This is a genomic window from [Clostridium] aminophilum, from assembly GCF_900101295.1.
GTDB classification, from domain to species: Bacteria; Bacillota; Clostridia; order Lachnospirales; family Lachnospiraceae; genus Clostridium_R; species Clostridium_R aminophilum_A.
Genome location: NZ_FOIL01000001.1, coordinates 43,183 through 158,525, shown reverse-complemented (window position 1 = coordinate 158,525; position 115,343 = coordinate 43,183). Strand labels below are relative to the sequence as shown.

At 50.1% G+C, this 115,343-nt stretch carries 90 protein-coding genes, 5 tRNA genes, 6 pseudogenes and 1 riboswitch (1 of these 102 running past the window's edge); of the genes and pseudogenes, 9 read left to right on the top strand and 92 right to left on the bottom strand.

What is annotated here, in order from left to right; genetic code table 11:
* From BMW41_RS00655 to BMW41_RS15390, 10 genes and pseudogenes are all read right to left on the bottom strand, one after another.
* Positions 1-32 (bottom strand): annotated as a pseudogene (locus tag BMW41_RS00655) (IS110 family transposase); its annotated part reaches 202 nt to the left of the window's first position; the annotation flags it as partial.
* 293 nt (positions 33-325) lie between these two features.
* Positions 326-1,582, bottom strand: a complete 1,257-nt coding sequence (locus BMW41_RS00650; RefSeq protein WP_074647841.1) for a haloacid dehalogenase-like hydrolase — start codon at positions 1,580-1,582, stop codon at positions 326-328.
* A 22-nt stretch (positions 1,583-1,604) separates the two neighbouring features.
* Positions 1,605-3,911, bottom strand: coding sequence for a M15 family metallopeptidase (locus tag BMW41_RS00645; RefSeq protein ID WP_074647838.1), 2,307 nt, complete (start codon positions 3,909-3,911; stop codon positions 1,605-1,607).
* A gap of 288 nt (positions 3,912-4,199) precedes the next feature.
* Positions 4,200-7,697: an EAL domain-containing protein gene (locus tag BMW41_RS00635; RefSeq protein WP_074647832.1), complete on the bottom strand. Its 3,498-nt coding sequence runs from the start codon at positions 7,695-7,697 to the stop codon at positions 4,200-4,202.
* Between the two features lie 163 nt (positions 7,698-7,860).
* Complete coding sequence (locus BMW41_RS00630) at positions 7,861-8,307, bottom strand: DUF488 domain-containing protein (protein WP_242870187.1); 447 nt, start codon at positions 8,305-8,307, stop codon at positions 7,861-7,863.
* Between the two features lie 282 nt (positions 8,308-8,589).
* Positions 8,590-9,669 carry a hypothetical protein gene (locus BMW41_RS00620; RefSeq protein ID WP_143050773.1) on the bottom strand — a complete coding sequence of 360 codons (1,080 nt, stop codon included), beginning with the start codon at positions 9,667-9,669 and terminating at the stop codon, positions 8,590-8,592.
* 195 nt (positions 9,670-9,864) lie between these two features.
* Positions 9,865-10,422 (bottom strand): RtcB family protein, encoded by a 558-nt coding sequence (locus tag BMW41_RS00615; RefSeq protein ID WP_083378701.1) that lies wholly within the window; start codon positions 10,420-10,422, stop codon positions 9,865-9,867.
* A complete protein-coding gene (locus tag BMW41_RS00610; protein ID WP_074647821.1) occupies positions 10,406-10,678 on the bottom strand; it encodes a hypothetical protein in 273 nt (90 codons plus the stop codon). Before BMW41_RS00610 ends, BMW41_RS00615 begins: the two co-directional genes overlap by 17 nt.
* A 60-nt stretch (positions 10,679-10,738) precedes the next feature.
* A complete protein-coding gene (locus BMW41_RS15395; protein WP_352397922.1) occupies positions 10,739-11,113 on the bottom strand; it encodes a DUF4186 domain-containing protein in 375 nt (124 codons plus the stop codon).
* A 15-nt stretch (positions 11,114-11,128) separates the two neighbouring features.
* Positions 11,129-11,842 (bottom strand): annotated as a pseudogene (locus BMW41_RS15390) (DUF5131 family protein); the annotation flags it as partial.
* Positions 11,843-12,088: 246 nt separating this feature from the next.
* Between BMW41_RS15390 and BMW41_RS00600 the strand changes: the two are divergent.
* Complete coding sequence (locus tag BMW41_RS00600) at positions 12,089-12,505, top strand: YjdF family protein (protein WP_074647815.1); 417 nt, start codon at positions 12,089-12,091, stop codon at positions 12,503-12,505.
* Between the two features lie 23 nt (positions 12,506-12,528).
* Here the strand turns inward: BMW41_RS00600 and BMW41_RS00595 are convergent, their stop codons facing one another.
* The 5 genes from BMW41_RS00595 to BMW41_RS00575 form a co-directional block, all read right to left on the bottom strand.
* Positions 12,529-12,939 carry a peptide deformylase gene (locus BMW41_RS00595; protein ID WP_074647811.1) on the bottom strand — a complete coding sequence of 137 codons (411 nt, stop codon included), beginning with the start codon at positions 12,937-12,939 and terminating at the stop codon, positions 12,529-12,531.
* A 49-nt stretch (positions 12,940-12,988) separates the two neighbouring features.
* Entirely contained in the window at positions 12,989-15,709 is a 2,721-nt protein-coding gene (locus BMW41_RS00590; protein WP_074647808.1) for an AAA domain-containing protein, read from the bottom strand.
* 128 nt (positions 15,710-15,837) lie between these two features.
* Entirely contained in the window at positions 15,838-16,362 is a 525-nt protein-coding gene (locus BMW41_RS00585) for a nitroreductase (protein ID WP_074647805.1), read from the bottom strand.
* 211 nt (positions 16,363-16,573) lie between these two features.
* Positions 16,574-17,074, bottom strand: a complete 501-nt coding sequence (locus BMW41_RS00580; RefSeq protein ID WP_074647802.1) for a DUF2798 domain-containing protein — start codon at positions 17,072-17,074, stop codon at positions 16,574-16,576.
* A gap of 241 nt (positions 17,075-17,315) precedes the next feature.
* Entirely contained in the window at positions 17,316-18,899 is a 1,584-nt protein-coding gene (locus tag BMW41_RS00575; RefSeq protein WP_074647799.1) for an alanine/glycine:cation symporter family protein, read from the bottom strand.
* Positions 18,900-19,134: 235 nt separating this feature from the next.
* A riboswitch (molybdenum cofactor riboswitch) is annotated at positions 19,135-19,273 on the top strand.
* Between BMW41_RS00575 and BMW41_RS14245 the strand changes: the two genes are divergently transcribed.
* The 3 genes from BMW41_RS14245 (at position 19,263) to mobA (ending at position 21,098) form a co-directional block, all read left to right on the top strand.
* Entirely contained in the window at positions 19,263-19,841 is a 579-nt protein-coding gene (locus BMW41_RS14245) for a hypothetical protein (protein WP_143050772.1), read from the top strand. It overlaps the preceding riboswitch by 11 nt.
* On the top strand, positions 19,838-20,305 hold the full coding sequence (locus BMW41_RS00570) for a hypothetical protein (RefSeq protein ID WP_074647796.1): 468 nt from the start codon (positions 19,838-19,840) through the stop codon (positions 20,303-20,305). The genes BMW41_RS14245 and BMW41_RS00570 overlap by 4 nt, the downstream gene beginning before the upstream one ends.
* Positions 20,306-20,351: 46 nt before the next feature.
* Positions 20,352-21,098, top strand: coding sequence for a molybdenum cofactor guanylyltransferase (gene mobA, locus BMW41_RS00565; RefSeq protein ID WP_074647793.1), 747 nt, complete (start codon positions 20,352-20,354; stop codon positions 21,096-21,098).
* Here mobA and fdhF read toward each other — a convergent pair.
* From fdhF to BMW41_RS00535, 6 genes are all read right to left on the bottom strand, one after another.
* Positions 21,079-23,778, bottom strand: coding sequence for a formate dehydrogenase subunit alpha (gene fdhF / locus BMW41_RS00560; RefSeq protein WP_074647790.1), 2,700 nt, complete (start codon positions 23,776-23,778; stop codon positions 21,079-21,081). The two genes, mobA and fdhF, sit on opposite strands and share 20 nt — an antisense overlap.
* Positions 23,775-25,607 carry an NAD(P)-binding protein gene (locus BMW41_RS00555; RefSeq protein ID WP_074647787.1) on the bottom strand — a complete coding sequence of 611 codons (1,833 nt, stop codon included), beginning with the start codon at positions 25,605-25,607 and terminating at the stop codon, positions 23,775-23,777. The genes fdhF and BMW41_RS00555 overlap by 4 nt, the downstream gene beginning before the upstream one ends.
* Positions 25,608-25,889: 282 nt before the next feature.
* Complete coding sequence (locus BMW41_RS14860) at positions 25,890-27,773, bottom strand: L-lactate permease (RefSeq protein WP_074647784.1); 1,884 nt, start codon at positions 27,771-27,773, stop codon at positions 25,890-25,892.
* A gap of 331 nt (positions 27,774-28,104) precedes the next feature.
* Complete coding sequence (locus tag BMW41_RS00545; protein WP_074647781.1) at positions 28,105-28,554, bottom strand: GNAT family N-acetyltransferase; 450 nt, start codon at positions 28,552-28,554, stop codon at positions 28,105-28,107.
* The gene (locus BMW41_RS00540) at positions 28,551-29,069 is read right to left on the bottom strand and encodes an O-acetyl-ADP-ribose deacetylase (RefSeq protein ID WP_242870185.1); all 519 of its coding nucleotides are present in this window, start codon (positions 29,067-29,069) and stop codon (positions 28,551-28,553) included. The genes BMW41_RS00545 and BMW41_RS00540 overlap by 4 nt, the downstream gene beginning before the upstream one ends.
* 37 nt (positions 29,070-29,106) lie before the next feature.
* A complete protein-coding gene (locus tag BMW41_RS00535; protein WP_074647775.1) occupies positions 29,107-29,898 on the bottom strand; it encodes a hypothetical protein in 792 nt (263 codons plus the stop codon).
* A gap of 413 nt (positions 29,899-30,311) precedes the next feature.
* On the opposite strand from BMW41_RS00535, the gene BMW41_RS00525 reads away from it, so the two are divergent.
* Positions 30,312-32,072, top strand: a complete 1,761-nt coding sequence (locus BMW41_RS00525) for a sensor domain-containing diguanylate cyclase (RefSeq protein WP_074647768.1) — start codon at positions 30,312-30,314, stop codon at positions 32,070-32,072.
* Positions 32,073-32,123: 51 nt separating this feature from the next.
* On the opposite strand, the gene BMW41_RS00520 is transcribed toward BMW41_RS00525, so the two are convergent.
* Together BMW41_RS00520 and BMW41_RS00515 are read right to left on the bottom strand one after the other, a co-directional pair.
* Positions 32,124-32,771, bottom strand: a complete 648-nt coding sequence (locus tag BMW41_RS00520; RefSeq protein ID WP_074647766.1) for a YczE/YyaS/YitT family protein — start codon at positions 32,769-32,771, stop codon at positions 32,124-32,126.
* A 200-nt stretch (positions 32,772-32,971) separates the two neighbouring features.
* On the bottom strand, positions 32,972-34,087 hold the full coding sequence (locus tag BMW41_RS00515; RefSeq protein ID WP_074647763.1) for a 5-methyltetrahydropteroyltriglutamate--homocysteine S-methyltransferase: 1,116 nt from the start codon (positions 34,085-34,087) through the stop codon (positions 32,972-32,974).
* A gap of 252 nt (positions 34,088-34,339) precedes the next feature.
* Here BMW41_RS00515 and BMW41_RS00510 point away from each other — a divergent pair, with 252 nt between their 5' ends.
* Positions 34,340-35,236, top strand: coding sequence for a LysR family transcriptional regulator (locus BMW41_RS00510; protein WP_074647760.1), 897 nt, complete (start codon positions 34,340-34,342; stop codon positions 35,234-35,236).
* On the opposite strand, the gene BMW41_RS00505 is transcribed toward BMW41_RS00510, so the two are convergent.
* From BMW41_RS00505 to BMW41_RS00420, 18 genes are all read right to left on the bottom strand, one after another.
* Entirely contained in the window at positions 35,237-38,620 is a 3,384-nt protein-coding gene (locus BMW41_RS00505) for an EAL domain-containing protein (RefSeq protein ID WP_074647757.1), read from the bottom strand. It abuts the gene before it with no gap.
* A gap of 63 nt (positions 38,621-38,683) precedes the next feature.
* On the bottom strand, positions 38,684-40,342 hold the full coding sequence (locus BMW41_RS00500) for an ABC transporter substrate-binding protein (protein WP_074647754.1): 1,659 nt from the start codon (positions 40,340-40,342) through the stop codon (positions 38,684-38,686).
* A gap of 344 nt (positions 40,343-40,686) precedes the next feature.
* Complete coding sequence (locus BMW41_RS00495) at positions 40,687-43,362, bottom strand: heavy metal translocating P-type ATPase (protein WP_074647751.1); 2,676 nt, start codon at positions 43,360-43,362, stop codon at positions 40,687-40,689.
* Between the two features lie 115 nt (positions 43,363-43,477).
* On the bottom strand, positions 43,478-43,804 hold the full coding sequence (locus tag BMW41_RS00490) for a metal-sensing transcriptional repressor (protein ID WP_074647874.1): 327 nt from the start codon (positions 43,802-43,804) through the stop codon (positions 43,478-43,480).
* Positions 43,805-44,181: 377 nt separating this feature from the next.
* Entirely contained in the window at positions 44,182-44,733 is a 552-nt protein-coding gene (locus tag BMW41_RS00485; RefSeq protein ID WP_074647748.1) for an NAD(P)H-dependent oxidoreductase, read from the bottom strand.
* A 29-nt stretch (positions 44,734-44,762) separates the two neighbouring features.
* A complete protein-coding gene (locus BMW41_RS00480; RefSeq protein WP_074647745.1) occupies positions 44,763-46,247 on the bottom strand; it encodes a leucine-rich repeat domain-containing protein in 1,485 nt (494 codons plus the stop codon).
* Positions 46,248-46,529: 282 nt separating this feature from the next.
* The gene (aroD, locus tag BMW41_RS00475) at positions 46,530-47,288 is read right to left on the bottom strand and encodes a type I 3-dehydroquinate dehydratase (protein ID WP_074647742.1); all 759 of its coding nucleotides are present in this window, start codon (positions 47,286-47,288) and stop codon (positions 46,530-46,532) included.
* Between the two features lie 78 nt (positions 47,289-47,366).
* Positions 47,367-48,899, bottom strand: coding sequence for a tripartite tricarboxylate transporter permease (locus BMW41_RS00470; protein WP_242870183.1), 1,533 nt, complete (start codon positions 48,897-48,899; stop codon positions 47,367-47,369).
* A 19-nt stretch (positions 48,900-48,918) separates the two neighbouring features.
* Positions 48,919-49,467: a tripartite tricarboxylate transporter TctB family protein gene (locus BMW41_RS00465; RefSeq protein ID WP_074647739.1), complete on the bottom strand. Its 549-nt coding sequence runs from the start codon at positions 49,465-49,467 to the stop codon at positions 48,919-48,921.
* 116 nt (positions 49,468-49,583) lie between these two features.
* Entirely contained in the window at positions 49,584-50,645 is a 1,062-nt protein-coding gene (locus BMW41_RS00460) for a Bug family tripartite tricarboxylate transporter substrate binding protein (protein WP_074647736.1), read from the bottom strand.
* 301 nt (positions 50,646-50,946) lie between these two features.
* Positions 50,947-52,722: a sensor histidine kinase gene (locus BMW41_RS00455; protein ID WP_074647733.1), complete on the bottom strand. Its 1,776-nt coding sequence runs from the start codon at positions 52,720-52,722 to the stop codon at positions 50,947-50,949.
* Positions 52,719-54,278 carry a response regulator gene (locus BMW41_RS00450; protein ID WP_177171115.1) on the bottom strand — a complete coding sequence of 520 codons (1,560 nt, stop codon included), beginning with the start codon at positions 54,276-54,278 and terminating at the stop codon, positions 52,719-52,721. The genes BMW41_RS00455 and BMW41_RS00450 overlap by 4 nt, the downstream gene beginning before the upstream one ends.
* Positions 54,279-54,600: 322 nt before the next feature.
* Positions 54,601-56,370 (bottom strand): ABC transporter ATP-binding protein, encoded by a 1,770-nt coding sequence (locus tag BMW41_RS00445; RefSeq protein WP_074647726.1) that lies wholly within the window; start codon positions 56,368-56,370, stop codon positions 54,601-54,603.
* Positions 56,371-58,170, bottom strand: coding sequence for an ABC transporter ATP-binding protein (locus BMW41_RS00440; RefSeq protein WP_074647723.1), 1,800 nt, complete (start codon positions 58,168-58,170; stop codon positions 56,371-56,373).
* A 190-nt stretch (positions 58,171-58,360) separates the two neighbouring features.
* Complete coding sequence (locus BMW41_RS00435) at positions 58,361-58,996, bottom strand: methylated-DNA--[protein]-cysteine S-methyltransferase (RefSeq protein WP_074647720.1); 636 nt, start codon at positions 58,994-58,996, stop codon at positions 58,361-58,363.
* Positions 58,997-59,049: 53 nt separating this feature from the next.
* Entirely contained in the window at positions 59,050-59,562 is a 513-nt protein-coding gene (locus BMW41_RS00430) for a nitroreductase family protein (RefSeq protein WP_074647717.1), read from the bottom strand.
* A gap of 166 nt (positions 59,563-59,728) precedes the next feature.
* Positions 59,729-60,166 carry a flavodoxin gene (locus tag BMW41_RS00425; RefSeq protein WP_074647714.1) on the bottom strand — a complete coding sequence of 146 codons (438 nt, stop codon included), beginning with the start codon at positions 60,164-60,166 and terminating at the stop codon, positions 59,729-59,731.
* 147 nt (positions 60,167-60,313) lie between these two features.
* Positions 60,314-61,063, bottom strand: a complete 750-nt coding sequence (locus tag BMW41_RS00420; RefSeq protein ID WP_334292489.1) for a 5'-methylthioadenosine/adenosylhomocysteine nucleosidase — start codon at positions 61,061-61,063, stop codon at positions 60,314-60,316.
* Between the two features lie 304 nt (positions 61,064-61,367).
* Here BMW41_RS00420 and BMW41_RS00415 point away from each other — a divergent pair, with 304 nt between their 5' ends.
* Complete coding sequence (locus tag BMW41_RS00415; RefSeq protein ID WP_074647711.1) at positions 61,368-63,143, top strand: S41 family peptidase; 1,776 nt, start codon at positions 61,368-61,370, stop codon at positions 63,141-63,143.
* Positions 63,144-63,355: 212 nt separating this feature from the next.
* On the opposite strand, the gene BMW41_RS00410 is transcribed toward BMW41_RS00415, so the two are convergent.
* The 45 genes and pseudogenes from BMW41_RS00410 to ftsH form a co-directional block, all read right to left on the bottom strand.
* Positions 63,356-65,695 (bottom strand): clostripain-related cysteine peptidase, encoded by a 2,340-nt coding sequence (locus BMW41_RS00410; protein ID WP_074647707.1) that lies wholly within the window; start codon positions 65,693-65,695, stop codon positions 63,356-63,358.
* Positions 65,696-65,750: 55 nt separating this feature from the next.
* Complete coding sequence (locus tag BMW41_RS14450; protein WP_177171114.1) at positions 65,751-65,903, bottom strand: hypothetical protein; 153 nt, start codon at positions 65,901-65,903, stop codon at positions 65,751-65,753.
* Between the two features lie 113 nt (positions 65,904-66,016).
* Positions 66,017-66,187: a hypothetical protein gene (locus tag BMW41_RS14445; protein ID WP_154661354.1), complete on the bottom strand. Its 171-nt coding sequence runs from the start codon at positions 66,185-66,187 to the stop codon at positions 66,017-66,019.
* 18 nt (positions 66,188-66,205) lie between these two features.
* The gene (locus tag BMW41_RS00405; RefSeq protein WP_074647704.1) at positions 66,206-68,383 is read right to left on the bottom strand and encodes an ATP-binding cassette domain-containing protein; all 2,178 of its coding nucleotides are present in this window, start codon (positions 68,381-68,383) and stop codon (positions 66,206-66,208) included.
* A 7-nt stretch (positions 68,384-68,390) separates the two neighbouring features.
* Complete coding sequence (locus tag BMW41_RS00400; protein WP_074647701.1) at positions 68,391-70,547, bottom strand: cysteine peptidase family C39 domain-containing protein; 2,157 nt, start codon at positions 70,545-70,547, stop codon at positions 68,391-68,393.
* A 29-nt stretch (positions 70,548-70,576) separates the two neighbouring features.
* Positions 70,577-71,158 carry a hypothetical protein gene (locus BMW41_RS00395; RefSeq protein ID WP_031471102.1) on the bottom strand — a complete coding sequence of 194 codons (582 nt, stop codon included), beginning with the start codon at positions 71,156-71,158 and terminating at the stop codon, positions 70,577-70,579.
* A gap of 314 nt (positions 71,159-71,472) precedes the next feature.
* Positions 71,473-72,234 (bottom strand): carboxymuconolactone decarboxylase family protein, encoded by a 762-nt coding sequence (locus BMW41_RS00390; RefSeq protein ID WP_074647698.1) that lies wholly within the window; start codon positions 72,232-72,234, stop codon positions 71,473-71,475.
* Positions 72,235-72,245: 11 nt separating this feature from the next.
* Positions 72,246-73,292 carry an aldo/keto reductase gene (locus tag BMW41_RS00385; RefSeq protein ID WP_074647694.1) on the bottom strand — a complete coding sequence of 349 codons (1,047 nt, stop codon included), beginning with the start codon at positions 73,290-73,292 and terminating at the stop codon, positions 72,246-72,248.
* Between the two features lie 36 nt (positions 73,293-73,328).
* Positions 73,329-74,003: a flavodoxin gene (locus tag BMW41_RS00380; protein WP_074647691.1), complete on the bottom strand. Its 675-nt coding sequence runs from the start codon at positions 74,001-74,003 to the stop codon at positions 73,329-73,331.
* A gap of 61 nt (positions 74,004-74,064) precedes the next feature.
* Positions 74,065-74,679, bottom strand: coding sequence for a TetR/AcrR family transcriptional regulator (locus BMW41_RS00375; RefSeq protein ID WP_074647688.1), 615 nt, complete (start codon positions 74,677-74,679; stop codon positions 74,065-74,067).
* An 80-nt stretch (positions 74,680-74,759) separates the two neighbouring features.
* The gene (locus BMW41_RS00370; protein ID WP_031471107.1) at positions 74,760-75,698 is read right to left on the bottom strand and encodes an aldo/keto reductase; all 939 of its coding nucleotides are present in this window, start codon (positions 75,696-75,698) and stop codon (positions 74,760-74,762) included.
* A 118-nt stretch (positions 75,699-75,816) separates the two neighbouring features.
* Entirely contained in the window at positions 75,817-76,062 is a 246-nt protein-coding gene (locus tag BMW41_RS14855; RefSeq protein ID WP_031471108.1) for a hypothetical protein, read from the bottom strand.
* A 19-nt stretch (positions 76,063-76,081) separates the two neighbouring features.
* Positions 76,082-77,527 carry a hypothetical protein gene (locus BMW41_RS00360; protein WP_074647684.1) on the bottom strand — a complete coding sequence of 482 codons (1,446 nt, stop codon included), beginning with the start codon at positions 77,525-77,527 and terminating at the stop codon, positions 76,082-76,084.
* Positions 77,528-77,659: 132 nt separating this feature from the next.
* Positions 77,660-77,842 carry a hypothetical protein gene (locus BMW41_RS00355; RefSeq protein ID WP_074647681.1) on the bottom strand — a complete coding sequence of 61 codons (183 nt, stop codon included), beginning with the start codon at positions 77,840-77,842 and terminating at the stop codon, positions 77,660-77,662.
* 50 nt (positions 77,843-77,892) lie between these two features.
* Entirely contained in the window at positions 77,893-78,234 is a 342-nt protein-coding gene (locus tag BMW41_RS00350; RefSeq protein WP_074647678.1) for an arsenate reductase family protein, read from the bottom strand.
* A 641-nt stretch (positions 78,235-78,875) separates the two neighbouring features.
* Positions 78,876-79,199 carry a helix-turn-helix domain-containing protein gene (locus tag BMW41_RS00340; RefSeq protein ID WP_074647675.1) on the bottom strand — a complete coding sequence of 108 codons (324 nt, stop codon included), beginning with the start codon at positions 79,197-79,199 and terminating at the stop codon, positions 78,876-78,878.
* Between the two features lie 319 nt (positions 79,200-79,518).
* Positions 79,519-79,899: pseudogene (locus tag BMW41_RS00335) on the bottom strand (tyrosine-type recombinase/integrase); the annotation flags it as partial.
* A gap of 31 nt (positions 79,900-79,930) precedes the next feature.
* Positions 79,931-80,015, bottom strand: a tRNA-Ser gene (locus BMW41_RS14440).
* A 5-nt stretch (positions 80,016-80,020) separates the two neighbouring features.
* Positions 80,021-80,102: transfer RNA gene (locus BMW41_RS00330), tRNA-Tyr, on the bottom strand.
* Between the two features lie 3 nt (positions 80,103-80,105).
* Positions 80,106-80,178 (bottom strand) — tRNA-Glu (locus BMW41_RS00325).
* A 4-nt stretch (positions 80,179-80,182) separates the two neighbouring features.
* Positions 80,183-80,255: transfer RNA gene (locus BMW41_RS00320), tRNA-Glu, on the bottom strand.
* A 4-nt stretch (positions 80,256-80,259) separates the two neighbouring features.
* Positions 80,260-80,331 (bottom strand) — tRNA-Arg (locus BMW41_RS00315).
* Positions 80,332-80,370: 39 nt separating this feature from the next.
* A complete protein-coding gene (locus BMW41_RS00310) occupies positions 80,371-80,625 on the bottom strand; it encodes a helix-turn-helix domain-containing protein (RefSeq protein WP_074647672.1) in 255 nt (84 codons plus the stop codon).
* Between the two features lie 43 nt (positions 80,626-80,668).
* Positions 80,669-81,883 carry an RtcB family protein gene (locus BMW41_RS00305; protein ID WP_074647669.1) on the bottom strand — a complete coding sequence of 405 codons (1,215 nt, stop codon included), beginning with the start codon at positions 81,881-81,883 and terminating at the stop codon, positions 80,669-80,671.
* A 541-nt stretch (positions 81,884-82,424) separates the two neighbouring features.
* On the bottom strand, positions 82,425-82,559 hold the full coding sequence (locus BMW41_RS15105) for a hypothetical protein (protein WP_278280316.1): 135 nt from the start codon (positions 82,557-82,559) through the stop codon (positions 82,425-82,427).
* Positions 82,560-82,648: 89 nt separating this feature from the next.
* Positions 82,649-83,536 carry a hypothetical protein gene (locus BMW41_RS00300; RefSeq protein WP_242870179.1) on the bottom strand — a complete coding sequence of 296 codons (888 nt, stop codon included), beginning with the start codon at positions 83,534-83,536 and terminating at the stop codon, positions 82,649-82,651.
* A 35-nt stretch (positions 83,537-83,571) separates the two neighbouring features.
* Complete coding sequence (locus BMW41_RS00295) at positions 83,572-84,075, bottom strand: GNAT family N-acetyltransferase (protein WP_074647666.1); 504 nt, start codon at positions 84,073-84,075, stop codon at positions 83,572-83,574.
* Positions 84,076-84,181: 106 nt separating this feature from the next.
* Positions 84,182-84,508 (bottom strand): hypothetical protein, encoded by a 327-nt coding sequence (locus tag BMW41_RS00290; RefSeq protein WP_143050770.1) that lies wholly within the window; start codon positions 84,506-84,508, stop codon positions 84,182-84,184.
* A complete protein-coding gene (locus BMW41_RS00285) occupies positions 84,499-85,398 on the bottom strand; it encodes a nucleotidyl transferase AbiEii/AbiGii toxin family protein (RefSeq protein WP_083378696.1) in 900 nt (299 codons plus the stop codon). The genes BMW41_RS00290 and BMW41_RS00285 overlap by 10 nt, the downstream gene beginning before the upstream one ends.
* On the bottom strand, positions 85,389-85,982 hold the full coding sequence (locus BMW41_RS00280; RefSeq protein ID WP_143050769.1) for a type IV toxin-antitoxin system AbiEi family antitoxin domain-containing protein: 594 nt from the start codon (positions 85,980-85,982) through the stop codon (positions 85,389-85,391). The genes BMW41_RS00285 and BMW41_RS00280 overlap by 10 nt, the downstream gene beginning before the upstream one ends.
* Positions 85,983-86,332: 350 nt before the next feature.
* Positions 86,333-87,352: a PDDEXK nuclease domain-containing protein gene (locus BMW41_RS00275; protein WP_031471110.1), complete on the bottom strand. Its 1,020-nt coding sequence runs from the start codon at positions 87,350-87,352 to the stop codon at positions 86,333-86,335.
* 660 nt (positions 87,353-88,012) lie between these two features.
* Entirely contained in the window at positions 88,013-89,971 is a 1,959-nt protein-coding gene (lysS, locus tag BMW41_RS00265) for a lysine--tRNA ligase (RefSeq protein WP_074647859.1), read from the bottom strand.
* Between the two features lie 339 nt (positions 89,972-90,310).
* Positions 90,311-90,793, bottom strand: coding sequence for a transcription elongation factor GreA (gene greA / locus BMW41_RS00260; protein WP_074647857.1), 483 nt, complete (start codon positions 90,791-90,793; stop codon positions 90,311-90,313).
* Positions 90,794-91,061: 268 nt separating this feature from the next.
* Positions 91,062-92,015, bottom strand: a complete 954-nt coding sequence (gene dusB / locus BMW41_RS00255) for a tRNA dihydrouridine synthase DusB (protein ID WP_074647660.1) — start codon at positions 92,013-92,015, stop codon at positions 91,062-91,064.
* A 20-nt stretch (positions 92,016-92,035) separates the two neighbouring features.
* The gene (locus tag BMW41_RS00250; RefSeq protein WP_083378703.1) at positions 92,036-92,446 is read right to left on the bottom strand and encodes a DUF6145 family protein; all 411 of its coding nucleotides are present in this window, start codon (positions 92,444-92,446) and stop codon (positions 92,036-92,038) included.
* Between the two features lie 416 nt (positions 92,447-92,862).
* Positions 92,863-93,837, bottom strand: coding sequence for a 6-phosphofructokinase (gene pfkA / locus BMW41_RS00240; protein WP_031471115.1), 975 nt, complete (start codon positions 93,835-93,837; stop codon positions 92,863-92,865).
* A gap of 375 nt (positions 93,838-94,212) precedes the next feature.
* Positions 94,213-97,704, bottom strand: a complete 3,492-nt coding sequence (locus BMW41_RS00235; protein WP_074647649.1) for a DNA polymerase III subunit alpha — start codon at positions 97,702-97,704, stop codon at positions 94,213-94,215.
* Between the two features lie 213 nt (positions 97,705-97,917).
* Positions 97,918-98,169 (bottom strand): HPr family phosphocarrier protein, encoded by a 252-nt coding sequence (locus tag BMW41_RS00230; RefSeq protein WP_074647646.1) that lies wholly within the window; start codon positions 98,167-98,169, stop codon positions 97,918-97,920.
* A 14-nt stretch (positions 98,170-98,183) separates the two neighbouring features.
* Complete coding sequence (gene whiA / locus BMW41_RS00225; RefSeq protein ID WP_074647642.1) at positions 98,184-99,149, bottom strand: DNA-binding protein WhiA; 966 nt, start codon at positions 99,147-99,149, stop codon at positions 98,184-98,186.
* A gap of 3 nt (positions 99,150-99,152) precedes the next feature.
* Entirely contained in the window at positions 99,153-100,025 is an 873-nt protein-coding gene (gene rapZ / locus BMW41_RS00220) for an RNase adapter RapZ (protein ID WP_074647638.1), read from the bottom strand.
* 157 nt (positions 100,026-100,182) lie between these two features.
* Positions 100,183-101,103, bottom strand: a complete 921-nt coding sequence (gene murB, locus BMW41_RS00215) for a UDP-N-acetylmuramate dehydrogenase (protein ID WP_074647635.1) — start codon at positions 101,101-101,103, stop codon at positions 100,183-100,185.
* Positions 101,104-101,130: 27 nt separating this feature from the next.
* Positions 101,131-102,060, bottom strand: a complete 930-nt coding sequence (gene hprK, locus BMW41_RS00210) for an HPr(Ser) kinase/phosphatase (protein WP_074647631.1) — start codon at positions 102,058-102,060, stop codon at positions 101,131-101,133.
* Between the two features lie 42 nt (positions 102,061-102,102).
* Complete coding sequence (uvrC, locus tag BMW41_RS00205) at positions 102,103-104,031, bottom strand: excinuclease ABC subunit UvrC (RefSeq protein ID WP_074647627.1); 1,929 nt, start codon at positions 104,029-104,031, stop codon at positions 102,103-102,105.
* 848 nt (positions 104,032-104,879) lie between these two features.
* Positions 104,880-105,113 (bottom strand): annotated as a pseudogene (locus tag BMW41_RS15270) (DUF1653 domain-containing protein); the annotation flags it as partial.
* Positions 105,114-105,211: 98 nt separating this feature from the next.
* Entirely contained in the window at positions 105,212-107,533 is a 2,322-nt protein-coding gene (gene ftsH / locus BMW41_RS00195) for an ATP-dependent zinc metalloprotease FtsH (RefSeq protein WP_083378694.1), read from the bottom strand.
* Positions 107,534-107,734: 201 nt separating this feature from the next.
* Here ftsH and BMW41_RS15265 point away from each other — a divergent pair.
* Together BMW41_RS15265 and BMW41_RS15145 are read left to right on the top strand one after the other, a co-directional pair.
* Positions 107,735-108,202 (top strand): annotated as a pseudogene (locus BMW41_RS15265) (DNA-deoxyinosine glycosylase); the annotation flags it as partial.
* An 18-nt stretch (positions 108,203-108,220) separates the two neighbouring features.
* Positions 108,221-109,135: a radical SAM protein gene (locus BMW41_RS15145; RefSeq protein ID WP_074647855.1), complete on the top strand. Its 915-nt coding sequence runs from the start codon at positions 108,221-108,223 to the stop codon at positions 109,133-109,135.
* 12 nt (positions 109,136-109,147) lie between these two features.
* Here the strand turns inward: BMW41_RS15145 and BMW41_RS00180 are convergent, their stop codons facing one another.
* From BMW41_RS00180 to BMW41_RS00155, 6 genes and pseudogenes are all read right to left on the bottom strand, one after another.
* Positions 109,148-109,903 carry an amino acid ABC transporter ATP-binding protein gene (locus tag BMW41_RS00180; RefSeq protein WP_074647624.1) on the bottom strand — a complete coding sequence of 252 codons (756 nt, stop codon included), beginning with the start codon at positions 109,901-109,903 and terminating at the stop codon, positions 109,148-109,150.
* A 57-nt stretch (positions 109,904-109,960) separates the two neighbouring features.
* Positions 109,961-110,587 carry an amino acid ABC transporter permease gene (locus BMW41_RS00175; RefSeq protein WP_242870177.1) on the bottom strand — a complete coding sequence of 209 codons (627 nt, stop codon included), beginning with the start codon at positions 110,585-110,587 and terminating at the stop codon, positions 109,961-109,963.
* 178 nt (positions 110,588-110,765) lie between these two features.
* Positions 110,766-111,392: pseudogene (locus BMW41_RS14830) on the bottom strand (amino acid ABC transporter permease); the annotation flags it as partial.
* Positions 111,393-111,513: 121 nt separating this feature from the next.
* Positions 111,514-112,548, bottom strand: coding sequence for a uroporphyrinogen decarboxylase family protein (locus tag BMW41_RS00165; protein ID WP_074647620.1), 1,035 nt, complete (start codon positions 112,546-112,548; stop codon positions 111,514-111,516).
* 67 nt (positions 112,549-112,615) lie between these two features.
* Positions 112,616-113,587 carry a transporter substrate-binding domain-containing protein gene (locus BMW41_RS00160; protein ID WP_074647617.1) on the bottom strand — a complete coding sequence of 324 codons (972 nt, stop codon included), beginning with the start codon at positions 113,585-113,587 and terminating at the stop codon, positions 112,616-112,618.
* 463 nt (positions 113,588-114,050) lie between these two features.
* Positions 114,051-115,136: a hypothetical protein gene (locus BMW41_RS00155; RefSeq protein WP_074647614.1), complete on the bottom strand. Its 1,086-nt coding sequence runs from the start codon at positions 115,134-115,136 to the stop codon at positions 114,051-114,053.
* Between the last annotated feature and the right edge of the window lie 207 nt (positions 115,137-115,343).

Genomic DNA, 115,343 nt, shown 5'->3' with positions numbered 1-115,343 from the left:
TGCCTGATTTTCTTGTTTTGTGTAAAATTCATCTGTAGATACCTCTTTTGTTCTGTTTATTGCCAACTATGCAGGGTCAGCAATTACAGTTTAACTGAGGTATCTTTCTGTTTCTACAAATTCACACTTTAAATGTTACAGGAAGCTATGAAAAAAAAGATGCTGCGCATCCGGCAGTTTCCCGCCGGATGCCGCAGCATCTTTGCTACCTGAACGTTATTCTGTTTTTCTTATCCGGCAACGCCCCTTTACAGCAGCGCCTCTGCCGTTCTCTCATGAACGGACCGCCCCCTGAGGAACGGCCCCGTCACCTGTTTCGGGCGGATCACTTGTACCGCTTGATCTCGTCCTCAATCACCTCGAATCCCTTGTCCGGAGTCTTGGTCACACCTTCCCCGTAAATGGTCTTCCAGTCATCTTTCATGGAAACCGGAATCCAGTGGAACTCTTCACAGAGTGCTCTCATCTTGTCCGATTTTTCCACATTTCCGTACTCCCGCTCCGTATCATCGCAGCAGAGCATAAAGGCAAGGCTCTTATACGGATTCTTTGTGATCGTGTACTCCGCCATGCTGGAGTCACCGGTACTGTTGCCGAAGGAGAGCACCGGCTGCTTACCGATCTCCTGCGCGATCACCGCCACCTTGTTCATCTTCAGGTTCTTCACGATAAACTCGCCGCCGAGGATCAGATCGTCACTGTCGGTGTAGACATAGTGGAGACCGTCCTTCTCTTCCTGACCGCGGGCAACCAGCGTCTCATCCGAGCCGATGACGCGCTCCGCCGGAATGTGAATCAGATCATTGTCCTCCACAAGTCCACGGACAATCAGACGGTCCGTTCCGCTGACAATGTAGGAAGTGAAGCCGTTCGCTTCCAGATAGTCCAGAACTTCCATCATCGGACGGTAGAAGGACTCGCCTCTGGTCATTCCGCTGTATCCCGGTGCCGGCTGATTCCGGTAATTTCTCACATAATCCAGAAATTCACGGATCGTCATGCCGGAGAACGACGAAGCGATCGCTTTCCCGTGATCGATGTCCATGGTGGACGGGTATTTTCCGTCCTGAATCCACTGAAGGATCTGTACCGCAACATCCTTCTCCGTATCCGTCGCCTTGTCCTTATACTCCGGATCTTCCAGAACACGCTGCAGAAGCAGGCTGTGGTCAAAATAGATCGGGTTCGTCTCGCTGCAGAGTGTGCCGTCGAGGTCAAAGACCGCAATCCGGTTTTCCACCGGAATAAAGTCCGGGCTGCCCTCTTTCGTGACTGCTTCCACATAGGCAGTCAGCTGCTTTGCCGATTCCGCGTTCTCAGTCCAGAGTGTCAGCTTCCCTGCCGATTCCGCGTTCTCTGCCGCAGCGGTCTTTTCACCGCCCGCTTCCGCTGTCTCTGCCGTGTCTGCGGCATTGGCCTTCTCCGCTCCGGCAGCCGCCGTCTCCACCTGTGCCGTCTGCGCCGCTCCCTCCGGTGCTTTCCAGTTCATTGTCCCCATCAGGAAAAAGCTCTCGATCAGGAGAATACAGATCGCCGCGATCGCGACGGCCTTCCATGTTTTTGTGTTCTTATGTTCTTCCATAGGTTCCTCTCTTCTTTCTCACTCAGGCAGCCTTCTTGACTTCAGCCGCCTCCGAAGATGCTGCGGCACGGTCCTCCGTCCTGCTCGTTTCCCTCTTCGAATCCTCGTTGATGTACTTGTAAATGTACTCGTTTGCGAGATCTTCGATTCGTCCGTTCTTGGTCTCCTTATCCAGGAACTCATTGACATAATATGCCAGTTTCTCATATCCCTTCGGAAGCAGAACGCCGATCTCCCCCCTGGTGAACGGTTTGTGGATCAGCGGTGCGGCAAGCCGGCTGTCCTGTCCGACATAGTATCCCGCCTCCATAATCTCCGTGATCATGACATCCGCTTTTCCTTCCGCGATCAGTCCCGGAATCTCTTCATTGGCCTCATGGATGATCAGTTTTGCCTTCGGAAGGTTTTCCTTCGCGAATTTCTCATTCAGTCCGCCCGGGTTCTCCATCACAGTCACCCCCGGCTGATTGATCGCCTCAAGGCTGGTGTATTTTTTCGCGTCTTCCGCCCGGCACAAAACGGTCTTTCCGTTTCCGATATATCCCTTCGACATCAGCGCTTTCTCTTTCCGGGCATCATTCACGGTGATGCCGCAGATGGCCAGATCGAATTTGCCGGCCAGTGTATCTTCCATCAGCGTCGGCCAGGTGGTCGGCACATACTCAATCTTCACGCCGAGGTCTTTTGCAAAATCCTCGATCAGTTCCACATCCATGCCCCAATACGTTCCGGTCTTCGCATCTTTGTAGGACATTGGCTTGTAATCACCGGTGGTTCCGACTTTCAGAACACCCTTTTCTTTGATCTCCTCCGGACCGGTTCCGCTGAGATGCGCTTCCTCCGCCTTCTTCAGCCAGGCAGCGCTGACGGTCGGAACCGATTCGCTCGATACCGGGAACGTGAAATACGTATCCGGGTATGGCTCATTTTCCAGAGTGAAATGCCACCACTCTTCCGCAAGCGGCTTAAATCCGTGATTCAGCATCGCCTCGCGGAGAATCATGCGGTTTTCATACTGCTTCGCGGTGATCTCTTTGTAATCCGGGTGGCTGAGTTCGCCGAAGAAATCAAAGGTTCCGCCCATGTCGACTTCCTTCTCGGTCTTCATGTCAAAGAGCGTCAGATCGACGGTGCTTCCTCTGCTGTGGCCGGAGTGCCTGTCGATATATCCCTGCGGGAACAGCACACTCTTATCGAGATCCGGATAGAAGAAGCTCTTCATCCGGGTATCTTTTTCCTCCATCGACCAGTTCACAAAATTCGTGACCGCTTTCTGCGGACGGTACGCATCATAAATCTTCAGGCGGTAGCCCTTCTTTACCAGCTCATCGCTGACTTCGCGCAGGGCAAATGCCGCTTCCTTGGTCAGGAAAGCCAGCGGCTCCTCGTATCCGTCGACCCGGTCACCGATGAAATTATAGGTGGAATAATAGCGGATCTCCAGAATCGCATCCGGAATCACGTCGCTCAAAAGCACGAAATCCGAGGAATCGCCCGACAGTTTCACATCGCTCTTGGCCACTTCCGGATCCGATTTTTCCATCAGATGATCTCTGGTGTCAATGATGACGGTGCAGTCCGGTTTCACCCTCTGCATGATGGTCTTCATCGTGTATTCCGGAACCGCAACGCAGCCTCCGGTATACGGGTTCTCCGGTCCGAAGCTGTGCAGGAAGATCGCCGATCCTCTGCCCGGTGTTCCGTCCTCATTGAAACTGATATTCAGGCAATACTGATACTGGTACTGATAGTCAACAATATGCTCGCTGTTCTCCTTGTCCAGATCCGGATAGTCCTTGATGTCCACCATCTCGTTGTACTTCATGCCGTCCCGCATATCTCCGGACCAGTACGTGTCATCGTCGGCCTTCTGATAAGGAATCGCACAGCCCGGATCATCGGCGATACCGAAGGCGCGGTTGAATTTATACCGTCCCATCGGCGTCTGTCCGCAGCCCTCCATGTGCTCTTTGTCCGGGCAGAGGCCATTGCGTCCGACAAAGCCCGGCGTCGAGAGAATCTGTTTCCATTCGCCGTTTTCATTCTTTTCGTGCATGGAAATGGCCGCGGTCGTCTTGTTCACACCCATCCCCGCCACGATAAAGAGCTGTGTGGCATCCTTTTCTTTGGCCTCATCCAGATTTTTCACCCAGTCCGGGGAATCCGTCTCCCCCTGAGATGTCACAAACATGTCGCCGCCGGCGTCTTTTTTCTCCTCCACTGCGGATGTTGTGGCAGACGCGCTGTTCCCCGTCTGACCGCACGCGCTCATGGCCGCAAGCGCTGCCGCCATCAGAACCGCCGCAATACTTTTCCATTTTTTTCTCATCCTGCGTTACCTCCCCATCTTTTATCTTCAGTCCATTACTGTCTATTTCGATCTTAACCAGTAATTATCTGAATTTATATTTTAATTATATTATATTTCAGCCATCAATAGTATACTTTATTCGCCAAAAAAAGAAGCGGAAATCCCCCGCCGGGAATCTCCGCTTCTTCTCTCATTCCGGCATTCTTTCCGTCCGCCGTTCTGTCATTCTGTTGGCCTGTCGTTCCGCCATTCCGTCTTTCTGTTGGCCCATCTTTTGTCGTTCCGTTCTGTTTACATATTCCGAGGTCACATCTCACTCTTCAGCGCTCGCTTGTTCTCATACATTCTCCGGTCTGCTTTCCGGAATACATCCGCGACATTCTCCCCCGGCTGATGTCTTGCCATTCCGGCTGCCACCACCACCTGGTTCTCCAAATGATGCTCATGATTCAGCTTCGCGATCATGCCCATCAATATGTCGATATTGTCGTAATCCTCTCCCTGCGCGACCACCGCAAACTCGTCGCCGCCCATCCGGAAGACCGGACTTCTCTTGAATGTCCGGCAGATCATCTCGCAGCCGTCCATGATATAGCGGTCACCTGCCTGGTGTCCCAGCGTGTCATTGATCCGCTTCAGTTCATTGATATCAAAGACCACCACCGCAAATTTCAGATCATTCTCCTCTTCGATCTGACGGTTCAGCTGCGCCTCCAGATTCTGGTACGCAATCTTGCGCTTTACTCCGGTCAGTTCATCCTTGTTCGCCTCGGCCTTCATCGCCGAGAGCTTCATCGCATATTCTTCCTTCCGGCGAACCTCGTCGTCCACATTGATGACGCCGATAATGATCTTATCCTCCCCGTTTTCATGGAGAAGGATCGCCTTGAGCAGCATATGCAGCGGCCTTCCCTGAATCATCAGACGGTAACTGATCGTAAACATACCGTTTGCCCGGATGTCACGCAGGATGTTTTCTTTGGTAAACCGCTCAAAGAACACCTCCTGATCGTCCGGGAAAATCACGTTCTGCCCGTTAATCCTGGTCTGCCCGTAAAAATCCTCTCCCTGTGTAACAATTCCTACGGTATCATATTCCTCACTGGAATCAAACTGCAGATAGGAATCCGTCTTCGGATCAACGGAATAGATTGCCATAATCTCACCGGACAGCGCCGCAATTCTGGCGAAGGACATTTTTTCCTCCCGAATCCGCTCCAGCGCCTGCTGCTGCCGCATCTGCGCGTCAACATTATTGATACCGAGAATCACATTGTTCCCGTAACCTCTTGTCTTGACAATCTTCATGTTGACATAGACCGGTTTTCCATCCATCATGTTCCGGTACGTCAGCGTGAAAGAACCGTTCTCCCGGAGTCCATGCTCAATCTTCTCCCTGGTGAACTCCTGAAGGAAAGTCTCCAGATCCTCTTTATAGATCATGTTCTTTGCCACTTCATAGCTCTCCTTGAAGAAGTCTTTCCCCCGACGCTCGATTGAAACATCACGGTTTGCTCCGTTCGGTGAGTACTCCGTGAATTCCCCGGTATCCAGATTGATGAAATACAGGAAAATATAATCTTCCGACAATGCTCTCGCAATATAGTTATACGTCAGAGCGTTCTTTTCTTCCGTGCCTTCCGTCGCCGAGAGAACAACGACAATCACCGCCGTTACGCCGGTAACCGGGTTGATGGCCGCTCTCCGGATCAAAAGCTGAATAGTCTTTCCGTCAGGCGTGCGGTCATCGATAATCGCACGTACTCCGTCTTTTGCGCAGCGGATGACAGCATTCAGAGAATACGTTCCGGCCCGGTTGAGATAATCATGAACTTCAAAATCGGTTTTCCCGTAAGATGTCGGGAAGTTTTTACGGATAAATCCTTTAAATGTCTCGTTGCACCGCACCACAGACAAATGATCATCCTTGCACTCCACGATGATCATCGGCCAAGTGTCAAAATAATTCTTCAGAGACTCATCTTCCGAATCCTCCATCGAAAGATTGTACAGGTTAATCCTTCCAAGCTGGGCATAGTACCCGGCCTCCGCCGGGTTTTCAAAGCCGATCTGCTGATTCGTACGATAGCGTTCCAAAAGCTGTTCCAGAGAAACCGGCCTGCAGAAATAGTATCCCTGCAGCATCGTACAACCGATATCCTTCAGGAAGTCAGCCTGTGCCTTGGTCTCAACACCCTCCGCGATGGTATCCATTCCAAGTGCCATCGCCATCCGGGCAATCTCCGTAACAATAATCCTCGACCGCTCCTCTTCTTCCAGCTGCCGCACAAACAGCATATCGATCTTGATCAGATCAAACGGTATCTCCTGAAGAAGCGCCGGTGAAGAATATCCGCTTCCGTAATCGTCCATCCAGACCGTAAAACCAAGATTCTTAAACCTCTTGATCTCCCGTGTCATGTACTCAACGTCATCGACAAGCGCGCTTTCCGTGATCTCGATCACGATCTTATTTCTCTCAATTCCGGCTTCATCCACTCGTCTTCGGATCTCTTCCACAATATCACAGGAATAGAAATCCGACCGGGACAGGTTAATGGACTGCGGTACGATGAAAAGCCCGTTGTCTGCCTGAACTTTTAATTTTTGAAGAACATTTTCCAGTACATACAGGTCAAGCTTGTAGCTGCTGTTGGTCTCCTCCAGAGTCGGAATAAAAATCTCCGGACTCAGACAGCCTTTTTCCGGATCGTTCCATCGGGAAAGTGTCTCCTCACAGCAGACCTTTCCGTTTGCAGTGCGGATGATCGGCTGATAATAGACTTCGATCTGGTGTTCCCGGATGACCCGGTCGAGATTCTCGATAATATACTGCTTCTTTTCAATCTCCGTCAGCATGCCTCTGTCGAACGGATAGATCATTGATTTGTAATTGTGCCGTCTGGAATCACAGGCAATCTTCGCACGGTCGCAGGCTCCGCTGATGCTGATCGACTCATCTTCGTAGGTAAAGATACCGATCCGGAGCGGCATATATCTGCCTTTCTCCTTTTCCTCGTTCTCCGCAATCAGGATCTCTGCCTTCTCCTTCGCATTTTCCGCGTCCGTAAATACACAAAAATGATCCGCACTGAAACGGCTGCAGTTTTCATGGCTGAACAGCTCAATGATCCGATCGGAAAAAATCTTCAGAAAACGGTCTCCGCCTTCCATTCCGAATTTCTGGTTGAAGGCCTTCATCCCGACAAAATCCATGTAGAGAATTGCGGGAACCTTTCCTTTCTCCCGGATCTCACGGCATCCCGCTTCCGCCAGATCAAAGAAATACGTCATCGTCGGAAGACCGGTGAGATAATCATGTTCCATCCGATTGGTACAGCTTCTCTCCTTCAGCTGATCCGCCAGAATATCCTGAACCCTGTCCTCTTTGTTCCGGATTCTCACCGCATTGTCCACATACTCTCCCTGATCGGTATACCAGACAAAGGCAAGCCGGACTCCATTTTCCTTGAAAATATGTCTTCCATAGGCATGGATGATCCGGTACTGTCCATCACGCATGCTTCGGTAGATGACATCGTAATTTTCCCCCTCTGTGGCGAAACGGTAAGCCGCATTGCCGAGCGCTGCCATGTCATCCGGATGCGTATCGCGATACATATTGTTATCCATCAGATCATAGACATCCCTTCGGTCCATGTCGGAATAACCGAACAGATCGATGAATCCCTGCGACAGAACGACCGTGATTACTCTTTTATTGATAAACTGGTATATCGCATAGGGAACATCGCTTTTCTCCAGAAAAGCAAATTCTTCCTCACTGTATCTGAACTTACCCAAAAGAACCTCCCCCGCTGCTGAAAAGCGCACTCATAGAATTGATTCTGTGGAACTTTTGCGCAATCGCAAGCCCTATCGCGCAAAATATCTGCTATATTGTATTTTACCATGCAAACAATACAGCAGATACGCATATTTCAGATATTTTTTTGATTTTTCTGCGTTATTTTGTCCGCACCATCCGCTCCAGCCATTCTTTCAGGATTACCGCCTGATTCTCCTCCCGGTTTTTGGCAGAATACAGAAGAAACACATCCTGATCTGCAAGAATCTCTTTGATTTTTTCAGCCAGTTCCGGCATGTTCCGGTTGAAATTCAGTTCTTCCCGGTAGCGTTCCGCAAACGCTGCGAACCGCTGCGGATCATGACTGAACCATTTCCGAAGCGCCTTGGACGGCGCCGCAGTCTGAGCCCAGTCAAAGGGCGTGATCCGTTCTTTCTTTAATCCCCTCGGCCACAGGCGGTCCACCAGAATCCGGTATCCTTCCATCTCCGGCGTCACCTCGTAAACCCGCATGATTCTGATCTCATGGTTCATGACTGACGGACGACTCATAACCGTCTTCGCCCCCGAACCTTCCCCAGCGGACATGACAGCCTGCGAATTCATAACCGCCCCCTAAAATACGCTACCGGATCTGCCTGATCCCAGCCTTCTTTTTCGCAAATCTCACAGGCAGTCAGCGGGTATTTTTCGGATGCGTGATGCCGTTTTACGCACTCCTCACAGTTTCGGTACAGGTCACATCCTGTGTTTTTACACGGACAGGCCTCCGGACAATACTTCTGAATCATGGGTTCGATACCTCCCTTTTTTCCAAACATGAATACTTTCATCCTAATGATTTGTTTTGGAAAAATCCGTATCCGGGGATACCGAATTGCTGTTTTCTCAAAAACAGACTAATCTCCCGCTTATCACATCATTTTTGACATGAATACTTACTATAATCAAATCTAATGTTCGTAAATACTCCCCTGATTTGATGAATGCTCCATGGCGAACATAATAGTTCTTCTTCATAGAAGAAGCTTCCGGAAGATCAAAATTCTGAACAATGCTCGGCAAAATAGGATAATTATCGCTAAGCCACGATCGCTTAACATTATATGCACTGTATAGTTTTTCAGACCTATCATTGTTTCTCAAATCATTTGTTAGATCCAAATCATAATAATCACCATTTATTTTTACACAATTCCATGCATGGCCATATGGTTTTCCCGTCTCACTCCCGCATATCACAATTGTTGGCATATTCATTTTTTCAAATATCCATTTGGCTGCCAAACTGATGCCATCGCATTTTGCTTCCTTATTGATCAATGCTCCATAGGCAGTTCCACTTTGTTTCATTTCTGTATTATAATTAACCGTATCAGTCAACTGCTCATAAACGTATTCCTCTTTTCCGTCTTCGTTATATTTTTTTGTCAAACTTACCATCCGATCAATCTTTTCATTACACTGATTTAAAGCATTTTCATATTCATCCTTAGTCATGGAATATTCCACGTTCAAAGCTACTACCCTATTCTCTCCTTTTGAAAGTGCCTTACACTGATCAAATGATACATGAAATAATTCTGGGCAATCATATTTCATAACTTCAAGCAAAAGATTAGCGTCTTCCCAACTTGCTTCATTCGGTAATTGTATTGTTGTATCGCAATTAGAAAAACCTATATATACAGCCTGTGCATCCTCTTTGAGTTTTTCATTTAAATTACTCAAATAAAATCTTTCATCACAAAATGGAATAGATATATCTTCATTTTGTGGTGAGTCAACACTCGCTTCTATCAAACCATTTGAATTAAACACATTGGAAGATGATTCAGTATCAATTGCCGCTTTTTCATCAGAATACCCTAATTCGACATCTAATACCCCCTTTATGAAAAAAGCAGCGATCAACAAACCGCTCATTATAATTCCTGCTCGCATAATTGAAACATAATCTTTTTTCATATTCTCAACTTCCTTAGTATGAACTTCATCTGCAAATTCTTTTGATTATCCAAACTCTTTATTATACTCTTCGAACAATTCACCCCATATCGCAAACAATATTGAGTATAACTCTTTTCTATCTCAGATTATATGATCCTTGTTCATATTATAATTCAAAAACAATAACAAATATAATACTTGTATTTATAAGCATTAATGTTTCCAGAAAGGATTCTCGTCTTCGGAAGCCTTGAAATTATATTTTGGCTTCAGAATATCGATAATCTCTACCGACTCTTTGACAGCATCCAGTATTTCCCCCATGGATTTGTATGCCATCGGCGCTTCGTCTAAAGTTCCTTCATTTACCGACGTTGTATATATTCCTTCCATAGCCTTGCGATAGTCCTCCATTGAAAGAGAACGGATCGCCTGCTTTCTGGACATCACTCGTCCTGCACCATGCGGAGCGGAATAATTCCACTCTGGGTTGCCTTTTCCAACTGCCAGAATACTTCCATCCCTCATATTGATCGGAATCAGCACCTTTTCTCCTTTATGAGCGGCGATTGACCCTTTCCGCAGAATCTTTTCCGATATTTTTGAGTTGTTATTGCAAAGAATTACTTTCCCAGTACTGGTTATCCACAATTTCGTCGCATTTGCTGTGGCTTTTCCTTCTGCGATATGTACATGCACAGGCTCCAGCGGATTATTCTCATTCGACCAGAAATACACAATATAGGGCCCAATCCTAAGAATTTGCGGCATTTAATACGCCTCCGTCCTGTGAGAATTCTATGATCACATGCGCATTATCTCTGATTAGCTTCTTGAAGAACGCCATTTCCGCCTGATTATAACCATGAATATTTTCCCATCTGTACTGTGGCAGCCAGCAGACCGCACTGTGAAATCCGTCTTTTAAGTCCGGTGTTTCTATATAGACCTTTACACTTCCATCCGCCTTCATTTCGGAATGCGTGATTTCAGTATCATCATTCAACGTCATAAAAGGATACATCATCTTCTTCACCTTCCTTCTGAATTAAAGATTGTCTTTATATAATTAAAGCACATTCACCTGTCAAATCTGTCTTCTGATCCACTCCATGAGGACATTGACCACATATTCCTGTTCCGCAGAGTTAAGAGTTTTTCCGGCCGGAATATGGTGCCATTTCTCAAGACATGTCCGGCAGCAGCATCCGGTCGCATGCTGGGCCAGAAACACCGGATGACCTTTCATCGGCGTCTGTTTGCCGTCATGATCCGGTGCTTCCGGCGCAAGCCGCTTTGCCACAAAGTCCTCCGCATGTCGCCGGATCGTATCCCAGCCTTTATCTCTGATATATTCCCGGTCTTTTGCCGTCAGCCGGAACCGGCTTCGAAATGCGGACCGTCCAAGGTGCTCCCAAAGATCCGATTTCTCCGGAAGACGATACGAGATCTTTTCCGCCAAACCCGCACCCGGATAATAGCTGTAACCGGATTTCCTCGCCTGTTCCATCTGATCCCGGCGTTCGATATGGTAGGTTTTCCCATCTTTCAGGAATAACGCTCCGGTCTGTTTAAATGTAAACGGAACTCCGCAGCGGATGCACTCCCTTCGCACTTCCTGAATCCAGTGAAAATCACAGGGTCTTGCATTCGGCCCCGATTCTCCGCCGCAGGTGACATGTTCAATCTGTCCGGTCGCGAGATATTGTTCCATCCTGATCTCGCCAAGCATCGGCTCGGAGATCACTTCCCGATGTTTCAAGGGAAGCCGGAGTAGAATGGGAAGCCGGTAATCGGTTCTATCCTGGTTTTCACAGGTACTGCAAATCGTCACATGCTCCCAGCCGTCACCCCAGTCGGGGGGAATGCATTGCGCAAAACGGTCTATCCGCTTGGTGATGATATAGAAACTCAGATCCTTCCGCTCCCTGATCATATCCCAGCACTCCATCCGCCAGTCATCTGCTTCATCCAAAAAGAAATCCGAGGTCATGCAGGTATAGACAATTCCGTCACCGGCGGTCAGTTTGTAACCGCCCTGACGGTTCTTTTTGACCGGCAGATTATAGTCTCCGGTTTTCGTCACGATGCCGGCATCTTTTCCGATGCTTTCGTCCCGTCTGTATACATAACAGTTGGCACATCCCGGGCTGATCTTCTTACACCCGTGCCATGGATTCCAAATTGTCATATTCTTCTCCCGTCAAATTGTTCTTGCATCTACGGGCCGATTTCGCCTATAGTAATATTGTCATCGGCTGATTGGACGCTATTGCCGAATCAGTCATCAACAAAACAAAGATAAAAACGCAACGCATGCGACTGTCATGCCAGAGCCGGTAGGTAGCCCGGCCGTCACAGAATTCTCTGTGGTAAGTAACCTGCCCCTCCGGGTTGTCCGTTCTTTGTTCATGCACTATCCAAAGGAGGGATTGTCATGGACAAATGCAGCGAACGGCTGACCGTATTCTTTGAGGAACCTTTTTGGGTTGGAATCTTTGAACTTGAGCAGGAGGGACATCTGTCTGCCTGCAAAGTCACTTTCGGAGCAGAACCCAAGGACTGGGAAATCCGCGATTTTATTCTCCGGGAATACGATCATCTGAGCTTCAGTCCCGCTGTGGCAGCTGCCGCAAAAGAAAAGACCGTAAATCCGAAACGCCGACAGCGCGAAGCACATCGCCATCTCGAAACCTACGGAATCGGAACCAAAGCCCAGCAGGCTTTGAAAATGCAGCAGGAGCAGAATAAACTGGACCGCAGAGCAAAATGCAAAACGCAGAAGCTCGCAGAACAAGAGCGGTTGTTTGATCTGAAACAGCAAAAGAAACGGGCAAAGCACCGGGGCCGATGAGGCCTCCGGTGCTTTGTGTTGCCTCAGATCAGCTCTCCGCTGAAATGCTGGATCTCATGCTGAATGATCTGCGCCGTGTATCCGCTGAATTTCCCATGCTTCTTCTGGAAATTCTGATCCAGAAAATCCACTTCGATTTCCTGATACCTCGTGCATGATCGAACCCCATCCAGAGAAAGGCACCCTTCTTCCGCCTGATACTCTCCGGTCCTGCTTGTAATGACCGGATTGACCATCACCATCAGGAATGGGCCGTTCTCAAAGGCAATGATCCTTTTCTTTTCCCCGATCATATTGGCCGCCATACCCACACAGCGATCCAGATGTGCTTTCAAGGTGTCCAGCAGATCAACGATAATCTGCTGATCCGACTTCGTCGCCGGCTCCGATTTCTGCTGCAGAAAAATCGGATCTCTCACAATTGGTCTTACCATGATTCTCCTTTCCTTGAGATGCTCTCTCAATAAAAAGCAATTTTCGTAATTATTGCTTTGTTTTATCCAGTTCCGATATAATTCGTTCTTTTTCCTGGCTTCCATTCGTACTGAGCCGAAGAAGCTTCAGCCCGTACATTTCCAAAATGTGGTTCTTCTTTAAATCCCTCTCAGACTGCGCCGTCCCCTCCTTGTGATAGCCATATCCATCCGTTTCAATCGCGAGAACCGGCTGTCTGCTCATTTTATGAAAAATCACAAAATCGAGATGTGTCCCTGGATTCATCACATATCGCTTTTCCTCATCACTTAACCTGCTCTGATCTTTCAGTATCATGGACAGAGGAATAAAGCAGGTCACCGCATACATTGGATACTCCTTCAGTATTTTGTCGATCAGTGCATATGTCAGATTTTCCGATTCATACCCTGACACTTTGGAATGACCTTTCAGAAACTCAAACCTTTTTCGTGTGTACTGAGAATACAGATAGTAAAAAATCGAAAAGAGCCGGCTGTTTACGACCTCCATTCTATTATACTGAATGTAGGAAACCAAATCCGAAATATTTCCCTGCCTCTCCTGCTCATTTCCCGAGACAATAACGATCAGCCGCTTCTTTGCTCTTGAAACTGCAACATTGAGAAGAAACGGATCATCCGTAAAGTCTTTGATCTGATCATCTACCGTAGAAAGAATGATAACGTCTTTCTCACGTCCCTGAAACTGATGAACCGTCGCCGCATCAATTCCCGGAATCTGCTTTCTGATCTCATTGACCTGTTCATTATACGGAGCGATAATGCCGATCTTATCCATCGGGACATCGATCTCGGGAAGGATTTCTTTTTTGATAATATCAATCTGACACTGACTGTAATTCCCGCGGCGATGATTTCCTTCCGGCGTCTTGATGACTTTGATGGAGCGATTCAGGTTATCGTCTTCGGTCATTACAACAAGTTCATTGTTGTAAAACTTCTGATTACAAAAGGAAATGATTCGTGGATGGCACCGATAATGCTCTTTCAAAAGAACCTGCGGTGCCTTCGGAATCGCTTCGATCACAGATTGGAGAAAACTCTTTTCGGCAAAATCATATGCCTTGTGAATCGCATATTTCTCCCGAATCAGTTCTGCTCTCCTCTTGGTATCCTCATCCACAACATTCGGCAATTGTTTTAGATCCCCGACAATCACCGCATTTTTTGCGCAGGAAAGTGCCAGCACACCGGTAGCAATATCTACCTGCGATGCCTCGTCCATAATGAGATAATCATACATTACCTTATCGGCATTCAGGCTTGTTCTCGCCGAAAATGTCGTACTCAGCACAATCGGATAAGCCCTCAGAACTTCCTCCGCATTATAATACAGATCTTCTTCCGTAAAAACTCTGCGGTCTACTCTCCAGTTGATTCGCGAAGCCAGAATCTGTCTGATAAACATCAGCGATTTTCTTTCCAACTGTTCACTGTAGTCTTTTTTCTCTTCCCTCAGCTGTTTCTCTTTCGAAGATAACTCCTCGTCAAGTTCCCTCAAACTCTGCCGGTAGTATTTATCCTGCAGAACCGAGATCATAAAAGTCAAACCGCGCCGGTAAAATTCCCAGTCATATATTCCAGCCCCAACAACACATCGTATTATGAGCCATACGGACAAAGATTTATTCTGATCCGCTCTCATCTGAAGCAGCTGCCACAAGCGCATGATTCTGTCCGCTGACTCATCTTTTCGAAAATGTTTTAATTCGTATTTTCGATCGGAAGCTTTCGCGTACTCCGCAAAATGTCTATACTCAATCTCAATTTCATATTTGCGTTCTTTTAAACGGGCAATCTCCTCCTGAAGCCGATAAACGTTCTGAATCTTTTCTTCGATCGCACCAATCTCAGCAATATCGATCGCATCTTCCTGATTTTTCTCCCATTCTGTCAGATCAGGATATTTCCCCGTTTGATTTTGAATAAATTTTCTCTTGTTCTCAAAGCTTCCAAGTGATGCGGCCAGAAAATCCATGCCATATTTTTCATCTGCAAGTTTTTCCAAAATGTTTGATGTCGCAGAATTGTTGTTTGACACGACCAGCACGGTCTTTTTTTCAAGAAGTAAGTTGGCAATGATGTTCAGTATCGTCTGCGTCTTCCCGGTTCCCGGCGGTCCCTGTATCACACTGATCTGGTTCTCCAGCGCATTTTTCACCGCCTGATACTGGCTTTGATTGCAGCCAAACGGAAAGATTACACTCTCATTTTTCTGTTTTCTCAACCCGCTTTTCGGATTCAGAAATCTGCTCAATGCAGTGGATTCATCCACGAACTGAATGGAGTCCATGTGTTTTTTCAGTATCTTCTCATTTTTATCATTTCTCAGATCACTTAATGCAGATACTTCCCGTATATATTCAAATGTGTCATGGGAAACCGGATTCGTCAGACAGTTTTCTTCAACGAACAGATCCGTTTTTCGAAAATCCAGCTCACAGGATTCGAAGACAATATGCCAAAACACCTCGTTCTCTGACTGAAATTCATAGATAAACTCCATTCTGTTCAGTGTTTTTCCATTCGCGGTTTTCACAATATAATTCTTCGGATCAAGCAGCGTCGGCTCCGTCATAAATATGACATTTCCTGCCCCATATGTATAAGTCCGGCCATTGGTATACGTGATGTCACACTTTCGGTTTTCACGATGAAAAAAACATTTCTCCACAGAATTTGTAACGATCTCGCCTTTAATGACGATCATGTATTTTCGATTATCCATGTCTTCTCTCTATGTTGTCAAAGAAATATACAAAACACCGGGGCGTACGCAGATCCCCGGTGCTCAGACTATGCTCTGTTTCTCATCTCTTACAGCCGGATCTGACTGTCTTCCTTTCCGATATGATCTCAGATATAGTAAACGTAATTCTCTTTTCTCGATGATGCCTCTTTTGCCGGGCTTGCCGCATAGCCGAGTGCGCAGTGGCCGATTCCCTCATACTCGCCCTCGATGCCGAGTCTCTTCAGAATGTTCTTTCCGAAATCCGACTCAAACTCCTCTTTTGCACGGTTGATCCAGATGCTTGCCACGCCAAGACTCTCCGCGGCGTTCATGAGATTGCCCATGACGAGTGTTCCGTCATAAACGTGGTTCGGCGACGACTTGTCCGCGACAACGATCAGGATGACCGGCGCACCGTAGAACGGGTCAAAACCTTCCTTCCATCCGCCGATCTTCCGGTTTTCTTCCGCAATCTCATCGCGGAGTTTTTTATCGGTAACAGCGATAATGACTGCGCTCTGCATGTTTTTCCCTGACGGCGCATAGGTACCTGCCTTGATGATTGCCTTCAGCTCATCGTCCCTGATCATATCCGGTTTAAAATCTCTGCAGCTTCTTCTGGTTTCAAGTACTTTCAGCGTTTCGTTCATACCATTACCTCTCTGTCAAACACCTGAATTTGCCGTTTTCCTTTTAAACTATAGCACAGAATCCTCCACAAAACATATCCCCGATCTCCGGCCGCGCCGCGGAACAAATTTTTCCCACAAAAAATGCCGCCATACCGGCACGGCACAGCAGCATTTTTATTTATTTTTTATGATGTCTAAGGAGAAACTCCCTGATCAGCATTTTCCAAAATTAAACCGACTCACCGGCACCCTGCGCACGCTTTCCGGAAAATGCGCGCACAAAAAATCCGAACACATTTCTCACCAGCGGACCGGCAAAAAAGATCTGCCAGCAGAGCGCCACTGGGAAATTCATCGCGGTGGTCTGGAGCCAGACTGAGACAAGCTGGCTGCCCGCATTCTTAAACAGAATGGTCGCAGCCAAACTCATGAGCGGACACATCAGGCATACGGACATCGCGGAGATGGCCAGAATGATCAGGATCATCGGATCCTTTCCCGGCGTGACAAAGCGGAATGCCAGGATCTGCGCCAGTTTTCCGACGAAAAGCAGTTCCAGCACAACGGCAACCGGCCACATGATCAGCATCTCATGAAAAGCGGCGAGGAATACGAAATTCTGCATTCCGCCGACATTAAGGGCGATATTGTAAAGAATCATGGCATATACCATGACAAACGCCATGAAGAGGGTAAAGACAACATCCTGAAACTTATTCTGCGGTAACACGTTAAAATTCTCCTTTCAAAAAACGGGAAGATTTCAGCGTGTTGTTCGTTATCACCCGAATGGATGTGCGTTTCCAATAATACCGGTCCTTCATCTTCTGATTTCAAATTTACAGCAATGCAGGAGATTATAACAGTTTTTCACGAATCGTGTAATACTGTTTTTATTTTTGTACACAGCATTCCCGACATTTCTTTTTCAGATTTTTTTCTGCATCTCAGCTCTGAATCTTTTCCGCCCTTCAGTCCTGAATCTCTTTCGGATTGTCCTCTGCATCCTTCATACCGTCTCCGCGTATCTCCGCCTTCTCATCCCAGACGGTCACCGGAATGCCGACCACTTCCGAAGTAAACGGAGTCTCAAGCCCGCTTTCGTAGTGTTCCTGCGCCTTTTTCACATACCGGAAACCGAGATAAAGCAGCGGAATATTACAGTACGCAATGAGAATGTTGGCAAAATCCGACAGATCCCACAGTGCTCCCAGATCCATTCCCACAATCGACGTGAGCATTCCGAAACATACCACAACGAGATCCAGACCGCGGATCACATTGATAAATGCCGCCTTACGGCTGATCCGGTTTGCGCAGATCTCGGAAAAGGAGATAAATCCAAGAAGACACGTAAACGCAAACAGACCAAAGCAGAGAGAGATCAGAAGCGTCACTGCCGTATTCAGCCCTGTTCCCGGCGTAAGCTCTGCCGCGGATGCGAGATATTTCGGAAGTTTTCCCATCTCAAACCATGCCGCGCCGGCATCCGTCAGCCATACCCGGCCCATGATGACCACAAAGCCGGTCAGCGTGCAGATCACAATGGTATCCAGAAATACACCGACGGCCTGAACGCAGCCCTGATCGCACGGATGCGCCGCGTCGGAGGCCGCCGCCGGCATGGTGATGGTTCCCTGACCGGCTTCATTGGACATCAGTCCGCGCTTTACGCCCTGCATCAGGGCAATTCCGAAAGCTCCGCCGAATACTGCCTCCGGCCGGAACGCCTCGGTGAATACCGCGAAAAAAAACCACGGAATTCTTGTAACATTCAGCAGAATCAGGATCAGAACCGTCAGGACATACACGATCGCCATGATCGGAACCAGCACATCCGTCACTCTGGAGATTTTCTTTGTACCGCCGAAGGAGATGGCAATCGCCGCAATCACGGTGACTGCAAAACCGATCCAGTATACGGCGTGTGTGGTCGGAAGCTCTGTCCCGACAAAGATGGAAGCGATCTGACCCATCGCGGACACGGAGTTGAATCCCTGCGCCGGAAGGCATAACAGTGCATAGACGATATACATCAGCGATAAAACGACGCCGACCGGAGCGGAATTCTTCAGAAGACGCCGGCCGTAAAAGGCCATTCCTCCGATGTATTCGTCATCTTTTCTCTCTTTGAAGATCTGTGACAGCGTCGACTCGACAAATGCGGTAGCCATTCCGAAAAAAGCGGAAATCCACATCCAAAGAAGCGCGCCCGGACCGCCGACCGACACCGCTCCCGTGACACCAAGAATATTGCCCGGGCCGACACGCATCGCCGTCGACAGGAAAAAGGCGGCAAGAGGCGAGATTCCCGTTTTTGCCTTGCTGTTCTTTAATACCTGCAGCCCTCTGCGAAATTTCCGGATCTGAATAAACCGAAGCCGGAACGAAAAGTATATTCCCGAGCCGATCAAAAGGATGATCGCCAGAGAAAAATTCCCCAGTACCGGAATCCCCGCATACCAGGAAAAATTGGTGGGAAAATCCCAGAACAGATCGGATACGATCTGAATTCTTCCGCAGACGGCGGAGATCACATTTAGCAAAGTTTCCATACTCTGTCCCCCTATAATAAATCCATCATTCGTGAGATGTCCGGGCTAATGCACGTCGGACCGCACCGGTGTTCGGCCGCATCACGGAACAAACAATGTGCGAAATCCGCCGTGAAATGTCCGGCGATTATTCTGCCGACATTTTCATCGTACAACATTAAGTCAAGTCCTGTTATATTTTTTCAAAAATCCTCTTCGAAGCTGTCTCCCTCGAAAACCGTGTGCTATAATGTCACTATATAAAAAACTCCGAGCTTTTAAGCCTAAAAAGAGTCCTTTCTTCATGGTTTTTAAGACGCGAATTTCGATCCGCCGGGGTATGGATGGAAACAGACATGCCTTCCTTATTGAAAAGGAGTCACAATGAAAAAAATTGATCTCAGAACGCTCATTTTTATGACGCTGTGCTGCGACCTTGGTTTGTGTGCCAAAAAACTGATCGCGCCCGCAGCCAATGTCATAACCGAATTTCTTCACATTCCCGGAGGCATCGCCACCGGATTTTCCCTCATGTTTCTGGTTATCGCGGCATCTCTGGTTCCTGTCCGGAGCTGCGCCCTCATCATGTCCGTCCTGCAGAGCATTCTGGCTCTGTGCTTCGGAATGACCGGAAGCATGGGAATTCTTGCGCCCATCGGCTACATTATCCCCGGAATCGTCATTGATTCCGTGATGTACTTCTCCGAAAAATTCACCGGATCACGGCGCCACGGCATTCTGACTGCTTCGATCCTGTCTTCGGCTGCCGCCTGTCTTGCGGCAAATTTCCTGATATTCCGCCTGCACGGCCTCGTTCTTGCCGTCTATGTTCTGGTCGCCGCAGCGAGCGGCTCTGTATTCGGACTTCTGGCGCAGACGCTGTCGGAAAAGCTTCGCCCTGTTATCCTTATGCATCGCGCCTCGGAACCCGCTGACCCATTTTCCCAAAAGGAGATCTCATGAAAAAGAAAAGTATTGCTGTCGTAATCCTCTTGCTGATTCTGACCGGAATCGCATCTTTTATTTATCTTCGCTCCCGCAATGATGCCCCGAGGGGAACGCTCACCGTAACCTGCGGCGCCAAGACCGAACTCGTCGATCCGTTCCGCGCATCGCCGGTATCGGTCAAGGGAACCACGGTGAACAACAAGGGCGAGAAAAAAGACATCGATGAAACCGGTGTAACTCTTTCCGGCGTCATCGCACTGACTGCCTTTGAGAAGGAGACGTATACATCGGCCCGCGTGGTATCGTCCGATGAATACGCTGCGGATGTGACCGCAGACGAGATATCCGACCCGCAGAAGGCCTTTCTCCTTCGACAAAAATCCAAAGACGGAAATGAGGAAATCCGCTTGATCGTCTTCGGAGACGAAAACTCCAAACGGCAGATCAAAGACGTGACAAGAATAGAGCTGCAGAAATAGATCGCGGGCGCAGCGCTCCGGGTATGAACTCCGACGGAGTCAGACCATGGAACGGGACTTCACAAAACGGTCCGCCCCAAACCGACAGACCGGAAAAGCAGGCGGCAATCACAGAACAGACGAGGAGCAGATGGATATCAAACCGAAATTCACGGGCATCATACTGGCCGGCGGAAAAAGCAGCCGCATGGGAACCGATAAAGCGCTGCTGCGCCTGAACGGAAAAAGTTTTCTGGAGATCCAGATTGAAAAACTCTGCCGGATCGGCACCGGCGAGATTCTGATTTCCTGCCGGCCCGAATCCCAGAAAAAACATGACTTTTCGACCGGTATTTTTACAACCGAACCAGCAGACCGGTCCGGCCTGGAACCTGTCTCAGACCGGATTCCGGATGACATTCCGCCTGTGCGACGCATTCCGGACCTCATCCCGGACTGCGGTCCCCTGGGCGGGATGTACTCCTGCTTTTCAAAATGCCGTTTTCCGCACGCACTGGTGCTCAGCGTCGATACCCCGCTTCTCACCGCCGATACGCTGATCCGTCTTCTGGACACGCATATTTCCTCGCCGTACGACGCAACCGTCTTATCTTTTCAGGGAAAGATACAGCCGCTGATCGCGGTATACCGGACCAACACCTCCGGAATTCTGGGAGAACTGATCCGCCAAAATAAACTGGCAGTCAGAGCCTTTCTGGATCGGCTCGACTGCCAGTTTGCGGAATATCACGGTGATGAAAAAGAACTGCTCAACTGCAACACAAAAGAAGATCTCACGCTTTTTCAAGCTTAACCGCACACACCTTGTATTCCGGGATGCGTGCGAACTCATCCAGCGCTGCGTTGGTAATCATATTGACCGGAGAATCCGGGAAATGGAACGGCATCCAGGTTTCTCCCGCCGATACCTTTCTTCCGACTCTCGCTCTGGCGGTGATGGTCCCTCTTCTGCTGCTCACCCGAACCATGTCTCCGCTCCTGACGCCCATTCTCTCGGCATCGCGGAAATTCAGCTCGATAAATCCCTCTCCCGCAAGATCCATCAGTCCCGGAGAACGGGAGGTCTGTGAAAATGCGTTGTAGTGGTACAGAATCCGTCCGGTCATCAGAATGAACGGATATTCCTCATCCGGAAGTTCCTGTGCCTCTTTAAACCGCGCCGGATACAGGAGCACCTTTCCGCGAACCGGTCCCGCGGCATGCATGATCGGCGTACCCGGATGATCTTTCTCCGGACACGGCCACTGAAGAAGTTCTCCCGCATCCAGTCTCTCGTAGCTGATGCCGTGATAACTCGGCGTCAATTCCGCGATCTCGTCCATAATCTGCGCCGGCGTCAGATACGGCTGCGGATATCCCATCGCATTCATCAGATCGATGAGAATATCCGTGTCAGAGCGCATTTCTCCATCCAGCGTCACCGCCGTGCGGATTCTCTGAACTCTTCGCTCTGTGTTGGTAAAGGTTCCCTCCTTTTCCGCAAAACTCTTTGCCGGAAGAATCACGTCCGCATATTCCGCCGTCTTCGTCATGAACAGATCCTGTACCACCAGGAATTCCAGACTTTCCATCGCCTTGATGATATGGTGTGTATCCGGGTCGGAGACCATCGGATCCTCTCCGCAGATGTAGAGTCCCTTGATTTTTCCCTCGATGGCTGCCGGAAAGACCTCCGTCGCCCGAAGGCCCGGCTTCGGATTCAGCGGAACGCCCCAGGCTTTCTCAAATTTCTTCCGGACCGCTTCGTTGTCCACCTTCTGATATCCCGGATAATCCGTCGACATTGCACCCATATCACAGGCACCCTGCACGTTGTTCTGACCTCGCAGCGGGTTCACGCCGCAGCCGCTCCGGCCGATCTTGCCGCAGATCGCCGCCATATTGGAAAGGCTCATCACACCTTCGGTTCCGGTGGAGTGCTCCGTCACGCCGAGACAATAGATGATCGGCGCCTTCTTCGCGCAGGCATACATTCTGGCCGCTTCACGAAGCATATCCGGGTCAATGTGGCAGATCTCTCCGACTCTCTCCGGCGTATACTCCGCCACCAGTTTCTTCAGTTCCTCAAAACCTTCTACATATTTTTCGATGTATTCGTGATCGATCAGGTCCTCCTCGATCATCACATGCATCATGCCGTTCGCAAACGCCACATTGGTTCCCGGACGGAGCTTCAGATGAATGTCCGCCTGTCCGGAAAGCCCGATATTCCGCGGATCAACCACGATGAGTTTTGTGCCGTTCTTCACCGCCTTCCGGATCTGCATTCCGATGACCGGATGCGCTTCCTCCGGATTCGAACCCACGAGAAGAATCGCATCGACATCATGCGTGATGTCATAGATCGGATTCGTCATCGCGCCGGAGCCGAGGGTCTTCGCCAGTCCCGCGACCGAGGCCGAGTGACAGACTCTTGCACAGTTGTCCGTCGTGTTGGTTCCGAAGCAGGTGCGGACCATCTTCTGCACCATGTAGACGTCTTCGTTGGAGGATCGGGAGCAGGCAAATCCCGCCAGAGAATCGCACCCGTATTTCTCCCGGATCTCCAGAAACCGCTTCGCCGTGTAGGAGATTGCTTCCTCCCATGTGGCCTCACGGAACATGCCGGTGCTCCGGTCTTTGATCAGCGGTTTTTTCAGCCGGTCCGCCGCATGAACAAAATCAAAGCTTCCGTTTCTTCCCTTGACGCAGAGTCTCCGGTGATTCGCCGGTCCGTCCGCCGATTCCACATTGACGATCCGTCCTTCTTTCACCACCAGATCCAACTGACAGCCGGTTGCGCAGTGCGGACAGGTTGTCCGGACTTTCTTTACTTCCCACTCCCGGTAGTTCTTCTCCCGCTTTAAGACAATCGCTCCGGTCGGACAGACGGAAGCACAGTTTCCACAACTCTCGCATCCGGTTTCCTTATAGTTCTCTCCGAACGGTGCCTCCACGATATGGAAATTGCCGAGGCGGCCGCTCTTGATCGCGCCGTTGCAGGCAATGCGGTGGCAGACATTGATGCAGCGCTGACAGTGAATGCATTTGCTCGGATCATAGCTGATATACGGATTGTCGTCCAGAAGCGGAAGCTTCTTTTCGATCTTCACGCGGTTCCCTTTGTGCTCCGCGCGCTCCACGCCATATTCATTGCAAAGTTTCTGAAGCTCACACGTTCCGTTGGCCGGACAGCTCATACAGTCCTGATTATGGTTCGACAGGATGAGTTTCAGCATATTCTTCCGGTAATCGGTCAGTCTCTCCGACTCCGTCGTAATCTCCATTCCATCCGCCGCTTTTGTTCGGCAGGCCGGAAGAAGCATATCAAAGCCCTTCGCTTCCACCATGCACATTCTGCAGGAACCGATGTCAGACACGCCCTTCAGATAACACAGCGTCGGAATCGAGATACCGCGTGCTCTTGCCGCTTCCAGGATGGTTGTTCCCTCTTCCGCCTGACAGCGGGAGCCGTTTATCGAAAAAGAAATCATTCTCCTCTTCCTCCTTCCATCGCACCGCAGCCGTAGTGATCGCAGCGAAGGCATCTTCCGGACTCCCTCAGCGCCTCTTCCGGTGTCATCTTCAATTCGACATGTTCAAAATTGGTTCTTCTCTCAAACGGATCTTTTTCCTCGATCTCCGCTCTTCCGGTGGGAATGCAGGGATTCGGCACCGCGGCCGGAATCTCCGCTTCCAGTCTTACTTTGTGATGATAGCCGAGATACTCATCGATGTTAAATGCCGCAACCTGCCCCGCAGCGATGGCGTTGATCGCGGTGGAGGGTCCGGTGACGCAGTCGCCGCCGGAAAAGACGCCTTCCATGCCATTGACCATGCATGTCTCATCCGCATCGATCCGTCCGCGGTTCGTGGGAATTCCTTCGTTTTCGAAGGATGCGACATCGCTCCGCTGTCCGACGCCGAGGATCAGAAGGTCACACTTGAAACGGTACGGGTAATTGCTGGAATGCTCCGTCGTCACAAAGCCCAGATTGTCGATGGGGCCGACGATCTCCGGCTGCAGCCACACCGCGCGCACTTCATTTGTCTCCGGATCCGTCTCGATATTCAGAAAATTCAGCAGTGTCCGGAAACGGACACCTTCCTGCATTGCCGACTCTATCTCGCTTTCCAGCGCGGTGTAATCGTCTCTTTTTCGAGTGAAGACATGAATGGAATCCGCATTCAGTCTCGCTGCGGTTCTGGCCGCATCCATTGCGACATTTCCGCCGCCGATCAGCACCACCTTCTTGCCGGTAAGATCCGACATCCGGCCGGTTGCCGCTTCCTGAAGAAAATCCGCCGCCGGGATGACATTTTCGGCGTCCGCCCCCTCCATCGGCATCCGGTTTCCGATCTGGGCGCCGATACCGAGATAGACCGCATCATGATCTTTGCGGATCTCCGCAAAGGTGATATCCCTGCCGATTTTGGTCCCCGTACAGACATGGATATCCCCGGCGTTCAGAATCGCATGGATGTCCTCATCCAGCCGCGCTTTCGGAAGCCGGTACTCCGGGATTCCGTACCGGAGCATACCACCGAGTTTTTCATGCTCTTCATAGAGATCGACTTTATGTCCCATCAGGGAAAGGAAATATGCCGCGGTAAGTCCGGACGGACCGCCGCCGATAATCGCAACCGACTTCCCGGTGCTGACATTTTTCGCCGGAGTCGGAACGTCATCTGCCTTCATGCAGTCCACCGCGTATTTCTTGAGTCCACGGATATTGATCGGCGCATCGATCAGAGACCGGCGGCATTTGCGCTCACACGGATGCTCACAGACCATCGCACAGGCGGTGGGGAACGGGTTCCGGTCACGGATGACCTTGATTGCCCCCGCATAATTTCCCGCCTTGATCATGGCGATGTATCCCGGAACGTCGACATGGGCCGGACACAGCGTCACGCACGGAATCGTCTGACTCGCATTTCCGACGCAGCGCCGATCCCGGATATGGCTTTCATACTCGTCCGCAAACTCCTCCAGCGACTCCAGAATCAGCTTTGCCCCCGCAACGCCGACCGCACAGTCCGCTGTCTCCGCGATCATACGGCATTTGCTCTCGATCTCCTTCAGAACATCGCTGCCGGCATCCCCGTTGATGATGCTCTTCAGCAAAAAGTCCACCTCGCCCAGACCGTCACGGCACGGAACGCATTTTCCGCAGGACTGATTCATGGAAATCTGTAAAAGTGACCGGTACAAAACGAGAGGGCACATCCCCGGCGGATACGATGTCATTCTTGCCCGGAATTTTCGAAGCACGACATCGGTCCGGTCATTGAGCCCGCCCTTTTTCATCAATGATCTCATAGCTACCCCCTGAATATATTTTTATTCCAGCAACCATCTTAATACATAATCTATTTTATCAAAAATGGTCACTATTGTGATAAAATCTTTTGGTTTTTCGGTAAATAGTCATAAAAAAAACTGTGCCTGCTCTATTCCTGTGGTGTCCGCAAAAACAGAAAAAACACAGGCAATCTCACTGTTCGTGCGCGGTTGCCTGTGTTTTTCCCCCATATACGACCTGCAAAATGCAGATGATATGTTCTCCCTCACGTCTGAAAAAAACGGCTGAAAGGATTTTTCCTATACTCTGATCATCGCCGCACAGCCGGCTAGCAAAAGCCAGAGCAAAAGGCACGGAATGATATTTAAGCGGATAATCCGACCTTCGCTTCCGGACATACCGGTTGTTGCGCAGGCCGAGACCACATTGTTCACGCAGATCATGTTGCCGATCGCGCCGCCCGCGTTCTGAAGTGCCAGAACAATCACCTGCGGCAGACCAACCAGCGCAGCCGTTTCAAACTGAAGTCCGCCGAACAGAGTATTGGAGACCGTATTCGAACCGGAGATAAAAGAACCGACCACACCTACCAGCGGAGCAACCCAGAGATAAAAATCTTTGAAGAGATACCCCAGACCATCCGCCATCATCGTCAGCATCGACCCCATACCGGCTGTTTTTCCGCTGATGAGGTAGCAAACCTCCATGGAGGGATTGGCGGAGTTCCGCAGAACATACACCATCGCCACGCCGAACATCAGCGGAATGGCGGCACCGCGCACCTGATCCAGACTTTTTACCCATGCCTTCCTCACATGAACCATCCTCATCCGGAGGATAAAGATCGAGCAAACGGCCACAATGATAAAAATGCCGCCCGGATTCCACAGAAAAGCAAATCCCCAGAACACTTCCCCATCCGGTGTCAGAATCGCCAGCCGGATATTTTTCATGGCTCCGACCAGACTGTCCGGTCTCAGAGTGGAAATCACCCGTGTCAGCGCCAGCACGATCCCGATGAGAATATACGGAACCCATGCGCGAAGAATCGGAACGCCGAACAGAAAATCTTTTCTATGCAGCCGTTTGATCAGACTCTGCCGCTTCCAGTAATCATCCAGCTCCTTCTCCAGCTGCTTCAGCTGAATGCCTTCTTCTTTCAGGACCTCCTTCATTTCTGCTTCTTTCAACCGGTTCAGGCTGTCGATTTCCTGATCCAGCAGCGCATACTTTTTTTCAAAATGTCTTTCCATCAGCTTCTGAATTTTTACCAAAAACCCGGAGCGGAACAGCGTGCTCTGAGTGTTTGTCCTTCCCTTCGCACTCTGAGAAAACTCCCACTTGTCCTTCGGAATCAGAACCCCCTTGCGGGAAGTGGCCAGAACAACCGACATCGAGATGGCGGAAGCTCCAAGGGAAACCAGTTCCGGGCCGAGAAATCTCGCAATCAGAAGATAGCATCCGTTAAAAAGGACCGTCACATAGACCAGAAACGGAAGGATCTCCACAACGTATTTCAATCTTCTCTTTTCCGGTGTCTCCGCAAAAAGGAAAACTTCGATGACGATTACCGCGAGCAGCACAGCCAGTGTTGTCAGCGCCATCAGCACGGCGGAGTAAAAGGTGACCTCCGATGCGAAGACTTCGCTGTTCCCGCCGGCATTCACAACCGCATCCGAGACAACGGTGATTGCCGTATTGGTCGGTGTCCCGACGGCGCCGAATGGTACCGGAACCGAATTGCAGATCAGCGCGATCGCCGTCGCCGCAAGCGGATGAAATCCGACAGAAGCCATCAGCGGTCCCGCCAGTGCCGCCGGCGTTCCGAATCCCGCCGCACCCTCAATAAATGCGCCGAACAGAAATCCGATCATCACCGCCTGCACCCGCGCATCGGTCGTAATGCCGCAGAACATTCCTTTAATGGAATCCATCGCGCCGGCTTCCGACAGTGTATTCATGATCAGAACCGCACCGAAAATGACCAGAAGAACGGAAAAACTCTCCAGAAATCCGATGGCGGTCTGCCGGACAAGACCGGAAACATCCATTTTCCAGAATAGAAAAGCGATGATACAGCAGATCAGCCAGCCGCCCGGAATTGCCTTTTTTGCCGGAACATTCAGTGCCACCATAAAGCCGATCACGAACAGGATCGGTATAAATGCTAAAACCGCATACATAAGCAATCCCCCCCACAAACCGAAAAGATAACACGTACTATTTTTATTTTACTCCATTTTAGTTATAAAGTCTTGTTTTACAGGCCAACGACGATTCGAAAACGCACTTGAGCCAAGTCACGGATGCGGACGATTCCCTTCACCTGATTCTGTTTTGAACGGCTGAATATGATGCGCTACTCGGCATCTCTGTCAGAAATGTTCGTGCAACGCCCCGAACAAAGTCCGCAAGCGGACTTCGGCTCCCCCATCCCCTATGAAACAAAAAAGTGCACAATCTTCGCGATTGTGCACTCAAGCCAGGCATATTCAGCCAAATATTTCCCTCAATTTATGTTTCACCCGATTCCCGGATCATCTTCACATGCAGAATCCCATCCTCCATAAAAACATCGGAGACAACCTGAAAACCTTCTCTGGCGTAATAACCGATCGCATACTGCTGCGCTTCCAGATAGATTTTCGCCGCATGAAACCGCTCTTCCGCCACTTCGATTCCGCAGCGGAGAAGCTGTCCTCCCACGCCTTTCCCGTGTTCCAGCGTGACGACTCTCCCGATCTGCGCCACCCCGGCTTCCCTGTCTTTCCAGAAAACCCGCAGGCAGGCCGCCACTCTTCCCTGCTCATTCATGCAGAAAACATGATACGCATCCTGATCCCTGTCATCCAGATCCGGATACAGACATTCCTGCTCAATGACAAAGATTTCGAATCGTGTTTTCAGGATCTCATACAATTCGGAAACGGTGAGATCCTCGAAACGTTTGACATAAAATTTCATTCCTTGATTCCCCTTCGATATGCCTCCATCTCCGTCTCCCGGAAACAGCAGAAGTACACACGGATGCCGGCATCCGGATGGGCATTCATCCATCCGCTGACCGCCTCAAGAGATACGTTTGCAGCCTCATCCAGCGGATATCCGTACACCCCCGTCGAAATCCCCGGAAATGCAATGCTGCCGCATCCATGCTGCAGTGCCAGATCAAGGCTTCTTGTATAACAGGAAGCCAGAAGTTCCGGATCTTCTTTCGTTCCGCTGTAGACCGGACCGACGGTATGAATGATGTATTTCGCGTTGCTGATGTTATAGGCTTTCGTGATCTTCGCATCTCCCGTCGCACAGCCGTGAAGCGTCCTGCACTCCGCCAGAAGTTCCGGCCCCGCTGCACGGTGAATTGCCCCGTCAACTCCGCCTCCGCCGAGAAGGCTGTTGTTTGCGGCATTGACAATCGCATCTGCCTTCATCTCTACAACACTTCCGCGGACCACGGTGATGCACTCCGTAATCTTCATTTCCGTCATTATCCATCCCATCCTTTCTTTTTTAACCTCACCTCAGAATCAGTCTTGGAATCCGAAGATGATGAATAATCACAATCCCGATATCCATAAAGAGATGGGCAATCAGTGTCGATACCAGAACTCCGTTGGATTTCCAGAGGAACCGGGTAAAAAAGCCATACCAGACGGTAAACGCCGAATATGCAATCATCAGGAAGAGAATCGGCAGATTCTTCCATAGTCCGGCCATATCGCCCCTGAACCCGTCCCAGGTGACATCGAAATAAAACAGTCTTCCGATTACCATCATAACAAAATAGATGATAATCGTCCCGTAATTCGGACTCTGATATATAAAACAAATGTATAGCAGGATCAGGATGACATAGATTGAACTGAGCAGCCGGATGCTGGACCTCTGTTTTGCATCAATATACCGCAGCCGTACCAGCACCCGGTCAAATATCCGGTTCAAAACCATGGCCGCCATCAGGAACGCCACCAGGATCCAGTCTTTATACGTATCCCATATTCGATGTACCGTGCGGAGATTGATCCGGTCATTGATGATATAATAAAGGCTCAGAAGAAGCAGCACCGCCGTGCTGGCAAATGCCATCTCGTAAAAGGATTCGATGAACGAAAAGGAACGAATGTCGATGGGGTGCCGCGGCAGATCCGCATATTTGCTCTCACCGCTTCGGGTATCCCGTCCTTTCTTGAACCGGGCAATGGCGATGATCATGCCCATGACGGCAAGCAATGCGAGGAAGCTGATCAGAAAATACGGACCTGCTTTTTCCAGATCAAAATAATGTTCTGCATATTCCTGAAATTCCATAAAACCGATACACCTGACTTTCCGGTTTGAGATCCTGTTTCCGGATCTCTTCTCCTGTATTTTTCATGCGTTTTTTTCATTCATAGAACGCTATCACAGGCCGGATGGAAATGCAAGAGATTATACTTTTCAATCTTCTTAAGTTGACAGATACCTTCATGCACATAGGAAACGCCGTTATCCACAAAATCACGTTTCCGTCTATTCATAACAAACTCCGATTGCTCTTTTCCGGATTTTCCTGCGAATTGCTTCGCCTAAAACCTATTATCTTTCCCGGCAGCCGCGCCGATGAAAAACCGTAAGCATTCCCCGACGGTGCGTCACTCAGCATGATCGGACGGAAATTCCGGGGATAATCCCCGATAAGACGGTAACATCTGGAACAGCAGAACTCCGGAAAGGATATCTCTATGCTTCAGAAAAAATATACATTTCAGACATTGGATGAATTGAACAGAATCTGTACTCAGATATCCGGGAGCGATTCGTATCGGACCGCTTCCGGCATTCTCCTTCAGTTTAACAATCCGAGACTCGATACCGATGATGACAAAATCATGGATATCATCCGCGAAAAATGCGGCAAGGCCTGCCTGATCGGCATTACCAGCGCCAATATCGCCGATCAGGAATTTGATATCAGCGATCATCCCGCGGAACTGAATGTGACATACTTCCGCACGACAAGACTCACAAAATATGATTTTGACATGACGCAAATGACCGGATTTGTGGCCGGGCGCGTTCTGAATGAACATCTGCAGCAGCTCCCCGATACAAAATGCATGATGGTCTGCTATTCCTGCGGCAGCGCCGTCATCCATGCGTTTTATGAAGAGTTCAGCCACCATAAACTTCCGATGTTCGGCGCCAAAGCCGGCCGGAGCATCCGGGCACTGAATACGGCACGGGTGTACGGGAGTACCGCCCGCGCCAACGGCATCACCGCCATTCTTTTTTCCGGTGCGGATCTCCGTTTTTACATGGACAACTGCCTCGGCTTCAAAGAAATCGGCGTTGAGATGACCGTAACCCAGACCCGCGGCGATCACATCATCACCGAAATCGACCACAAACCGGCAGTGGACGTCTACTCAAAATACCTGAACGTACGGCCGAACCGCTACTTTGTACAGAACGTATGCGAATTCCCGCTGGTATTTCACCGGAGAAACTGTGTCATCTCCAGAGTTCCTTCAGCGTGCGGCGAAGACGGCTCCATCCACTTTACATCTGACGTGGTGAAAGGCGAGCACTTCCGGCTTTCCTACGGCAATCCCGACCATCTTCTGCGCATTGTGGACCAGTCCGCCGAAAACCTCCGAGCGTTCCGGCCGGAAGCAGTCTTTCTCTTTGAGTGCGGTAACCGTGTGCGTTTTCTGAAAGAAGCCGCTCATCAGGACACCGCTGGCTACCGTTCCCTCTTTCCGGAGCTCTCGGTGGCCGTCGGATACGCAGAGCTCTTTTTCTCCTCCACCGGAGACGGCGGTGCTCTGAACAGCGCTCTGGTCGCGGTCGGTCTTACCGAGGATGCCTCCGCAAAGAATACGGTTCGAACCTGCCTCAATGTAATCCGGGACACTCCCGCGCCGGAACATGAAAGCGCTTATGTTCCCTTCGTCGACCGGATTCTGCATTTTCTGGAGACAACATCCGGCGAACTTGATTCGCTCAACAGGGAGCTGGGCCGGATTGCCCACACCGATCAGCTCACCCGAATCTACAATCGCTGGGAACTGGAACGCAAGCTCAATGAAATCCTGCAGCTCCGGAAATCCGATCACGCGCCGGCCGCTCTGATTTTTATGGACATCGATCATTTTAAGCGGATCAATGATACCTTCGGCCATGACGTCGGCGATATGGTTCTTCGCGCAACCGTAGATCTGATCAAGGAAAACCTACAGCCGAAGCATGTGTTCGGCCGCTGGGGCGGAGAAGAATTTATCTATGCTCTGCCGGATACGTCCCTTCCGGAGGCTATGGCCTTTGCCGAGAAACTGCGGGCGAAAATCGAAGAAAACTGCTATGTCACCGTCAGGCACATTACCATGAGCTTTGGCGTGACAGCCGTAAGCGATACCGATTCTCCGGAGACTTTTGTCAAGAGGGCCGACGAGGCACTGTATCAGGCAAAAGAAGGAGGACGAAACCGGGTGATCGGAATCTGAGGCCGGATCATGGATCCGACCTGCAGTTTCCGTCCCCGGCTGCGTCCTTCTTCATACTCTGTGTCTCACTGCTTCAAAAATACTGAGATGCTGTATTGTTCTCGGTTCAAATCCGATGATGTTGAACACAATCTGCATGACGATGCCTGCACCGAAGGTACTGACGATGGTGCCGATTCCAACCGGACCGCCCAGCATCCATCCGAAAAGAAGAACCGCCGACAGCAGTCCAAACTGAACCGCTCCAATCGGGAACCGGCGGAGCCGTTTTCCCAGTCCAACCAGAAGGGTATCTCTCGGTCCGCAGCACTGAGCCGAAGACATATAAAAATACTGGCCGATGGACATCAGCGAAAGCCCTGCAAGAATCGTCAGGCTTCCGGTCAGGACGCTGGAAGTCTTTGGCAGCGTATCAAGATCATTGAACACCTGTACAAAATTTCCGGTCAACAGCGCATCCAGTATAGTTCCGAAACCGATCTTTTCGTGCATCCACACATCGATCATCAGAATGAGAATGCCCATCACGGTCATGGAAAGACCATAATTCAGCGGTGTCTGTTTCGCGATTCCCATACCGAAGCAGTCCCACGGCGCAAGACCGAGATCCGCGCGGATGGTCAAATGCACCCCCAGTGCAAAGATCAGCAGCCCCACGATGATCTGAATCCACCCGGCAACCATTTTTTTCCGACTCATAACTCCCTCTCTTTTCCTTTTTATCCACTATAACACACATTTCTTTCCGAAAGAACCGCGGAGACCAAAGTCCGCGGAGCGTTTTTATTTCATAGGGAATTTCGGAGAAATTTCCTGTGAAATAAAAACAAGAAGCCGCCGGCATTTTGCTGTCGGCAGCTTCCTCTTCTTTGTTCCGGCTCAGTGTCTTTCCGCCGTCTTTATCCCCACACTTCTTCGGCGATCTCTTTGACCAGCTTCAGCTTCGCCCACTGTTCTTCTTCGGTCAGCTTATTGCCGATCTCACAGGAGGCAAATCCGCACTGCGGGCTCAGGCAAAGCCGATCCAGCGGAATGTAGCGCGCCGCCTCGTGAATCCGGTCAATCACTTTCTGCCTGTCTTCCAGTACCGGAGACTTTGTGGTGATCAGGCCGAGAACCACTTTCTTGTCTTCTGATACCCTGGCCAACGGGGCAAATCCGCCGGAGCGCTCATCATCATACTCCAAAAAGAGAGCGTCCACATTCTCCTTTGCAAACACATAATCCGCAACCGTGTCATACGGACCGCTGGTAAAGTAGGTGGAATGATAGTTTCCGCGGCAGATATGAGAATTGATCACCATATCCTCCGGTTTTCCTTCGAGCGCAAGGTTATTGACTTTCAGAAGCTGTGCCTTGACTTCCTCCAGATCCATTCCCAGAGCCTTATATCTCTGCTTTGCCGCATCTCCGACGATCGCGCCCCATGTGCAGTCATCGATCTGAAGATTCCGGCAGCCCGCCTCGTAAAACTGACGGATCACATCGCGGTATGCTGCCGCAATATCCTCGATCAGTTCGTCATTCGTCGGATAGAACTTTCGGGTTGAAACGATATTTGCCGGAACGATCATTTGCTGGAAGGTCTGTGCCGGTGCCGGAATGGTGTATTTCGCAACGGTGTTCTCATCCTCAAACTGTTTCAGGAATTTATAATGCTCCACAAACGGATGTGCCTTCGCCCGGATCTTTCCGACAAGATACGTGTCATCCAGCACGGCAAGTTCCTGATTAAACTGCACGCCGTTTCCCGTCGCCCGGTGCTCCACGCCCTCCAGTCCCCACATAAAGTCGAGATGCCAGAAGCTTCTCCGGAATTCGCCGTCGGTAATGACGTGAAAGCCAAGTTCTTTCTGCTTTCTGACCACTTTCGCGATCTCCGCATTGACAACTCTGTCATATTCCTCCCGCCCGATCGTTCCCGCCTGATAAGCGGCCTTCGCCTCCTTCAGCGCCTGCGGTCTTAAAAAGCTTCCAACAAAATCATAGCGAAACGGTGTCTGTAATGTACTCATCGTGTCAAATCTCCTCTCCGTAAAGCATATTCTATGGTGAGGAGTATAAGTCTATTGTTTTGATAGGTAAAATATATAATCTTGTGGTTTCTCCATAGATTCTATCTATTGCGCATGATATAATTCAAATGTGTTCTATGTCAAAACAAGTCAGTCACACCGTTTTGGCTCGATACTCACACCATCATTTCTGATCGGAAAGGAGAACATTCCGTCAGCCGCGGACCGCTGACGCAGGATGTGATACACCCCATGACACTCAAACAGCTCCAATACGCCGTCACCGTAGCCGAGACCGGAAATATCACCGAAGCCGCCAAAAAACTCTTCATTGCGCAGCCCAGTCTCACCACCGCAATCCATGCACTGGAGAAAGAATACGGAATCACCATATTTTCAAGATCAAATAAAGGAATTGAACTCACGCCGGACGGCGATGAGTTTTTGGGATATGCCCGACAGATTTTGGATCAGGCCAATCTGATGAATGAGCGTTATACGGGAAAGACCATGGGAAAACAGCGTTTCTGCGTTTCCTCCCAGCACTATTCTTTTGTTGTGGAAGCCTTTGTACGGCTTCTGCGGGAACAGGGCGGAGACAAATACGAGTTTCATATGCGTGAAACCCAGACCTATGACATCATCGATGATGTGGCTCACCTTCGAAGTGAGATCGGCATCCTCTACCTGAACGCCTTCAACGAAACGATCATCCGCAAATCGCTCCGCGACAACGATCTGACCTTTACCCCGCTGTTTACCGCAAAGCCGCATGTCTTTATCGGCAAAAAGAATCCGCTGGCGGAAAAAAAGAAGCTTACGCTGGAAGATCTGAAGCCCTATCCCCGTCTCTCCTACGAGCAGGGAAGTCACAACTCCTTCTATTTTTCCGAAGAAATCCTGAGTACCGTCGACTGTGACAAGGACATTGTGGTCTGCGACCGGGCCTCCCTGTTCAATATGCTGATCGGACTGAACGGGTATACCATCTGCAGCGGCGTCATCAGTGAAGAACTGAACGGGCCGAACATCATCGCCAAGCCGCTTTCCATCGAAGACCATATGGAGATCGGCTATATTCTGCCGACCTCCATACATCCGTCTCCGCTCACGCTGAGCTATATTCAGATCCTGCGGAGTCTGGTATGATCAGGCTTTTTCCTCCGCATTTTCTCTCCTCACCCGGACAATGTCGGTGACATCCTGACACATTCCGAGTATGCAGAGCTGGCTGTTGAAATTGTAGTACTTCAGTTTGGTTGTCTGGAAGCATCGGCGATTGCCCGCGGCATCCAGAACATCTTCGATAAACACGTACGGTTCATTCATGGACAGAGCCTTTTTGTCATCTTCCATGAAATGCGACGCCGTCTTTTCGTCAAAGATCAGTGAATCTGTCAGACCGATGACGCCGGCCGGACTGTCCTTATGCGCGTACTCTGCAAATGCCTGATTGCAGGCGATATATACACCTGTCTTCGCCAGTTTTGTAAACGTAAGACACGGCATGTTGTCAAGCAGTGAGATGATGGTATCCTTCAATTCCGATGTCGTCGAAAGCCCGTGCGCCATGTACCGAGGTGTATCCGCGCTGCCTCCGGCCTTCTGTCCGGCATCCGCACCGTCTGCCGTTTCTGTGCTGACCGCCAGAACGGCAACCGCTACCGCTGTCGTATTGGTGACCGGATTGACGGCAATCCGGCGGATCATGGTATGAACAACCGTCTCTGATCCCACGTATTCATCAATCACCGCGCGCTTTCCATCGCGGGCGCACTGCATCACACCTCTCAGAAACAGCGTTCCGCTCTCTGCATCCGAATCCATGATGTCGATTTCTTCGGTACTGTAGTCCACGTTCATGGTTCGCTTCAGAAAATCCCGATAGGACTGGTTACAGCGGCTGTACCAAAGTCTGGTTCCGCTCACTTCCATGATACACATGGGCAGGGTATTAAAATAATGCGCCAGCGAAGAATCTGCTTCATTGGAAAGCGCCGAGAAATCATACAGGTTGATTCGGCTGATGGAAGCATAATAACCGGCCTCCTCCGGATTCTCGTATTCAAGCGCACCTTCTTTTCCCTTCGAAGCGGCAATTTCTTCAAACGGAACCGGTCTTCCGTAATAGAATCCCTGAATTCTCGTGCACCCGATCTCACGCAGGAAATCCACCTGCTCCGCCTTTTCCACGCCCTCGCACACCGTCTCGATCTTCAGACTCATCGCCATGTTGACCAGCTCGGTGAGGATGATCTTCCCCTCATCACCTTCATCAAAACGCTCCATAAAGCGCATGTTGAACTTGATGAGATCGAACGGAATCTGATTGAGGCCGTCCAGTGAAGAATATCCGCTTCCGAAATCATCCATCCACACCGGAAAGCCAAGTTTCCGGAACCGGGCGATCTGCTCTTTCATAAATTCAAAATTGCTTCCGATGATGCTCTCCGTGATCTCAACGGTGATCATGGAATGATCGACGCCCGCCTCGTCCACTCTGCGGCAGATTTCCTCGACGATATCGCAGCTCTCGAAATCCATGCGGGAAAGGTTGATCGACTGCGGCACCAGATAGATTCCCAGACGCTCCTGTTCTTTCATCTTTTTCAGAACCTGTTCCACCACATAGAGATCCAGCTTATAGATCAGCTTGGCCTCCTCCAGCGCCGGAATAAAGACTCCCGGTGACAGGAACCCGAATTGCGGGTCGATCCAGCGGGCCAGGGCCTCCTCATCGCACACCTTTCCGTCGGCTGCCCGGACAATCGGCTGATAGTAAACCTTCACCCAGCCTTCTTTCAGAGCCCGGTCCAGATTCTGAATAATATGAACGTTCATTTCGCCCTGTTTCCGCATCGTCTCGTCATAGTACGCGATGGAGGAAGACATTTCTCCCCTGTTCAGATCACAGGCAAACTTGGCGCGGTCGCACGCAATGCTGACATCGACATTCTCCAGACGGTTCGGATAAATGCCGACACGGATGGACATCCGCTTTCCGTCGATTGCGGTCTCACAATCCCTCAGCACCGCTTTCAGAATCTCATCTACCCTGTCCTCATCCGCAACTGCCGTAAAATGGTCACCTCCGAAACGGCAGATTCGCTGTGCGCCGAAATGCCGCGCCAGAATTTTGGCGAGATTCATGATCATTTTGTCCCCCGTCTTAAATCCATACTGACGGTTGTAATGCCGGATTCCGATGATGTCGATGTACACCATCACCACCTCCAGCCCCTCCGCCTGCATTTTTTCCTTCTCCTGCAGTGCGAGGGTGAAGAAATGCCGCATATTGGGCAGATCCGTCATCCGGTCATAGAGTATCTGATGATTCAGGTTCTCAATGTACTGCCGGATCTGATCTCTCATCCGCTTGAATGCGCCGGTCAGGGCACCGATCTCATCCCGCCCCTCATAATTCAGGTCAACCGTGTAATCGGCATCCGCAAGCCTCTGGGAAGCATCCGTCAGCTGTTTCAGCGGATGCATGATCGCTCCCATCAGGAACGACACCAGAACGGCAAACACACCAATGATCAAAATCGCAATCATCGCAATGTCACGGACAAGCCGGATCCACGGCGCATTGATTTCGTTGGTCGGCACAATGCAGAAAAGGGTCATGCCGTTGGCGAGTGTGGAGTACGACATCTGCCGGCTTTCATTGTTCACCGTGCATCGGATCAGCGCATTGCCACTGTTTTTGCCCTGCAGGAGCTGCTCATCCACTCCAAACTGCATCTCATCCTTTCCGGTGCCGATCGGGAAATCCGGGTGATAGACCACCCTGCCGTTGGCCGCCAGAAGACATACATATCCCGTCTTGTAAATCCGGACGTCCTTCAGCTGATCCACCAGCGTATCGCAGGAAATATCCATGCCGATCAGTCCGATAAACGTCCCCGCCTTATAAATCGGCACAAAATAGGAGTACACCCACTGGTCTTCGAAGACATACGGTCCAACCCAGCCCGGCCGGCCCATGCTGACAGCCGCCTCGTACCATGTGGCGTCCAAATACTCCTCCGGTTCAAGATTTACAACATCCAGCGGCGTCTGTTCAATCAGTCCGGTTTTGCCGATCTTCTTGTAGTAGAAGCCCCGTTCACTGCTGCTGAATTCCGGATTGATGCAGTAGAAATACGAAATGATTCCCTGGGTATTGTCCGCCACGCCGGAGAAAAGATCCTGAAGCCGGCCACAGTATGCGTGAAGATATTCATCAAGCGCTGTCTTCTGTTCCGGCGTCTGCTCCGAAGTCCCGGTCCGGACTGCACCGGATTCGGTCAGAAAAACGCTGTCCAGATCTTCAATTGCGACATTTGCCATAATCTCGGCAGACTGTTCAATACTGCCGAAATACTTCTCCAGTGTTTTTTCCCGGTCTTCATTGATCAGGTTCATCATTCTCACGGAATTCTGATCCGTCTCATTGTGACCGATGAGATAACTGGCCCCCAAAACGGCCATCGTACTCGTAAGAATAATCAGAACCGTGCTCACCGTAATGGTAAATCGTATCGAACGCATCCCTGCTCACCTCATTCCTGTCTGCCGCCGCGCTCATTCTGCGATCGTTTTATACCAAAAGAATTATTCTTTTTTATCGGTTATGGTCATCTCCCGATACTTGTTCTTGACAGAACCGTTCCAGGATGCCTGAATGCCGCCCAGTCTTTCCGACGTGACATAATAGCGCTCTCGGGAATACAAAGGAATCCAGGCTGCATCCTCCTGTACAATGGTCCGCTCCAGATCCTGATACTCGCGGATGCGATCCTTCGGATCCGCGATTCCCCTCGCGATCTGAATGCGGTTCATCACGCGGTGATCCGGATAGCACAGGCTCCGGTACGTCGTATTATGCTCATTGCCGAAGAAGGTGAAGATGAAATTATCCGGATCATTGAAATCTGCCATCCATTGCGCAGTATAGCATGTCAGTTTTCCCTTCTTGCGCCGGTCCATAAAATCTTTCTCGTCGATGACTTCAATATTCGCGTGGATTCCGATCTTTTCCCACATGGCCGCTGCCAGCCGGAGAACGGACAACTCCCATTGGGTGGAAGCGGAATTCACGCTCACCGTCAGTTTACAGCCGTTCGGATATCCGGCCTCTTCGAGGAGTCTGCGGGCCTTCTCCGGATCATAGGGAATCTCCGGAAGTTCCGGATTGAACCCATACAGCCCGTGCGGAAAAATACCGTTCTCCACCAAGCCCCGGTCACCATACACTGCCGTCAGCAGCTGCCGCCGGTTCAGTGCCATCTGCATCGCCATGCGAACCGCTTTCCGGTTCAGCGGCGCAATCGTCTCATTCATTGCGATATATGTGATGCCGATCCGCGGAACATGGAAAAGCCGTTCCTGATACCGGTCCCCGTGCAGAAAATACTCTGCCGCATTTCCGACTTCATCCAGATCGAGCACGTCGATTTCCCCGTTTTCAAACATTCTCCGGATTTCTCTTGCATCATTGGCAAACCGAAGGTCAAGGCCGTCACATTTCGGCGCCCCCTGCCAGCATGCGGGATTCGCTTTCAGAAGCATTCCTTCCTGCGGAATCCACTTCCAGAGGATGAAGGATCCGGTTCCGACCGTCCACTCCGGATCGGTTCCAAACCGGTCACCTGCCTCCGTGGTTGTCTCCTGATCCAGAATGGACGCGCCCGGCATGGAAAGACAGGCTAAAAACGCCTCAAAGGGCTGCGCCAGCGTGATCCGGAAATCATGGTCGTTCAGGATCTCAAATCCGGTCAGATGATCGGTTTCTCCGTTTTTCAGGGATTCCGCGCCCTCGATGATGTCCACGATATCGCTGTTACAGGAATCCGGGTGCGTCAGGAGACGCTCAAAGGTATACAGCACATCCGATGAAGTCAGTGCGGCCCCATTGCTGAAGGTTACATGGTCTCTCAGATGAAACGTATAACTTCTTCCATCTTCCGACGTCTCCCACGACTCGGCCAGAGACGGCAGTATCTCCATCTTCCCGTCCGCATCATTTTCCATCTCGACAAGACGGTTGAACACATTCTGCGCCACCGTGTAGTGAATGGATGTGCACTGAAAATCGACCGTATCCGGTTCATCCTCCACGGCAACAAGGAAATGGTGCAGATCCGGTTCCGTCGCTTTCTCCTTTGATGCTGTATCTTCTCCGGAACGCCCGGGGCCACATGAAACTGCAGACAGTGCAACCTGTATAGCCAGAAAACAGGCAACCGTCCGTTTCAGAAACGTACGTTTCATGACGGTCTCCTTTCTTTTACATAACACAAAATCCTCAGGCGGACTTCAGCTCCCCATCCCCCTCAAATTCTGAAAGTGGGAGCCTGACGGGCAAAAACAGTGAAGCGCGTTTCATCCCGTCGGCTTATCGTCAGTAAATAATCAACAGAGAGCAAAACATTTACATGGTATGCTTCTTTAAGAGAATTTTACCATGTATTTTTACAAAAATCTCTATTATTTCAAGAATATTTGATACATTTTATATAATGCAGAAAGAGGGCTGTCACATCACTTTCGCGAGTGTGACATGCCCCCTGACAAATGATTCTTTCATGCGATAACTCGTATGTTTTTCTCAGCCCTTATGCGATTCCGCCATACTCATATCCGGCGTCTTCCACAGCCGCCCTGATCAGTGCCTCGTCGATCTCTTTGGAATTGGTGATGGTTACCAAATTCTCTTCGTGAGAAGCCGCAGCGCTCTCGATTCCGTCAATGGCCTCCAGCGCCTTTTTCACATGAGCCTCACAGTGTGCGCACATCATTCCGGTTACTCTGATCTTCATTTCGTTCTCTTCCTTTCCTGTTTTTTCTGTCTCTACGGTTTCTTCCGTTTCCGGATCCACCGCTTTCTTTTCTGCAGTTTCCGCTTCCGCAGATTCCTTTTCTGCGTTTTCCGCTTTCACGGATTCCTTTTCTGCAGTTTCCGCTTTCACGGCCTCCGTCTGCTGTACCAGCAGCTTTCCGGTCACCGTGTTTTGGATCTTTTTGTCATTTTTATTGTCATATACCCGCAGCAGGTTCAGTCTCAGTGCGTTGGACACAACGCAGAAACTGGAAAGCCCCATGGCGGCAGCGCCGAACATCGGATTCAGCGTCCAGCCAAACGCGGCTACATAACAGCCCGCTGCCAGTGGTATGCCAATAACATTGTAGAAAAACGCCCAGAACAGATTCTCGTGAATGTTCCGGATCGTCGCCCGTGAAATGCGGATCGCTGCCGCAACGTCCAGAAGGCTCCCCTTCATCAGAACAATATCCGCCGCATCGATCGCAATATCCGTTCCGGCGCCGATGGCAATGCCGATGTCCGCCCTTGTCAGAGCCGGCGCATCGTTGATTCCGTCGCCGACCATGGCCGTCTTTCCGTGTTCCATCAGTTTCCGGACCACTTCCTCTTTTCCGTCCGGCAGAACACCCGCCACGACCTCATCGACACCGGCCTGATCCGCGATGGCTTTCGCGGTCACCGGATTGTCCCCGGTCAGCATCACAACGTGAAGTCCCATTCCCTTCAGCTGGGAAATGGCTTCCGCCGAGTCTTCCTTGATGGTATCCGCCACAGCGATCATACCGGTCAGTTTATTTTCCCTTGCAAACAGGATCGGCGTTTTTCCCTGTGCAGCAAGCGCTTCGATCTGCGCATTCTGCTCCGCATTCAAACCGCCGGTCAGTCCGGAAATAAACCGGGCGCTTCCGCCGGCATACCGGACGCCGTCAATTCTGGCCTGAAGACCGTTGCCCGGAAGCGCCTCAAATGCATCATTTTCCAAAAGAGCCGTTCCGTTCTCTTCCGCGCATGTCACAATCGCCCGGGAGATCGGATGCTCGCTCTTTACCTCCAAAGAATAGGCGAAGCGAAGAAGATCCTCCCGACTCACGCCTGACATCGGGATCACATCGGTCACCCGCATCACGCCGGTCGTGATGGTTCCGGTCTTGTCGAGGGCGATGATCTGCGCCTTTCCAGCCATCTCCTGCACTGCGGCCGTCTTAAACAGAATGCCGTTTTTTGCACCGACACCATTTCCCACCATGATCGCAACAGGAGTTGCAAGCCCCAGCGCGCACGGGCAGCTGATGACGAGGACCGATACCGCCCGGGCCATGGCATAACCGAGGGATTCCCCGGCGATCAGCCAGATAAAGAAGGTGAGCATTGCGATTCCGATCACCACCGGCACGAACACACCCGACACCCGGTCGGCGATCTTTGCGATGGGCGCCTTTGTCGCCGCGGCGTCGCTGACCATCCGGATGATTCCGGCAAGCGTTGTGTCTTCTCCGACCCGGGACGCCTCGCAGACGAGGTATCCGGAGGTATTGATGGTCGCCGCGGACACCTTATCGCCCGCCTGTTTTTCCACCGGGACACTCTCCCCGGTCAGTGCGGATTCATTGACCGCACTCGCTCCCTGAATGACGATACCGTCCACCGGTATGCTGTCGCCGGGTCTGACCGCAAACCGGTCGCCCACTTTGACTTCCTCGACGGGCACTGTCCGCTCGGTCTCTCCATCCAGAAGCACCGCGGTCTTCGGCGCCATCTTCATCAGTGATTTCAGCGCGTCGGTGGTCTTTCCCTTGGATTTGGCTTCCAGCGTTTTTCCCACGGTGATCAGCGTCAGGATCATCGCCGCCGACTCAAAGTAAAACTGATCCATGTAATACATGATTCCCGCTTCATCCTGCGCCATCACGGCGGAAGTCATTGCAAACAGGGCATAGACACTGTAGGCAAATGACGCCGACGCGCCGAGGGCAACCAGCGTATCCATGTTCGGCGATTTGTGGATCAGTCCTTTCCATCCACTGATGAAAAACTTCTGGTTGATCATCATGACAATGCCGGAGATCAGCAGCTCATACAGTCCCATTGCAGCATGATTGCCGTCCAGAAAGGCCGGAAGCGGCCAGTTCCACATCATGTGCCCCATGGACACATACATCAGCGGAATCAGGAAAACCAGCGAGGCCAGCAGCCTCCTTTTCAGTTTCGGTGTCTCGGTGTCCTTCAGGGCATCTTCCCCGCTTTCCTGCGCGGTCTTTGCCGCGCCGGCCGATTTCAGACTTGCGCCGTATCCCGCCTCTTCCACTGCTTTGATGATTTTCTCCGGTGATGCATTTCCCACGACCCCCATGGAATTGGTCAGAAGACTGACCGCACAGCTTTCCACGCCGTCGACGGCATTGACCGCCTTCTCCACCCGGGTCTGGCAGGCCGCACAGCTCATGCCGGTCACATTGTATTGTTTCATATTGTTACTCGCTTTCTGTTCTGTACTGTCTGTAGAACAACGTCCGCAAGCGGACTTCGGCTCGCTGCCGGCATTTCCTGAATTTATCAGCATTTCCAGCTTTTTCCGCGTTTTCTCACTTCATCAGCTTCTGCAGCGTGACAACCAGCTCGTCGATGATCTCATCGTTTCCTTCCCGGATGTTGTCCGCCACGCAGGTTTTCATGTGATTGGCCAGCAAAACTTTGTTGAAGCTGTTCAGCGCGCTGGTAATGGCAGAAACCTGCACAAGTATATCCGTGCAGTACGCGTTATTCTCCAACATGCCTTCCACGCCGCGAACCTGACCTTCGATCCGCTTCAGACGGTTCATCAGATCCTTCCGCTCTTTCTCGTCCCGGTTTTTATGTTTCCCGGAGCAGTACGCACAGGCATCCTTTTCTGTTGTTTCTGTTTTTTCCATTGTTATTTTGGTCTCCTCAGATTTGACGGATTCATCCATTCCGCCGTTTTCCGCTGCACAGTGTTTGCAATTCGTCATTCCGGGTCTCCTGTTAAAATGTGATAAAAACACGGCTTTGTCGTATCCTCGCGGAGCGTTTTCATGTTATAGAAAAAATCGGAGAGCTTTCCTGTAACATGTTATAAGCATTTCGGGAAAATCCCCGGCAAAGTACAATACCCCGCAGGGGTATATATCGCTCTCGAGTCACAATATATACCCCTACAGGGTATTTGTCAATTCCTGTTTTCTGTTTTTTTATTTCTTTTTGTTTTCTTTTTCGTGTTTCGATTTGGTTCTTCGATTGGAGTTTTCGATCTGCTGTATCTGTTCAGATCTCATCCGATCGCTCCTTTTGCTTCCTCCATCAGCGCCTTGACATCCGCACCTTCCACATCCAGTCCGGTGACCTTGATCACCTTAAACTCCGGAATCCCGTAGAAGCTCTGGGCCAGTGCCTTCACATATCCCGCACCGTATACTTCCGGAACAAACCCTCCGCCGGCCGTTGTAACATATGTCAGCTTCTTTGCCCTGCAAAGTCCGACAGGCACGCCTTCCGGTGAATAGGAAAATGTGATCCCTACCACATTGATCTGCTCGAAATACTGCTTCAGCGTGGCCGGAAATGACAGATCCCAGAACGGTGCCGCGATCACAATCTCATCCGCTTTCGCAAACTGTCTCGCCCGCGTAAACATGGGATCTTCCCATTTTCCTTCCGCAATCAGCCGGTCCCTCCTGTTTAGAAAATCCTCATCCGCAGACGGAAAGGTCTCGTTATGTAAAACCACTTCCTCCACCGGCTCATTCCGTTCTGCCAGGAGGCACTCTGCCAGCTCTTTTGTTCTGGATCCTTTCCGCACACACGCGTTGATAAATAAAATCATCGTCTACCTCATTTCCTTCATTATTTCCTTCATTTTGAAAAATGAACCGTCGCCTGCGTCAGGAATTCATTTCCTTCTTCGATCTCCACCGCCTTCCATTCCGCCTCGGTTCCCTCATAGTAAATATCCTTTAATCCGGCAGCGGTTATGAAGGCCTGCTTCCCGATCTTTTTCAGACTGTTCGGGAAGTACAGTGTCTCAAGACCTTCACAGTACGCCATAGACTGTGGACCGATCACTTTGATTCCCTCGGCATAATGTGCTTCTTTCAGTTCGCCCGCATAGATTCCCGGAACCGGCTCGATCTCCTGCGGCCCAATATAGGAGGACGGGAAATAGATCACCCGGAACGGCGACAGATGGATCGCTCCCGGTTTCAGATGCTCCGTTCCCGCCGGAATAGAATAGATCTCATCGTTTTTTGCCTGCGGGTACGAAATCATTTCCTTTCCGTCCTTCGTGAAGAGCACACCGTCCACCGCCTTGAACAGCGGATTGTTCTCTGCCAGTTCAAAGGACTCCAGCTTATGATTGCCGCCGAAGGCCTCGCTCATCTCTTTCACACTGGACGGGATACGGATTCGGGTAATTTCTGTCAGATTTTTAAAGCTCACCGGTGCCAGCGTCTCGACGCCTTCCGGTATCTCATATCCGGTCTTTCCGTTCAGGTTCGGGACACGGTAGATTGTTTTTCCGTCTCTGGAATACAAAATGCCGTCCTTCGACATATAACGTTCATTGCCTTCGGCCACATCATATGCCGAAATGGGATAATTCAGAAATGCGGAAGGAGCCATATCTTTCAGTGTCGATGGAAATACCACACTCACCCTGGAATCAATATCCGCAAAGGCATACTGATCGATATACTCGCACCCTTCCGGAATGACGATCCGGCCGGTATTTCCGCCGATTGAACTAACCGCAAAGCAGTCTTTTTCAAGAATTCTCACATGCGGCATGGTAACATTGTTCAGCTTTTCACAGTAGTAAAATGACGCCTCTCCCACGTAATCCAACGACTTCGGAAGTTCCGTGCTCTCCAAAGCGGTAAAATTCAGAAAGGCACATTTTCCGATTCCGGTAATGCCTTCGTCCACGATCACATGCTGTGCCTTGTCCTTATACTCAATCCACGGCGGATAATCCCCTTCATAGTCATGTTCCGCAAAAAGCGAACCTCCGTAGTCCTTCATCGGACCTGTCCCCCGGATCCGGATTGTTGCGGTACTGTCGTTATACTCCCAGGTCAGCCGGTCCTCTGTAACCACCGCTCTTTCTGTGTAATCTTTAACCTGTACAGTCTCAGACGTAGTCTCCTGCACCGCTGTCTCTTCGCCGGCGGCTCCGCTCTCACCGATCGCTCCCGCAGCGGTCTCCGCTCCGGACACGGCCCCCTCGGCAGACACCGGCGCCGCAGAAGAATCGGCTGCGCCGGATCCTCCACAGCCGGCGGTAGCGGCTAACGCCGCGATTGAACCGATGATCATAAGATATCCCAATCTTTTTTTCATAAGCAGGTCCTCCCCGTATGCTGGCAAAGCCTATTCCAAATTCATAAGTTGATGGTTTTCTACTTTTAAATTCATTATACATAATTTCCATTATGAAAGAACAAGCAAATCCACTAGGCTCGAGAAAACCAGCCTCAGCACGCTATTTCACTAAGCAACATAGCAGCTAAGTGAAATATGCGTCGCCAAGTGCTCCACCAACGAAAATCCCGCTGACAGAGCCAATACTCCGTCAACGGGATAGATGATTATAACATGCTTTTTATCGTATTTCCTTACCGCTTACAATGCGCTGTGAAGAATCTTCATCGACTCCTTTAACTGTTCCACCGGAATCTGCCCCGGCGCAGAGGCCGCCCCCACAGTTCCGAAGGTCATGGCTGATCCGAATACCTCGCCGCACAGGCGGGATATCACGCCCGCTGCCGACATGGACATGGTGATGATGGGCCGGTCTGCGTAATTCTTCATCTCTTCCGTCGCGGAAAGAAGGGTCAGAACGTCATCCTTATTCTGCGGCATCACCGCGATCTTCGGTATATCCGCTTTCATGTCCTGCATCTTCCGCAGACGGTAGATCAGATCTGACTTTGACGGGGTCCTGAAAAAATCATGATTGGATCCGATTACCACTTTACCGGCAGTATGAATTGCGTCAATATTCCTGCGAACCACATCATCACCGCTGAAAATCTCCACATCCAGCGCATCGGCATTTCCGCTGTCCGCCACCGCGGAGTTCAGCCTGGTATAAGCGTCGGCGTCAATTTCCTTCTCCCCGCCCTCCTTCCTGGTTCGGAAGGTAAACAGCAGCGCTTTCTCCCCCAGAGCCTCCCGGAGTTCTTTCAGGGTTTCCAGAACCTTTTCGGTATCAAAGACATCATCATAAAAATCCACGCGCCATTCCACCATGTCCAGATCCATACCGGAGAGCTCCCTTCCCCGGCTCACGATCTCTTCTCTGGTCTTCCCAACAATCGGAACAATAACCTTCGGCATGCCTTTGCCGACTTCTATGTTCCTGATTTTTACTGTATTCATGGTGATTCTTCTCCTTTTTCTATCACATTTCCGCCGGAAGTTCTGTCTCAAAAGTTTCCTTCTGCCGGATCCTCCGCCTTAGCCCAGAGCTTCCTTCTTTGTCTTTGTCTCTTTCTTTTCGTCCCGTTTTGCTTTCCAGTTCTTGTAGGTTTCCGTCTGCGTTGCGAAAAGGAATACCAGCAGTGCGGACAGGACAATGGAGATCGGGCTGGTAAAAATGCTGCCCAGCATTCCCTGTACCGAACCTTCCAGCATCACCCCGCGGCGGTAATTCTCCTCGCAGAGCTTGGTGAGGATACAGCCCAGAACGATCGGCGCGATGGGGTAGTTGTACCGCTTCAGAAAATATCCGATCAGACCGAAGCCGAACATCCAGAGAATGTCGTAAACACTGTTCCGGATCGCAAAGGAACCGATCACGGAAAGAATCAGAATGGTCGGCATGAGAATCCCTTTCGGAATCTCCACGATCTTCGTGAAAGCCTTGATTCCGGTAAGACCGAACAGCAGCAGGAAAAATGATGCAAGCAGCAGGCTTGCAACGATCAGCCAGAAGAGATCCGGCGTCTGGGAGATCAGGTTCGGTCCCGGACGAAGTCCCTGAATTGTCAGGGCACTGATCAGAACCGCCGTCACCGCGTCCCCCGGAATTCCCAGTGTCAGCATGGGGATAAACGCGCCGCCGATGGCCGCATTGTTGGCGGATTCCGGGGCAATGATGCCTTCCACCGCTCCTTTTCCAAACGGAGCGGTCGGCTTCTTCACCGAGCGTTTCGCCTGATCATAGCTGAGAAGTGCTGCGATATCGCCGCCGGCGCCCGGAAGTGCGCCAACCAGTACACCGATGATGGATGACTTGATGGTCAGCGGCAGGAACCTTGCCGCCTCTTTCCAGGAGGGAAGAATCTTGTCCACCTTCTGCTTCACCGGAGCCTGAGATATGTCCGTGATCTGACTCAGCGCCTCGGAAGCACCGAAGAGACCGATCATGGCAACGACGTAGTCCACGCCGGAGTTCAGATACACAATATCAAAGGTAAAACGCTTCACCGCAGTCTGACCGTCCACGCCGACACAGCCCAGAAAAATGCCGATACAGCCGGCGATGAGCCCGAATTTTACGGATCGTCCGCTCAGGGAACCGACCATCATCAGACCCATAAGAGAAAGGATCAGATAGTCAATGGAATGGAAATTCCGTGCAAGTCCCGCAACCAGAGGCGCGCAGGTTGCCAGCGCAAGCACGCCCAGAAGCGTTCCGATGAAGGACTGGGAGGTCGCAAGTCCCATCGCCTCACCGGCCCGGCCTTTCTTCGCAAGGGCGTATCCGTCCAACGCCGTGGCCACCGCCGCCGGCGCGCCCGGAATATTTAACAGAATGGCCGATCGGGAACCGCCGAACACGGAACCGACAAACACACCGATCATGACCGCCAAAGCACTGTGGGTCTCCCAGCCAAACGTGAACGAAACCAGCAGAGAAACCGCCATGGTACCGGAAAGCCCGGGAATGGCGCCGACATAGACACCCGCGCAGGTTCCCGCTGCCACCAGAGCAATCAGCCACGGTTCCTGAAACACCACAGCCATATAAGATAATGCTTCCATCATAATGCTTTCCCCTCCTCCTTTACGGAAATACGACGCTGAACAGCATCCGGAACACCAGGATAATGAAAGCCATCACGATGGCCGTCCAAAGGATGTTCTTCACATAATCTTTTCTTGTCAGATAGCACATGGCGCCGTACAGGAACAGCGGTGTCGCAATATAAAAACTGATTCCCTGAACCAGCAGCCCGCAGTACACGAGAATCATGCCGATCACCACCAGGACATTCGCGGGAAGCGCGTAGCCGATGGCCGCTCTGATCTTCTCCGCAGGATTCTTCTTTGCTGACAGCGGCGTGGACTGCTTCACATTTTCGATCACGGTGAGCAGCGCCATCAGACTCCAGAGACCGCTGACAAACACCGGTACCGCCGCAGCAGAGGCGATTTTCGGTTCCTTCATTCTTCCCCACAGCTCCAGCGCCATCGCGAACGCAGTGAGCCCGGTGATCAGCAGCACAATCGCAAAAACTTTCTCTCCTGCCTCCAGCGGATGCTCTTTGACAAGGATCATCTCATCCGTACTGACCTCTTCCGCCGGTTCCAATGTTATATTTTCTTCCTTCATTCCGGCACTCCTTTCCTGATTTGGGGTTTGGGGTATAAAAACGGCAGGGGCATATCGCCCCTGCCGGGGGCCTATATTTCAGAACCCTGATTTGACTATGAAATTTTAACGGATCTTTACTGAATCGCGCCGCTCTTCTTCAGTGCAGACACGGTATTCTCTCTCCAGGAAGCAATATAGTTCTTCGCTTCGTCTCCGGTATAACCCAGGAAATTGATGTTGAAGTTCTTCAGAACATCCTGATAACTCTGCTCCGGTCCCGCCGCGGAGAATGCCTTTGCCAGCGTCTCCCTGATCGCCGGATCCGTGCCTTCCTTCACAAATACGCCGTAGAACGGTCCCCACGGAAGGTATTTTTCAAAATCCGGATACTCCTTGGTGATCAGCGGAACATCCTTCATGATCTCCACCGGTTTCTCGGAAAGGAGGCACAGATAGTTCAGATCACCGGCTTTCCAGTCTTCAATACCGGACTGAACCTTGCAGACGGTAAAGTCGCACTCGCCGCTGATAACCGCGGTTTTTGCCGATGCATCGCTGTCATACGGAACCTGATTGAAGGTCGCGCCGGTCACATCCATGATGAAGGAGCCAACCTCCCACGGAAGACCGCCGGTACCGGTGGTGGACAGTTTAATGGTATCCGGAGCTGCCTTTGCCGCTTCGACAATCTCGGTAAAGCTCTTGTACGGAGAATCCTTTCCGACCACAATACCTACAACCTCGTCACCGATCAGGTAGACACAGTCAAAGTTTTCATACGTCAGTTTACTGATATCGAGAACGTCATACAGTGCCGGGTTTTCGGCGCCCATCAGGAGATTGTAGCCATCCGCAGCCGCGTCGTAGACATACTGGGTTGCGACAGAACCGGTCGCACCGGTCATGTTCTGAATGACAATGGATTTGCCGAGCTTCTGTTCCGCCAGAGCGGAGAGCGGGCGCATCAGGGAATCGGTACCGCCGCCGGCGCCCCACTGAACAATGCCGTTCACGTTCTGCGTCGGATAATTTGCGGAATTCCCGGAACCCGCGGACGCAGACGCTGCGGCCGCAGCCGCCGTAGTTGCCGCTGCAGCCGTGGTTTCCTGTGATGCGGTCTTCGCGGATGAACTGCCGCAGGCCGCCATGGAAAGAGTCATCGCAATTGCAAGTGCTGCTGATAAAGCTTTTTTCATCTTACTTCCTCCTGTTTCGTTCGTTTGTAAATTTCTTTGTTGCCTACCTTGACCCTTCCTCACAAAATTCTTTTGAATTTTCTGCGGCGGTACTGAGAAAACCGCCGCAGTTTTTAGAGGATTACGACATTTCCCCTGTCGTGACTTCATAATAACTTGCAATTGTTCAAAAAAAAACCGAATATCTTGTTTCCCGGAGGTGGACTATTTTGATTATAGGAAAATCGCCAGGGTTCATGCCTTCATGCCCCTGGCGACTGCCGTAAAATTATTCATCATCCGAACGCCGCTTCGATTCTCATCACAGGTGTACGGTGATCACCACGCGCATCCCGCCCCCGTCCGGTGTTTCCAGATTCATCTCCGCCCCGCCCGGAAAGAAGATTTTTAAGCGGAGCAGGATATTCACGAGACCGATACGCCGTCCCCTCGCTTCCGTGTTCTCCGTCTTTAATTCCGCCAGTTCCCGGTTCATTTTCTTCACCGTTTCGGGATCACAGCCAAGACCGTTGTCTTCCATCACGATCCGCAGTTCATTTTCTTCTGCTTCTCCCGTCATTTTCAGGAAGGATCCGGCCTGACGGCAGATCTGTCCGTGCTTAAACGCGTTTTCCGCCAGCGGCTGAAGGATCATTTTCGGCACCACGATATGCTCCGCCTCCGGACTGAGAAGAATCACCGTTTCCATGGTATTTCCGAAGCGGACGTTCTGAAGCGCCAGATAGTTCTCCACATACCGGAATTCCTCCTTCAGTTCCGCAGTGGTCTTTTCCAGGTCCATGCTGTAGTGCATCCGGCTTCCGAGCATGGTAATGTATTGGAATATTTCATCCTCGCCGTTCTGAAGCGCCAGGGACGCGATGCCCTGGAGCGAATTGTACAGAAAATGCGGATTGATCTGTGCCTGCAGCATACGGGATTCCGCATCCCGCTGTGCCCGGGAGAGAAGCTCCTGATGATGGAACATTTCTTCGATCGTCTCCAGCATCTGATCTGTTTCATCGATAAGCCGGCCGACCTCGTCCCGGTTTGGATACCGCACGCGATCGCGAACACGAAAAGAGAGATTCTTTGTTCCCGCCATCTCCTGCATACACAGATCCAGTTCCCGGATTGGCCGCGTCATATTCCTTGAAATCAGAATCATCGCCAGAATACAGAGCAGAAAACTCAGTGCGATAAGGACAATGTTTCCGAACATCAACTGCTGTGCCTCCGCAAACAGCCGGTCATAGGGGATCAGTTTGACAAGACAGAGTTCCAGGTTTCCGACGCGAACCTTCCCGCAAAAGGCTATGCCCTTCAGATTTTCTTCTTTTACAACACCGTAACCGGTTCTCCGGCAGGTGTCCAGCATCCGTTTCGCCTGTTGATCCGAAAAGTCCGCGTTCTGTCGGAACACCGGTCCCATTCCGGACGGATCGGTCAGAAAACCGATCTCATCTTCCTCCGGAAAGGCGATCCGGCGCATTTCCTCCACCTCGACATCGAAGGAAACCGCTCCGTACGCATTCCTTTCTTCCTGATCGTACAGCCGGCGCTGAAATGTATAAACCTCCGCGCCCTTTCCATCCAGAGAAAAGCCGTAATTACCGGAAAGATGCGGTCCGTAGCAGTGAAGATCGTCCCCGTAGATGTTCTCCGGAATGCCGATGGAATGGCGGCTGCGTCCGGAAGCGCTGCCGAGTTCCCTCTGGATAAAACTCAGGCCGGAGCGATACAGCTGCAGATAGATCTGGTGTTTTTCGATTCCTGCCCGGGAGTACATCATAGAGCGCAGAAACATGGTAATCCGATATCGCTCCACCGTATCCAGGGTACTCTGCCGCATCAGCCGTCCGATCTCCGCGTTGGCCCCGAATCCGTTTGCCTCACTGCTGATCTCTTCCAGCTGAAGCTCCAGCCGCTCCGCCTTGTTCCGTATCTCCATCAGTCCGTTTTCCACTGCCTGTTTTTCCAGTCGTTTTCTGGTGATGATTTGTGTGGAGACCGTCACCGTAATCAGACATAAAAACAGCGCGGACAGGAGGCTGATGATCAGTTTCCACGCGAAACCGAGTTCCCGCCATCGTTTCACGAACGGCCTCCCTTCATGTACTCACGGTAATCGGAGGGGGACATGCCTTTCACCTTTTTAAATACCCGGCTGAAGTATTTCGGATCCGGAATGCCTACCGCGGCGGCGACATCTGCCGTGCGCAATCCGCTTTTTAAAAGATCCACCGCAGCGTCCGTCCGGATCCTCGTCAGATAATCAATCAGATTCTCGCCAATCTCTTTTTTAAAGGAACGGGAGAGATAGCTCTGACTGATTCCCAGCTGACGGGACAGTTCTTCAAGAGAAACATCCTCCGCATAGTTTTCTTTCAGGAAGTTCTGCGCTCTGCGGCAAAGCTCCAGCGTGGAAATCCCTTCGTTCTCCGGAAGGAACTTTTTCCGGAGAGACTGAAGATCTGTGCAGAGCACTCCGGTAAAATGTTCCGCGGAAAATCTTCCGTCCGGAAGACAGAACGACGTCCGGAATTCCTGCGGCAGCCGGACCGTTTCCCCCAGTTCTTTCTGGCGGGAAAGGATCCATTTGCTCCGCTGACTGTTGTACATGGCGCGGAAATTTTCCAGCTGGCGGATCGTCACAATCCCCGTCCGCTCAAGATGACCGGAAAGCTCCTCCACCGTGCTTCTGAGGTGTTCTTCATTCCGTTCACGCAACGCCGGGAACAGCACTTTCTCAATCCAAAGGATCGACGTGGCCGGCGGAACCGGAATCAGTCTGAAATCCACGCTTTCCTCTGTGTGATACAGATTTGAGGACACCGCCAGGTCAAGAGCTTCCCGATAAGCCTCTTCTATCCCGTCCGGTGCCGGGACCGTTCCGGAGATTCCTGCATGGAGAACCAGTCCGAAGCTTTTTTTAATCTCCGAAAGCAGCTGAAGACAGGCCGTCCGGATTGCCTCCTCTTCCCCGTCGGAGAGAAACAGGGCGATATCCGCGCTGTCTCCCCATACCGCTGCCGTTCCGGCATGATTTCTCCATAAAAAATCCTGCGCCGCGGCCTGAATCGGATAAAGGGCGATGTTTTCTCCCGAAAGATGCCGTAAGCTCATCACCCCGATCCGGCAGTTCCGGTTCGTCCGTTCCTTCTCCCATGGAAGAGCACTACGAAACGCAGCAAAAATCTCCGGCTTTCTCCCCGAGCTCATGTAAGCCGTAAACAGATTCTGTGCCTGAAGCCGTTCCGCGTCTTCCCTGCGTCCCACTGTCTCGCGGTACCTGTTCACCGCTTTCTCCACTGCCCGATTGACGCTTTCCCGCTCGATCGGCTTTAACAGATACTCCACCGAATCCAGCTGCATGGCTTTCTGCACATAGGAAAACCGGTCGTAGGCTGAGATAAAAATCACCTGGGCGACACTTCCCTCATCCCGAAGCTTTTCCACCAGTTCCAGACCGCTCAGTCCCGGAAGATTGATATCGGAAAGAATAATTTCCGGCTTTTCCGATTCCAAAACCTCGATGGCCTGCTCTGCGGAGACACATTCAAAGACCGTGTCGATCTGATATTTTTTCCAGTCGACCAGCAGTTTCACCACGGTGATCACCGGCGGTTCATCATCAATAATCAGCGCTTTCATACATTCCCACTCCTCGAAAGAAACCGAATTCCGTCTGCTTTTATCATACCATCCACAAAAGTTCATAAAAAGCAGATTCTTTTTCTGCCATTCCAAACAATTCCAACGAGCCGAAACACGCTTTTCGATTTTCGCCCGTTATCGTTATCGCAGAAATCGCCATGACCCCGGGCGATCACAGGCTTTGCCGGCTTCCGTGCAAAAGGGAAGGCGGCCGCGTTCTTCCACTGACGCGGCCGCCTTTAAGGGGACGGTGTTTCAAAAAACGGAACACTGACCATTTTGTCCTGCGCGGTGCAGTATTTTTCCGGATGGTCTTTTTTTACTGCGTCAGAACAGGATCTGCACATGTGGTCCCCCAGCCCGCACTGGCGCTCTGGAGCTCGGCCATGCGCTTGAAGAAACCGTCCGGTTTCTTCAGCAGTTCTTCCGGATTTCCTTCCTCCGCAACCTGACCGTCCGCAAGAACCACAACTTTATCCGCCGCTTCCACGGTGCGCATACGGTGCGCAATCACGAGAACCGTCTTTCCTGCTAGCAGACGGGAAAGCGCCTCCTGAACCTTTGTCTCGTTTTCCACATCGAGAGACGCCGTCGCCTCATCCAGCAGCACGATGGGGGCATTCTTCAGGAGCGCCCTCGCAATCGAGAGACGCTGCCGCTCTCCGCCGGAGAGTCTGGCTCCGTTTTCTCCGATAACGGTCTGATATCCGTCCGGGAGTTTTTCCACAAATTCATCGCAGTTTGCGGCTTTTGCCGCCTCCATCACCTCTTCGTCCGTCGCCCCATGCCGGCCGAGACGGATATTCTCCATGACAGTGTCATCAAAAAGTACCACATCCTGAAACACCATGGAATAATCCCGAAGCAATACTTCCGGATCCACGGAATGAATATCCACCCCGCCGACCCGGATAGTCCCTTCCGGAATGTCCCACAATCTCGCCGCCAGTCTCGCACAGGTACTCTTGCCGGATCCGGACGGGCCGACCAGTGCCGTCACCTCTCCTTCTCTTGCGGTAAAGCTGACCGTCTTCAGTACCTTTTCGTCCTCATACGAAAATCCCACATGGTCAAACACAATGTCATGTCCTTTTGGTTCAAACGTCTCGGAGCCGTCTGCCGTTCCGGCATCATATATTTCCATCAGCCGGGCGGCCGCGACCTGAGACATCAGCATTTCCGCGATCAAGGCAAGAGCCTGGTCAAACGGTGCATAGACTCTCGTGATCAGCAGCAGAAACATGAACAGCACCATGAAATCGATCTGACCGGCTGCGATCAGTTTCACTCCCGTCAGAATCGTGGTCGCCACGCCAAGACGCATGATAACACTGGCGGCATTGACAAAAATCCCGCAGGACAGCTCACCGGAAATCATCATCTTCTCATGGTGATCGATTTTACGGCTGAGCTCGTCCAGAAATTTCTGTTCCTGATTGGTCGCCCGGATTTCCCGGATATTCTCAATGGTCTCCTGAATCCCGTCCGATACCTGAATGCCGGCTTCTTTGGTGATCTCGGAGTTGCGCTGATTGATCGTCCGGCTGCCGAACAGAAGAAGGAACGCCACCGGTACTCCCCACAGGCACGCAATCGACAGACGCCAGTCAATCGCGAACAGCATCACGCCGACAATCGCGGTTGAAATGTAAGAGCCGTAAAGATACCCCAGACAATGGGACCATACATGCTCCAGACGGTTCACATCGCCCATGATGGTCTCCGTCAGATCCGCCAGATCTCTTTTTCCGAAATATCCCAGCGGAAGTTTCCGCATCCGCTCTGCCAGAGAAAGTCGAACGCTTTTCACTTCACCGTACACCAGTCCGTAGGTTGCCCTGTACTGCTGCATATGGGTAAAGAATGACAGCAGTATGAATGCAAGTACCAGAAGAAGGAACACCGCCGCCCCCGGAAGCGGCGCTGCCTTTGTCAGCGTCTCCATGTACATGGACATCATCCGGTACAGAATTCCCATTCCGCCCATCACGGTAAGATTTACCACCACCGTCCAGAAGGTTGCCTGCCTGGTATTCCTGATTCCCTGATCTGTCAGGGCATATTTTCTCTGAAACTCTTTTCCGAACATTTACATCGCCTCCCCCGCAGATATACGCCATTTCACAGCCCGGTTATAGTCCGCCCACATGCGTGAATACATCCCGTTCGCCTGCTGCAGTGTCTCATGGGTTCCCTCTTCCATCGCCCGTCCGTGATCCAGAACGATGATTTTGTCTGCCCCCACCACGGTGGACAGCCGGTGCGCGATCATGATAACCGTTCGCCCGCGGGTCAGCTCCGCAAATGCCTTCTGGATCAGGAATTCATTTTCCGGATCCGCGAAAGCGGTTGCCTCGTCCAGCACGACGATCGGCGCATCCTTGAGAATCGCCCTTGCCAATGCAATCCTCTGCTGTTCTCCGCCGGACAGATAGGTTCCTTCCGTCCCGATGACCGTATCCATACCCTTCGGAAGCTTTTCAAGAATGTCATCGCACCGGGCCGCCGACAGCGCTCTCTGAACCTCTTCGCGGGACGCCTCCGGCCTTGCCGCACGAACATTTTCAAAAATGCTCGTCTTAAACAGCCGGTTGTTCTGGAAGACAAATGCGATCCGGTCCATCAGAACATGCGGATCCATTTCCCTGACGTCCACACCGCCCACCAGAACCGAGCCGCCGGTCACATCCCAGAATCTCGGAATCAGACTTGCGGCCGTGGTTTTACCTCCGCCGGACGGACCCACAAGCGCGATCGTCTGCCCGGGTTCCGCCCGGAAAGAAACATGATCAATGGCCGGGATATCCGCTCCGTCATATACGAAGCTGACATCTTTAAACTCAATGCTGTTGTCCTTCGGCTCCTGCGGATGATCGGTGACTTTCAGTACCGGCGCACTCATAACCTGTGAGATTCTTCCGAGTGCTGTACTTGCCAGCATCATCCCGTTGGCCGCAAACATAATTCTTGCCAGTGCGGTGGACACAATGGCGGAGAACACCGCATAGAACGCAAAATCCGTTACAAATCCCGCAAAATTGCCGGATTCCAGCGCTTTCGGCGCGATCAGAACCGCAACGGGAACCATGAAAATGAAGGCTCCCTCGGTGGCGGTCAGATTGATCGACTGAGGTACCTGGCAAACTCCCATGGTGTAAGACTCCGCCTTTTGACTATAATCCTCGATTGCCTCCCGAAACGCCCGGAACGAATACACCGTCTGCTGAAACACCTTTACCACCGGAATGCCCCGGACATATTCCGTGCCCGCCTTACTCATATAATCCTGCGCCGTCTGATATTCCTGCATCATCTTTGCGTTTTTTCCGCCCATCATGGTGAACATGGCAAGAATCGAGCATACCGCCGCCAGAAGGCAGGCCACACCCATGCGCCAGTCAAACACAACCATGATCACGATCATTCCGATAAACATGGTTACACTGCCCACAATATCCGCCAGATTATGCGCCAGCAGAGTTTCTGTTTCGGAAGCCGCGCCATCCAGCCGATTGCGCAAAAGTCCCGAAGCGTTGGAATCAAAGAATCCCAACGGCGTTTTCATCAGATGCGCCATTCCCTGCTTGCAGATGTTCGACGCGGTGCGAAATGCCGCCAGATGTGTGCACATCAGCGCAAAAAAGTAAACCGCTATGCCGGCGATCGCAAAGCCGAAGGCCCACCAGCCGTATTTTCCGACCTCTGAAGCCTTCGCCCAATCCGGTGCCACCGCAATCAGATCCCTGGCTACAAGCCAGACACAGATATACGGCAGCATTCCGAGCACCATGGCGATTCCCGATAACGTCAGCCCTAAAAACGTCAGTGCCTTGTAATTGCCGGCATATCCCAGCAGCACGGCAAGATCACTTTTTTTCTTCTCCTGCATTCTTTCTTACGCCCCCTTATATTGAAAATATATATGTTAGTTATGTCTAACCGAATGATACCACCTTATGCTCGATAATGCTAATGTTTTTTCAAAAACGGAGGCAGCGGCCCGTTTCCGGGTCGCTGCCTCCGCAATGATCTGATATTCTTTTTCACCGATTGTTTCGTTCGGCCTGCCATCCTGCCCGCTATTCCGTATCGGGCTTCCATTGATACCGGCGCAGATCCACTCTTCCGTCTGAAACCATAACGCCTTCCGCTTCCAAACGTTTTGCCTGTGCTCCCGGACCGCCGAACGCGAATTCTCCCGCCAGCTCACCTTTTGCATTCACCACCCGGTAGCACGGAATATGATCCGGATCGGGATTTCTGTGCAGCGCGTTGCCGACCGCGCGGGCCATTTTTCTGTCTCCCGCCAGCTCTGCAACCTGCGAATAAGTGGCAACATGACCGTACGGGATCTTCTTTACCGCCTCAAAGATTCTCCTGGAAGGCGAATCACTGATCAGCTCATAGCTCTCCGCAATCATGAGTTTCACATCCTTGTCCGGAATGCTCCCATCAAGGATGATCGTATTCCAGTGTTCTTTGTTCTGATGGTATCCGGGAATCACTGAAGCATAGATCTTTCGCCAGAAGAACGCTTTCTCCGGCTCCACTTTCACATTCAGATTGATGAACCCGTCCCGCTCATACGTCCACAGGAACGCTTTGTTGCTGCCGCGGTACCGGACCAGCTGCCAGTTCTGATCCCGAAACGGACGGTCTGTGTAAGTATCCGGAAACGACAGTCCGTATTTCAATGCTTCCTCTCTTGTCTTCATTGGTCATCCGCCTTTTTCACCAGAGCAGCCACTGCGGCTCCATAATTCGAAGCTTAGATATAACTTACGGTCTCAGCCAGTTCTTTTCTGCTGTTGTGATTATCCAGCGGTCCTGTTCCTTCGGCAGCATAGCCAAGATCAAGAAGCATCAGAATCTCCTCATTCTCCGGAAGACCGAGTTCTTTTGCGAGCGCGTCCGGATCAAAGAAATTGAGCCAGCAGCTGTTCACACCTTCGTTGGCCGCAGCCAGCATCAAATGCGTTGCCACGATGGACGCGTCCTCGATTCCGGAGTCTCTTTTGCCGCCCGGATACGTGAATACATGATTCTTATCAAACGCAACCACAAGAACGGTAGGCGCACCATAGCGGCAGGGGGTTGCCTTATCGATCACCGCAAGCTTCTCGTCAGACTCCACCACATAGATATGCTGTTCCTGAAAATTCTTGGCAGTCGGTGCCAGCCGGCCTGCTTCGAGGATCGCATTGAGTTTTTCTCTTTCTACCTTTTTCCCGTTATACTTTTTGCATGAATACCGGTTCTTTACTACATCTTTGAATTCCATCCTGATCCTTCCTTTCCGTGAGAACAATCTCACCTTGCACAGCTCTCGTTAAAACGCTCTCACCCTACACAGTTCTCGTTGAAACGATCTTACCTTACGCAACTGTCATTGAAACGATCTCATCTTGCAGATTTCTCTTCGAAAAGATATACCCTGCTCATTTCCCTCAGATTTCATCGGCGCTGTGTACAAGCTTTGCATCCACCGACACCGCTCCGGCAAGAGAAGGGGAAAGCTTCTCCGCAGTCTTTCCGATCCCGCTTCCGCCGGAAGTTGCAAATGCATGGACGGTCTTTCCTGTCCAGTCATATCCTTTTCCAAAGGTATGGACAACTCTCGGAGCCTGTCCGTACCAGATCGGAAATCCGATGTAAACCGTGTCGTACTTATCAAAATCCGGAATTATCCCTTTTACCGGAACATCCTTCCCGCCGATCTGCTCTTTGTTGCAGCGTGCCATCGGATTGATCCATCTGATATCCGCTGCCGTATATGGCTGCTCCGGAACGATCTCAAAAACATCCGCTCCGATTTTCTGCGCATATTCCTTCGCCACTTTTGCCGTCGTGCCTTCCGCGCTGAAGTACGTTACAAGTGTTGGCATGGTTTTCCTCCTCTTCCTTACTCTTTTTCGCTCTGTATTTTGCAATATTTAATTGCGTACAACCAATATTATACCGCATTTTTCCATAAAATCAAGCCCCCGACATCGAAGTCAGGGGCACCTCCGCTTTCTCCAACGCAGTCAGCCTTAATGCGTAACCATATAACGGACAATCGACGCGCAGTTTTTGGCAGCCTGTTCTTTAAACTTTTCATAATTCATCTCCTCGGATTGATCCGCCTTGTCGGAGATGGCACGGAGAATAACGAACGGAGTTTTATTCAGATAGCATGCCTGCGCAATCGCGCCGCCTTCCATCTCACAGCACATGCCTCCGAAATCCGTGATGATCTTATTCCGCTGTTCCTGGGAGGAGATAAACTGGTCTCCGGTACAGATTCTTCCCTCAAACACCTTTACTTCCGGAGCCGATGTGCGGACAGCCTCTACCGCGGCTTTGCGCATGGGCTCATCTGCTGGAAATTCGAATCGCCCTGTATATGGGATTTCTCCTTTTTTGAAACCGATGGCTTCCACGGTAAAATCATGCTGCACCGCGTCAGTTGAAACAACGATATCACCGATGTCAATCTGAGCATCAAGGGATCCTGCAACGCCCGTATTGATAATCTTCGTGCAGCCAAAGTTATTGATCAGTGTGTTTGCGCATATTCCGGCATTTACCTTTCCCATTCCGCACTGCACAACAACCACATCCACACCGTCCAGTTTTCCCTCATAAAATTCCATTCCTGCCACGGAACTTGTCTTCAAATCCGTGATCGCTTCTTTCAGGGTGCCAACCTCTTCTTCCATGGCACCTATAACACCGGTTCTTTCGGATGTTTTTTCGAATGTTTTTTCGGATGTTTTTTTCCCTGAGCATCCACCGAGCAGCAATACCGCAAACATCACAGACAGCATCATACAAAACGAAACTATTTTTCTGTTCATTGGTTACCTCCTTTGGCATCAGTTGGCTGCGTTCACAATTTAATCTCCTTCCTGGATTATCAGAATATAATAATATATTACCATTTATTTAAGATAATTTCCACATATCATCTCAAAACATTGTATTATTCTACTTTTTCCTCAAACTTGCATTGACAATATCATGAGAAATAATGTTTAAATGATATGTAGGGTGTCGTTCGAACGCCAAGGCTTCGAACAATGGTGAAGAATGGGGAGGGTTGATATGAAGAAATACTTAAAAAGCATTGCGGTAACCATTCCGCTGGCGCTGACTCTCGGAGGATGTGCAAACGCACTGCCTTCCGCGGAAACAAAAGGCGCTTCGGCCGGATCAACAGAAACATCAGAATCATTGGAAGCATCCAATGCGGCAGGATCAACCGGAACATCGGACTCATCCGGGACCTGCAAGATAACGGAAAAGAATGTGAAATTCTATCTCGGAGATCTAAGTAACGAAAAAGAACTGACGCTGTATTTCGTGAATGACGGTTCCATCCCTTATATTTCCATGGATGATATCTTCGGAATGATGAAAAAAGGGAAATATGAGGCATCCACAGATGACAGCGGAGATCACACGATCATTACCATTTCAGGAACCAAATATAATGCGGATTTTGATTTCGCGAATGATACGATCTACTTTTTTGATTATGATGCATTTTTCAAAGATGAGAACGGGCCTCTGGTCGACATCGGCACACTGGACGTTTTATCCCTCTCGGAGAAAATGGAAACTCTTACAAATGACCGTTACGGCAGGGAGCAGACATTCGATCTGAAGAAGTATGACATTGATCTTGTTCGGGATGGCGACAACTATTACATCCCGCTGCAGACTTTCAGCGACGTCATTCTTTCCTACAGTAACCTTTTTACGGTATACAACGGAGAAGCCGTATTTCTGACAAATGATCTGTACGGAGATATGGAAGCGGAGTACTATAAGGCAGCGCCGCAAGGAACGTTACCGGAGGATTTGGCGTTATTTTCCTATAATGAACTGTGTTTTGCCCTAGATCATCTGTATGGACTGAAAGAGGTCCATAATATTACGAGCTTTGACACGTTCTTCCGGGAAATCGGGGTGGAAAAGAAGTTAAAGGGCACGGATGTCCTAAAGAAGGATAAGGCCATGTTTGAGTTCATCACCTGCTATCTGGATGACCTTCACAGCTCATTCAACAACAATTCTTACCTGGTCACAAAGTCGGACTTAAAAGAGAAGATCGCCGGAATTTACGGACCATCCAAGGAAAACTATAAAAATGACAGAGCCGCGTTTTCCGAGGCGAGAAAAAACGCATTCGGAGAGGAGATTCCGCCGTATCAGGAAGTCGGAAACACCGCGTATATTACGTTTGACGAGTTTACGGATCCGAGCAGAGAAATCGATTATACGACTCAGCCCAAAGAGGAAGAGCTGTCGGATACCATTCGGCTTATGCAGTATGCCTGCGAAAAGATCCTGCGGCCGGGAAGCCCTGTCAAAAACGTGGTGCTGGATCTTTCACTCAACGGCGGCGGTGCCTGCGCATCGGCATCTTACGTAATAGGGACGTATCTCGGAACCGGGGAAATGAACACCATCAATACCCTGACCGGGGCGACCACAACCTTAAAGTATCGCATCGATACGAACCGGGACGGCGTATTTGATGAAACTGACACACTTGCCGGAAAAGGTCTTAACCTTTATTGTATCACGTCCCCCGTCAGCTTCTCCTGCGGTAATTTCGTTCCGAATACTTTTGTGTATTCACCGAATGTTACACTTCTTGGGAGAACTTCAGGAGGCGGCTCGTGCACGGTTCAGCCGTTATCCACCGCGTATGGATGTGCTGTCCAGATTTCGGGAAGCAAGCGGATGAGCGTGTTCAAGAACGGATCATTCTATGATATTGACCGTGGAGCGACACCGGATTATCCCATCAGCAAAATCGCGGATTTCTATGACCGAAAAAAACTGACGGATTATATCAACGGACTGGTGTAAACAGGGTGGAATGTTCCTGATCTCATGAGCTGTCACGCTTCGCTATGGTTCCGGTAGACAGACCAAGCTGAGTTGACAGCTCAGTCTTTCCGATCCCCTTTTCTTTCAGTGGCTTTTCCAGACCCTCATATGAGATCATTGACCCACCTCCTGAAATCTTTACTTCTTTTATCAAAAGCGATATTAAAAATAAAGATTTCAGGCCTTCAGACTCAAAAAAGTAAAGATTCCCGTTCCGCCGGCTTAAGATCATTTTCCCGCATCTGCATTCGGTTTCCAAACACATCTCTCCAGTAACGCATTACCTTTACCGTTTCATACTGACCATAATCCGCTGCGGTATCCATTTTCCCTCTTACAAAAGCGGTATTTTTTCCATACAAAAAAGATCCTATTACAAATCGTTCCGGCGCTTCATCCTCAAATGCCATTTCATATCGGACGCCCTCCGATACCGAACCGAGGAACGATATCTCTTTTCCTTCCAGATCCCCGTCACCGCTTATATAATGTGTGATCCTGTCATATGGAAAATGATAGCGGTAGTAACCGCTGACCCGTCCGATTGCTGAGCCTTCTTCAAACCGGATGGCGAGCATATACATTCTGTGATCGATCAGAACCGGCGTCAGGATCGTAACCCGGCCTTCAAAAAAGTCTCCGCCTTCTTTCCCATATACATGGATCAGAAATTCCGAATTGCCGTTTTGGGCAAAGAACCACCGGAATCCCCGATCCGGTTTATCCGGCTCCCTGCGGAATACTTCCGGACAATCTGCCTCCCGGGGGAATGCCTCCGGACGATCCGGCTCCCGTCGGACGGTGTTCTGACCATCCGTCTCCTGTCCGTCCGCTCCCCGCCTGACATCCTTCAGATAGCCAAGGCCTCTGTTTCTGGAATATCTGCCCTCATCGCCTTCGTAAATGTATCGAACCACCACATTCTGCTCGAAAACACCTTCCCGGTCCTTTCGTATTGTCTCTGTCAGATCCGTTTTTTCACGCTCCGACAGCAGCGAGGATTGCCCATACAGAAAGAATTCCCGGTTTATTTTGTCACGAATCGCTTCTGTACCGTTTTCTCTGTTTTCCTTAAGTCTGCCAGCTTCCCGCATGGCATTATACAGCGCAGCGAGCTCCCAGTATCCCTTTTTTAGATAATCGTATTCCGGACAGAAATCCTGCGCTTCTTCGCGGTTTTGGGGCTGTTCCAGTCCCGCCGCATAACCGTGAAACGGCCAGGTCCGGAATCCGTCTTTGTGACTTACCCTGTGACTGAAGAGATATTTTTCAAAGTTTGAATTATCCGTCGTCGAATCAGAATCCGGAAAGAACAGCGATATTCCGGAGATATCCTTCGGGAAGGTCTCTGCGGAAACATAGCGTTTTAGGGTCAGATTCCGGATACTTGCTTCCAGTTTCTCATATTTACGGACCATGGATGGATCGTCGCGAAAAAACGCCGTATTTACAAGGTTCTTTGCCCAGAGACCCAGATCAATGCTGTATTCATCGATCCGCTGCGATTGATCCCTGATACCGGATAAGAGCCAGAACATTTCCATCGGCCTTTCCTTATATCTTTTGGCAAGGGATCTGCAAAACTCCTGAAAAGCTTCCTTAAATCCATCGATTTTGTCCTCCCTGAGATCCAGTGCGGTCCAAACATACTCCTCACGTTTATGGAGGTCCCGATAGATCTCATCCAACATCTTATGGAGGACTCCGGTGTCAAAAACATCGTCTGTGATCTCAGAATCATACTCCTGACACACCTTAAGAAGTGTTTCGATCATTTTTTCCTTCACCCATCCGATGCCCTGTTCATCGCCTTCAGAAGCCACTATGGCCCTGGCGCCTTCCGCCCAGGCGGTTACCGCTTCTATGTGCGACATCCTGCAGCTGTTATATCCGACAAACGCAAGTTTTTTCCCGTCGAGCAATCCTCGGATCACCGGCATCATCCTGCAGAGATCCGCGGAAATGATCATGTCATCATCATTTCTCTCATCCTCCCCGAATCCCCATAAAGGGCCGCCGCCGTGTCCGCATAGGATCAGTGCATACTGCTCGGCCGGGTAAGACGTTACCGCTTCCGTGATCAAATCCCTAAGTTCAATCACATTACCCTCTTCGTCTTTTTCCGTCATCAGAACAAGCCCTTCTTTTCCGGGCGGATTTTGAAGGGGGATCAGCTCATGATCTTTTATCAGCCATCTCTCATTTTTATCCCAGGAAATCCGATCCAGAACTTTGAGCCTTGCGAGGTTCTCGGCCGATGCAATGCTGCCGTTTGCCGCTTTTTCCGCCAGCCGGTCCATCAGGTTTTGTTTCAGCACCCGGTATCGCTTTCCCGCGTCATCTTCTACGCCTCCTGTCACGGTGCGTTGCGGATCCAGACAGCTTCCTCCTGTCTCTGCAAGGATCGCCACATTCTCTGTCTTACAGCCGGCTATGCCCCGCATGATCTGCAGTAACATCTTCGTATAGACAAGCCCGCGTCTCTCGAGATTTCCTCCGACCATATATAACATCAGCGTAAGTTTGTTCATATCATCCTTTATAAAAAGGTCCCCCTGCATACCGCAAAGAGACCATTTTCCATCATTAGCTGTCTGTTCTGTTCTTATCCCGGATTCCGGATTTTCCGCCGGAAACGGCTTCAAGCTCCTCGTCACTTACCTCTTCGCTCTGGGATTCCGGAGTTTCTTTTACTTCTTCGGTTGCCTCTTCCGTTACTTTCTTCTCTTCTTTATTCATGTTTTGTCCTCCAGGCTCAAGCAGACAAGCTTGCTTGTCTATTTGAGCCGTCAATCAAAGTTTGAAAGTTTACTTTCAAACTTTATCTCCTTTCTCACAATTGATCCTGTCTGTCAACGGTCTGTTCTGTTCTTGTCACGGATCCCGGATAATGTATTAAATCCACCGGAAGCAGCTTCAAGCTCTTCATCATTTACATCCTCGTCCTGGGATATGGTGTTTTCTTTTACATCTTCCGTTACCTCTGCTGTTTCCTTTACTTCCTTGTTTTCTTCTTTGCCCATGTTTACCTCCTTTCACTGCTATAATTGCTGCCGTTTTATTAGATTTGCAAAAAAACCGCCTTTCTTCAGCAGTTCTTGATAATTGCCTTCCTCAATGATCCTGCCTTTATCAAGAACCAGTATCCTGTCGCAGTTCTGTATGGTCGAAAGCCTGTGCGCTATGACGATCCGGGTACAGTTAAGTTGATCCAGCGAATCCTGCACCACTTTCTGCGTGATGTTGTCAAGAGCACTTGTCGCCTCATCAAAAATCAGAATATTCGGCTTTGCCGCCAATGCCCTGGCGATCATGATTCTCTGTCTCTGCCCTCCGGATATACCGCCGCCTCCCTGCGGAATAAGAGTCTTCATCTTCATCGGCATATTCCTGATATCCTCGGCTATTCCGGCTTTTTCTGCCGCCTCCCAGGCTTCCTCCATGCTGAGACCCGGAGCGGAAATGGCTATATTCCGGTAAATACTGTCATAAAACAGATTCCCGCTCTGCATTACCACGCCGATGCTGCGCCTGAGTGACCGCGGATCGATTCGTTCGACATCGATATCATCGTAGCTCACACTGCCCGAGACCGCTTTTTCGAATCCCATAAAGATTCGAACGAGTGTAGACTTGCCGCAGCCGCTTTTCCCGACGATCGCTACATACTCCCCCGGATGAACGGTGAAACTTACGCCATCCAGTATGAGCGGCAGATCCCTTCCGTACCGGAACGTCAGATCCTTCACTTCGATCTTTCCGCTCAAATGATCCACGATCAGCTTTTCCTTCGATACTTCCGGACACTCTTTCAGAATCTCATCTGCCATTTTCAGAACAGGTTTTAGCTTTATGACATCCTTACTCTTGTTCGAAAACGCGGTGATACTTCCCGTAAGCATTCCAAACGCGGCGACAAAAGCGACAAACTGGGAGATCGATATGTTATCCGTAAACCCTTTATAAAAGGCGGCAAGCATCCCCATCATTGAGATGAACGCAATCATTTCCGTCTGGAATTTCACCGGAAAAACCGCAGGGTAGGCAACCTTCGCCTTCTTACTGTACAGTCCAGCCCATTTCGCCATGATTCTGGATTCGCTGCCGCTCAGTTTTATCCTTTGAATACCCTCATATACGGATATCGCCAGTCCCTGAATCTTTCTGTCCTGCTGCAGCTCAACGTTCAGCAGTCCATATGCCTGGAAGGTACCGATCGCCATGCAGACAAACTGAAGCAGAACAGTGATGACCGCAGGAACAAGCAGTTCGGGTACGATCACTGCTATCTGTATGATAAAAAGCATGGCCAGGCTTATATCAATTATCGGCACAATCACCGAATCGATCAGTATTTGCGGAATCTCCCGCAGGTTGTCGAATACCCGGTATAATTCTCCCGTTGATTTCGAGGCAAAAAAGGATGTCGGAAAGTTAATCATTCTCCCCATCACTCCATGGGTCAGATAGACCTCCATCCTCACCTTTACTCTGTCTGCATATCCTTGTTTTATCACCGCGATGATATAGGCTACCATTGCCGAACTGATCAAAAGAAAGGAAAAGGATCCGACAAGTGTCATCGCTCCTGTCGGTATCACATATTCAAAGACCATTTTTGTGGCAAACGGGATCAGGAGCGAGACTCCCACAATCCCGATCCCGCTGAGAACAAGCATGGCCAGATCCGTCGCCGCCATGTTCTTAAAAAGCAACCCGGTAAGCTCATTTGCGGATAAGGAGGAAAGCGGCAGCGGTTTATAAAAACAGATTGCCTCTTTTTCAAATTCTCCTGCATTATGACGGTCTATTTTTATTTTTTTATTCGATCGAAAGTCCGTATAATAATATCCGCCAAGCCGTCCCGGAATAAGCGCCAGAAGCTCATCGCTGTCCTTTTTGGATACCAGCAGCGGTCCATCTCCGTTTTTCCACCAGTGATGCGTCAAAAGGATATGTCTGCGCATGATGGCAAAAGGCCGCGTGATATAATCCAGCATATCCTCCAGATCGTTGTATTCCGGAACGTCCTGATCGGCCCTTACTCCCAGATAAAAACAGATTCTCTCTAATTCTTTTCTGACCTGCTCATCCGAGTTGATGCTGTAACGTATGCTTTCTCTGCCGGTCACAGCCTCATAAACATCCTGAAGCGCATTGTCCAGATCGATCTGATCACGATTTCTTCTTGCTAAAAACTGTTCACCAAAAATAGACATTTCTCACCTATTCCGTCCTGACGAGCCGGCTGTAATATCCCTCTTTTGCCAACAGCTCCTCATGAGTCCCTGTTTCAACGATTTCTCCGTCATCAAGGACAATGATTCTGTCGCAGTCCCGGATGGTAGACAATCGGTGTGCGATGATGATGCAGGTGATTCCTCTCTGGGATATTGACCTTGCAACCTCAAACTCCGTCCTGGCATCCAGCGCGCTGGTCGCCTCATCCAGAATCAGGATGGACGGTTCGGCGGAAAGAGCCCGCGCAATCTCAAGTCTCTGCTTCTGTCCGCCGGATAGATTTCTTCCGTTTTCCAGAAGCATGGAATTATATCCGCCTTTTCTGCTTATGATATCCTCATGGATTCCCGCATCTCTGGCAGCAAGGATCATGTCGAAATCCTCAATGGTCTCATCCCACATCTTTATGTTATTGCCAATCGAATCCTCGAACATCACCTGATCCTGATCCACCATGGCCACCGATGCCAGAAAGATCTCTCTTGGTATTTCATCTATGGTTTTTCCGTCAAAGGTGATCTTCCCGTCCCATGGCCGGTACAATCCGGTCAGGAGCTTTGCCAGCGTGGATTTTCCGGAACCCGAACCGCCAACGATTGCGATCCTGCTGCCTTTTTCAATGTCCAGTGAAAAATCCTCAATCAGCGGCTCGCTGAGTTTTGAATATCCAAAGGTCACGTTCTCTATTTTTATGCTTCCAATCAGTTTTTCAGCCTTCTCCAGTTCCTTCCCGGATATTTTTTCAGGAGTTTTCTCTGCAGGATAGTTTATGACATCGTCTATCCGCTCCATATCAGAGCTCATCTCCTGGATATCTTCCTGCGACTCAAGAAGCTTTTCGACCGGTCTGAAAAAACCGTTTAACAGACCATACACTGCGACAAAGCTGCCTTCCGTTATTCTGCCGGTCATAATGAGTGCGGCCCCGGCGGAGATGCACACCGCCAGCGCGGCTCTTTCCACGAGTTCCGGCAATGGCGACAAAATCCGGTTCACCTCGGTAAACCGGGATCTGCTCGTGAGATAGGATGCATAATTTCCGGACCATTGTTCAAAAAAGCCGTTTTCCGCTCCGCTGGCTTTGATGGTCTCGATCATGGAAATGCCCATGACAGTTACCCCTTCCACCTTGCCTTCATCTCTTTTGGTAACACGCAGAGCATCGGTTCTCTTCGCATTGGTAAGCCAGGCTGCGCAAAAATCAGCACAGACGGCCAGTATTCCTACTGCTGTCAGAATCACACTGTATCGAAGCATGATTCCTGCATACACCGCAAGAAACACAATCTGTATGACCAGCGGTGCGAAGGTCCCGGTCAGTATTCTGGCAACAACATCATTCTCGGTCTGTCTCTCTGTCAGATCTCCGGACATACGCTGCGAAAAAAAATCCAGCGGATGTCCCAGAATGGTCCGGATAAACCTGATATTGGAAGTAATCGCCAGCTTTCCCATGGTTCTGCAGCTGACAATTACATTGATCCCGCCCATCAGAAGATGATATATTCCGGTGATTCCAAAGGCGAAGAGAAGCCCTGTCAGCGCTTCCCTGTCATTAAGTTCCAAAACCCTGCTCGCATAAATGTCCGAAAACACGGGCACCACCACTTCGCAAACAGCTACGATAAGCGCCGTCAGCGTGATCAGTCCGAAACCGGTCTTATGCTCTCTGACTCTGCCTGCAAGGAATCTCAGCGCACTCTTTTTTGCCCCCTGGGGAACATAGTCTTTGGCCGGTTCCATATAGATATACAACCCGGAATACGAGTTTACAAATTCTTCATAGGGAATTCTTACCTTCCCATAGGCAGGGTCATTCAAAAACGCCGTTCCGTTTTTGAAGCCGTTTAAAACCACAAAATGCTGTTCTTCCCACCAGACGATGCATGGAAAACGGCCTGCCTCGACGACCCTTTCGGGAGTATATTTTTTTACCGTGGTCTCAAATCCGTAATTACGCGCCGCCTTGACGATATTCAGCGCTTTACTGCCGTCTCTTGATACACCGCAGTCGCTCCTTACCTTCTCCAGCGGAATCCAGGATTTATAATATGCAAGTATCATTGCCAGGCAGGCTGCGCCGCATTCCAGCGCCTCCATCTGGAGAATAACCGGCGTGCTCACGACTTTTTTTCTTTTCATCGCACTTCCTCTGCAGGCATTGGGATAATCTATCGGAACAGATAATGAATCGGCGGAACGGTATCATATTCGATCACGATCTCTGCCGGCTCTCCGTATGACATGACCGGCAGTTTCTCATCGATCGTCACATCCACTATGTATCTGTAATCCCCCAGGTCAAGGCTTTTCTGCTCCCAATCCGTTGTAAAGTTCAATTCCTCCAACGTCTTCATCACTTCTTTTGAATTTAAAGGTACCGTGTATACCAGCTCCGTACGTCCCCTGATTCGCCTGCCGTCTCTGAGAATCACGTTAACCGGCTTGTCGTGAATGATCTCGCCCGTTATCTGATTCGGATTCACGAGACACAGAAAAGTATCGACGTCGTAATCTCCGCTTTCAATCATCGCTTCGGTTAACTCGTCCTTTTCTGTCCGGTGATCGTAATTATATCCAACGCCGGTAGTTGTCAGCTTTAACGGTACTCTCCCGACATTCCCCCATATCAGTACCACCCCCAGAAAGACCAGCAGTGTGGCGATGGAAAGCCATATGGACGGAGTCGCCACGGGTATATAATTCGTTATTTTCTCAGGGGATTTTCCCAGATTCTTGCCGGATAACTTCATCGCGATCCTCCCGTTTCACATACAAACTGCCGGAAAATACATTATCTTCTTTATTCTATTGTAAATCACATTTTCTAAAAACAAAAATAAAAATTACCAATTTTGCGAAAACTTTCCGCCCGATATTGTATGCTGTGCACTGCCCGATCGATTCCAAAGGCTTAACCGGGCGCAGAAAAAGCGCCAGACCGGTGCCTTGTTACAGACACAGACTGACGCTTCCGTTTCCTTCTTCCGTTTTCGAACAAAGTCCGCAAGCGGACTTCGGCTCCCCATCCCCTCAGTCCTGAGGGGAGCCCCGCGGACTTTGCGCGTTACCGCTCTGCAGCCTTAGAATACTCTTCTTCTGACACAGGTTCACACCACTCATTGGCTGTTTCTTCCCCGTCAATTTCAACCGCAAGATGAGAAAACCAGGAGTCCGGTGCCGCTCCATGCCAGTGTTTTACTTCCGCGGGAATATGGATCACCGTACCCGGAGTCATCGCAACGGCTTCTTTTCCCCACTCCTGGTAATAACCTCTTCCTCCGATGCAAATAAGCATCTGACCGCCGCCGGTCTTTGCGTGATGAATATGCCAGTTGTTTCTGCATCCGGGCTCAAAGGTCACATTGAACACCGCAACCTGCTCGGTTGAAACAGGAGCAAGATAACTCTGTCCCACAAAGAACTGTCCGTAAGGATTTGACTCGCCGATCGGAAAACAGATCGTATTCTGGTATCTGTCCTTCTCCGTGAGCTCCGGCACTTCTTCCTTCCATACTTCTTTTGCAAGGCGGAATACCGCCCAGCCCTTCGGCCAGCCAACATACATCGCGACATGGGTTATGATCGCTGCCATTTCTTCCCGGCTGACTCCATGCGCCTTCGCATTCTGAAGATGGTATGTCAGAGAGGAATCCGTGATCCCCGATGCCATTAGAGCAACGACCGTAATGATGCATTTGGTCTTCACATCAATGGCTTCTGCATTCCACACCTCGCCAAAGAGCACATCATCATTCAGATGGGCAAACATCGGCGCAAACTCACCGAGCTGATCTCGTCCCGCTGTCTGGACTATTTTCTCTCTCATTGCCGTTTTCCTCACTTTCCGATCTTCTGATCTCCTGTCGACCATACATGTCTCTTTGCCGCGTCACTTCTCCCGTTCTGAGCCATCACACCGGCAAGCGGATGCGGTACGTATAACTCTTCCAGATACCGGATCTCATCGCCGGTCAATTCCAACCGGTCGGCCCTGGCTGCGTCTTCTATGTGGGAACGTTTTGTCGCTCCGACAACCGGTGCCGTCACTCTGGTCAGAAGCCAGGCCAGCGAGATCTCCGTCATGGTCACGCCATGTCTCCCGGCCAGTTCCGCTACCCGGTCTATGATCACACGGTCCTGTTCTTTGACCGCATCATACTTAAACTTCGCATAGGTATCCTCGGCTGCTCTCCTGGTATCACCTTCCCCGGGCTTTCTGGAGAGTCTTCCGCTTGCCAGTGCACTGTACGGGGTAAGCGCGATATTTTCTTCTTCACAATACGGCACCATCTCACGCTCTTCTTCCCGGAAGATCAGATTATAGTGCCCCTGGACCGAGACAAATTTTGCAAACCCTTCCTTTTCCGCCAGCGCATTGGCCTTTGCAATCTGCCATGCAAAACAGTTTGAAATTCCGATATATCTTGCCTTTCCCGCTTTCACAATTCGGTTCAGGCCATCCATGATATCGTAAATGTCCGTATTCCAGTCCCACATGTGATAAATATAGAGGTCCACATAATCCATGCCAAGGTTCTGAAGGCTTGTATCCATCATGTTCTCGATATGCTGCTGTCCCGTGATCCCTTTTTCCATCTCCTCCGGTGTCCTTGGAAGAAATTTGGTGGCAACAACCACATCCTCGCGCTTTGCGAAATCCCTGAGTGCACGCCCGACATACTGCTCACTGGTTCCGCTCTGATAAGCGATCGCCGTATCATAGAAATTCACTCCGAGTTCCAGACCTCTTTTAATGATCTCCCTCGAATGCTCCTCATCGATTGTCCAGCTGTGCTGCCCTCTTGACGCGTCGCCAAATCCCATACAGCCCATGCAGATGCGTGAAACATTCAATTCCGAATTCCCGAGTTTTGTATACTTCATCGTCATGCCTCCTGCTTCTGTCTGACACTTCGACGATTATCCAATTCCAAGTTTCCCGATCCATTTCACGAGCTCATCATCCGATGCACCCGCGCCGAATCGGCTGCCCGGAAGCCATGTGCCGGATCCTGCTTTTTCTGCAAGGTTATCACGGCTTTTCTCGATACCGCTTCCTCCCGAAGTGCAGAACGGTATGATCGTTTTTCCTTCAAAACGATAACTCTCTACAAACGTATCCATGATTCTCGGTTCTTCCCCCCACCAAATCGGATATCCAAGAAAAACCGTTTCATAATCATGTTCAACATCAATCCCGATGTCTTCAAATTCCGGTCTTACCGACGGATCATTCTGCTCTCTTGTCGTTCTGCTGCTCTTGTCATTGTAGTTGAGATCGGCATCACGATACCGTTCCCTCGGGACAATCTCGCATAAATCCGCTCCTGTGACCGAAGCGATTCTTTCCGCAATCCGCTTTGTGGTACCTGTTGCTGAAAAATAAATCACCAGCACTTTTTTCTCATTGCTTTCCTGTACTGTACCAACGTTTTTTTCTGTTTTCGGATTCGCTGCTTCTTTTGAGATCTCTTGTTCACTCATATTTGCGGAAGCTGAACTGACAGCAGCTTTGTCCGCTGACCGGCTCGAACACCCCATAACCGCCAACATCGCAAACAACGCGATCAACAGCACGGAAACTATTTTTTTCACCCGACAACCTCCTTCTTTCGGACTTCTTTCAAACTTCTCTCAGACTTCCCTCCGACTTCATTCATAAAACCAGCTTTAAAAACTGACAGGTCATTTCGTAAACCGTCACATCCCGATGGGACAGTTTCACGTCATCCATTGCCGATATCTGTTTTTCTGTGGGATACGCATACGGGTAGATTCCGTACATATAGGGAAAGAATGCATATCGTATCTGTTCCCTCTTCTGCTCGGACACTTTGAGATGCTTTTTCAGACATTCATCAAACAGTTCTATCGTCCTCTTAAAAATCCTCTTATACTCTACAAGCAGTTCATCCCTGCTGTTTTCCTCTATTTCGTACAGATTCATCGCAGAAATCTTCAGAAGCGTTTTTCGTTCCTCCATTGATTTTGCGATCGCTCCGGCCAAAGCATCCCGATCCATAACGGAATCTTTGTCCGTGATGTTTTTGAGGGCATCATTCCACTTCATATATTCGCGTGTCAGAAGACCTAAAAAGATTTCTTCTTTCGTCTGAAAATAATTGTAAATGGATGGCCTGGAAAAGCTGGTTTCCGTGCTGATCACCTTTATGTTAATGCTTTGAAAACCCAATGTTTCATATAGTTTTTCGCAGGCATCCATGATTTCCTCTCTTCTTTTGTCAATGGTCTCTTTCAGTTCTACTGCCATAATCCGTCTCCTCATAACTGTGTATCAATGCATTTTATATTAGCTTCCTGTTGACACACAGTCAATCCCGGAGCAAAAAATCATTCCATCTTCTTTTCCCACATACGGATCAGGTTCAATTCCAGACTGTCTGCCGTATTCTCAAGCATCTTCATTTCATCCGGTGTCAGTTCAACACGGCATGCTTTCACTGCATCCTCAACATGTTCAACCTTTGTCACACCAATAATGGGCAGTGTTCCTTTTGCAATTGCCCATGCCACCGGTATCTGCGCAGGGGATACTTTATACTTATCCGCCACTTCCTGCAGCCTGGCATTCATGATCTCGAGTTTGTCCAGTACCGGATTATACGTTTCCGCCCGTCCGGAGCCTGCCGGCATCGGATGCCCGGTATCATATTTTCCGGAAAGCGCGCCCTGCTCCAGAACCATATACGACCAGAACGAAATGCCGTTTTCTCTGCAGTACTCAACAATACCGGAATCCTCGGAGGACCGGTTGAGCAGGCTGTAATGATTCTGTACCGCGCCCAGCCGGAGACCATGCGCTCTCAGTATTTCGTCTGCTTCTTTGATCTCGGCAAGATTGTGATTGGATACACCGATCACCGGAACATCGGCTTTTCCTTCGAAATACTTTGCCACCTCTGCGATCCACTTTGGAGCATCCACAGGATTATGTACCCAGTAAATATCCATGTTGCCGATTCCCAGCATCTGATATTCCGTCTTCAGCATATCCTCAACCGGTGTCTTCGAAGAATAGTCGGCACACTGAGGCGTAAATTTGTCCGATATGATGTAGGAATCTCTGGAATAATCTTTCAGAAAACGTCCCAGAATCTTCTCAGATGTTCCCATGCCATATACATAAGCGGTGTCCCAGAGATTGAGGCCCGCCTTCATTGCGGCATCAAATATCGGTTTCAGAGAATCCGCTGTCAGGTGATCTCCAAACGTTCCATCGTTGCCCCATGCCCATGCGCCAAGTGCAATCTTAGGTAATGAATTTGCCATACTGTCTGCTCCTTTCTGTTGACACTGTGTCAGTTATTGGTTGGATCATAACATCGAATTGACTCCGTGTCAACCGTGAATTAAAAAATATGCAGGCCCCGCTCCTGCATATCGCATTTCACCGGTTCCAGATCTCATACCCCTGACGTCTGGCGGAGTCATACACCGGCTGCATATTCTTTTGCAGAATGTTGTAAAACTCTTCCTGCGTATTTCCCTTTCGGTACAACTCCTGTCCGGCCCAGATGGAATGAAGATTGTCTCTGTAGCTTGAATCCCCCAAAGTATAAGGAAGCAGCACCACAGGATTCTCATAGACAGGAATCACATGAATCCGTCCTTCCTGATTCGGATATCCCGTCATAAGGAGCTGACAGCAGACGTTATCTGGCGCTTTGCATTCCGTCTGCGATTTTACTCACGTCAACAAATTCATAAGTGGTCCCTCTTCCAAGCGCATAAGTGACAGCGCCGCAGGTAACATTTGCCAGAAGAGCGTCACAGCGCGTCAGTCCTTCAAGAGTCGCGATATAATCAAGGGTTCTCGCAATAGGATCATCCTCATGGTCATCCGCAAAGACCTCAAGCAAAAGCTTATCCTGATATTCTTCCTTGCGGAAGTCAATACGCTTCTGTTTCGTGAAAATAAGCCTGTCCTTTAGTGCGCTGCCGGTAAACAGTTCAAGAATCCCCTGCTCCTCCGTTGCCAGATATACGAAATCGAAGCCCTTTTCATCCACATATTTTATTGCTTTGTCAAGGGTTTCCCGGGCTGAGAGACCGTGCGGTACATACTTTGAAGTTCTTGGGATCAGATAATCGCTTCCTCTGACAACAACCGCCAGGATACGTTTTTTGTCTTTGGGAAATACCGCATCAAGCACTTCATTGGTGTGTTCAATCACATCCCGACGGTACTGCAGATCTTTTCCGTAAACCAGCTCTGCCCGCTGATTGGAAAATGTAAACTCGGTCATATATGGATTCAGTGTCAGGTTTGAATTCTGATCCAGGATAACATGCTGTGAGTTATAAACCTCCTGCAGAGTATATTCGGAAATCTGTTCAAAAAACATCCCCCATACATCTTCTCCGCTTACTCCGGCGAACTGATTGGGATCCCCGGCAATACCAAGATCAACGACCGGGATGAACTCCGGACGGAGACTTCGGATTTTCTGCTTGACCCCGATCACATTGTTAATCACAGCGGTAAGGCCGTTTTCCTTTACAGGCTGTTTTATCAGGTAGAAGGTCTTGTCCGGATTCTCGGGGCCGTAATAGAATTCCCTCTTGAGCCAATACAAACTGCTCATGATTGTGTAGCTTGGAACCTTCCCCATGAAAACCCCCTGTACGTCCCATTTGAGTTCGGGAAAGGCCCGGATCGTCCTAAGCTCTTTAAATTCGGGATGCTTTTTATACAACGCTTCTTCGCTGTCCGCGATAACCAGCTTTTCATTTTCCGAAAAGAAAAATGATGCATATTTATCCAAAAATACGATCACAATCTGCGGATTATGCGCCTGCACGATTCGGGCGGAATGGTAGCTGTATTCTTCAAGTTCCTCAAAAATCATCAGCTGGTAACGATCCACATAGGAATAATCCAGACCTTCATCAGAGGTTGAATAATCCCAGTAATTTGAAAGATGCATCTGAACCTTGGGATCATCCGGATCCAGATTCGTCGGATTATTCTTGTTCCATCCGAAACAGAAAACCGGCTCGCCATTATCATAAACGACAACCTTATGATGACGCATATCCTTGTTCCGGTGATAAAAATCCCTTGCCTTGATAAACACCTCCGGTTCAAGTTCAAACACTTTTCTTATTGTTCCTGGGATTTCTTCTTTTGGAAATATGGAAATCAATTGCAGCCTCCTCATAAAAATCATAAATCAGTGATGGTTTGTTTCAGTGCGCCAGTTTTCGGCTGTCCTCTACTTTCTTTTACACTATGCAAACAACTGCCCGGTGTCAAGCCCGCAGTTATGACCGGACAGCGTAACTTTGCTTGCGGCAGACTCCGGCTGCTTTTGGCAGTCTTTTCTTCTGATGCATTCCTGCTTTGATCCAGCTTCCTCCGTCATGGTCACACCATGTCTCTCAGCCAGTTCCGCTACCCGGCCTATGATCATACGTCCTGCTCTTTGGCAACAGCATACTTAAACTTCGCGTAGGTATCCGTTTATTTCCACTTTTTCCAAACATCCGGCTGATAGCCCAGTGTAGACTGCTTTCCGTTTCTGACAACCGGTGTTTTGATTACCTGCTGGTTTTCAAGAATTTTTTCCAACCTGTCTTCATCCGCGGTATATTTAATCAACATCAGTGTGTCTTTATCCCTGGCATCCGGATTTATCATATTCTCCACACCGCCGTTTACCTGAGCCACTGAGGTAAATTCCCCCTTGCTCATGCCTTTTTCTTTCATATCGATAAATTGGTACTTGATGCCGCGCTCCTTGAAGAAACGCTCTGCTTTCTTCGTATCATTGCACTTTTTCGTACCAAAGATTTGTATATTCATATGTCCTCCCATGCTACTCATGTCAAGAGCCTTTCGCGGCATAACATCTTCCTGACTGGCTGGCCGTGTGTAACGCATCGTGGCCGTTTAGCTCCGCCAAGGAGGCCGTCGGAGGGCGCCATATGCACAAAGTCTAAACTGATTCTTGGCTTCAGATGTTGTCAGCATTTCTTGTTTAATTCGGGATGATTACACAAACACAGGAAGATATAATCTGACCATCAATCTCATTTACAATCAGATGGTGATTCGGATCTTCAATGATCTGATTCCATGTTTTTTCAAGATGTTCATCATGCTTGGGAATACTATCTTCATGTAAGTAAAGATACCGTTCCAAAAGTGCTTCCAAATCTTCTTTTCTTACTTCTCGTATCATCAGCTAATAATCATTAACCCTTTAATCTATTAATCTGGAAGATACTCTTTCCACTATATTCGCTTCACTTATATGTGTCATTTTCTGACACCCGCTTTAGGTGTGAACGATATATTCAAAACCATATAATTCTATATTGCTCCGTTCGCAATTGCTATTTTAGATTTTGGGTATAGGTACCCTTTTTCTAAAATATACCTCTTTTTAAAGTAAACGCTCACACCAACGCGCTTCATGTGTTCATTTACTTTAATTTTGATCTTCAAATCATGTCCGCAATACACTGTAATTGCCGGATTGCGAGCTTCCTCATAGCCGGATCTTTGATCCAATCAAGTATCCGAATCACCTCTTCCTCCCAGGAATCCTCATGAGATTCACCCATCAGCAGATAGTTCGGAGTTGTCTGCAGCGCCTTCGCCAGATCTACGATGATGCTGGACGGAATATCATGCTCGTCCTTTTCATATCTGCAGATAGTGGTTTTCTTCATATAAAGCATGGCCGCCAGTGTCTCTTGACTATACCCCATATCCTTCCTGCATGCTCTGATTCTCTTTCCGATGGTATCAAGTTCTCTGTTCATATTTTCCTCTTTCCGGCGGATAACCGGAAAAAGGGATGTGCTTTTTTAGTCCCAGATAAAAGTACATAAAAAAGAGACTCACAAGAAAGTAACAGCTTTCGCCGATTATCTTTCTCACGCGTCTCTAGGACTGACTCTCGTCTCCTTTATCATGAGTGCCATATTAAAAATATTTCTTTCTAAACCGATGTAGCATCCTCATATGTATATAGCATTTCCCAAACCTCCGCATTTATGTATATTTTGCGTATGTTTAGGTAAATTAAACATCTGATTTTGTTAATCAGCAAGCGCGAATATTTCAGCTTGGTATAAGAAGTTAAATCCCCCACTTTCTAAAACAAATTGTCCAGCTTGCCAAGCCTTCAAATGTTTCCTGCTTCTTTTCTTCTGTTGCCTCCGCATAGATGTCCATGGTAGTTTCGATGTTTCTGTGCCCCATCACGGACTGGATCACCTTCAGGTTGCGCTTCGCCTCACAGAGCCTGGTTGCAAAGGTATGTCTCAGAACATGACATGAGAAGTTAGGAATCAGTTCCGGATCTCTCTTTTCCTTTGCCGCATTTAACAGCTCTTCGGAATTGTAGGTCTCCACAATTCTCTTGATGGTACGGTTCACTGTCTGCGGATTCGGTACACGGCCATCTGCATTCTGAAACACAAAGCCGCTCATTCCATCTATGATCTGTTCGTTGAGACCGCCAAACAATTATAAAACTGCTGTCTAAAAGCGTTTGCGGGTGGATTCGAACCACCGGTGCGTTGCCGCACACCTCCTTAGCGGGGAGGCACCATCGACCACTCGGACACGCAAACATAAGTGGGCAGAGTCAGACTCGAACTGACGTAGACCGAAGTCGGCGGATTTACAGTCCGCTGCAATTGCCACTATGCGACCTACCCATATGACCTCTGCGAGACTCGAACTCGACATTTGCAGCTTGAGAGGCTGCCGTCCTAAACCATTAGACGAAGGGGCAGGATGATCCCCGCCGGACTTGAACCGAGCATCCCAGCCTTGAAAGGGCTGTGTCCTAACCTTTAGACTAGGGGACCGTAGTGCTCATACCAGGATTCGAACCTGAATCAATCGGTTCGTAGCCGATCATTCTATCCATTGAACTATACGAGCATAGTGGAGCCGTTATCCCCGGCTCCTATTCTGTTTTCTTCAAGCGCTAATCTGCACTCTTGCATCAGCATCAACAACTATGATGTCATCCATGGATACTCCAAAAATCATAGCCAATGCAACTAGGTTATCGATGGTAGGCATAGCCACACCATGCTGCCACTTGTAAATTGCCTGAGGTGTTGCAAAACCAAAAAAGTCCTGCAAATCCTTCACGGACAATCCTGCCTGTTGTCTCATCACCTGAATATTTCTTCCTGTTGCCACCATATCAATGGCAGGTAAAGTAATCATTTTATCCTCCTGTTCCGGCATACCGACCGGAACAGGTTGCTCCTTAGTCGGATGCCTTGAAATTGTAAATAGGTTTCATTACATCGATGATATCTACAGATTCTTTAATCACATCTATGATGTCTTCAAGACTCTTGTAGGCCATCGGTGCTTCGTCCAATGTATTCTTGTTAATAGAAGTGGTGTAAACACCCTTCATTGTTTCTCTGTACTCGTCCATGCTAAGGTTTGACTTAGCTTTTGTTCTGGACATGATTCTTCCTGCACCGTGTGGAGCTGAATAGTTCCACTCCGGATTTCCTTTTCCGACTGCAAGCACGCTTCCATCCCTCATATTAATTGGAATCAGCACTTTCTCACCTTTATGAGCTGCTATTGCACCCTTTCTTAAAATCATTTCATCTGTATCAATATAATTATGAATGGTGTGGAAACTCTCGCCTGCTGTCATTCCTGTGCGCGCTATCAGAATCTCCGCCATCTTTTCACGGCTTCGTCTTGCGAAGGCCTGGCAAATTTCTACATCGTGAAGATAATCTTCCAGATATTTACCTTCCAGATAGCAAAGGTCCTCCGGCATACTGGTTTCACTCTCATAAACCTGCCAATGGAGCTGTTTTAATGCCTCCTGTATTTCATTTTTACGTCCCTGCTCCTTGTAAGTTCTTATGATTTCATCACGCTTCTCCAAATACTCGCCATAACCTCTATTAAGATTGATTGCCAGTCTCTGATAAAGCTCTGCCACCTGCTTACCAAGATTTCGGGATCCGGAGTGGATGACCAGATATTTGGTTCCGTCAGCTGCTTCATCAATTTCGATGAAATGATTTCCGCCTCCCAACGTTCCCAAAGCTCTCTCTAAACGCTTTGCGTCTTTCAGTTCTCTGTAGCATGCAAGACCTGTCAAATCAAATCTCTCCTGGCGACCTTCCCATACATTCATACCTGACGGAATAAAGTGTGCAGCCTCATCAACTTTTTCAAAATCGATATCTCCTTTACCAAGATTTACTGTGTACATTCCACATCCGATATCTACGCCAACAACGTTAGGAACTGCCTTATCTGTAATTGTCATTGTGGTTCCTATAGTGCAACCTTTACCGGCGTGGACATCAGGCATGATACGAATCTTGGAGCCTTCTGTCATGGCATAATCACACATACGTCTGATTTGCTCTATCGCCTCATCCTCAACAACTCTGGCGTAACAGATTGCTGTATTCACTTTTCCTTTAATCTCTAATACGTCCATTGTCATTTCCTTTCTCTCAATACATTGAACAATGCCCCGCAGGTCGCACGACGTCCGGTGGACGTCGGCTTTGCGACGACCGAAGCGGAGCGGAGACCTCGAACTCCCGACCGTCGGATTAAAAGTCCGGTGCTCTACCAACTAAGCTAACGGAGCATAAAAAAACCGCCTGCCTCATACAAGGTAAGCGGTTTGCAAAACATGTTTATCTATCTGCTATGATCCTATTACTACTCTTGGATCCTTGCGAAAGCAACATTTTCTCGCATATGCTTAGTCTTATATGAGCGCATGAAAAGAACTCTACTCTCATCGCGTTTTTCGAGGGCAGATTCAAGGCGATCACTATACAGACTATATAAACGATTCATTGTTGCCATTTCTGTTTTATCCTTTCCGGGAGCATGCTTCTTGTGCTCCGCTCATCTCTTTATATTTCGTATGATAACACTGATTGCTTTAGTTGTCATTATACCTGTGGTATAAAAACCTGTTTGTTATTCTTCATCAAAATCAGATCCGCCAAACATTCTAGACATCATCATCTGCCCGTGATAGCCGCCTGTAGCATCATGACACCCCACCACAAGCTTATAGTTTCCATCGTGCATATTCTGCGCGCTTCAGACTTCTGACGAATGTTATTCATTTCCAAATCAACAACGATATGTTTCATGCGGTATTCCTCCTTACAATCAGCTTTAGTTAAATTTCTGATTATAAGTTACTGCATGAGGTGTACGTTAAAAACGCCAGCCTATTTTCTTACGCTATCCAATATGTTCCATCCGGTGCCTGATAGATTGAACCTACTTCTTCAGAGAGCGTGTTACCTTCAAAATCTTTTACTATAACCTTGTCATAGTACTTATAATCCTCAGAAGCTCTGTCATTCTCATCGTCCCAACCTTCCTCAATCCACGCTTCAAGGTATACCTTTCCATCAGAGATAACGGAAACACTTTCATTTGGCTGCAACTTAAATGAAAACTTTTCCGGATAGTAACAATTGAAAACATTGTTGTCCTGTGAGATCAAATGAACATCTTCGCCTACAATCATAAGATTGTATAGATTCACTTCCTGTATATTAAACTCTGCAACAGGCTTTGGTTCCTCATCCGGCAAATACTTATATATCGTCACAATGCCTGCATTGTTGTCTGCCTGCAGAAAGTAGTAATATCCTTTCAGATACACCGGATTTCCGTACATAACATCCTTTTTCTTTTGAAAAGGTGTGTAGACATCCCCAGTCTTAAGGTCATAGAATTTAATCACTGACCCCGGATATCCACCTTGTTCCGCCCATTCCACCAAATCAAATAGATCGCTGGAATCTGTATGTGCAAAACCAAGTCTTTCCTGACCATATATCTTGTCGATATACAATCCATTCACTTCTTTAAAATGCTTAATCATTACTATTTCTTTTCTCCTGTAACTCCCGATATAACTCCCGGTGAAAAACAACTTTCCAGGTTTCAGAATTCCTGTCCACAAAACCTTCACGCTGCATAACGATAGTAATATGCTGTGCCACCGTATATCCAATTCCGGCAACCTGATCGAACCATATCGGGTCTTCCTCAGACTTGCCAAACGCATATACCGAAGATAGCTTTTTAATCCGAGTACTCTCAGCCCAATCATAGAACTTCTCATACTACTCTTCCCAGGTCATATGCTTATTCTTTTATCTCCTTTTCAAACCTGAAAAACAAATCCTCTCCATCATCACCTTCCGGTGCATTTGGGTCCATATGCTTCGGATTATAAAATTCAACTGCTTTAAAACCGCAACGGTTAATGTAAAAATGCAGATTCCTCGTATCAAAATAAGGTGTACATGTCTCCCAACAGCTTACATTCTTATGTCTTTCTTCAATGGTATTCCAAATCATTTGACCGATGCCTTTGCTTTGAATTCCATTCTTTACATACAGAAAATCCAGATGCCCTCTGTTTCCATTAATAACGATTATTGCGCCGCCAACCATTTCCCCATCCACGATAGCTTTATAAGCCACCGAACCCTTCGTGTTCAGTGACTTGTTGATATGTGACTCAGGTAGTATTTCTTCATCCATATCCTCTTCCCAGGCCATTGCACCAATCTTAAATGATTCTTGCATATCCTTCTTAAATACAGGTAGGTCACTTTCTTCTATCGGTATTAACTTGAACTTCATTGTTCCTATACTCCTTTAGGGCTTATATGATGTACCACGGTCTGAGATATCACTTTTGGAGAGTCCCTCCAGATCATCTTAAGTGCTATGATTGACAGCGTATGTGCTATTTTTCGGCCAACCGAAGCACAACTCTGAAAATATAATAATAAAACGGATATTCATCATCAAAGAAGGTTTCAATTAGCTTGGGATTTTTAATTTCAATTCCTATAACCTCTTTAATTCCTTCCGTTACCAGTTTGATTCCCTCATCTCCTTCCGGAAGTTTTGCATCTTTACAAGAAAAACTTGGAAATTCAATAGGCTCCTCTTCCACGCCAGCCTTTTCTGCTATCAAATATCGTCCTTTTTTATCCTGAATAATAACTGATACTCTTTTGCTTCCTGTAGTCCTTAACATCCCTGTCAAAGTTTCCTTTCTTACATCCACATCTTATTCTCGCAGCTCCATCGTTTGTCAAAATCCGTTTCCCTCAGTATAGTCTGATAAATTGGTTCAAGAAATGCTATCAGCCTGTCCAGTGCATCATCGAATAATAATCCTGATTCTTTTACCGGATCAAAAGCCTTCCACTGGGTATTCAGCGCGTTGCTGTTCTTAAAATCTTCAATTTCAGCAAAAACATCATCCGGCAATTCTCTGTTCCGATGAACCAAAGTACTTTTAACCGCTTCAATAAGGATCTCTCCTTCAAAATCAAATATCCCCGACAGATAATAAATGTCATAGAAATCCTTCATCCTACTTGTTCCGTCCATCCTCTGAAGAATTGCATCAAATTTCTCTGCAATAGTGCTTTCTAACGAATATGTATACACTTCCGGAGAAACAAAATCCGGCAATCTTGTAATAATCATCCTTTTTATCGGATCAGGCACAATCATATCATCAATACCAACATCAATAGAGAACGGAATCCTCACCTTTCCTATACGTCCCATAAACGTAGTTTTTACACCGGGATATTTTTTATCTACCGAAATAGCCTCTGTACCCAAAACCTCCAGTGTTATGAAATCATTCCCTGTACTGGTGTTGCAGATATCTCTCATAGTCTGCTCAATATTCTCCATACTTCCATGTAAGTTCTTTATCAGAAAGTCAATGTCCCTTGTCGGTCTCGAATCAAATTCCGTAAGTGTATAGATAAACATTCCACCTTTTAAGATCAGATTATCTGCATACTGGGAAAGTGATAGTTTTCTCAGAAATTCTTCCTGAGCAAAAAGCTGAAGAACCATCTGAAATGGAATCCCTTCTTCTTTTGACTGATTCTTTAATCTCGTCAGTACCGATGCCGCCATGTTCTTTATAGCCATACCCCAAGCACCTCCCTTACCTTTTTTTCCACGTGAAGTAGTTTTGCGTACTTCATAAGTCGTGCCTCCACCTTCTTAGGATCCTGAACATATCGCTGGATAGCCACATTGAAAACCTCTCCATCAACTTTGTTTCTATGAAGAAGGAGATCACAAATCGTTCTTTCCCTGTCATATATCTTTACAGGCTTACCATCAATCTCTGCTTCTTCTATCCCTACCTTATATCGATCACTACGAATAAAATGTGGTTTTACAATAGGATAATCAATATAGAATCTTGTTCTTGTGCTCTTATTATCCACTGCCAGATGCCACGCCGCCGGGGTCCTATCCGTATAGCCATAGTAATCCAGTGCACTCTCCATACAAATTACTCCATCCGGAAAGAGTGTCGTAATAGTGGGAATGTCCGAAAAGGAATCTTCCCCTGAATACTGATAGTAGCCACGTCTAACCTGCTCTATCTCACCCTCTTCCAGCAGATGTTGAATTTTCTTATAGTAGAAGCCCTCTTTTTTTAGTTCCGCAGTTCTCATTAGACCGCCATACCTGTCAAAAACCGCTTTAAGACTTTCACCCATGCAATCACCCTCTCCTATCATTTTAATATACAATTTCTCAACAGTTTTTGTATAGTTTGATAAATAGAGTATGTCGCCTGTCTTGAAAAATGTCAAGAAAAACGGCCAACAGAGAAAGAATCTCCTGCTGACCGTAAGCGCTTAATCTCAGGGCGGTCTTTGACCGCCTAAAAAAACACACTATCCCGCTTACAAGGACAGTGTGTTTCACATGCTGCCCTTATTCAAGTTTCTGAGAATACACAGCCGCTGCCAAGAAGCCTTGAGTCACTGATTGTGACATCAAAAAAAGGAACAGACTATTATATCTGTTCCCCTTTCTACAATTGTGCAAGCGGACTTGCACAATTTCATTCACATTTATATTTATCAATTATTCTAGATTCCATATCTTCCAAACTAGGTACAGTATCCTGCAACTCTGTAGGAATATCTTCCAGCAACTTGTACTCGCTGACTCCAATAGGTTTAGTCATATCTTTCAGAGCATATTCTGCAACAAGACGATTTTCATCCCTACATAGTATCAATCCTACAGATGGATTATCCGCAACACTCTTAACTTGATCATCCAATACTGATAAATAGAAATTCATTTTACCAGCATACTCCGGTTTAAACTTTCCTGTCTTAAGCTCTACTGCAAAGAAGCAGTGCATTATATAGTTATAAAACAACAAGTCAATATAAAACTCTTCATCCTGAACCTTAAGCTGAAATTGCTCTCCGACGTATGCAAAGCCTTTTCCAAGCTCCAACAGCAATTTTGAAACATTTTTCACCATCTCATGCTCAATATCTGTCTCTATCATCCGATCAGTCATCTGAACAAAATCAAAAATGTATGGATCCTTCATTGTCTGTATTGCCAGTTCACTCTGTTTATCCGGCAATTTACCTGTGAAATTCTGAATCTTCTTTACACTCTGTCTGTCGTACAGATTACTTTCAATCTGCATAACCATCACGTCACGAGTCCATCCGTTTTCTATTGCCTTTCCCATATACCATAGATACAACTCTTTGGTATCAGTTTTGTCCATAAGTGCTATATGGTGATACCATGTTAGCCCAGAAAATCCCATAGAATCAATTTCATTCTCGTTAAACATCCCAGAGAATTTCTTCATATACTTAAGATTTCTTACCGAAAAGCCAGTTGCTTCAGGAAATTGAATTTTAATATCGGAAGCAAGATTGTCTATGAACTTATTTCCCCACTCACTCTTTTCAATGATAATCTGCCCCAGCTTCCAGTTCCTATGAAGCAAAACATTGTTCGTATTAACAACCGCCTCATAGCGAGCTGAGCTAATACATTCAAATGCCTTACTTAAAGCTTCTTTATACTCTGAATTATTGATTAACATATTGCTCCTTAGTTTGTGCAAGCCCACTTGCACAATTATAAATAGCTATTTTTACTGCTTTATAGGTTATCATTTTACATCAAATAATTCTATATCTTATTTATCGCTCAACAACCTTATTCATATCCTGCAGAATCCTAAGCTGATTAAGTGCTACGCTTCTGAGCATAGGATTATGAAAACTGTCGAAGATAGATACAACCTCATCATATATCTTTAATCTTACTGTTATAGACTTAAGTGTATATTCTTCACCCGATATTTTTATCAACACCTCTGAAGTTACTTTTAGCAAAAAGGTTATGGCTGATTTAAATTACCCCGCTAATGTACAATTTTGTCTTGATCCATCTCAAAAGATTTTTGCTATAAAGGTTTGCAGAAGCTGTGATTCCAAATCTGCGCCTTTAGCCAGGAAATCCACAAAAACTAAGGGAACATTATCCATTTCTGATAAAAATCTTCACAAATGCCTATCAGCATAAATCCCTAATACACGATACAAGCTTTCCGGTGAATATGACCGAGAGCACCACATTATGTTTTTTGATATAAAAGGAGCTGCTAAATGTGAATATCAGCCCTTTAAAAAAATGATTTTTTATAACTTGTAATATTAATAAAGCCCTATAGCAGTTTTTTCTGCTACAGGGCTGCATTTTAGTATAACTTTGCACCAGCTGGGATGTGGTTATCAATCATAAGAAGGTGAAGCTCTTCACCATCTGAATCCTTAAGGTTATTTACTGCAGAAAGCAGCATACCGCAGGATTCGATGCCCATCATTGCTCTCGGCGGAAGGTTTGTGATGGCGATCAGTGTCTTTCCAATCAGATCCTCCGGCTCGTAGAAAGCGTGAATTCCGCTCAGAATGGTGCGATCCTTGCCGGTTCCGTCGTCCAGTGTGAACTGGAGAAGCTTCTTTGACTTCGGAACTGCCACGCAGTCCTTAACTTTAACCGCACGGAAATCGGACTTGGAGAACGTCTCAAAATCAACCGTTTCCTCGAACAGCGGCTCAATCTTCACATTGCTGAAGTCGATCTTGCTGTTCGGAGCGAAAAATCCGTTGTCATCGGACGCAGCCGATGCAGAGCTCTTCTCCGGGTTAAGGGACTTAAGTGTCGGGAACAGGATCACATCGCGGATGGCCTCACTGTCAGTGAGCAACATACAGAGACGGTCGATTCCGTATCCGATACCGCCTGTCGGCGGCATACCAACCTCCAGTGCATTCAGGAAGTCTTCGTCGGTGTGCTGTGCTTCCTCATCGCCTGCTGCGGACAGTGCGTCCTGAGCGGCAAATCTCTCTCTCTGATCGATCGGGTCATTCAGTTCGGAGTAAGCGTTGCACATCTCCCAACCATTGATGTACATCTCAAAACGCTCTACCTTGGACGGGTCGGACGGCTTCTTCTTGGTCAGCGGAGAAATCTCGATCGGGTGATCCATGATGAAGGTCGGCTGGATCATCTTATCCTCGCAGAACTCGTCGAAGAAGAGATTTACGATGTCACCCTTCTTGTGGCGCTCCTCGAACTCGATTCCCTTCTCGGCAGCGATCTTCTTTGCTTCCTCGTCGGTTGCAACCTGATCAAAGTCAATGCCGGTCTGCTCTTTGATGGCCTCGTTCATGGTCAGTCTGCGGAACGGCTTGGACAGGTCAATGGTAACACCCTTATAGCTGATCACGGAACTTCCGCATACCTTCTCCGCAAGATAACGGAACATATCCTCGGTCAGATCCATCATGCCGTTGTAATCGGTATATGCCTGATAGAGCTCCATCAGAGTGAATTCCGGGTTGTGCTTGGTGTCCACACCCTCATTGCGGAATACACGGCCGATCTCAAAGACTCTCTCAAGGCCGCCGACGATCAGTCTCTTCAGATAGAGTTCCAGAGAGATTCTCATCTTTCTGTCCTCGTCGAGGGCGTTGTAATGTGTGATGAACGGTCTTGCAGCCGCACCGCCGGCATTTTCCACCAGCATCGGGGTCTCAACTTCCATGAAATCTCTTGCGTCCAGGAAATTGCGGATCTCACGAAGGATCTTGGATCTCTTGATAAATGTCTCCTTAACGTCGGCATTCATGATGAGATCGACATATCTCTGTCTGTATCTGGTATCAGTGTTGGTCAGGCCGTGGAACTTCTCCGGAAGCGGCTGAAGAGACTTGGAAAGCAGGGTAATGCTCTCTGCGTGAACGGAGATCTCCCCTGTCTTGGTCTTGAATACCTTACCGGTTACACCGATGATATCGCCCATGTCGTACTTCTTGAAGTCCTTGTAAGCTTCCTCACCGATGCTGTCTCTTGCGACATAGCACTGGATGTTGCCGAGCTTGTCCTGAAGATTGGTGAAGGATGCCTTACCCATGACGCGCTTGCTCATCATACGGCCGGCGATGGATACCTCTTTATCCTCAAAGCTTTCAAAATCATTCTTGATTTCGGTGCTGTGCGCCGTCTGATCAAACTTGGTGATCTGAAACGGATCCTTGCCTGCAGCCTGAAGTTCCGCCAGCTTGTCACGGCGAACCTGACGAAGCTTGTTGACATCTTCCGGCTTGTTATTCTGCTGATTCTGCTGAACCTGCTCGTTCGCATTCTGTCCCATATTCTTTCCTTCTTCCCTTAGGATCACTGCCGGCGACGCGGTCTCCTGCTTCTGCCCGGAGGCCGGCCGCAGCCACTGTGTTTTTGTTCTATAGCGCAGAAAAACCGCCGGCATAGCCTGCGGACTTCTCTGTTATCTTTTTCGCGGGCAACGGGCCATAATCTGTGCCTGCATGAGGTCTGACGCTGCCGCAATGCCGGGTAAAATCCGCACTGCGGTTTTACGAATTGAAGCGGTCAGTGGACCAAAGTCCATCTCTGCCTGAGGACCTGACGGCTGCCGCGATACAGAGTGAAACCGCAAGCCGGTCTCACCCAGATTCTCATTATCTCAATACAATCAGTTCTGATCGGCGTGCTCGATGGAGAGAACCTTGTACTGCAGGGAGCCGGACGGTACGACAACCTCAACAATATCGCCAACCTTGTGGCCGATCAGCGCTGCACCGACCGGGGAAACGTTGGAGATTCTGTGCTGGAGTGTATTGGCCTCGGAAGAACCGACGATGGTGAACTCCATCTCCTCGTCCTCATCCTCGTCGTAAACCTTAACCTTGGTACCTACACCGATCTTGTCCAGTGTAAGCTCGGATGCGCCGACAACTTCGGCGTTCTTCAGCATTTCCTCCAGCTCTGCGATACGAGCCTCGATATCACGCTGCTCATCTTTTGCTGCATCGTACTCCGCATTCTCGGAAAGATCGCCCTGCTCTCTTGCTTCCTTAATCTTTTCCGCAATTTCACGTCTTGCGTTTACCTTCAGATTGTAAAGCTCGGCTTCTCTCTCTTTGAATCCAGCTTCTGTCAAGACAACGTTCGCCATCGTATATCCTTCTTTCTTCTTTATAAATATCACAAAACAGGCATTCTTTCCAAGGATGCCTGCTCTGTTACGTTCTCCGCATACTGCGCAATTATACAGAAAGAATCCGGTCATGTCAAGCCGAAATCACGCGGAGAGCCGCAGAATTCCGCCAAAAATCGCCGATTCCGGAACATGCCGAGTCCCATCCGGAAGTTCTGAAATATCTCTGCGGAAACGCCGTTCCCGGAACATTCCGCTCCCGGCTCCGAAGTTCCGCGATGTCCGGTCAAAACCGCCGATCCAGCAGTTCCAGAAGTCCTTCCAGCGTTTCCACCATATTGATGTCATTTCGAAGCTGGGCAGAGTTCGGAATCCCGGCGGTATACCAGGACACGTGTTTTCGCATCTCGCGGATCGCAATGTACTCGCCCTTGACATCCACCATCATCTTCGCCTGCCGGCGGATCATGGCGAGAATCTCTTCTCTGGTCGGCTCCGGAAGGAGCTCCCCGTGCTCCAGATAATGGACCACGCGCTTAAAAATCCATGGATTTCCCTTGGCACCGCGGGCGATCATCACACCGTCGCAGCCGGTCTCGTCCATCATCTTCTTCGCATCTTCCGGCCGGAAAATGTCGCCGTTGCCGAACACGGGAATCGACACGGCCTCCTTCACTTTCCGGATGATCTCCCAGTCCGCTTTTCCGCGGTAGTATTCCTCCCGGGTTCTGCCGTGGACCGCCACGGCGGCAACCCCGGCCTGCTCCGCCATCTTCGCAAATTCAGGCGCGTTGACGGAGTCATCGTTGAATCCCTTCCGGAATTTGACCGTCAGGGGCTTATGAAGTTTTTTTGCCATCACCGAAAGAATCCGGAAGGCGAGGTCCGGATCTCGCATCAGAGCGCTTCCCTCATGGTTGTTTACGACCTTCGGAACAGGGCACCCCATATTGACATCAATGATGTCATAGGGGCCTTCTTCCAGCCGGACCGCAATCTCCGCCATGATGTCCGGATCGGAGCCGAAGAGCTGAACCGCCAGCGGATGCTCCTCCGGAACGGTGCGGATCAGTTCATTGGTATTTTTATTGCCGTAATAGATGGCTTTTGCGCTGACCATCTCCGTGCAGGTCAGTCCCGCCCCCATCTCCTCGCAGAGAAGACGGAACGGGAGATCCGTTACCCCGGCCATCGGACCGAGCGCAACATTGTGCTTTAATTCGATATTGCCGATTTTCATGGGATTCGTTCGCTGTCCTCTCACCTGGTCTTTTTCATGTTCTCATAGAGCTGTCTGGCCGGTCCGTCTCCGCCGACCTCCTCGATCGGCTTTTTCAGAACGATCAGCTTGTAGTAGAGTTCCAGCGACTCAAGGAATTCCGCCTTCTCACGGCGAATCTGCTTGATCTTCAGGTCGCTTCCGATATCGTCGAAGAGGAAATCGTCCTGTTTCGCCATCACTTTGAGGTTCAGCGTTCCGTCCGGCGCAAATTCCATAAAGAATTCGCCGCCGACATCCTCCGTAAAGAGCACGCAGGTCACATGAAGTTCCTGCTGGATCTGCTCCGGAAGAATCGCAAACTGCTGGTTGAAGAAATATTTCTGTGTATAGGAAGACGCGCCGCAGAGAACTACGTTCTCGCCGTCTTTGTTGTCACTGACATTCTGCATCTCTGCCATGATTGATTCCTTTCTCCGATCGCCTGTTTCGGATTTTCGAACATTCTCATCCGGAACTGTCTCGTTTTATATCGTATCTGTTTTTTTATCTTTGCCTTCTGCGTCCGCCGATTATAACACAGTTTCCTTTCTGTGCACAATATGCTGCAATGCGCTCTGTATCCAACGAGTCATTTCTCTGCGCTGCATTTCCCGTCTTCTTTACCGCGTCGCGCACATCTTTGCGAAACGATTTATGTGTGACAGGAATTTCAAATCTTCTCGAATCATCTCCTGTCATACGAAGACCGCCGGGCACCTCTGCCCGACGGTCCGATGGAAGTTTCTCCGCTTCTTATGAAATGTTATTCTGGATGTTTTTCGATGTCACCCGAGTTATCCGAATCTCGCAGGACACTACACTTTTCTCAGCGGATCAGCTGTTTGCTGATCTCATACTCGTCCTGCGGAAGATCTTTGGTCATCGCCAGCGCTTCCTGAATATCGAAATCCACATACGCACCACCCTTATATCCGATGACACGGTTGGTCTTTCCCTCCATTAGGAGCTGAACGGCCTTGGACCCCATGATGGACGCATATACTCTGTCCTTACAGGTCGGTGAGCCGCCGCGCTGCATGTATCCGAGGATGGTGGCACGGGTCTCGATTCCGGTCGCCGCCTCGATCCGGCGCGCCATGGATGCGGAGTGCCCGATACCCTCGGCGTTGATGATGATGTGATGCTTTTTGCCGCGCTTTCTGGAATCAATGATACGATTGATGAGCTGCTGCTCGTCACCGTCATACTTCTCCGGAAGAAGGATATCCTCCGCGCCGTTTGCGATGCCGCACCAGAGGGCAATGTATCCGGCGTGGCGCCCCATAACCTCGATAATGGAGCAGCGCTCGTGAGAGGTGGACGTATCTCTTACCTTGTCGATCGCCTCCATGGCGGTGTTGATCGCAGTATCAAATCCGATGGTGTAATCCGTACAGGCGATATCGAGGTCGATGGTTCCCGGCAGTCCGATGGTATTGATGCCGAGCGCGGAAAGCTTTCCGGCGCCGCGGTAGGATCCGTCGCCGCCGATGACAACCAGGCCGTCGATTCCATGTTTTTTACAGATCTCCGCGCCTCTCTTCTGACCTTCTTCCGTCATGAATTCCGGACATCTGGCTGTATAGAGAATGGTACCGCCGCGCGCGATGATATCTGCCACGCTCAGCCCGTTCATATCCACGATCTCTTCCTGAAGGAGTCCCGCGTATCCGCGCATGATTCCCTTTACCTTCAACCCGTTGTTGATGGCGGTTCTGACGACTGCACGGATGCAGGCATTCATTCCCGGCGCATCGCCGCCGCTGGTCAGTACGCCGATCGTCTTCACACTATTAGCCATAGTCCTTCCTCCTCCGGAACGTCCCGTATGTTTGCAAATCTGCACCGTTTTCTTCGGCAGGATTCGTTAATTTTTAAACACTTTAAAATATTTTATAGCAGTTTTTGTATCTTGTAAAGAACAAAGTCCTTAAGCGGACTCCGGCTCTCCATCCCCTATTCCTGAGCGCTTGCTGACTCCGGGGCCTCATGCCTGAAGAGAGTTTGTGGTCTCCGGCTCTCCATCCCCTATTCCTGAGTGCTTGCTGACTCCGGGCCCTCATGCCTGAAGAGAGTTTGTGGTCTCCGGCTCTCCATCCCTATTCCTGAATGCTTGCTGACTCCGGGGCCTCATGCCTGAAAAGAGTTTGTGGTCTCCTGACCCCGTCCCCAGGGCTCATCGCATTCCGAAGCCCGAGCGCCCAAAAGAAATCTTCGACGCGACGACGCTGACATTGTCCTCGCCGACCCCGGCCTTCAGTGCGTCGAGCAATGCCGGCCCAGCCTTCACGCTCATGTTCGCCGGCAGAACTTTCTTCGCCTTTTCTTTGGCAACATAGACCACGACGCTGTCTTTTCCGTCGCTTCCGGCAATCACCTTCTCCATCCAGCCGGCCTTCTCGCGGTACTCGTCCATATCCGCAAACCGGATCCACACCTGACTCGGCACGTCCTCAAACGGAACGATCCGCTCGCAGATGAGCTTGCCTTCCGGGTCGTCCCCGATGCTGACTCTTCCGCGGATAAAGACCTTGCTGTCCTCCGACGTAAACAGCCGGTACTGCTCGTAGGTCTTTGGGAAAATGAGGCATTCCACGGTTCCGGCCATATCCTCGACGGTGACGAAGGCCATAATTTGATTCTGCCGCGTCGTCTTGACTGTCTTTGCCGTGATCATACCGCCGATCACCACATAATCGCCGTCAGTCACGCCGGCCTCGCCGGTATCCTCGTCCACCAGAAAGTCTACCGTTCTTGCGGTGATATTTTTCTTCCAGATCTCCTCGTACGCCTCCAGCGGATGTCCGCTGACATAGACGCCGAGGGTCTCTTTCTCAAAGGCGAGGATCTCTTCTTTGGAGTACTCTCCGACCTTCGGCATAGTGATCTGGAATTCTTTCTTCTGATCTTCGGACACAATATCGAACATGGAGATCTGTCCCGCCATCGAATTTTTCTTTTCCTTGGCCTTCTGATCCAGAAGATCACCGGAAATCAGGAATTTCTGTTTTCTGGTTCCCGGAAGTCCGTCCATTGCGCCGGACTTGATAAAGCCCTCCAGAGTTCTGCGGTTGACGTCTTTGCCCGCCATCCGGTCCACAAAGTCCTCGATGGTGCGGAACGGACCGTTATTCGTCCGCTCTTCGATCATCCGCTCCACCACGGACTGGCCGATGCTCTTGATCGCAGAAAGGCCGTACCGGATCGATCCGTCCGAAACGGAGAATCCGACTTCACCTTCGTTGATGTCCGGCGGAAGAATCCGGATGTCCATCTGCCGGCAGTCGGAGATGTACTCCGAAACCTTCGTGTTATTGTCGCGGACAGAGGTCATGAGCGCTGCCATGAACTCTACCGGGTAGTAGCATTTCAGCCATGCGGTCTGGAAGCAGACCACCGCATATCCCGCCGCATGGGATTTGTTGAACGCATATTTGGCGAAATCGATCATGCCGTCGTAGATATGGTTCGCCACCGCCTCGGAGATTCCGTTGGCAACGCAGCCCTTGATTCCCAGCTCTTCATTGCCGTAGACGAAGTTTTTGCGCTCCGCCTGCATTTCGTCCTCGTGCTTTTTACTCATCGCGCGGCGGAGCTGATCGCTTCGGCCCCAGGAGAAGCCTGCCAGATCGCGGACGATCTGCATAACCTGCTCCTGATAGACGATGCAGCCATAAGTCGGTGCGAGAATGTGCTCCAGTTCCGGGCACTCGTAGGTGATGGATGAGCGGTCATTTTTCCCCTTTAAATACTGCGGGATGAAATCCATCGGGCCCGGTCGGTAGAGGGAAATGCCCGCGATGACATCTTCCAGACTCTCCGGCTTCAGTTCCTTCATGAAGGACTTCATGCCGTTGGACTCGAGCTGGAAGACTCCCTCGTCTTTTCCGGTTCCGACCATATCCAGAACCTTCCGGTCGTTGAAATCGATCCGGTCCATATCGATTTTGGTTCCGCTGCTCTTTTCCGCCATGCGCGCGGCGTCCTTGACGACGGTCAGCGTGCGAAGCCCCAGAAAATCCATCTTCAGAAGCCCGAGTTCTTCGATCGTCGTCTTCTCATACTGGGTAGTGATCGAGCCGTCCGAACCTCTCGAAAGCGGCACATATTCATCAACCGGCGCAGCACAGATCACAACGCCGGCGGCATGGATCGACGTATGGCGCGGCAGTCCCTCGAGCCGGCGGGACATATCAATCAGATATTTCACTTCCGGATCCGTATCATAGAGCTGCTTCAGCTCCGGATTGGCCTTCAATGCCTTGTCCAGCGTGATTCCGAGGTCCGTCGGGATCATTTTTGCGATCTGGTCACAGCGGGCGTACGGAAGATCCAGCGCACGGCCGACATCGCGGATGACGCCTCTCGCCGCCAGCGTACCAAAGGTGATGATCTGGGATACACAGTCCCGGCCGTATTTTTCCGTGACATAGTCGATCACTTCCTGACGCCGCTCGTACTCGAAGTCGATATCGATATCGGGCATGGAGACGCGTTCCGGATTCAGGAAACGCTCGAAAATCAGCTGATAGCGGATCGGATCAATGTTGGTAATGCCCATGCAGTAGGAGACAATGCTTCCGGCCGCACTTCCTCGTCCGGGGCCCACTGCAATATCATGGGAGCGGGCAAAATTGACATAATCCCACACGATCAGGAAATAGTCGACGAAGCCCATGTGCTGAATGACGCCCAGCTCAAAATCAAGCCGCTCGCGGATGGACGCATCGCCGTCCGGATACCGCTTTTCAAAGCCCTCCGTACAGATCTTATTCAGATACTCCCAGGAAGTCATGCCGTCCGGCACCGCGTATTTCGGGAGTTTCCGCTCTCCGAACTTAATCTCGACGTTGCATCTGTCTGCGATCCGATGGGTGTTGTCGATTGCCTCCGGCGCATAGGGAAAGAGCGCCCGCATCTCTTCTTCCGACTTCACGTAGAACTGACCGCCCTCGTAGCGCATGCGGTCGGTATCACTGACCTTCTTCGCCGTCTGAATGCACAGAAGAATGTCGTGGGATTCCACGTCATCGGCGGTGATGTAGTGGCAGTCGTTGGTCGCCACGATCGGAATGCCGGTCTCCTGATGCAGGCGCATCACGCCGGCATTGACCTTTTTCTGCGCCGGAATGCCGTGATCCTGCATCTCAAGGAAATAATTCTCCTCGCCGAAAATCTGCTGATAATGAAGAGCCGCCTTCTTCGCCTCATCATAGAGGTCCGCGGTCAGAAGTCTCGCCACTTCTCCGGCAAGGCAGGCGGAGCAGCAGATGATGCCTTCATGGTATTTTTCCAGCGTCTCGTAGTCGACCCGGGGCTTGTAATAGAATCCCTCGACAAAGCCGACGGAGACGATCTTCATCAGGTTTGCGTATCCCTGATTGTTCTCTGCAAGCAGGATCAGATGATAATAGCGCTGCTCATCCGATCCGACTTCGCGGTCATGTCTCGATCCCGGCGCCACATAGACCTCGCAGCCGATGATGGGTTTGATCCCCCGTTTTTTCGCTGCACGGTAGAATTCAATCACACCGTACATATTCCCGTGATCCGTGATGGCAATGCTGTCCATCCCAAGTTCTTTCGCCCGGTCCATGAGCTCATCGATCTTACTCGATGCGTCCAGAAGGCTGTATTCCGTATGCAGATGCAGATGGGTAAATGCCATCCCGGTCCTCCTTACATTTAAAACTGATATGTGCTCGCGCAGAGCAGATCCGCTGTTCTTCCATTGCAGAGGCCTGCGCATCCCCGCGAAGCGTTTTTGCGGGATAGAAATTCCCGAGAAATATCCTATGCCACAATGGAAACAGTCCGCCGCAGAATACTCCGCGGCGGACTGTGCGTTTTTCTATTCTGCCGGTCGGCAGTTCCGATCACCTTATGATGTCAGGTAATCCTCAATTCCCTTCAGAGCAGCCTCTTCGTCGCCGCCTTCTGCGGTAACCGTAATCATCTGGCCGTTTGTCAGCGCCAGGGACATCATTCCCATGATGCTCTTTGCATTCACCTGACGGGTTCCGCTGACAATATGAATGCTGGAATTCTCATACTGGCTCGATACCTGTACCAGCATTGCAGCCAGTCTTGCTTCCATTCCCTTTTTCAGATTGATAGTAATATCTCTGGTCATGCCTGTTACTCCTCTTACTCCGGCGAGATCCCATGCTCCTGTCTCAGTTTCTCCGCAATCTCGCTGATTCTCCTGAGTCTGTGGTTGACGCCGGACTTTCCGACCGGCGGCTCCAGCATGGTTCCGAGCTGCACGAGCGGTGCATCCGGTGCATTGAGCCTGAGCTCCGCCATCTGTTTCAACGGTACCGGCAGCGACGCCAGTCCCTTGGTGTCCCTGATATACTCGATATCTTTCAACTGCCGTACCGCCGCGGATACGGTCTTGTTGATGTTCGCAGTCTCACAGTTTACCTGTCGGTTGACACTGTTTCTCATGTCCTTGACGATGCGGATATTCTCCATATCCATCAGGGCAGTATCGGCGCCCATCAGTCCAAGCATATCACGGATTTGGTCGCCTTCTTTAATATATACCACATAATACTTCTTCCTGACAACAATTTTTGCCTCGATGGAAAAGGTGGAAATGATGGTACATAGCTGATCTGCGCGCTCCGGATCAGACGTCACCAGTTCGTAGTGATAGCTCTTTTCCGGATCGCTGATGGAACCTGCCGCGAGAAACGCTCCGCGGATGTAACTCCGTCTGCAGCAGTCCTGCCGCAGGACGATATTCCGGACTCTCGCGAAATCCTCACCGATCTCGCCGTCCTCCGAGATCATTTTCACGGCTTCCAGAACCCGTCTCGTCCCCTCGCTGTCGCTGACATAGACGATGTACGTCCGGTTCTTTTTGGAAAAATGACTCTGCCGGACTGCAATCTCACTCCGGACCTGAAAGGCCTCTTTCAGAAGAATGAAGAACTTTCGCGCAACGGTCACATTTTCCGTATGGATCCGGAGAGTATACCGACCGCTCTCATCGGCCGAAATGGTGCCGCACATGCCGAGAAGCGCCGCCGTCTCAGCGATCTGGCAATGTCTGGCTGCCGGCACCACTCTTGATAATTCATCCTTCACACGGGAAGAAAACGACATCGGTCACCCCTGCTTTCCGTCCCGGTCTGCGTCTCTGTGCTCGATGCGAAGACCGATCTCCTGATGTGATTTCAATGCTTCATGCAAAAGGTTTGCCACCGTCACGCTGCGGTGCTTACCGCCGGTGCAGCCGATGGCGATGACCAGCTGATTTTTTCCTTCCTTCACATAATACGGAATCAGGAAATCCAGCAGATCCGAGATCCGCTTCAGGAACTCGTTGCAGGTGCCGCCCTGCCGCACATAGTCCTGCACCTCTTTCTCGTTGCCGGTCCGGTGCTTCAGCGCATCCACATAATACGGATTCGGGAGGAAACGGACATCAAACACAAGATCCGCGTCGCGCGGGATCCCGTACTTAAAGCCGAAGCTGAGCACCGTCACAAACAGACTGGAGAATTTCTCATTCTTCACAAAGATCCTTCCGAGTTCGTCCCGCAGATCTCTGGTCAGAAGCGCGGACGTGTCAATGATGTAATCCGCTCTCTTTTTCAGAAACTCCAGCTGTTTCCGCTCTTCGCGGATTCCTGTCTCCACTCTTCCGCCCGGTGTCAGCGGATGCGCACGGCGGGTCTGTTTGAACCGGCGCACCAGCGCGTCCTCGTTGGAATCCAGAAAGAGGATGGAATACGGAATTCCGTTCTTCGTCCACTGATCCAGCGTGTTCGCCAGTTCCGGCAGCTCATCGCCGCTCCGGATATCCACGCCGAGCGCCGCCGTGCTGATTCCGCTGCCGGAATCCCGGACCAGCTCTGCAAATTTATCAACCAGCGGAATCGGGAGATTGTCCGCACAGTAAAAGCCCATATCTTCCAGCGTTTTCAATGCGGTCGTCTTACCCGCGCCGGACATTCCGGTCACGATTACCAGTCTCATATCTCACTCACCTCTTCTGCTGTTGATGACCATCCGATCCATCGGCTTTCCACTTTTCTCCGATCAGTAACCCCGGTCTGCCCTATCCTCTGTCTCAGCGCTTCAGCACCTTGATCCGATATGCTGCGGGTTTTGGGAAATACTTCCTGCCCCAGTCTCAGCAGTCAAATCCGAGCATCATGACTTCCGGCTCCAGCTTTACGCCGGCGTCTTCATAAACGCGCTTCTGTACTCCGCGAATCACTGCCAGCACGTCTTCCGCCGTGGCGTCGCCGCGGTTGATGACAAACCCGCAGTGTTTCTCGGAAACCTGTGCGCCGCCAACGGTAAAGCCGCGAAGTCCCGCGTCCTGAATCAGCTTTCCGGCAAAATATCCCTCCGGTCTCTTAAACGTCGAACCGGCGCTCGGGAATTCGACCGGCTGTTTTTCTCTTCTTCGGCCGTTCAGGTCATCCATGGTCTCCCTGATCGTCTCCGGATCGCCTTCATGAAGGACGATCTCCGCGGAGAGCACAATCCACTCATTTTCCGGAATGCTGCTGTGACGATAGGAGAGATCCAGATCTTCCGCCGCAATCCGCTCTGTGCGTCCATCCCGTGTAAATACGCGGGCCGAGCGGACGATCTGCTTCATTTCGCCGCCGTAGGCGCCGGCGTTCATCACCAGCGCGCCGCCCAGAGTTCCCGGGATTCCCGACGCAAATTCAAATCCGGTCAGCGATTCCTTCAGCGCCCGTCTCGCGATCGATGCGAGAAGCGCGCCCGACCCCGCCTCGATCACGACACCGTCCGCCTCCTCCCGCACTTCCATTCCGGAGAGGTTGACGCCGCTGTGAATGATCACGCCGCGGTATCCCTCATCACTCACCAGAAGATTGGAACCGTTGCCAAGAATGAAATACGGAACCTCCTCCCGTCTGCAGAGCCGGACAACCTCCCGGAGCGATGCCTCATCCGCCGGTGCCGCGTACCAGTCCGCCGGTCCGCCCACCCGGAATGTGGTGTGATTCTTCATCGGCTCGTCTTTCAGGACGCGGCCGCCGTAGGCCGCACTCTGCAGTTCTCTCTCAAAACTCATGTTATGTTCTCCGTTCGTTCTTTCCTTTTATTCGGTCTTTGCGACCATGGCCTCCTGAACTCTGCGGTAGAGTTCCTGTGCCGTATTGTAGCCCATGCCCTTCTGTCTCTGGTTGACCGCCGCGGACTCAACGATAATCGCGAGGTTACGGCCCGGGCGGATCGGGATCGAGTGACATACGACTTTATTGCCCAGAAATTCCATAAACTGGTCTTCCAGACCGAGACGGTCGTATTCCTTCTCTTTATCCCACTCCTCCAGTTTGATGACCATATCGATGGTCTTCTGGTCTTTCACCGACTGTACACCGAACAGCGTCTTGACGTCAATCACGCCGATTCCGCGCAGTTCGATAAAATACCGCGTGATGTCCGGCGAAGTTCCGATCAGCTGGGAGTCGCTGGTCCGGCGGATCTCCACCACGTCATCGCTGACCAGACGGTGTCCGCGCTTGATCAGCTCCAGCGCCGCCTCACTCTTACCGATGCCGCTCTCACCCATGATCAGAACGCCGACACCGGCAACGTCGACCAGAACGCCATGCACACTGATCATCGGTGCCAGACGGTCTGTCAGCCACAGAATAATCTCCGCCATCAGATGTGATGTCGGCTTCTCACTCATCAGACACGGCACCTCATAGTGCTCGCAGAGGCCGATGATGTCATCCGCCGGTTCGATGCCGCGGCTGTAGAGAAGACACGGAATTCCCGATGCCAGCAGTTTCTCAAAAACCTCCAGCCTTTTTTTGTCCGGAAGCCCGTTTGTATATGCGGTCTCAACGTTTCCGATTACCTGAACACGGTCACTGTCAAAATGTTCCAGATAACCGGTCAGCTGAAGCGCCGGCCGGTTTACTTCGGCATTTTTCAGAACAATCAGGTCCGTATCGATCTGAGGAGTCATGTTCTTCAGGCCGAGTTTGTCAATCAGTTCCGTGATGGTTACGTCTGCCATAAATCCCCCATTCCCAGCAGAGTCTGCTGTTAGATTATATATTCAGTTCGCGCGGTTCTGGATCTCCACCACCTCATGGGGCGCCGCTTCGGGGTCTGCCTTATGGAAGAATCGGTACACTTCCTCCGCAGATGCCTGATTCATCGACGGGCATTTCGCCAGCTCTTCGACGCTCGCGTCGCGGACGGCCTCAAAGGTCTTGAATTCGCGCATCAGCGCCAGTCTCCGCTTCGGCCCGATGCCCGGAATGTCGTCCAGAACCGAATGGACCTGCTCTTTTCCGCGCAGGCTCCGGTGATACTCGATGGCAAAACGGTGCGCCTCGTCCTGAATCCGGGTCACCAGTTTAAATCCCTCAGAATGAGTATCGATCGGAATCTCCACATTATTATAATAGATTCCGCGCGTTCTGTGTCGGTCATCCTTCACCATGCCGCAGACCGGGATCGATAAATTCAGATCGTTCAGCACCTCCAGCGCAATATTGACCTGACCGCGGCCGCCGTCCATCATCAGAAGATCCGGAAAACGCGTGAAGCTTCCGGAAGCGACATCGCCGTTTTTTTTGCGGATCTCCTCCGCCTCGTCGATGCCGTGCTGAAAACGTCTCGTCAGAACTTCGCGCATGGATGCGTAATCATTCGGTCCCTGCACCGTGCGGATTCTGAATTTCCGGTAGTCGTTGCGCTTCGGCTTTCCGTTCTCAAAGACAACCATGGATCCTACGGATTCAAAACCGCTGATGTTGGAGATATCGAACGCCTCCATCCGGTGAAGTCCCGACAGCCCGATCCACTCGCCGATCTGGTTCATGGCGCCGATGGTCCGGAGTTCCTCGCGCTTGATCTTCTCGCTGTCCTGATCCAGAACCATGCGGGCGTTTTTCTTTGCCAGCGCCACCATTTTCTCCTTGTCGCCCTTCTGCGGCACCACGATCCGCACCTTCTGCCCCCGCCGTGCACTCAGGTAGGCCTCGATCGTCTCCTGATCCTCGATGGGCTGCTCAATCCAGACTTCATGCGGGATGAACGGCGTTCCGGAATAATACTGCTTCACGAAACTCGAAAGAATCTGCCCGTTGTCCTGCACGTCCGAGACGGTCAGATGGAAATGGTCCCGGCCGATCATTCTTCCATCCCGGATAAAGAACACCTGCACAACCGCATCCAGATCTTCCTTCGCCATCGCGATGATGTCGCGGTCGTCCATGCTCTGGCTGGTAATCTTCTGCCTCTGTTCCACCGCCTGCACGCTGTGGAGCAGTTCCCGGTACTCGATGGCCTTCTCAAATTCCAGATTATCGCTGGCTTCCATCATCCGCTGCTCAAGTTCCCCCATCACCTTTTCGTATCGACCGCCGAGAAATGCCAGAGCCTCGGCAACCTTTTCCCCGTATTTCTCTTTTGAAATCCGGTTCATGCACGGCGCGTCGCACTGCTGAAGGTGGTAATACAGACACTCCCGCCCTTTTCCGATATCCTCCGGAAGCCGACGGCTGCAGTTGCGGATGTGATAGAGCTTATGAATCAGGTCAATGGTGTCTTTCACCGCCGTCGAATCCGTGAAGGGTCCGAAATATTTCGCGCCGTCCCGCAGCATGCGGCGGGAAAAGAGAACCCGAGGGTATTCTTCATTGACCGTCACCTTCACATAAGGATAAGTCTTGTCATCTTTGAGCATCGTGTTGTACTTCGGCCGATGTTCCTTGATCAGATTATTTTCCAGAATCAGAGCTTCAAGCTCCGAATCGGTCACAATATACTCAAAATACCAGATCAGCTGAACCATCCGGGTGATCTGCGGCCCGCGGTTCACGATCTTCCGGAAATACGACCGTACGCGGTTGTAAAGATTCACCGCCTTGCCGACGTAGAGAATCTTGTCCGTCTCGTCGTGCATGATATAAACGCCCGGCTGTTTCGGGAGCTTCTTCAATTCCTCTTCCAGAACAAATCCCGGTTTAAATGCCATGTTTCCCTGTCTTTCTATTCCGCTGATTCCTTCGCCAACTCATCCCGCAGAGCCGTCCGCGGCTGCGCCGCTGTCTCCGGCTTCAGCGCCGGCTGACGCATCCGTATGCCCCCTCAGCCGCGTGAGCGCATGTGCGGCGCATCAAAATGCTGCTGCAAAAGGATATATTTGCGGATCGCATCCAGCTGTTCCTCGACTCCTAATCCGGTGTATTCCAGATCCAGCGCCGCGCACATGGCGACAACCTCCCGCTCCCCCACGATTCCGCTCATCTTCCGGAGAAGCGCAAGTTTCTCTTCCACATCCGCCGCATCCAGAAAATCATAAAACAGCGGATTGAGCGGCCGGCTCTCTTCCGGTGCGGGCCGAACCGGCTCCCGGTTCGGCTGCCTTTCCGCTGCAAGGTATTCAGCAGAAACCGCCGTATTCCGTTTGGTCGCAGAACTTACCGCCTCTGTTTTCGGAGCGACCGTCCGGCGCTCGGTCACATAGTTTGCCCTCCCGATAATCTCATTACGGTTCGAGACCACCGGAATTTTTGCCCCAACAAAACGTCCCCGTTTCTCCCAGATGTCTCCGCGGGTGTCCGCCGTGCCCCTGACGGCCATTTCGTTTCCTGTATTCGTTCCGTCCTTTGTGTCCGCTGTCGTCCGGGCTGCTGTCGTCTTAACCGCGGCCGTCTGTGCTGCTGCCGTCTGAGCCGCCGTCGTCTGTGCTGCTGTCTGTGCCGCTGTCGTTCTTTTTTCTTCGGATCCGACACTGCGGTTCGTTAAACCAGCTGATGCTGCGAAACCGGAAGCCGCATTTCCGGATTCTTCTCCGGCATACTCACCGACAGCGCCGTTCGGCACCTCCGCCACCCGCTCAAACCGCCAGTGCTGTTTCACCTCCGGATACTTTTTCCGGTCAACCGGACTCATAAACATATCAAGGGGTCTCACGTACACTCCGAAGTCGTCGTATAAGGCCTGGTAGACGACCATCTTTTCCCTGCTCTCCGAATGTGTCGCCACCGCAATAATCTGATAATACTTGTTCTTAAAATGGCGGTAACGCTCGCCCGGTTTCGGCCATTCGCGCATCGTCTGCCTCCTGTCTCTGACGTGTTTTTCGTCTCTAAATGTCAAATATTCCCCCGGGGCCGACGGCCTCGGGAGAATACGTAATGTTGCCTCATGGATTACCGGTTCTGATCCGGTGTCTCTTCATTTTCCGCGTGCTCTGCGTGATCTGTTCCGTGTTCTGCGCCGGACTCCTCCGCCGCATTTTCCTCCGCTGTGCCCGTCTCTGTCACATGGGATTCCTCTGCCGTCTCAGTTACGCCGGATTCTGCCGGTCTTTCCTCTGCATTCTTTTCCTCTGCATGCCCGGAAGCTTCTTCCGTGAACTCCGGCTCCGCCTGCGCAGTCTCTTCCGGATGCATTTCCGTTTCCTCGCCGGTCTTATCATCCGACGAAGATTCTTCTGCCTCCACAGCTTCCGCATCGTCTGCCGCAGCACTCCACTTCAGGCGGTTCGCTTCCGCCGCCTCATGTTCGGCCTGCATCTCCCGCAGAACCTCGCCGGCTTCCTGCTGACGCGGAGTCATATCGGAATCTTCTTCCGGCTGCTCCGCCTCGTCTCCGGTTCCCTCCACCTGATGAAGGATCTTCATGAATTCCTTGCCGGTGATGGTCTCTTTCTCGATCAGGTGCGCCGCGATCTTGTCCAGTGCTTCCCGGTGATCACCGAGAATCTGCTTTGCTTCCGCATAACACTCTTTCAGAATCCGGATAACTTCCTTATCGATCTCCGCCGCTGTCGCGTCACTGCAGTTCAGCTGCGACCGTCCGGACAGATACTGGTTTTCAATCGTCTCAAGACCAATCAGTCCGAACTTCTCGGACATTCCGTAGCGGGTTACCATCTGACGGGCCACACTGGTCGCCTTCTCGATATCATTGGCCGCGCCGGTTGTCACACTGCCGAACACCACTTCCTCTGCGGCGCGTCCGCCCAGAAAGCCGACCAGCATCGCGTGAAGTTCCTTCTCGGAGTTAAGGTATTTCTCCTCTTCCGGCACCTGCATGACATATCCGAGAGCGCCCATGGTTCTGGGAATGATGGTGATCTTCTGAACCGGCTCCGCATCCTTCTGGATCGCATTGACGAGAGCATGTCCGACCTCGTGATAGGATACGATCCGGCGCTCTTCCTGACTCATGATACGGTCTTTCTTCTCTTTTCCGACGAGAACGACTTCCACCGCCTCAAAGAGATCCTTCTGACAAACCGCCTTTCTTCCGTTCTTGACGGCCATGATCGCCGCCTCGTTGATCATATTGGCGAGATCCGCGCCGACCGCACCGGACGTAGCCAGAGCGATCTCGTTGAAATCCACGGTCTCATCCAGTTTGACGTCTTTTGCGTGAACTTTCAGGATCGATACCCGCCCCTTCAGATCCGGCTTGTCGACGATGACACGGCGGTCAAACCGTCCCGGACGAAGAAGCGCTTTATCCAGAATCTCCGGGCGGTTCGTGGCCGCCAGAACCAGAAGTCCCTTGGACGCATCGAAACCGTCCATCTCGGAGAGCAGCTGGTTCAGCGTCTGCTCGCGCTCATCATTGCCGCCCATGCGGCTGTCTCTGCTCCGGCCGATGGCATCGATCTCATCGATGAAAATAATGCACGGTGCCTGCTGCGCTGCCTGCTTGAAGAGGTCGCGCACACGGGACGCACCGACGCCGACGAACATCTCGACGAACTCGGAGCCGGAAATGGAGAAGAACGGAACTTTCGCCTCTCCGGCAACGGCCTTCGCCAGAAGTGTCTTACCGGTTCCCGGAGGTCCGACAAGAAGGGCACCCTTCGGGAGTTTCGCGCCGATGGTGGTGTACTTCGCCGGATTGTGCAGGAAATCCACAATCTCGGTCAGAGATTCCTTTGCCTCGTCCTCGCCGGCCACATCGGCAAAGGTCACGCCGGTCGCCCGCTGGACATATACTTTGGCGTTGTTCTTGCCGACGTTCATCAGACCGCCGCCACCGCCGACTTTCTTCATCATGAAATTGAAGAGGAACATCATGACCGCAATCGGAAGAATCCACTCGATCAGCATACTGATGATGCTCATGGTCGGATCCACCGCCTGCTGCTCATAGCGCGCCACGCCGGAATCACTTAACGTCTGTTCCAGATCCGGATCGTACATCGGCACGGTATAATATTCCATGCCAAGGATTCCGCCCTCACTCAGTTCGGAACTCTTGCTGTTCTTCGAGTCCTCTTTCGGTGTGATCGTGATCTTGGAATTGCTGACCACAACCGATTCGATCTCGCCGTCCTTCAGCATCTGCTTGAACTGGCTGTAAGGAATCATCTCCGAACGGCTCTGCTGCCACCAGCTGTGCATCGCTCCGACAATGAAAAGAGTAAATACCAGGGTGACGATGAGAGCCGTGTAATTCTGTTTTTTCTTCGGATCCCGTCCCCCGCGGTTGTTCTGATTATTCTCGTCCATATCTTATTCTCCAGGATCGGACGCGAGCCGGATTTGTCCAAAATCGCGTCGGATCCGCTTAATTAATTCGAAAAAGTCTGCTTTCTAATCCTGTCAGCTTCGCCGATTTCACGGTTAGCTGCATGAAATAGATTATAGCAAACTGATTTCGTACAATCAATCGAAATCTATGCTATACTTGCGGGAAGAAAGGAGCCGATTATGGCGAAAAATGAACTCATGCATGTGGAACATCCGTTCCCGGCAATTTACGATAAAGACTCGCGGATTCTGATCCTCGGATCATTTCCGTCCGTGAAATCCCGCGAGGTCAATTTCTTCTACGGACATCCCCGAAACCGCTTCTGGAAGCTCATCTCCCACCTCTGCGGCGAAGCCTGTCCGGAGACGGTTGAGGAGAAGACCGCATTTCTCCACCGGAACCACATCGCGCTGTGGGATTCCATCGCCAGCTGCGATATTCACGCCTCCAGCGACAGTTCCATCAAAAATGCGGTTCCGAACGACCTGACACCGATTCTGGAAAACAGCCGGATTGAGGCGGTCTATACCAACGGCGCCGCCTCCCACCGCTTATATGAGAAATACATCCGGCCGGTTCTCGGGATTCCGGCAACCCGGCTTCCGTCCACAAGTCCGGCCAATGCAGCGGCAAAGTTTGAGGATCTGGCGGAAAGCTGGCGCCGGGTGACCGTTCACCTGAACAGTGATCTGAGCTATCGCCAATGCCGTCTCTGCCCCCGAAACTGCGGCGTGGACCGTTTTAAAAACCGCGGATACTGTCAGAGTCCGGCATACGCCGTCGCGGCAAGAGCAGCTCTCCATCCCTGGGAAGAACCCTGTATCAGCGGTGACCGCGGGAGCGGAACCGTATTCTTTACCGGCTGCACGCTCCGCTGCTGTTTCTGCCAGAATTACAAGATCAGCCAGGAGGGATTCGGAAAACCGATCTCTTCGGGGCGTCTCTCCGAAATTTTTCTTGAACTGCAGGAACAGGGCGCGCACAACATCAATCTGGTCACCGCCGCCATGTATGCGCCCACGGTCCTCGAAGCGCTGGAAGCAGTCCGCGGAAAGCTTACCATCCCGGTCGTCTACAACAGCGGCGGATACGAAAAACCGGAAGTCATCCGGAAACTCGCATCCTACGTTTCCGTCTGGCTTCCGGACCTGAAATACTACTCCCCGGAGCTTGCACAAAAATACTCCGGCGCAGAGGACTATTTCGACCGAGCTTCCGAAGCGATCCGCACCATGATCGAGGCCGCCGGGCCCCCCGTCTTCGATGAGAACGGTCTTCTTATCCGGGGCGTAATCATCCGGCATATGGTGCTTCCGTCCCACCGGGACGACTCGATCCGCCTTCTGAAATGGATTTCCGATCATCTTCCGAAAGGCGGTTATCTCATCAGCATCATGAGTCAGTACACGCCGTTCTACCACAGCGCCGATTATAAAGAGATCAGCCGCCGGCTCACTTCCTTCGAATACAACCGCGTCATCGACGCCGCCATCGATCTGGGACTGACCGAGGGCTTTATGCAGGAAAAGAGCAGCGCGAAAGAAGAATACACGCCGCCCTTTGAACTGGAAGGGATCTGAACCAGAAAATTGTCAGATTGCATAATCAAAATCCTGACGGAGGATCCGCTTCAGGAAACGAACCGTCTTCTCATCCTTCGGATGGCTGAAGATCTCCTGCGGCGATCCTTTCTCGACCACGACGCCTCCTTCCATGTAGACAACTTCTGTCGCCGCCTGCTGCGCAAAACTCATCTCGTGGGTCACAACGATCATCGTTGCTCCCTCTTTTGCGAGATCCTTCATTACATTCAGTACCTCGCCGACCAGCTCCGGATCCAGGGCGCTGGTCGGTTCATCAAAGAGGATCACCTCCGGATTTGCCGCAATCGCTCTCGCGATCCCGACGCGCTGCTGCTGTCCGCCGGAAAGCTGGGACGGATAATAGCCGCACCGGTCGCCGAGGCCAACCCGCTCCAGCGCTTTCTTCGCCGTCTCGATCGCCTGCGCTTTCGGAATCTTCCGGGCGACGATCAGGCCTTCTGTCACATTTTCCAATGCGGTCTTGTTTGCAAAGAGATTATAGTTCTGGAACACGAAGCCGGTCCGTCTGCGAATCTCGCTGACCTCCTTCTTCGACGCGCTCTTCAGGTCCGCGTGAATATCATCAAAATCCACCGTTCCCTGATCGGCCCGCTCCAGATAATTGATGGTCCGGAGAAAGGTTGTCTTGCCGGAGCCGCTGGGTCCGAGGATGACAATGATGTCTCCCTTCTTTATTTCCAGGTCCACACCCTTGAGAATCTCATTGTTCCCGTATGACTTGTGTACATTATGTAATTTCAGCATAGCGGCACCGCCTTTCCTTTTCGTCTGTTACCGGATTTCCTTTTTTCAGTAAAACGCTCACGCGGCAGCCGGTCTCCGGAATGCCGACAACCGTTTCTCCACCGCCCGGAAGAGAAGCTGCACCGCGGTGCAGAGAACAATGTAGAGAATCAGCACCACCAGATAGGCCTCAATATAGTTGTAGCCGAAGGCAGCTTCTTTTTTGGCAATCGCCATGATATCCTGCACGGTCATCATGTACGCCAGCGATGTGCTTTTCAGAACGCTGATGGTTGTGTTGCAGATATTCGGCAGCGCCGCCGTCAGGCCCTGGGGAACAATGATCCGGCGGTACGCCTGCGCCGGTGACAGTCCCACCGAGAGTGCGGCCTCCATCTGACCGGGTCCGATGGAAAACAGTGCCGACCGGAACACTTCCGTCAGAACCGCAGTTGTGTTCAGTGAAAATACGACAAACGCATATACAATCGGATTCATGTCAAAAATGGGGAGATGAAGTCCGAGAATCGTATTAAACATGTGATTCAGCGTGGTCGGCAGAAGGCTGTAAAAGAACAGGATCTGAAGAACGATCGGCGTTCCTCTTACGAAGGAAATGTAGCCGCGAATGAAACGGTTTCCCTTCTCCCCGCCGGCCAAACGCCGGAGGGCAAAGAAGAATGCGATCGGTGAAGACAGGAGCATGGTCACGGCCGTGATGATGAGTGTCGTCGGTATGCCCTTCAGCGATGCCACCAGAGCCTGTACGATAAATTCTGTGTTCAGTTCCATGCTCTTCCCCTCCTGTCTCCGGATGATTTCTCTTCTTTCCTCTCGCCAGAACACTCTCCAGAGTTCCGAACGACTTCTCCAAAATCAGTGTCAGACTCCAATAGATCAGTGCCAGCGCGATATAGACTTCCAGTCCGTACGAACCGTGATTTAAGCCGATCAGCAGCTGCCCCTGTCCCATGACATCGATCATGCCGATGGTGTAAGACAGAGAGCCTTCCTTCATCAGGCTGACCAGCGCGTTGCAGAAATTCGGAAGCGCCACAACCGCGGCCTGCGGAAGAACGATTCTTCGAAATGCCTGAAACTCACTCATTCCGGCGGCCAGCGCTGCCTCGCGCTGGCCCGGGTCGATCGCCTCATAGGAAGCCCGGAACACCTCCGCCATGCTTGCAGAAAAAAGAATTGAAAAGGTGGTGATCACAAAAAACCATTTGCTCGAATCATTGATATTCACACCGAACGATAACATCAGCTCAGGAAGTCCGTAATACACGATGAACAATAATACAATCGATGGGATGCATCGTACGATATAGATATATGCCTGTGCGGCTGCATTGGAAAACTTTCTTTTCCGGATCCGTGCTCTCGCCACAATCAGTCCGATCAGGCCTCCGAAAAAGCACGTTCCAAGCATCGTCCCAAGCGTCACGCCGATATATGGCCAAATATTTGCCAGCGCCGTGAGAATAAATGAAGGATGAAACGGCCTCATCAATGGTCACCTCCCTGTTCTGCTTCCGCATTCTTTTGTGCGGTCCTGATCCCGTTCCGGACCCACTCACCTTTTTCCGGATCACTCCTCTGAACCGCACGTTTTCTGTCCGACAGCGTTCTTACGCCGCCTTTTCTTTTGCCAAAAGCTCCGCTGCCTCTCGTACCCACTGATAATGCTCCACCGGCGTATCGGCCGGAACGGTGCAGTCTGCGCCGAGGATGATTCCGGTTGTGCCGGATTCCTCCAGAATTCTTCTGGTCTCCTCCTGAATCTCCTCCTTTGACCCCTTGTAGAGAATACCGTCCCTTGTATTGTTGAAACCGCCGATCACCGCTCTTCCGCCGAAGAGTTTCTTCGCTTCGCCAAGGCTGATTCCTTCGACGGTTGCCGCATAATTAATCGCCTTCGCCGGATAATCGATGTAAGTTGTCAGGTCATTGACCGCGCCTTCATAACCGCAGATATGGAGAATGTTGTAATCGCCGACCGCATTTGCGGCCTCCAGCACTTCCAGCTCGCTCGGTGCGATCAGTTCCTGATACTCCTCCTTGGAAAGTCCCGCTCCCTGAATATTCTGGAAGCTGAAGTAAATGCCGTCTGCGCCGCCTTCACGGATCACTGCCGTTGCCAGTTTCTTCACATCCTTTGCAATCTCGCTGAGGGCGATCCGCACTGCTTCCGGATCCTCCTTCAGAAACTCGTTGAACAGTGTTCCCTGGAAGTCATTGCCGGAACCCGGTGCCGCATGATTAAAGTCCAGAAGCCATTTCAGATAAGTTGCCGGAGCGAAGACATTGTAGAATGTCGCCAGTTTGTGATCCAGTTTCCGGTTCACTTCCTTTACCAGGTGAACCTGCTTATCGATCCAGTCCTGCGGATTCGCCGACTTGACGTTTCTCAGATCGGCCGCCGTCTTCACGGCATCCACCGTCGGATTCGGATAACGGAAATATCCGTCGCTCATGATCTTCACGAAATCCGGATGAAAATCATCGAAGAATTTCTGATGACCTGCCAGGTTTCTGGAAAGAATCTTCGGACTGTCCTCATACAGTGCGTCAAATGCGTAATGATACCAGAATCCCACCGGAACTCTCTCTACCGGCTTGTTGTCAAGTGCGTCCAGTACCAGCTGTCTCTTATTCTCTGCCATAATGTTGTCCTCCTCTTCCTGTTCGTTCTGTTGCATTGCCCGTTGTTCATGGATTATCTTGTCAAAATCAGAGCTGATCGCCCTTCTGGTAGCCCTTCGGAACCAGTTCAAACAGATCGTATCCGAAATACTGCTTGGAAAGCTTGGACAGCGTTCCGTCTGCTTTCAGCTTCTCAATCGCCCCGTCGTACGCATCCGCCAGCTCCTGATTGTTCCTGTTAAAGAGCGGCCAGGTCGGAATACCCTCATACGGTACATAGGAAAGCTTGTCAACGTAATCGTGATACTCCCCGTCATCTGCTACGATGTTCGCCTCATAGGAGGTGCGGATCTCAAAATATGCGTCGTATCTTCCCTCGGTTACCCACTGATATGCGTCAGATACCTGAAAGGCATCGGATGCCTCGAGTTTGATCTGCGAATCCGGATGATTCTTGTTAAAATTCTCTACGATGTTGTACTGTGCATTCTGCGGAGCGATCGGAACAAGCTTTCCTCCATCCTTTGCGAAGGCTTCCAGATCTGTGTACTTGTCTTTGTCCTCTGCCCGAAACAGGATGCCGATAACCGATGCGCCGATGTAATTCTTCGGGAAAACGTAGGTCTTCGATCTCGCTTCGGTCCACCAGACACCTTTTGTTCCCACATCGTACTTTCCGGATTCCACTCCGACGAGAAGATCGTCATCGGTGGTCGGTGTGAATTGGAACTCGTACTGCGGAAGAAGTTCATCGACTGCTTTCAGAACCGCCACTTCGTATCCATCAGATCCGCCATCCGGTGTCTGGAAATCATATGGCTTATAGTAATTGGTATGCGCTACCTGAATCGTCTTAACCTCTCCGGAGGCAGGATTCTCACTCTTCACCGTCTCCGCTGCAGCTTCACTTCCCTGCGATGCTGCTTCTGTGACTGCCGTGTTCGTGGCTGCTGTGTTCGTGGCTGCTGTGTTTGCCGTGCTGCTTCCGCAGGCGGCAAGTCCAAGTGTCAATGCTGTCGCAATGCTGAATGCTGCTGTTCTCTTAACGTTTTTCCTCATCGTCCAGTTCCTCCTTTTTCATTTCCCCTGTCTCTTCGGACGTTCATTTTCCATGTTTCCTATCTGTTTAGTAGGTTTATGGATAGGAGATTATCACAATCCATTTCCGGCGTCAACAAAAAAACTATATACACTAATAGTATAACTATAAATCGGATTACTGATATGATCAGGGAAAGTATGGAAACACACTATTTATCACACATTCCAGATCTTTTCATCCTGGTCTTTGGAGATGTTTCACGCATAAACGAAGCAAATCCACTAGGCTCGAGAAAACCAGCCTCAGCACGCTATTTCACTAAGCGGCATAGCCGCTAAATGAAATATGCGTCGCCAAGTGGATTTCCATGGTACGCACTAAGCTCGAAAACACCAGCCTCAGCACGCTATTTCACTAAGCAGCATAGCTGCTAAGTGAAATATGCGTCGCTAAGTGCTCCACCAAAAAGAGGAGACGAGATCACTCGTCTCCCCAAAGTTCAATATATCGATCAAATCTCGGCAGCCTGATCGTCAGGTAACCTCTGGTACCGCCATCTACGATATGTTTATTGATAAGCCGCTCTCTCACAACAGAGTAATTTGCCTTATTGGTCATCAGTTCCTTGATATCACTGGTTTTTCCGGTTTTTGATCTGTATATACAGCGAATCAGTTCTTTTTCTCTCTCTGTGATACTTTTCCATATCAAATCATAGGAATCCCGGAAAAGGATCCGTTCGAAATCCGGCATTAAATCCTCTACGGTGTCATTCTCCTGTTTCCTGAAGTACAGCGATCCCAGGACCTGATATGCATACGCATATCCCTCGGTGATTTCTTCCAGTATTTTTGCTTCTTTATCACTCACTCCAAGAAGCTTTTGATACATAAACACAATATCGTATTTGTTCAGGCTCTTTATTTCCAACGAATCCGCCCGCTTAAAAAAAGAAAGATTCTTTTCCGTGGAAAAAGCTTCAATATTCTGAGACAGACCGGTAACGATCAGATAAACTTTCAATCCCTCCAATACCATGGATGAAACAAGTGATAAGAGTTCTACCATGGCCGGGGTCTTTGAGATATCATCAATCCCGATCAGAACTTTATAATTCTTTTTATTTGCAGTCTCGATCATTTTAACCAACGTCGCTTCCTGCGAATAGTAATCCTCGTTATCGCTCAGCGCCTTTGTAATGTCTACTGCCTGCTTCCCGGAAGCCACAATAACCTTTCCTTCAAGAGACGTGCTTGATTTTACCGTAAGAGAGCTTTTCTTTGAATCAATAAACTCTTCCATACTCAACTTGGAAATCAGTGTCCTTATCCCATCTCCGGAAGAGGACAGTGGATAAACGAGCCACCCATCTTTTTCTTTTAAAGTCCGGAGAACCCTGCTGTATTCAACCGATTTGCCGGAACCTCGCAAGCCAGTGATTTTATATACATATTTGGACGAATTCTCGTCACAGAATGCCTGAATAATTTCATCAGCTACTCCGCTGTCGATATACGCCTTACCTGCCACCCCCGGCGTTCTTGTAAAAGGATCTGTCATCTTCATTTTTATCCCTTGCTTGTTATTATTTTCTTATCTTGTTATCTTTTGTTATTCTTTTGCTGTTTTTGTCATCTTTTGTTATTATTTTATCTCGTTTGTTATCATTTTTTAAATCGCATATTCCCCTCATGCGAGGGGAGACGAGATATCGCCACTGACCGCCGCCGATCTACACGATTTCAATCCACTCCCCTCATGCGAGGGGAGACG

What these genes read in the sequence shown, in the direction of transcription:
- hprK (WP_074647631.1), bottom strand. Translation starts at nt 102,060, where the DNA reads ATGGCAGACGTAACCATCACGGAACTGATTGACAAACTCGGCCTGAAG.
- BMW41_RS00430 (WP_074647717.1), bottom strand. Translation starts at nt 59,562, where the DNA reads ATGGAATTCAAAGATGTAGTAAAGAACCGGTATTCATGCAAAAAGTAT.
- BMW41_RS00470 (WP_242870183.1), bottom strand. Translation starts at nt 48,899, where the DNA reads ATGATGGAAGCATTATCTTATATGGCTGTGGTGTTTCAGGAACCGTGG.
- BMW41_RS00165 (WP_074647620.1), bottom strand. Translation starts at nt 112,548, where the DNA reads ATGGCAGAGAATAAGAGACAGCTGGTACTGGACGCACTTGACAACAAG.
- BMW41_RS00600 (WP_074647815.1), top strand. Translation starts at nt 12,089, where the DNA reads ATGGACAAATGCAGCGAACGGCTGACCGTATTCTTTGAGGAACCTTTT.
- BMW41_RS00460 (WP_074647736.1), bottom strand. Translation starts at nt 50,645, where the DNA reads ATGAAAAAAGCTTTATCAGCAGCACTTGCAATTGCGATGACTCTTTCC.
- BMW41_RS00515 (WP_074647763.1), bottom strand. Translation starts at nt 34,087, where the DNA reads ATGAGTACATTACAGACACCGTTTCGCTATGATTTTGTTGGAAGCTTT.
- BMW41_RS00355 (WP_074647681.1), bottom strand. Translation starts at nt 77,842, where the DNA reads ATGATCATAGGCCGGGTAGCGGAACTGGCTGAGAGACATGGTGTGACC.
- BMW41_RS00645 (WP_074647838.1), bottom strand. Translation starts at nt 3,911, where the DNA reads ATGAGAAAAAAATGGAAAAGTATTGCGGCGGTTCTGATGGCGGCAGCG.
- murB (WP_074647635.1), bottom strand. Translation starts at nt 101,103, where the DNA reads ATGAGTTTTGAGAGAGAACTGCAGAGTGCGGCCTACGGCGGCCGCGTC.
- BMW41_RS00575 (WP_074647799.1), bottom strand. Translation starts at nt 18,899, where the DNA reads ATGGAAACTTTGCTAAATGTGATCTCCGCCGTCTGCGGAAGAATTCAG.
- BMW41_RS00615 (WP_083378701.1), bottom strand. Translation starts at nt 10,422, where the DNA reads ATGCCGCAAATTCTTAGGATTGGGCCCTATATTGTGTATTTCTGGTCG.
- BMW41_RS00250 (WP_083378703.1), bottom strand. Translation starts at nt 92,446, where the DNA reads ATGCAGAATGTCAGTGACAACAAAGACGGCGAGAACGTAGTTCTCTGC.
- BMW41_RS00300 (WP_242870179.1), bottom strand. Translation starts at nt 83,536, where the DNA reads ATGATTGGGCTGAGAGTACTCGGATTAAAAAGCTATCTTCGGTATATG.
- BMW41_RS00540 (WP_242870185.1), bottom strand. Translation starts at nt 29,069, where the DNA reads ATGAAGATTACGGAGTGCATCACCGTGGTCCGCGGAAGTGTTGTAGAG.
- BMW41_RS14855 (WP_031471108.1), bottom strand. Translation starts at nt 76,062, where the DNA reads ATGACGGGATATCCGAATCAGGAAGGACGGATTCATGTGATTCCTGTC.
- uvrC (WP_074647627.1), bottom strand. Translation starts at nt 104,031, where the DNA reads ATGGCATTTAAACCGGGATTTGTTCTGGAAGAGGAATTGAAGAAGCTC.
- BMW41_RS00180 (WP_074647624.1), bottom strand. Translation starts at nt 109,903, where the DNA reads ATGCTGAAATTACATAATGTACACAAGTCATACGGGAACAATGAGATT.
- BMW41_RS00230 (WP_074647646.1), bottom strand. Translation starts at nt 98,169, where the DNA reads ATGACCAGAGATATTACTATCAATCTGAAAAAGGGAATGGAAGCAAGA.
- BMW41_RS00395 (WP_031471102.1), bottom strand. Translation starts at nt 71,158, where the DNA reads ATGAAGTTATCCGGCAAGAATCTGGGAAAATCCCCTGAGAAAATAACG.
- fdhF (WP_074647790.1), bottom strand. Translation starts at nt 23,778, where the DNA reads ATGATTTCTTTTTCGATAAACGGCTCCCGCTGTCAGGCGGAAGAGGGA.
- BMW41_RS00500 (WP_074647754.1), bottom strand. Translation starts at nt 40,342, where the DNA reads ATGAAACGTACGTTTCTGAAACGGACGGTTGCCTGTTTTCTGGCTATA.
- BMW41_RS00545 (WP_074647781.1), bottom strand. Translation starts at nt 28,554, where the DNA reads ATGAAATTTTATGTCAAACGTTTCGAGGATCTCACCGTTTCCGAATTG.
- BMW41_RS00570 (WP_074647796.1), top strand. Translation starts at nt 19,838, where the DNA reads ATGAAAAAGAAAAGTATTGCTGTCGTAATCCTCTTGCTGATTCTGACC.
- BMW41_RS00650 (WP_074647841.1), bottom strand. Translation starts at nt 1,582, where the DNA reads ATGGAAGAACATAAGAACACAAAAACATGGAAGGCCGTCGCGATCGCG.
- BMW41_RS00525 (WP_074647768.1), top strand. Translation starts at nt 30,312, where the DNA reads ATGCTTCAGAAAAAATATACATTTCAGACATTGGATGAATTGAACAGA.
- BMW41_RS00400 (WP_074647701.1), bottom strand. Translation starts at nt 70,547, where the DNA reads ATGAAAAGAAAAAAAGTCGTGAGCACGCCGGTTATTCTCCAGATGGAG.
- ftsH (WP_083378694.1), bottom strand. Translation starts at nt 107,533, where the DNA reads ATGGACGAGAATAATCAGAACAACCGCGGGGGACGGGATCCGAAGAAA.
- BMW41_RS00425 (WP_074647714.1), bottom strand. Translation starts at nt 60,166, where the DNA reads ATGCCAACACTTGTAACGTACTTCAGCGCGGAAGGCACGACGGCAAAA.
- BMW41_RS00410 (WP_074647707.1), bottom strand. Translation starts at nt 65,695, where the DNA reads ATGAACAAACTTACGCTGATGTTATATATGGTCGGAGGAAATCTCGAG.
- BMW41_RS00175 (WP_242870177.1), bottom strand. Translation starts at nt 110,587, where the DNA reads ATGCTCCTGTCTTCACCGATCGCATTCTTCTTTGCCCTCCGGCGTTTG.
- BMW41_RS00610 (WP_074647821.1), bottom strand. Translation starts at nt 10,678, where the DNA reads ATGATGTATCCTTTTATGACGTTGAATGATGATACTGAAATCACGCAT.
- BMW41_RS00505 (WP_074647757.1), bottom strand. Translation starts at nt 38,620, where the DNA reads ATGCGTTCGATACGATTTACCATTACGGTGAGCACGGTTCTGATTATT.
- BMW41_RS00440 (WP_074647723.1), bottom strand. Translation starts at nt 58,170, where the DNA reads ATGCAGGAGAAGAAAAAAAGTGATCTTGCCGTGCTGCTGGGATATGCC.
- lysS (WP_074647859.1), bottom strand. Translation starts at nt 89,971, where the DNA reads ATGGGACAGAATGCGAACGAGCAGGTTCAGCAGAATCAGCAGAATAAC.
- dusB (WP_074647660.1), bottom strand. Translation starts at nt 92,015, where the DNA reads ATGAAAATCGGCAATATCGAATTAAAGCACAATGTTGCGCTCGGTCCG.
- BMW41_RS00485 (WP_074647748.1), bottom strand. Translation starts at nt 44,733, where the DNA reads ATGATTTTATTTATCAACGCGTGTGTGCGGAAAGGATCCAGAACAAAA.
- BMW41_RS00435 (WP_074647720.1), bottom strand. Translation starts at nt 58,996, where the DNA reads ATGAAGACAAGAGAGGAAGCATTGAAATACGGACTGTCGTTTCCGGAT.
- BMW41_RS00375 (WP_074647688.1), bottom strand. Translation starts at nt 74,679, where the DNA reads ATGGCAGTAGAACTGAAAGAGACCATTGACAAAAGAAGAGAGGAAATC.
- greA (WP_074647857.1), bottom strand. Translation starts at nt 90,793, where the DNA reads ATGGCGAACGTTGTCTTGACAGAAGCTGGATTCAAAGAGAGAGAAGCC.
- BMW41_RS14245 (WP_143050772.1), top strand. Translation starts at nt 19,263, where the DNA reads ATGAAAAAAATTGATCTCAGAACGCTCATTTTTATGACGCTGTGCTGC.
- BMW41_RS00620 (WP_143050773.1), bottom strand. Translation starts at nt 9,669, where the DNA reads ATGAAAAAAGATTATGTTTCAATTATGCGAGCAGGAATTATAATGAGC.
- BMW41_RS00405 (WP_074647704.1), bottom strand. Translation starts at nt 68,383, where the DNA reads ATGTCTATTTTTGGTGAACAGTTTTTAGCAAGAAGAAATCGTGATCAG.
- BMW41_RS00235 (WP_074647649.1), bottom strand. Translation starts at nt 97,704, where the DNA reads ATGGCATTTACCCATCTGCATCTGCATACGGAATACAGCCTTCTGGAC.
- aroD (WP_074647742.1), bottom strand. Translation starts at nt 47,288, where the DNA reads ATGAATACAGTAAAAATCAGGAACATAGAAGTCGGCAAAGGCATGCCG.
- BMW41_RS00585 (WP_074647805.1), bottom strand. Translation starts at nt 16,362, where the DNA reads ATGAACGAAACGCTGAAAGTACTTGAAACCAGAAGAAGCTGCAGAGAT.
- BMW41_RS00595 (WP_074647811.1), bottom strand. Translation starts at nt 12,939, where the DNA reads ATGGTAAGACCAATTGTGAGAGATCCGATTTTTCTGCAGCAGAAATCG.
- BMW41_RS00630 (WP_242870187.1), bottom strand. Translation starts at nt 8,307, where the DNA reads ATGAATTCGCAGGCTGTCATGTCCGCTGGGGAAGGTTCGGGGGCGAAG.
- BMW41_RS00370 (WP_031471107.1), bottom strand. Translation starts at nt 75,698, where the DNA reads ATGGCAAATTCATTACCTAAGATTGCACTTGGCGCATGGGCATGGGGC.
- BMW41_RS00350 (WP_074647678.1), bottom strand. Translation starts at nt 78,234, where the DNA reads ATGAATATACAAATCTTTGGTACGAAAAAGTGCAATGATACGAAGAAA.
- BMW41_RS00555 (WP_074647787.1), bottom strand. Translation starts at nt 25,607, where the DNA reads ATGAGATCATTGATGAAAAAGGGCGGGCTCAATGACCGGACCGATGTC.
- BMW41_RS00285 (WP_083378696.1), bottom strand. Translation starts at nt 85,398, where the DNA reads ATGGCTATAAAGAACATGGCGGCATCGGTACTGACGAGATTAAAGAAT.
- BMW41_RS00160 (WP_074647617.1), bottom strand. Translation starts at nt 113,587, where the DNA reads ATGAGGAAAAACGTTAAGAGAACAGCAGCATTCAGCATTGCGACAGCA.
- BMW41_RS00520 (WP_074647766.1), bottom strand. Translation starts at nt 32,771, where the DNA reads ATGAGTCGGAAAAAAATGGTTGCCGGGTGGATTCAGATCATCGTGGGG.
- BMW41_RS00590 (WP_074647808.1), bottom strand. Translation starts at nt 15,709, where the DNA reads ATGGATAATCGAAAATACATGATCGTCATTAAAGGCGAGATCGTTACA.
- BMW41_RS14445 (WP_154661354.1), bottom strand. Translation starts at nt 66,187, where the DNA reads ATGGGCAAAGAAGAAAACAAGGAAGTAAAGGAAACAGCAGAGGTAACG.
- BMW41_RS14450 (WP_177171114.1), bottom strand. Translation starts at nt 65,903, where the DNA reads ATGAATAAAGAAGAGAAGAAAGTAACGGAAGAGGCAACCGAAGAAGTA.
- BMW41_RS14860 (WP_074647784.1), bottom strand. Translation starts at nt 27,773, where the DNA reads ATGTATGCGGTTTTAGCATTTATACCGATCCTGTTCGTGATCGGCTTT.
- BMW41_RS00535 (WP_074647775.1), bottom strand. Translation starts at nt 29,898, where the DNA reads ATGGAATTTCAGGAATATGCAGAACATTATTTTGATCTGGAAAAAGCA.
- BMW41_RS00495 (WP_074647751.1), bottom strand. Translation starts at nt 43,362, where the DNA reads ATGAAACAATACAATGTGACCGGCATGAGCTGTGCGGCCTGCCAGACC.
- BMW41_RS00415 (WP_074647711.1), top strand. Translation starts at nt 61,368, where the DNA reads ATGAAGAAATACTTAAAAAGCATTGCGGTAACCATTCCGCTGGCGCTG.
- BMW41_RS00155 (WP_074647614.1), bottom strand. Translation starts at nt 115,136, where the DNA reads ATGAAGATGACAGATCCTTTTACAAGAACGCCGGGGGTGGCAGGTAAG.
- BMW41_RS00445 (WP_074647726.1), bottom strand. Translation starts at nt 56,370, where the DNA reads ATGTTCGGAAAAGAGTTTCAGAGAAAATATGCCCTGACAGATCAGGGA.
- BMW41_RS00310 (WP_074647672.1), bottom strand. Translation starts at nt 80,625, where the DNA reads ATGATTACTTTACCTGCCATTGATATGGTGGCAACAGGAAGAAATATT.
- BMW41_RS00450 (WP_177171115.1), bottom strand. Translation starts at nt 54,278, where the DNA reads ATGAAAGCGCTGATTATTGATGATGAACCGCCGGTGATCACCGTGGTG.
- BMW41_RS00490 (WP_074647874.1), bottom strand. Translation starts at nt 43,804, where the DNA reads ATGGAAAAAACAGAAACAACAGAAAAGGATGCCTGTGCGTACTGCTCC.
- BMW41_RS00275 (WP_031471110.1), bottom strand. Translation starts at nt 87,352, where the DNA reads ATGTTAATCAATAATTCAGAGTATAAAGAAGCTTTAAGTAAGGCATTT.
- mobA (WP_074647793.1), top strand. Translation starts at nt 20,352, where the DNA reads ATGGAACGGGACTTCACAAAACGGTCCGCCCCAAACCGACAGACCGGA.
- BMW41_RS00295 (WP_074647666.1), bottom strand. Translation starts at nt 84,075, where the DNA reads ATGAAGTTCAAGTTAATACCGATAGAAGAAAGTGACCTACCTGTATTT.
- BMW41_RS00385 (WP_074647694.1), bottom strand. Translation starts at nt 73,292, where the DNA reads ATGAAGTATACAAAACTCGGGAATTCGGAATTGAATGTTTCACGCATC.
- rapZ (WP_074647638.1), bottom strand. Translation starts at nt 100,025, where the DNA reads ATGAGACTGGTAATCGTGACCGGAATGTCCGGCGCGGGTAAGACGACC.
- BMW41_RS00510 (WP_074647760.1), top strand. Translation starts at nt 34,340, where the DNA reads ATGACACTCAAACAGCTCCAATACGCCGTCACCGTAGCCGAGACCGGA.
- BMW41_RS00340 (WP_074647675.1), bottom strand. Translation starts at nt 79,199, where the DNA reads ATGAACAGAGAACTTGATACCATCGGAAAGAGAATCAGAGCATGCAGG.
- BMW41_RS00280 (WP_143050769.1), bottom strand. Translation starts at nt 85,982, where the DNA reads ATGGGTGAAAGTCTTAAAGCGGTTTTTGACAGGTATGGCGGTCTAATG.
- BMW41_RS15105 (WP_278280316.1), bottom strand. Translation starts at nt 82,559, where the DNA reads ATGAAACATATCGTTGTTGATTTGGAAATGAATAACATTCGTCAGAAG.
- BMW41_RS00465 (WP_074647739.1), bottom strand. Translation starts at nt 49,467, where the DNA reads ATGAAGGAAGAAAATATAACATTGGAACCGGCGGAAGAGGTCAGTACG.
- whiA (WP_074647642.1), bottom strand. Translation starts at nt 99,149, where the DNA reads ATGTCGTTTTCTTCCCGTGTGAAGGATGAATTATCAAGAGTGGTGCCG.
- BMW41_RS00480 (WP_074647745.1), bottom strand. Translation starts at nt 46,247, where the DNA reads ATGAAAAAAAGATTGGGATATCTTATGATCATCGGTTCAATCGCGGCG.
- BMW41_RS00305 (WP_074647669.1), bottom strand. Translation starts at nt 81,883, where the DNA reads ATGGACGTATTAGAGATTAAAGGAAAAGTGAATACAGCAATCTGTTAC.
- BMW41_RS00390 (WP_074647698.1), bottom strand. Translation starts at nt 72,234, where the DNA reads ATGAGAGAGAAAATAGTCCAGACAGCGGGACGAGATCAGCTCGGTGAG.
- pfkA (WP_031471115.1), bottom strand. Translation starts at nt 93,837, where the DNA reads ATGGCTAATAGTGTGAAGACGATCGGCGTACTGACCAGCGGCGGCGAT.